Annotated in this window: 100 protein-coding genes, 2 pseudogenes and 1 riboswitch (2 of these 103 running past the window's edge); of the genes and pseudogenes, 42 read left to right on the top strand and 60 right to left on the bottom strand. The window is 71.4% G+C overall.

Annotated elements, in window-relative coordinates; translation table 11 throughout:
• Both ACFYWX_RS12805 and ACFYWX_RS12800 read right to left on the bottom strand, forming a co-directional pair.
• On the bottom strand, positions 1-249 hold the 5' end (the start) of the coding sequence (locus ACFYWX_RS12805; RefSeq protein WP_389423989.1) for an acyl-CoA dehydrogenase family protein. 906 nt of this gene lie to the left of the window's left edge; 249 of the gene's 1155 nt are visible here — the first part of the coding sequence; the start codon lies at positions 247-249; its stop codon lies beyond the left edge, outside the window.
• Positions 250-381: 132 nt separating this feature from the next.
• A complete protein-coding gene (locus ACFYWX_RS12800) occupies positions 382-1296 on the bottom strand; it encodes an SDR family oxidoreductase (RefSeq protein WP_389423988.1) in 915 nt (304 codons plus the stop codon).
• Between the two features lie 86 nt (positions 1297-1382).
• On the opposite strand from ACFYWX_RS12800, the gene ACFYWX_RS12795 reads away from it, so the two are divergent.
• A complete protein-coding gene (locus ACFYWX_RS12795; protein WP_389423987.1) occupies positions 1383-2309 on the top strand; it encodes a cyclase family protein in 927 nt (308 codons plus the stop codon).
• 523 nt (positions 2310-2832) lie between these two features.
• Here the strand turns inward: ACFYWX_RS12795 and ACFYWX_RS12790 are convergent.
• The 4 genes from ACFYWX_RS12790 to ACFYWX_RS12775 form a co-directional block, all read right to left on the bottom strand.
• On the bottom strand, positions 2833-3315 hold the full coding sequence (locus ACFYWX_RS12790) for an ATP-binding protein (protein WP_389424087.1): 483 nt from the start codon (positions 3313-3315) through the stop codon (positions 2833-2835).
• Positions 3316-3825: 510 nt separating this feature from the next.
• Complete coding sequence (locus ACFYWX_RS12785) at positions 3826-4737, bottom strand: acyl-CoA dehydrogenase family protein (protein ID WP_389423986.1); 912 nt, start codon at positions 4735-4737, stop codon at positions 3826-3828.
• Position 4738: 1 nt separating this feature from the next.
• A complete protein-coding gene (locus ACFYWX_RS12780) occupies positions 4739-5872 on the bottom strand; it encodes an acyl-CoA dehydrogenase family protein (RefSeq protein WP_389423985.1) in 1134 nt (377 codons plus the stop codon).
• Entirely contained in the window at positions 5872-7065 is a 1194-nt protein-coding gene (locus ACFYWX_RS12775) for an amidohydrolase family protein (protein WP_389423984.1), read from the bottom strand. Before ACFYWX_RS12775 ends, ACFYWX_RS12780 begins: the two co-directional genes overlap by 1 nt.
• Positions 7066-7150: 85 nt before the next feature.
• On the opposite strand from ACFYWX_RS12775, the gene ACFYWX_RS12770 reads away from it, so the two are divergent.
• Positions 7151-8659, top strand: coding sequence for a class I adenylate-forming enzyme family protein (locus tag ACFYWX_RS12770; protein ID WP_389423983.1), 1509 nt, complete (start codon positions 7151-7153; stop codon positions 8657-8659).
• Here the strand turns inward: ACFYWX_RS12770 and ACFYWX_RS12765 are convergent.
• Both ACFYWX_RS12765 and ACFYWX_RS12760 read right to left on the bottom strand, forming a co-directional pair.
• Entirely contained in the window at positions 8638-9150 is a 513-nt protein-coding gene (locus ACFYWX_RS12765) for an EF-hand domain-containing protein (protein WP_389423982.1), read from the bottom strand. The two genes, ACFYWX_RS12770 and ACFYWX_RS12765, sit on opposite strands and share 22 nt — an antisense overlap.
• Before the next feature lie 161 nt (positions 9151-9311).
• Positions 9312-9692, bottom strand: coding sequence for an STAS domain-containing protein (locus ACFYWX_RS12760; protein WP_389424086.1), 381 nt, complete (start codon positions 9690-9692; stop codon positions 9312-9314).
• A gap of 377 nt (positions 9693-10069) precedes the next feature.
• Between ACFYWX_RS12760 and ACFYWX_RS12755 the strand changes: the two genes are divergently transcribed.
• Positions 10070-10651, top strand: a complete 582-nt coding sequence (locus ACFYWX_RS12755) for a sigma-70 family RNA polymerase sigma factor (RefSeq protein WP_389423981.1) — start codon at positions 10070-10072, stop codon at positions 10649-10651.
• On the top strand, positions 10648-12174 hold the full coding sequence (locus ACFYWX_RS12750) for a zf-HC2 domain-containing protein (RefSeq protein WP_389423980.1): 1527 nt from the start codon (positions 10648-10650) through the stop codon (positions 12172-12174). Before ACFYWX_RS12755 ends, ACFYWX_RS12750 begins: the two co-directional genes overlap by 4 nt.
• Before the next feature lie 8 nt (positions 12175-12182).
• Here the strand turns inward: ACFYWX_RS12750 and purU are convergent, their stop codons facing one another.
• Both purU and ACFYWX_RS12740 read right to left on the bottom strand, forming a co-directional pair.
• Positions 12183-13064 (bottom strand): formyltetrahydrofolate deformylase, encoded by an 882-nt coding sequence (purU, locus tag ACFYWX_RS12745; RefSeq protein WP_389423979.1) that lies wholly within the window; start codon positions 13062-13064, stop codon positions 12183-12185.
• Positions 13065-13110: 46 nt separating this feature from the next.
• The gene (locus tag ACFYWX_RS12740) at positions 13111-13611 is read right to left on the bottom strand and encodes a hypothetical protein (protein ID WP_389423978.1); all 501 of its coding nucleotides are present in this window, start codon (positions 13609-13611) and stop codon (positions 13111-13113) included.
• A gap of 117 nt (positions 13612-13728) precedes the next feature.
• Here ACFYWX_RS12740 and ACFYWX_RS12735 point away from each other — a divergent pair, with 117 nt between their 5' ends.
• Positions 13729-15045 carry an ABC transporter substrate-binding protein gene (locus ACFYWX_RS12735; RefSeq protein ID WP_389423977.1) on the top strand — a complete coding sequence of 439 codons (1317 nt, stop codon included), beginning with the start codon at positions 13729-13731 and terminating at the stop codon, positions 15043-15045.
• Positions 15046-15084: 39 nt separating this feature from the next.
• Here ACFYWX_RS12735 and ACFYWX_RS12730 read toward each other — a convergent pair whose 3' ends face one another.
• Positions 15085-16980: a hypothetical protein gene (locus ACFYWX_RS12730; RefSeq protein ID WP_389423976.1), complete on the bottom strand. Its 1896-nt coding sequence runs from the start codon at positions 16978-16980 to the stop codon at positions 15085-15087.
• Between the two features lie 222 nt (positions 16981-17202).
• A complete protein-coding gene (locus ACFYWX_RS12725; RefSeq protein WP_389423975.1) occupies positions 17203-18588 on the bottom strand; it encodes a transcriptional regulator in 1386 nt (461 codons plus the stop codon).
• A 322-nt stretch (positions 18589-18910) separates the two neighbouring features.
• On the opposite strand from ACFYWX_RS12725, the gene ACFYWX_RS12720 reads away from it, so the two are divergent.
• The 3 genes from ACFYWX_RS12720 (at position 18911) to ACFYWX_RS12710 (ending at position 22019) form a co-directional block, all read left to right on the top strand.
• Entirely contained in the window at positions 18911-19564 is a 654-nt protein-coding gene (locus ACFYWX_RS12720) for a bifunctional DNA primase/polymerase (RefSeq protein WP_389423974.1), read from the top strand.
• Positions 19565-19659: 95 nt separating this feature from the next.
• Positions 19660-20433, top strand: a complete 774-nt coding sequence (locus ACFYWX_RS12715) for an ABC transporter ATP-binding protein (protein ID WP_389423973.1) — start codon at positions 19660-19662, stop codon at positions 20431-20433.
• Positions 20430-22019, top strand: a complete 1590-nt coding sequence (locus ACFYWX_RS12710) for a transporter (protein WP_389423972.1) — start codon at positions 20430-20432, stop codon at positions 22017-22019. Before ACFYWX_RS12715 ends, ACFYWX_RS12710 begins: the two co-directional genes overlap by 4 nt.
• A gap of 150 nt (positions 22020-22169) precedes the next feature.
• On the opposite strand, the gene ACFYWX_RS12705 is transcribed toward ACFYWX_RS12710, so the two are convergent.
• Together ACFYWX_RS12705 and ACFYWX_RS12700 are read right to left on the bottom strand one after the other, a co-directional pair.
• Positions 22170-23084 carry an alpha/beta fold hydrolase gene (locus ACFYWX_RS12705; protein WP_389423971.1) on the bottom strand — a complete coding sequence of 305 codons (915 nt, stop codon included), beginning with the start codon at positions 23082-23084 and terminating at the stop codon, positions 22170-22172.
• A 676-nt stretch (positions 23085-23760) separates the two neighbouring features.
• Entirely contained in the window at positions 23761-24453 is a 693-nt protein-coding gene (locus tag ACFYWX_RS12700; RefSeq protein ID WP_116150442.1) for a metal-dependent transcriptional regulator, read from the bottom strand.
• 278 nt (positions 24454-24731) lie between these two features.
• Here ACFYWX_RS12700 and ACFYWX_RS12695 point away from each other — a divergent pair, with 278 nt between their 5' ends.
• Positions 24732-25487 (top strand): SIS domain-containing protein, encoded by a 756-nt coding sequence (locus tag ACFYWX_RS12695; RefSeq protein WP_389423970.1) that lies wholly within the window; start codon positions 24732-24734, stop codon positions 25485-25487.
• Between the two features lie 11 nt (positions 25488-25498).
• On the opposite strand, the gene ACFYWX_RS12690 is transcribed toward ACFYWX_RS12695, so the two are convergent.
• Together ACFYWX_RS12690 and ACFYWX_RS12685 are read right to left on the bottom strand one after the other, a co-directional pair.
• Complete coding sequence (locus tag ACFYWX_RS12690; protein ID WP_389423969.1) at positions 25499-26926, bottom strand: PAS domain-containing protein; 1428 nt, start codon at positions 26924-26926, stop codon at positions 25499-25501.
• A gap of 580 nt (positions 26927-27506) precedes the next feature.
• The gene (locus ACFYWX_RS12685) at positions 27507-28607 is read right to left on the bottom strand and encodes a citrate synthase 2 (RefSeq protein ID WP_389423968.1); all 1101 of its coding nucleotides are present in this window, start codon (positions 28605-28607) and stop codon (positions 27507-27509) included.
• Positions 28608-28924: 317 nt separating this feature from the next.
• Between ACFYWX_RS12685 and pdxH the strand changes: the two genes are divergently transcribed.
• Positions 28925-29554 carry a pyridoxamine 5'-phosphate oxidase gene (gene pdxH, locus ACFYWX_RS12680; protein WP_389424085.1) on the top strand — a complete coding sequence of 210 codons (630 nt, stop codon included), beginning with the start codon at positions 28925-28927 and terminating at the stop codon, positions 29552-29554.
• A 28-nt stretch (positions 29555-29582) separates the two neighbouring features.
• Here pdxH and ACFYWX_RS12675 read toward each other — a convergent pair whose 3' ends face one another.
• The 9 genes from ACFYWX_RS12675 to ACFYWX_RS12635 are packed head-to-tail and all read right to left on the bottom strand — an operon-like array spanning position 29583 to position 40246.
• Complete coding sequence (locus tag ACFYWX_RS12675) at positions 29583-30143, bottom strand: hypothetical protein (protein ID WP_389423967.1); 561 nt, start codon at positions 30141-30143, stop codon at positions 29583-29585.
• Position 30144: 1 nt separating this feature from the next.
• Complete coding sequence (locus tag ACFYWX_RS12670; protein WP_389423966.1) at positions 30145-30777, bottom strand: TetR/AcrR family transcriptional regulator; 633 nt, start codon at positions 30775-30777, stop codon at positions 30145-30147.
• Complete coding sequence (locus ACFYWX_RS12665) at positions 30765-31499, bottom strand: enoyl-CoA hydratase family protein (RefSeq protein ID WP_389423965.1); 735 nt, start codon at positions 31497-31499, stop codon at positions 30765-30767. Before ACFYWX_RS12665 ends, ACFYWX_RS12670 begins: the two co-directional genes overlap by 13 nt.
• On the bottom strand, positions 31496-33064 hold the full coding sequence (locus ACFYWX_RS12660) for a 4-coumarate--CoA ligase family protein (RefSeq protein WP_389423964.1): 1569 nt from the start codon (positions 33062-33064) through the stop codon (positions 31496-31498). The genes ACFYWX_RS12665 and ACFYWX_RS12660 overlap by 4 nt, the downstream gene beginning before the upstream one ends.
• 45 nt (positions 33065-33109) lie before the next feature.
• On the bottom strand, positions 33110-34270 hold the full coding sequence (locus ACFYWX_RS12655) for an acyl-CoA dehydrogenase family protein (protein ID WP_389423963.1): 1161 nt from the start codon (positions 34268-34270) through the stop codon (positions 33110-33112).
• Positions 34271-34328: 58 nt separating this feature from the next.
• Positions 34329-36173, bottom strand: coding sequence for an acetyl/propionyl/methylcrotonyl-CoA carboxylase subunit alpha (locus tag ACFYWX_RS12650; protein ID WP_389423962.1), 1845 nt, complete (start codon positions 36171-36173; stop codon positions 34329-34331).
• Between the two features lie 10 nt (positions 36174-36183).
• Positions 36184-37824 carry an acyl-CoA carboxylase subunit beta gene (locus tag ACFYWX_RS12645; RefSeq protein WP_389423961.1) on the bottom strand — a complete coding sequence of 547 codons (1641 nt, stop codon included), beginning with the start codon at positions 37822-37824 and terminating at the stop codon, positions 36184-36186.
• Positions 37779-39455 (bottom strand): acyclic terpene utilization AtuA family protein, encoded by a 1677-nt coding sequence (locus ACFYWX_RS12640; protein ID WP_389423960.1) that lies wholly within the window; start codon positions 39453-39455, stop codon positions 37779-37781. The genes ACFYWX_RS12645 and ACFYWX_RS12640 overlap by 46 nt, the downstream gene beginning before the upstream one ends.
• The gene (locus ACFYWX_RS12635) at positions 39452-40246 is read right to left on the bottom strand and encodes a TIGR03084 family metal-binding protein (RefSeq protein ID WP_389423959.1); all 795 of its coding nucleotides are present in this window, start codon (positions 40244-40246) and stop codon (positions 39452-39454) included. Before ACFYWX_RS12635 ends, ACFYWX_RS12640 begins: the two co-directional genes overlap by 4 nt.
• Before the next feature lie 663 nt (positions 40247-40909).
• On the opposite strand from ACFYWX_RS12635, the gene ACFYWX_RS12630 reads away from it, so the two are divergent.
• Positions 40910-41314, top strand: a complete 405-nt coding sequence (locus ACFYWX_RS12630; protein ID WP_389423958.1) for a hypothetical protein — start codon at positions 40910-40912, stop codon at positions 41312-41314.
• 44 nt (positions 41315-41358) lie between these two features.
• Here the strand turns inward: ACFYWX_RS12630 and ACFYWX_RS12625 are convergent, their stop codons facing one another.
• The 3 genes from ACFYWX_RS12625 to ACFYWX_RS12615 all read right to left on the bottom strand — a co-directional run bounded on the left by ACFYWX_RS12625 (position 41359) and on the right by ACFYWX_RS12615 (position 46654).
• Positions 41359-42327 carry a DMT family transporter gene (locus ACFYWX_RS12625; RefSeq protein ID WP_389423957.1) on the bottom strand — a complete coding sequence of 323 codons (969 nt, stop codon included), beginning with the start codon at positions 42325-42327 and terminating at the stop codon, positions 41359-41361.
• 141 nt (positions 42328-42468) lie between these two features.
• Positions 42469-43650, bottom strand: coding sequence for a lipid II:glycine glycyltransferase FemX (locus ACFYWX_RS12620; RefSeq protein WP_389423956.1), 1182 nt, complete (start codon positions 43648-43650; stop codon positions 42469-42471).
• A 145-nt stretch (positions 43651-43795) separates the two neighbouring features.
• On the bottom strand, positions 43796-46654 hold the full coding sequence (locus ACFYWX_RS12615; RefSeq protein WP_389423955.1) for an FAD-binding and (Fe-S)-binding domain-containing protein: 2859 nt from the start codon (positions 46652-46654) through the stop codon (positions 43796-43798).
• Between the two features lie 94 nt (positions 46655-46748).
• Here ACFYWX_RS12615 and serC point away from each other — a divergent pair, with 94 nt between their 5' ends.
• Positions 46749-47867, top strand: coding sequence for a phosphoserine transaminase (gene serC / locus ACFYWX_RS12610; RefSeq protein WP_389423954.1), 1119 nt, complete (start codon positions 46749-46751; stop codon positions 47865-47867).
• 120 nt (positions 47868-47987) lie between these two features.
• Here the strand turns inward: serC and ACFYWX_RS12605 are convergent, their stop codons facing one another.
• Together ACFYWX_RS12605 and ACFYWX_RS12600 are read right to left on the bottom strand one after the other, a co-directional pair.
• Positions 47988-49466 carry a caspase domain-containing protein gene (locus tag ACFYWX_RS12605; protein ID WP_389423953.1) on the bottom strand — a complete coding sequence of 493 codons (1479 nt, stop codon included), beginning with the start codon at positions 49464-49466 and terminating at the stop codon, positions 47988-47990.
• A 164-nt stretch (positions 49467-49630) separates the two neighbouring features.
• Positions 49631-51157, bottom strand: a complete 1527-nt coding sequence (locus tag ACFYWX_RS12600; protein WP_389423952.1) for a cellulase family glycosylhydrolase — start codon at positions 51155-51157, stop codon at positions 49631-49633.
• A 224-nt stretch (positions 51158-51381) separates the two neighbouring features.
• On the opposite strand from ACFYWX_RS12600, the pseudogene ACFYWX_RS12595 reads away from it, so the two are divergent.
• Positions 51382-51510, top strand: a pseudogene (locus ACFYWX_RS12595) (TetR/AcrR family transcriptional regulator C-terminal domain-containing protein); the annotation flags it as partial.
• Positions 51511-51552: 42 nt separating this feature from the next.
• On the opposite strand, the gene ACFYWX_RS12590 reads toward ACFYWX_RS12595, so the two are convergent.
• Entirely contained in the window at positions 51553-52536 is a 984-nt protein-coding gene (locus ACFYWX_RS12590; RefSeq protein WP_389423951.1) for a WD40 repeat domain-containing protein, read from the bottom strand.
• 105 nt (positions 52537-52641) lie between these two features.
• Between ACFYWX_RS12590 and ACFYWX_RS12585 the strand changes: the two genes are divergently transcribed.
• The 3 genes from ACFYWX_RS12585 (at position 52642) to ACFYWX_RS12575 (ending at position 55141) form a co-directional block, all read left to right on the top strand.
• Positions 52642-53403 (top strand): GDSL-type esterase/lipase family protein, encoded by a 762-nt coding sequence (locus ACFYWX_RS12585; RefSeq protein WP_389424084.1) that lies wholly within the window; start codon positions 52642-52644, stop codon positions 53401-53403.
• 113 nt (positions 53404-53516) lie between these two features.
• Positions 53517-54104, top strand: a complete 588-nt coding sequence (locus ACFYWX_RS12580) for a Uma2 family endonuclease (RefSeq protein ID WP_389423950.1) — start codon at positions 53517-53519, stop codon at positions 54102-54104.
• Positions 54105-54148: 44 nt separating this feature from the next.
• The gene (locus tag ACFYWX_RS12575; RefSeq protein ID WP_389423949.1) at positions 54149-55141 is read left to right on the top strand and encodes an aldo/keto reductase; all 993 of its coding nucleotides are present in this window, start codon (positions 54149-54151) and stop codon (positions 55139-55141) included.
• 215 nt (positions 55142-55356) lie between these two features.
• Here the strand turns inward: ACFYWX_RS12575 and thpR are convergent, their stop codons facing one another.
• From thpR to ACFYWX_RS12560, 3 genes are all read right to left on the bottom strand, one after another.
• The gene (gene thpR, locus ACFYWX_RS12570; RefSeq protein ID WP_389423948.1) at positions 55357-55929 is read right to left on the bottom strand and encodes an RNA 2',3'-cyclic phosphodiesterase; all 573 of its coding nucleotides are present in this window, start codon (positions 55927-55929) and stop codon (positions 55357-55359) included.
• 31 nt (positions 55930-55960) lie between these two features.
• Entirely contained in the window at positions 55961-57328 is a 1368-nt protein-coding gene (locus tag ACFYWX_RS12565) for an MFS transporter (RefSeq protein WP_389423947.1), read from the bottom strand.
• A 151-nt stretch (positions 57329-57479) separates the two neighbouring features.
• Positions 57480-57917, bottom strand: coding sequence for a MarR family winged helix-turn-helix transcriptional regulator (locus ACFYWX_RS12560; RefSeq protein ID WP_389423946.1), 438 nt, complete (start codon positions 57915-57917; stop codon positions 57480-57482).
• Positions 57918-58070: 153 nt separating this feature from the next.
• On the opposite strand from ACFYWX_RS12560, the gene ACFYWX_RS12555 reads away from it, so the two are divergent.
• Positions 58071-58253: a ribbon-helix-helix protein, CopG family gene (locus ACFYWX_RS12555; RefSeq protein WP_133929027.1), complete on the top strand. Its 183-nt coding sequence runs from the start codon at positions 58071-58073 to the stop codon at positions 58251-58253.
• A gap of 16 nt (positions 58254-58269) precedes the next feature.
• Here ACFYWX_RS12555 and ACFYWX_RS12550 read toward each other — a convergent pair whose 3' ends face one another.
• A complete protein-coding gene (locus tag ACFYWX_RS12550; RefSeq protein ID WP_389423945.1) occupies positions 58270-59721 on the bottom strand; it encodes an NCS2 family permease in 1452 nt (483 codons plus the stop codon).
• A 150-nt stretch (positions 59722-59871) separates the two neighbouring features.
• Between ACFYWX_RS12550 and ACFYWX_RS12545 the strand changes: the two genes are divergently transcribed.
• Positions 59872-60135, top strand: coding sequence for a DUF2530 domain-containing protein (locus ACFYWX_RS12545; RefSeq protein ID WP_389423944.1), 264 nt, complete (start codon positions 59872-59874; stop codon positions 60133-60135).
• Between the two features lie 97 nt (positions 60136-60232).
• Entirely contained in the window at positions 60233-62629 is a 2397-nt protein-coding gene (locus tag ACFYWX_RS12540; RefSeq protein ID WP_389423943.1) for a cation-translocating P-type ATPase, read from the top strand.
• A 21-nt stretch (positions 62630-62650) separates the two neighbouring features.
• On the opposite strand, the gene ACFYWX_RS12535 is transcribed toward ACFYWX_RS12540, so the two are convergent.
• The 3 genes from ACFYWX_RS12535 to ACFYWX_RS12525 form a co-directional block, all read right to left on the bottom strand.
• Entirely contained in the window at positions 62651-63520 is an 870-nt protein-coding gene (locus ACFYWX_RS12535) for a DUF5707 domain-containing protein (protein WP_389423942.1), read from the bottom strand.
• Between the two features lie 207 nt (positions 63521-63727).
• A complete protein-coding gene (locus ACFYWX_RS12530) occupies positions 63728-66856 on the bottom strand; it encodes a sacsin N-terminal ATP-binding-like domain-containing protein (protein ID WP_389423941.1) in 3129 nt (1042 codons plus the stop codon).
• A gap of 553 nt (positions 66857-67409) precedes the next feature.
• The gene (locus ACFYWX_RS12525) at positions 67410-68336 is read right to left on the bottom strand and encodes a DUF3027 domain-containing protein (RefSeq protein WP_389423940.1); all 927 of its coding nucleotides are present in this window, start codon (positions 68334-68336) and stop codon (positions 67410-67412) included.
• Positions 68337-68853: 517 nt separating this feature from the next.
• Between ACFYWX_RS12525 and ACFYWX_RS12520 the strand changes: the two genes are divergently transcribed.
• From ACFYWX_RS12520 to ACFYWX_RS12505, 4 genes are all read left to right on the top strand, one after another.
• Positions 68854-70287: an MFS transporter gene (locus ACFYWX_RS12520; protein WP_389423939.1), complete on the top strand. Its 1434-nt coding sequence runs from the start codon at positions 68854-68856 to the stop codon at positions 70285-70287.
• A gap of 61 nt (positions 70288-70348) precedes the next feature.
• Positions 70349-70861 carry a DUF2771 domain-containing protein gene (locus ACFYWX_RS12515; protein ID WP_389423938.1) on the top strand — a complete coding sequence of 171 codons (513 nt, stop codon included), beginning with the start codon at positions 70349-70351 and terminating at the stop codon, positions 70859-70861.
• A 26-nt stretch (positions 70862-70887) separates the two neighbouring features.
• Positions 70888-71583, top strand: a complete 696-nt coding sequence (locus tag ACFYWX_RS12510) for a futalosine hydrolase (RefSeq protein ID WP_389424083.1) — start codon at positions 70888-70890, stop codon at positions 71581-71583.
• Positions 71573-72421, top strand: coding sequence for a 1,4-dihydroxy-6-naphthoate synthase (locus tag ACFYWX_RS12505; protein WP_389423937.1), 849 nt, complete (start codon positions 71573-71575; stop codon positions 72419-72421). The genes ACFYWX_RS12510 and ACFYWX_RS12505 overlap by 11 nt, the downstream gene beginning before the upstream one ends.
• Positions 72422-72426: 5 nt before the next feature.
• Here ACFYWX_RS12505 and ACFYWX_RS12500 read toward each other — a convergent pair whose 3' ends face one another.
• Positions 72427-72810, bottom strand: a complete 384-nt coding sequence (locus tag ACFYWX_RS12500; protein ID WP_389423936.1) for a cold-shock protein — start codon at positions 72808-72810, stop codon at positions 72427-72429.
• Positions 72811-72961: 151 nt separating this feature from the next.
• Here ACFYWX_RS12500 and ACFYWX_RS12495 point away from each other — a divergent pair, with 151 nt between their 5' ends.
• Positions 72962-73213, top strand: a complete 252-nt coding sequence (locus ACFYWX_RS12495; protein ID WP_389423935.1) for a hypothetical protein — start codon at positions 72962-72964, stop codon at positions 73211-73213.
• Here the strand turns inward: ACFYWX_RS12495 and ACFYWX_RS12490 are convergent.
• Together ACFYWX_RS12490 and ACFYWX_RS12485 are read right to left on the bottom strand one after the other, a co-directional pair.
• Entirely contained in the window at positions 73189-73833 is a 645-nt protein-coding gene (locus ACFYWX_RS12490; protein WP_389423934.1) for an HAD family hydrolase, read from the bottom strand. The two genes, ACFYWX_RS12495 and ACFYWX_RS12490, sit on opposite strands and share 25 nt — an antisense overlap.
• A 17-nt stretch (positions 73834-73850) precedes the next feature.
• Positions 73851-74858 (bottom strand): hypothetical protein, encoded by a 1008-nt coding sequence (locus ACFYWX_RS12485; protein ID WP_389423933.1) that lies wholly within the window; start codon positions 74856-74858, stop codon positions 73851-73853.
• Between the two features lie 205 nt (positions 74859-75063).
• On the opposite strand from ACFYWX_RS12485, the gene ACFYWX_RS12480 reads away from it, so the two are divergent.
• A complete protein-coding gene (locus tag ACFYWX_RS12480; protein WP_389423932.1) occupies positions 75064-77592 on the top strand; it encodes a helicase-associated domain-containing protein in 2529 nt (842 codons plus the stop codon).
• Between the two features lie 62 nt (positions 77593-77654).
• Entirely contained in the window at positions 77655-79298 is a 1644-nt protein-coding gene (locus tag ACFYWX_RS12475) for a DNA repair helicase XPB (RefSeq protein ID WP_389423931.1), read from the top strand.
• Between the two features lie 9 nt (positions 79299-79307).
• Here the strand turns inward: ACFYWX_RS12475 and ACFYWX_RS12470 are convergent, their stop codons facing one another.
• Positions 79308-79493, bottom strand: a complete 186-nt coding sequence (locus ACFYWX_RS12470; protein ID WP_389423930.1) for a hypothetical protein — start codon at positions 79491-79493, stop codon at positions 79308-79310.
• Positions 79494-79937: 444 nt separating this feature from the next.
• Between ACFYWX_RS12470 and ACFYWX_RS12465 the strand changes: the two genes are divergently transcribed.
• Positions 79938-81902: a HelD family protein gene (locus tag ACFYWX_RS12465; RefSeq protein ID WP_389424082.1), complete on the top strand. Its 1965-nt coding sequence runs from the start codon at positions 79938-79940 to the stop codon at positions 81900-81902.
• Here the strand turns inward: ACFYWX_RS12465 and ACFYWX_RS12460 are convergent.
• Positions 81865-82593 carry a copper homeostasis protein CutC gene (locus tag ACFYWX_RS12460; protein WP_389423929.1) on the bottom strand — a complete coding sequence of 243 codons (729 nt, stop codon included), beginning with the start codon at positions 82591-82593 and terminating at the stop codon, positions 81865-81867. The genes ACFYWX_RS12465 and ACFYWX_RS12460 overlap by 38 nt on opposite strands.
• Before the next feature lie 123 nt (positions 82594-82716).
• Positions 82717-83388 (bottom strand): maleylpyruvate isomerase family mycothiol-dependent enzyme, encoded by a 672-nt coding sequence (locus ACFYWX_RS12455; RefSeq protein ID WP_389423928.1) that lies wholly within the window; start codon positions 83386-83388, stop codon positions 82717-82719.
• A gap of 48 nt (positions 83389-83436) precedes the next feature.
• Here ACFYWX_RS12455 and ACFYWX_RS12450 point away from each other — a divergent pair, with 48 nt between their 5' ends.
• A complete protein-coding gene (locus ACFYWX_RS12450; protein WP_389423927.1) occupies positions 83437-84081 on the top strand; it encodes a hypothetical protein in 645 nt (214 codons plus the stop codon).
• 27 nt (positions 84082-84108) lie between these two features.
• Positions 84109-85173: a GNAT family N-acetyltransferase gene (locus tag ACFYWX_RS12445; protein WP_389423926.1), complete on the top strand. Its 1065-nt coding sequence runs from the start codon at positions 84109-84111 to the stop codon at positions 85171-85173.
• Positions 85174-85213: 40 nt separating this feature from the next.
• On the opposite strand, the gene ACFYWX_RS12440 is transcribed toward ACFYWX_RS12445, so the two are convergent.
• Positions 85214-85498 carry a DUF4031 domain-containing protein gene (locus ACFYWX_RS12440; protein ID WP_389423925.1) on the bottom strand — a complete coding sequence of 95 codons (285 nt, stop codon included), beginning with the start codon at positions 85496-85498 and terminating at the stop codon, positions 85214-85216.
• Positions 85495-85878 carry a hypothetical protein gene (locus ACFYWX_RS12435; RefSeq protein WP_389423924.1) on the bottom strand — a complete coding sequence of 128 codons (384 nt, stop codon included), beginning with the start codon at positions 85876-85878 and terminating at the stop codon, positions 85495-85497. The genes ACFYWX_RS12440 and ACFYWX_RS12435 overlap by 4 nt, the downstream gene beginning before the upstream one ends.
• A gap of 56 nt (positions 85879-85934) precedes the next feature.
• Between ACFYWX_RS12435 and ACFYWX_RS12430 the strand changes: the two genes are divergently transcribed.
• The 3 genes from ACFYWX_RS12430 (at position 85935) to ACFYWX_RS12420 (ending at position 88767) form a co-directional block, all read left to right on the top strand.
• Positions 85935-86855, top strand: coding sequence for a MurR/RpiR family transcriptional regulator (locus tag ACFYWX_RS12430; protein WP_389423923.1), 921 nt, complete (start codon positions 85935-85937; stop codon positions 86853-86855).
• 74 nt (positions 86856-86929) lie between these two features.
• Positions 86930-87865: an N-acetylmuramic acid 6-phosphate etherase gene (gene murQ / locus ACFYWX_RS12425; RefSeq protein WP_389423922.1), complete on the top strand. Its 936-nt coding sequence runs from the start codon at positions 86930-86932 to the stop codon at positions 87863-87865.
• Positions 87866-88188: 323 nt separating this feature from the next.
• On the top strand, positions 88189-88767 hold the full coding sequence (locus ACFYWX_RS12420; protein ID WP_389423921.1) for a hypothetical protein: 579 nt from the start codon (positions 88189-88191) through the stop codon (positions 88765-88767).
• 26 nt (positions 88768-88793) lie between these two features.
• On the opposite strand, the gene ACFYWX_RS12415 is transcribed toward ACFYWX_RS12420, so the two are convergent.
• The 6 genes from ACFYWX_RS12415 to thrC form a co-directional block, all read right to left on the bottom strand.
• The gene (locus ACFYWX_RS12415; protein WP_389423920.1) at positions 88794-90290 is read right to left on the bottom strand and encodes an MFS transporter; all 1497 of its coding nucleotides are present in this window, start codon (positions 90288-90290) and stop codon (positions 88794-88796) included.
• Positions 90291-90602: 312 nt separating this feature from the next.
• Positions 90603-91775, bottom strand: coding sequence for an NADH:flavin oxidoreductase (locus tag ACFYWX_RS12410; RefSeq protein ID WP_389423919.1), 1173 nt, complete (start codon positions 91773-91775; stop codon positions 90603-90605).
• Positions 91776-92058: 283 nt separating this feature from the next.
• Entirely contained in the window at positions 92059-93681 is a 1623-nt protein-coding gene (groL, locus tag ACFYWX_RS12405; protein ID WP_389423918.1) for a chaperonin GroEL, read from the bottom strand.
• A 327-nt stretch (positions 93682-94008) separates the two neighbouring features.
• Entirely contained in the window at positions 94009-94215 is a 207-nt protein-coding gene (locus ACFYWX_RS12400; protein WP_016436693.1) for a cold-shock protein, read from the bottom strand.
• Between the two features lie 432 nt (positions 94216-94647).
• A complete protein-coding gene (locus tag ACFYWX_RS12395; protein ID WP_037670105.1) occupies positions 94648-94923 on the bottom strand; it encodes a ubiquitin-like small modifier protein 1 in 276 nt (91 codons plus the stop codon).
• Positions 94920-96206, bottom strand: a complete 1287-nt coding sequence (gene thrC / locus ACFYWX_RS12390; protein ID WP_389423917.1) for a threonine synthase — start codon at positions 96204-96206, stop codon at positions 94920-94922. The genes ACFYWX_RS12395 and thrC overlap by 4 nt, the downstream gene beginning before the upstream one ends.
• An 18-nt stretch (positions 96207-96224) precedes the next feature.
• Positions 96225-96393: riboswitch (SAM riboswitch) on the bottom strand.
• A gap of 130 nt (positions 96394-96523) precedes the next feature.
• Here thrC and ACFYWX_RS12385 point away from each other — a divergent pair.
• Together ACFYWX_RS12385 and ACFYWX_RS12380 are read left to right on the top strand one after the other, a co-directional pair.
• Complete coding sequence (locus tag ACFYWX_RS12385; RefSeq protein ID WP_389423916.1) at positions 96524-97495, top strand: glucosyl-3-phosphoglycerate synthase; 972 nt, start codon at positions 96524-96526, stop codon at positions 97493-97495.
• An 83-nt stretch (positions 97496-97578) separates the two neighbouring features.
• A complete protein-coding gene (locus tag ACFYWX_RS12380; protein WP_389423915.1) occupies positions 97579-99063 on the top strand; it encodes a trehalose-6-phosphate synthase in 1485 nt (494 codons plus the stop codon).
• On the opposite strand, the gene otsB is transcribed toward ACFYWX_RS12380, so the two are convergent.
• From otsB to ACFYWX_RS12365, 3 genes are read right to left on the bottom strand one after another with little or no spacing between them, the layout of a single operon-like run.
• Positions 99051-99911, bottom strand: coding sequence for a trehalose-phosphatase (gene otsB / locus ACFYWX_RS12375; protein WP_389423914.1), 861 nt, complete (start codon positions 99909-99911; stop codon positions 99051-99053). The two genes, ACFYWX_RS12380 and otsB, sit on opposite strands and share 13 nt — an antisense overlap.
• Before the next feature lie 39 nt (positions 99912-99950).
• A complete protein-coding gene (locus ACFYWX_RS12370; protein WP_389423913.1) occupies positions 99951-100178 on the bottom strand; it encodes a DUF3263 domain-containing protein in 228 nt (75 codons plus the stop codon).
• Positions 100179-100212: 34 nt separating this feature from the next.
• Positions 100213-101478 carry an extracellular solute-binding protein gene (locus ACFYWX_RS12365; RefSeq protein WP_389423912.1) on the bottom strand — a complete coding sequence of 422 codons (1266 nt, stop codon included), beginning with the start codon at positions 101476-101478 and terminating at the stop codon, positions 100213-100215.
• Positions 101479-101582: 104 nt separating this feature from the next.
• Here ACFYWX_RS12365 and ACFYWX_RS12360 point away from each other — a divergent pair, with 104 nt between their 5' ends.
• The 3 genes from ACFYWX_RS12360 to ACFYWX_RS12350 all read left to right on the top strand — a co-directional run bounded on the left by ACFYWX_RS12360 (position 101583) and on the right by ACFYWX_RS12350 (position 104717).
• The gene (locus tag ACFYWX_RS12360; RefSeq protein ID WP_389423911.1) at positions 101583-102527 is read left to right on the top strand and encodes an ROK family protein; all 945 of its coding nucleotides are present in this window, start codon (positions 101583-101585) and stop codon (positions 102525-102527) included.
• Positions 102527-103669 (top strand): N-acetylglucosamine-6-phosphate deacetylase, encoded by a 1143-nt coding sequence (nagA, locus tag ACFYWX_RS12355; RefSeq protein ID WP_389423910.1) that lies wholly within the window; start codon positions 102527-102529, stop codon positions 103667-103669. The genes ACFYWX_RS12360 and nagA overlap by 1 nt, the downstream gene beginning before the upstream one ends.
• A gap of 118 nt (positions 103670-103787) precedes the next feature.
• Positions 103788-104717, top strand: coding sequence for a 1-phosphofructokinase family hexose kinase (locus ACFYWX_RS12350; protein ID WP_389423909.1), 930 nt, complete (start codon positions 103788-103790; stop codon positions 104715-104717).
• 8 nt (positions 104718-104725) lie between these two features.
• Here ACFYWX_RS12350 and ACFYWX_RS12345 read toward each other — a convergent pair whose 3' ends face one another.
• Both ACFYWX_RS12345 and cdgB read right to left on the bottom strand, forming a co-directional pair.
• Entirely contained in the window at positions 104726-105682 is a 957-nt protein-coding gene (locus ACFYWX_RS12345) for a carbohydrate-binding protein (RefSeq protein WP_389423908.1), read from the bottom strand.
• A 131-nt stretch (positions 105683-105813) separates the two neighbouring features.
• Entirely contained in the window at positions 105814-107454 is a 1641-nt protein-coding gene (gene cdgB, locus ACFYWX_RS12340; protein WP_389423907.1) for a diguanylate cyclase CdgB, read from the bottom strand.
• A 304-nt stretch (positions 107455-107758) separates the two neighbouring features.
• On the opposite strand from cdgB, the gene ACFYWX_RS12335 reads away from it, so the two are divergent.
• Both ACFYWX_RS12335 and ACFYWX_RS12330 read left to right on the top strand, forming a co-directional pair.
• Positions 107759-108343, top strand: coding sequence for a flavin reductase family protein (locus ACFYWX_RS12335; protein ID WP_389423906.1), 585 nt, complete (start codon positions 107759-107761; stop codon positions 108341-108343).
• Positions 108344-108442: 99 nt separating this feature from the next.
• The gene (locus tag ACFYWX_RS12330) at positions 108443-108913 is read left to right on the top strand and encodes a GNAT family N-acetyltransferase (RefSeq protein ID WP_389423905.1); all 471 of its coding nucleotides are present in this window, start codon (positions 108443-108445) and stop codon (positions 108911-108913) included.
• 33 nt (positions 108914-108946) lie between these two features.
• Here the strand turns inward: ACFYWX_RS12330 and ACFYWX_RS12325 are convergent.
• Positions 108947-109793 (bottom strand): annotated as a pseudogene (locus ACFYWX_RS12325) (sigma-70 family RNA polymerase sigma factor).
• 91 nt (positions 109794-109884) lie between these two features.
• Complete coding sequence (arfB, locus tag ACFYWX_RS12320; protein WP_389423904.1) at positions 109885-110319, bottom strand: alternative ribosome rescue aminoacyl-tRNA hydrolase ArfB; 435 nt, start codon at positions 110317-110319, stop codon at positions 109885-109887.
• A gap of 183 nt (positions 110320-110502) precedes the next feature.
• On the opposite strand from arfB, the gene ACFYWX_RS12315 reads away from it, so the two are divergent.
• From ACFYWX_RS12315 to ACFYWX_RS12305, 3 genes are all read left to right on the top strand, one after another.
• Positions 110503-111078, top strand: a complete 576-nt coding sequence (locus ACFYWX_RS12315) for a TerD family protein (protein ID WP_389423903.1) — start codon at positions 110503-110505, stop codon at positions 111076-111078.
• A 190-nt stretch (positions 111079-111268) separates the two neighbouring features.
• Positions 111269-111400 carry a hypothetical protein gene (locus ACFYWX_RS12310; RefSeq protein ID WP_389423902.1) on the top strand — a complete coding sequence of 44 codons (132 nt, stop codon included), beginning with the start codon at positions 111269-111271 and terminating at the stop codon, positions 111398-111400.
• A gap of 5 nt (positions 111401-111405) precedes the next feature.
• Positions 111406-111888, top strand: a complete 483-nt coding sequence (locus ACFYWX_RS12305; protein ID WP_389423901.1) for a hypothetical protein — start codon at positions 111406-111408, stop codon at positions 111886-111888.
• Between the two features lie 16 nt (positions 111889-111904).
• Here ACFYWX_RS12305 and ACFYWX_RS12300 read toward each other — a convergent pair whose 3' ends face one another.
• On the bottom strand, positions 111905-113065 hold the 3' portion of the coding sequence (locus ACFYWX_RS12300; RefSeq protein ID WP_389423900.1) for a M1 family metallopeptidase. Its footprint extends 261 nt past the window's final position; only the last 1161 of its 1422 coding nucleotides appear in the window; its start codon lies off the right edge, out of view; it ends in the stop codon at positions 111905-111907.

Raw genomic sequence — 113065 nt, 5'->3', positions numbered from 1 at the left:
CTCCCCGATGTGCCCGGAGCGCGGCGGCGCCGCCGACCGGGCGTACTCCTCGGCCCAGGCGACCTGTTGGGTGAGGCCGGCGGTCCGATTGCCGTACCCGGCCTCGGACCACCCGAGCCCGATCCACCCGGCCGCACCGAGGGTACGTTCCCAGGACCGGCGGTCCCGGACGCCGTCGACGTGTGCTTCGAGCCATGCGCGCGCCTCGGCGCGGAACGCGTCATCCTCCGCGGTGAACCCAAATTCCACGTTCAGCTCCTTGAGAAGCGGTGACTGCACCCACCTAGGGGCGCGGGGCTGTATCGATATGCGGCTCCGCCGCGTGGGCGCGACCAGCCCCAACGCACCCGCAGCCGCCGAACAACCATTTCCCCCATCCCACTAGGCGTTGGGCCGCGCCCCCTCCCCCGCAGCCCGACGCATCTCCTCCAACCGCGCAAGCATCGGCATCGGATCCACCCCCACCGCCCCCGGCAGAACCTCAGCAATCCGCTCCGGCGTCCAGGAACCCCCCTCCGCGTAAGCCGAACGCAGTTCCCTCGGCTGCGCCCACACCGCGATCTTCGGCCCCGCCACCGTGTACACCTGCCCGGTGATGCCTTCCTCCCGAGCCCGGTCGGACAGCAGGTACACCACCAGCGCCGCCACGTCCTCCGGCTCCCCGATCTCCGCCAGCTCCATGGGAACGCCCGCCGACATCCGCGTACGCGCGACCGGAGCGACCGCGTTCGCCGTGACCCCGTACTTGTGCAGGCCCAGCGCGGCGCTCCGCACGAGCGAGATGATCCCGCCCTTCGCCGCGCTGTAGTTGGCCTGCGACACCGACCCCTGGTGGTTGCCGCTGGTGAACCCGATCAACGTCCCCGCGCGCTGCTTCCGCATCACCGCGGACGCCGCCCGGAACACGGTGAAGGTGCCCTTCAGATGGGTGGCGACGACCGGATCCCACTCCTCCTCGGACATGTTGAACAGCATCCGCTCACGCAGGATCCCGGCGACGCACACCACCCCGTCGAGCCGCCCGTACGACGACAGCGCGACGTCCACGATCCGCTGCCCGCCCGCCATCGTGGAGACGTCGTCGGCGACGGCGACCGCCTCCCCGCCCGCCGCCTCGATCTCCTTGACGACGGCTTCGGCGATCTCGCTGCTGGGTGAGGCGCCGTCCACGGACACCCCGTAGTCGTTGACGACGACCCGCGCCCCCTCGGCCGCCGCCGCCAGCGCCACCGCCCGGCCGATCCCCCGTCCCGCGCCCGTCACGGCGACGGCCTTGCCTGCCAAGAAGTTCCCCACGTCCGGCCCCTTCCCGCGGTTTCTGACGGACCGTTAGATTTTATGGCCTGTCAGACGGGACAGGACAAGCCCCGGGGAGGCACCGGATGTCACTGCCGGCCGAGTTCCACGACATCGCCAAGCGCGTCAACAACTGGGGACGTTGGGGGGCCGACGACGAGATCGGCACCCTCAACCTGATCAGCGACGAGGTCGTGCGCCGGGCCGCGGAGACCGTCCGCAGCGGGCGTCGGGTGCCCCTCGCGCTGCCCCTGAAGCAGGACGGTGTGCAGACCGGGATGATCCCGGGGCGGGTCAACCCCCTGCACGCCATGGTGCAGATCAACCAGGAGATCTTCGGTCCGGGGACGGTGGCGTGCAGCGACGACGCCGTGACCATGGGACTGCAGGCCGGCACCCACTGGGACGCGCTCACCCATGTCTCGCACTCGGGCCGGCTCTACAACGGCCGCCCGGCGGGCACGATCACCCCGCACGGGGGCGCCGAGTTCAGCGGCATCGACAAGGCGCGGCACATCGTCTCGCGCGGGGTCCTCCTCGATGTCGCCCGCGCCCGTGGCGTCGACCGGCTGCCCGGCGGGCACGCCGTCACCCCTCAGGACCTGGACGCCGCCGAGGAACTCGCCGGTACGCGCGTACGGGCCGGCGACATCGTGCTCGTACGGACCGGGCAGGTGCAGCTCTGCCTCGCCGGGGACAGGGAGGCGTACGCCTTCCCGTCGCCCGGGCTGTCGATCCGCACCCCCGAGTGGTTCCACGCGCGCGATGTGGCCGCGGTCGCCAACGACACGCTGACGTTCGAGATCTTTCCGCCCGAGATCGACGATCTGTGGCTGCCCGTCCACGCGCTCGATCTGGTGGAGATGGGGATGCCGCAGGGCCAGAACTGGAATCTCGAAGAGTTGTCCACAGCCTGTGGACAAGAGAACCGCTACGCGTTCCTGCTGGCGGCGATGCCCGAGCCGTTCGTCGGCGCGACCGGCACTCCCGTGGCACCGGTCGCGATCCTCTGACTCCCGGCCCCCGGGGGCCGCCCCCTGCCGCCTGCCCCCGGGGCCCGACTCCGGCTGGCGGCGCGCCATGCCCGCCCCGAGCACGGCACCGCGCGCCGCCATCCGGCTCCGGCGTCCCTCCCCACTCTCGACTTCGCTCGAGCGGGGGGACCCCCACCGGCCCCCCGTGGCCCTGAGGAAGCCGACGCCGAACCAACGACCCGCACTCGACGAGGGCTTCCGTCACCGATGCCCTCGTCGTCCCCTCGCGGCGAATCGCTGAACCTCAAGCGTGATCAGACGGACACGAGGCGTCAACACCCCAGTTGTTTTTGCCCCCGTTTGTCGCGGGCGCGCACGGAAGCACATCCGGGCGCACGAATGCCCCGCCCGACACGCCACGACAGCGCTCTCTGCGACCGTGCGCCAAACCGACGACACCCACGGCGCCCTCGCACCCCGTGCGCCCGTCACGCCGACCGAACGGCGGAGCGGCCAAGCCCGTGCGGTCCGACAGCTCCGCCCGATCAAGTCCCGCGCGCGGTCAAGCCCCCGTGAACAGCGCCTCGTACGCCAGTTCCTCATACGCCGACAGACCGGCGACCCCGCAGCCGGCCGCGGCCTGCCGGGGCTGTGCGCAGCGGTCGAGTTCGCACCAGATGCGCTTGCCGGCACCCTCGCGGACCCAACCCCACCGGTCGGCGAGACCGTCGACGAGGGCGAGGCCGCGGCCGCCGGTGGCGTCGTCGTCCGCGCACCGCGGCACCGGGGCCCGGCCACTGCTGTCGGCCACCTCCAGGCGCACGGTGGCCGACTCGTCGGCCACGTCGGAACCCGGCAACGAGAGCAGGAGCACGGCCGGACTGCCGGTGTGCACCACGGCGTTGGTGACCAGCTCCGAGACCAGCAGGACGAGGGTTTCGGCGAGCGGCTCGTCGGCTTCTATCCCGGACCCGGCGAGCCGCGACCGGGCCCATCTCCGGGCGCGCCCCACCTCCGCGGGGTCGGGCCGGATCTCCAGCTGCACTTGAAGCACCTGCACCGCTCACACCATCCGAACCGGCGGACACATGACCTCGCGGCACGCGAGCGCCACGACGAGCGCCATGACGAGGGCTACGACGAGGGCCACGATCGTAACCATTTTTTGCATGACCAGAACAACGGCCAGTACCGGAGTCACGGCCGGAGTCACGGAACGTGAATCCCTTACGGGACAGCTTGATTGACGTACAGTCACCTCAACAAGCGCTTCGGGCATATTCCAGCGCGAAGGAGTACCCGTGCGGCATACTGTGCGACGCTCGCCGCGGGGAGTCGAACAGGCAGGCCCAAGGGCCGCACCTGCAGGACTCGCGCTCGGCACCACTCGCATCCCACACAAGGTACCCGAGGGGTACGCCGACTCCGGGCCGTGACGAGGCGCGCCGAGGACACAAGCCGATATCAACGCTCCGTAGTCCCCTTTTGCCACAATCCGTTACATCCGGGCGGGTCGCGACGGGCCATACGCGCGATGTCGCAGCTCAGCGGCCCGTCAGTCCACTCCCGCCAACAAGTCGGCGGCGAGCAGCTCCTCACTCTCCGTAGATGTTCCCGCACGTCTTGTCCGTACCCATGCCCGCTTCATATGCAGATGCACCTCCGACTCCCAGGTGAAGCCCATGCCGCCGTGCACCTGGAGGCAGTCGCGGGTGCCGCGCAGGGCAGCCTCGTCGGCGAGCAGCCGGGCGGCGGCGATGTCGGCCGGGTCGGCGGTGACGGCGGCCGCGTACACCGCCGCACGGGCCGTCTCGGCCCGCACGAGGAGTTGTGCGCACAGGTGCGCGACCGCCTGAAAGGCCCCGATCGGCCGCCCGAACTGCTCACGCGTCCGCGCGTGTTGCACGGCCAACTCGCACACGCGCGTGGCCGTGCCGAGTTGTTCGGCGGCGGTGAGGAGGACGGCGACGGGATCGGTGACGGGATCGGCGGCGGTCCTCCCAGCCCCCGCGACCCGGTGCAGTGGCGTCAACGGGTCCACCGACCGCAGCGGTACGGCACCGGAGGCGTCCCAGGCATCCCCCTCGTCCCCGCACACCGTGACGTCCGCCTCCGCCAGCCACTCCACCAGCCCGCCGTCGACGGCCGCCACGACCGCCTCCCCGGTCGCCGCCCCCGGCACCCTGCCCGCCGCGACGTGGGTGGCCACCAACGGGCCCGGCAGCAGCGCCCGGCCCGCCTCCTCGAACACCAACACCGCCTCGGGCAGCCCGGCCCCGACCCCGCCGTCCGCCTCGGGCAGCCGCAGCGCGAAGAACCCGGCCGCCCCCAACTCGCGCCACAGCGCGCGGTCGAGTCCCGGACGCTCCACGGCCGCGCGCAGGGCCTCGGCGTCGAAGTGGCGGGCCAGCAGCTCCCGCATCCCCCCTCGCAAGGCCCGCTGGTCCTCGGTCAGTTGAAAACGCACGTCAGCGCCCCTTCGGCAGGCCCAGGACCCGTTCGGCCACGATGTTGTGCTGGATCTGCGAGGTGCCGGCCGCGATGGTGTACGACAGCGAGGAGAGACGGTCGAGCACCCAGGGCCGGTCGAGGTCGAGCGCCCCGTCGCCCAGGACGTCCGCGGCGGCGTCGTACAGCTCCTGACGCGCGTGCGAGTACCTCAGTTTGAAAACCGAACCCCCTACGCCGGGTACCCCGCCCGACGCCTCCGCCTCGCTCACGTTCCACTGGGTCAGCCGCCACAGCGCGCGGAACTCGGCGTTGAGCCTGCCAAGGCGCCGTCGGAGCACGGGATCGTCCCAGCGGCCGTTCCCGCGTGCCTCCCGGGCGAGTTCACCGAGGACACGTCGGCAGGCGACCACCTCGCCGACGAACGCGGTGCCGCGTTCGAAGGACAGCGTCACCATCGTCACCCGCCAGCCGTCGTTCTCCGCGCCCACCCGGTTGGCGACCGGCACCCGCACCTCGTCGAGGAACACCTCCGCGAACTCGGCCGACCCGGCGAGGGTGCGCAGCGGCCGTACGGTGACGCCCGGCGCGTCCATGGGCATGGCCAGCCAGGTGATACCCCGGTGCTTCGGCGCCTCGGGGTCCGTGCGCACCAGCAGCTCGCACCAGTCGGCGACCTCCGCGTGGGAGGTCCAGATCTTGGAGCCACGCACCACGTAGTGGTCGCCGTCGCGCCACGCGCGCGTGCGCAGCGCCGCGAGATCGGAGCCCGCGTCCGGTTCGCTGAAGCCCTGGCACCAGACCTCCTCGCCGCGCAGGACGGGCGGCAGCCACCGTGCCCGCTGCTCGGGTGTCCCCTCGGCCGCGATGGTGGGCCCCGCGTGCAGCAGCCCGACGAAGTTGGCGCCCACGTAGGGCGCGCCCGCCTTCTCGGTCTCCTCCAGGAAGATCAGGCGAACGCTCGGTGATCCGTCCCAGTGGACGTCGGCGTACCCGGCGTCGTACAGCATCCGCTGCCAGCCGAGGTCGTAGGCACGGCGCCCCGGCCAGTCGTCGGGGGACGGCTTGGGCGGCAGGGCGGGCAGCACCTTGCCGAGCCACTCCCGCAGCCGGGCCCGGAACTCCTCCTCCTCGGGCGTGTACGACAGATCCATTACGTGTCGAGGTCCAGGTCCAGCATGCGGATCGCGTTGCCCCGCATCAGCTTGTGGACCGTCTCGTCGTCGAGGCCCTTCACATGGTCGAGGGCGACCTCCTTGGTGTGCGGGAAGGTCGAGTCGACGTGCGGGTAGTCGGTCTCGAAGGTGGCGTTGTCGCGGCCGACCACGTCCAGCGAGGCGATCCCGTGCTTGTCGCGGAAGAAGCAGCAGAAGATCTGCCGGTAGTAGTACGTCGACGGCGGCTCGGGGATCGTGTCGCGCACCCCGCCCCAGGCCCGGTGCTCCTCCCAGACGTCGTCGGCGCGCTCCAGGGCGTACGGGATCCAGCCCATCTGGCCTTCGGAGTAGGCGAGTTTGAGCTGCGGGAACTTCACCAGGACCCCGCTGAAGAGGAAGTCCATCATCGAGGCCATCGCGTTGTTGAAGCTGAGCGAGGCCTGGACGGCGGGCGGGGCGTCCGGGGAGGCGGCGGGCATCTGCGAGCTGCTGCCGATGTGCATGTTGACGACCGTCCCGGTCTCCTGGCAGGCCGCGAAGAACGGGTCCCAGTGGCCGCAGTGGATGGACGGCAGGCCGAGGTGGGTGGGGATCTCGGAGAAGGTCACCGCGCGCACCCCGCGGGCCGCGTTGCGCCGGATCTCCGCGACCGCGAGCCCGATGTCCCACAGCGGGATCAGGCACAGCGGGATGAGGCGCCCGCCGCTGTCACCGCACCACTCCTCCACCATCCAGTCGTTGTAGGCCCGCACGCAGGCCAGCGCGACCTCCTTGTCGTGCGCCTCGGCGAAGGTCTGCCCGCAGAAGCGGGGGAAGGTCGGGAAGCAGAGGCTGGCCTCGACGTGGTTGAGGTCCATGTCCTTCAGCCGCTCGGCGGGGTCCCAGCAGCCGCGCCGCATCTGCGCGCGCGTGATGCCCTCCAGGGTCATCTCGTCGCGGTCGAAGCCGACGGCCGCGATGTTGCGCTTGTAGGGGAACTGGAGGTCCTCGTAGATCCACCAGTCGGTGGGCGGGCCGTCCGGATCCATCGTGATCCGGTACTTGCCGCCGACGTAGGCGAGCTCACCGATGCCGGCGGTGAGGGGCTTCGGGCCGCGGTCGCGGTACTTCCGCGGCAGCCAGGTCTCGAAGAGGTGCGCGGGCTCGATGACGTGGTCGTCGACGCTGATGATGCGGGGCAGTTCGGCCATGGGTCCCCTCCGCCGGACGGTACATATCTGATGGGGCGTCAGATAGCATCGCACCTGATGACCCGTCAGCCAAGCAGGGGGAAACGTGAACGAGACCCCGCACTCCCTGAGTTCCTCCCGCACACTGTGGGAGCTGACCGACCGCCGCGCCGAGCTCACCCCTGACCGGCCCGTATTCCTCCAGGACGACCGGTCACTGACCTTCGGCGAGCTGCGCGAGCGGGCGGAGCGGGTCGCGGCCGGGCTGTACGACAGGGGCGTGCGCCCCGGCACGGTCGTCGCCTGGCAGCTCCCCACCCGCCTCGAAACGGCCGTGCTGTCCTTCGCCCTGGCCCGCCTGGGCGCCGTACAGACCCCGGTCATCCCCTTCTACCGGGACCGGGAGGTCGGCTTCGCGCTGCGGGAGTCGAAGGCGGAGTTCTTCGCGGTGCCGGGCGCGTGGCGGGACTTCGACCACACCGAGATGGCCCGCCGACTGGGCGCGAAGGGCGCCTTCGAGGCGTACGACGACCTCCCCGAGGGCGACCCGGCCACGCTCCCCGCCCCACCCGCCGACGGCACCGCCGTCCGCTGGATCTACTGGACCTCGGGCACGACCTCCGACCCCAAGGGCGTGCTGCACACGGACCGTTCCCTCATCGCGGGCGGCTCCTGCCTCGCCCACGCACTGCGCCCGACGGCCGCCGACGTCGGCTCGATCGCCTTCCCGTACGCCCACATCGGCGGCCCCGACTACACCGTGATGCTGCTGCTGTACGGCTTCCCCGCCGTGATGTTCGAGCAGTTCGCGCTGCCGGACGCGCTGGAGGGGTACCGCAGGCACGGCGTGACGATGGCGGGCGGGTCGACGGCGTTCTACTCGATGTTCCTCGCCGAGCAACGGAAACAACCGGGCGTCCCGGTGATTCCGACCCTCCGGCTGCTCGCCGGGGGCGGGGCGCCCAAGCCGCCGGAGGTATACCACGCCGTCGTACGGGAGATGGAGGTGCGGCTCACCCACGGGTACGGCATGACCGAGGTGCCGATGATCACGATGGGTGCGCCGGACGACACGGCGGAGAACCTGGCGACGACGGAGGGGCGGCCGCCGCGGGGGATGGAGATACGGATCGTCGACGGGGAGGTGCGGCTGCGCGGGGAGGCCGTCTGCCGGGGTTATCTGGATCCGGCGCAGACGGCGGAGGCGTTCGACGAGGACGGGTTCCTGCGCACCGGCGACCTCGGGCACCTCACCGACAGCGGGCATCTGGTGCTGACCGGACGCCTGAAGGACGTGATCATCCGCAAGGGGGAGAACATCTCGGCGAAGGAGATCGAGGACCTGCTGCACGCGCACCCGGCCGTCGGGGACGTGGCCGTGATCGGGCTGCCGGACGCGGAGCGCGGGGAGCGGGTGTGCGCGGTGGTGGAGCAGGCACCGGGGGCCGAGGAGCTGACCCTGGCGGCGGTCACGTCGTACCTGCGCGAGGAAGGGCTGTCGGTGCACAAACTGCCGGAACAGCTCGAGGTGGTGGACGCCCTTCCCCGCAACGAGACCTTGCGCAAGGTGCTCAAGTACAAACTGCGCGAACGCTACTCGGGGACGGTGAAGTAGCGGGCGAACGCGGGCACGATCTCGGCCTCGCCGACCTTGCCGTCGCCGTCCGCGTCGAGTGCCGCGACAGCCGCGCGGGCGGTGTCCAGCGGCACTCCCAGGAGGACGAGCACGCGTGCGGTGTCGGCGACCGTGGCCGCTCCGTCGCCGTCGGTGTCGGCGATGTCGAGGGCCGCGTGCAGGAAGGGGCGGGCGATCTCGGCGAACCGCTCGGGGTTGTCCCGCAGGCGCTTGAGGGCGCCGTTCACGAACTCGTCCCGGGTGATGCGCTGGTCGCCGTCCCGGTCCGCTATGCCGGCCATGCCCTGCCAGAAGGCCTCGGCGCCGGCGTACAGCGCCTGCCCCTTGTCGGAGCGGGCCGCGGTACCGAACTCCACGAGCAGCGCCTTCGCCGCCACGTTGAAGTCCTCGCGGTCGATATAGCCGTTGCCGTCCTGGTCGAAGGTGGCGAACCGGTCGGCGATCCTGCGCTCGTACTCGCTGCTGACCATGTCTTTTCGAGCCGCCTTACGTCACGTGAGGGTGTATCTGGCACGGAGCGTACGACGTGGTGGGCCGTCGGGGAGCGGGAAACCGGCGCTTGTACCAAGACCGGGGAAATTCTGCGACAACGGTGTGGCAGTCGCGGGGCCCGGTGTTACAAGGCGTCCGCTCACGCCGACAGCGGGCCGGCCTCCTCCTCCACGGCGCCGTCGACGTCGGCGTACACGTCGAACAGGCGTCGCACGCCGAGTGCTCCGAGGACGCGGTTGACGTGGGAGCCGTCGACGGCGCCCTGCGCGGGCAGGATCAGGCGCAGGGTGCCCCGGCAGGAGCGGATGAGACGGCGGGAGGCGATGAGCACGCCGACGCCGCTGGAGTCGCAGAACTGCACCTCGGAGAGGTCGAGGACGAGACTGTGGCGGCCGTCGGCCACCACGTCGTGCACTCGCTGCCGCAGCACCGGCGACGTCACCAGGTCCAGCTCACCGGAGACGTTGAGCACGGCCCATCCGGCCTGCTCACCTTCGGTCACTTTGAACGCCACCAGCACGCCCTTCACTCGCTGGAAAATCCCGGAAAACGGGAAGCGGAAGCCATCCCTACGCTTCCTTTGCAGCGCGGCTGCCCAGCGGCGGTTCCCTGAAACACAGTGCAGGAAACGGCAACTGAACAAAAGAGGCTGGTTTCAGTCGTATTCGATCCTGTTCGATCAGGCTTGACCGGGGCGATGGCGGGTAGACGCGCCCGGAAGTCCGCCCGGCGTACCCCGGATCCCCCCTACCACCTGGGACGGGTCGGGGGGCGCACATTGTCATAAAGGGGCGTGCGCCCTTGGGCATGCCGACTACATTCGAGGTGACGATGGACGCAGGCTGGGCACAGGGACGGACCGGCACGGCCGGACGGGCGCAGGGGTGAGGGGGCCGCATGGCGACGCAGGACGCGCCGTCCCGCTGGGACCGCAAGATGCAGCAGCGGCTCACCCGCGGGGAGGCGGCCGCCCTCGGTGAGCTGTACGACCGGTTCGCCTCCCTCGTGCACGGCCTCGCCCACCGCGTACTCGAGGACGAACGGGCGGCCGACGGCATCACCCGTGAGGTCTTCACCCACGTCTGGGAGAACCCGGACGCCTACGATCCGAAGAAGGGCCCCCTGCGCACCTGGGTCGCCGCGCTCACCCACCGCCTCGCCGTGCAGCGGCTGCGCACCACGGAGACGGCGGCTCTCGCCCAGGGCGGCCAGGGCTCCACCGAGGACCTGGAGGACAAGGTCCGCCACGCCTCGGTCGCCGCCCGCGCCGACTACATCGTCCACGCCATGCCGAACCCACTCCGCGCCGCCCTCGAACTCGCCTACTTCCAACGCCGTGACTACCGCCAGACCGCGGTCGACCTGGGCGTCACCGAGGACGAGGCCCGCCGCCGCCTCCGCCTCGGCCTCCAACTCCTCTCCACGGCCCACGACACCGACACACCGGGAGCTCCGCCGGGGTACGGGGGTGCGGCGTGAGGGGGGCCGACCGGTCCGAGGGACCCGCGCAGGACGGGGCGCGTGCGAGGTACGCCGTCCACGAACTCCCGGGTGATCCCGGAACGGCGGTACAGGGGCAGAACATGGCGGATGACTCGGGCGACCCGAGCGGGTTCGGCGCACAGGGGCCGGGCGGCTGGGGCGTGCCGGACAATTCCGATGGCTCGGGCGGGGCCGGTGCGTCCGGGGGATCCGGGGGATCCGGGGGATCCGGGGGATCCGGGGGATCCGGGGGATCCGGGGGATCCGGGGGATCCGGAGGGTCACGGAATTCGGGTGAAGGTTCGGGCGGGGCTGCCGAGCCCCCGCGCATACCGATGCCGCGTGCTTCCGTCGAGGACAGTGGGCTGCCGTTGCCCGTGCTGGAGGCAGTGGAGGAGCCGGCGCCGGTGCTGGGGCACCGGGTGTTGAAGTCGTTGCTCGGGGCATGGGCGCTGGCGGCCTGCTCGGCCGAGGAGACCGCGGCCGTCGAGGAGCACCTCGGCGACTGCGGGGCCTGCGCGGACGAGGCACGGCGGCTGCGCGAGGCGGTGGGCCTGTTGCAGCGCCCCGAGAGCCTCGACCTCGACCCCGGCCTGCGCACCCGCGTCCTCGCGGGCTGCCTCGACCGCCGCCCGCCGCGCATCCCGGTCCCGGACTGGGCCACCTCGTACGACGCCGAGACCGCCCGCCTCGACGCCCTGCTCCAGGACTTCGGCAAGGCCGAGTGGCACGCCCCCGTACGGCTGCGCTGGTTCGAGCGCGACAACGCGACGAGCCGTCGTACGACCGTCGCGGGAGTCATCGCTCACCTGCTCGCCGTCGACGGACTGGTCGCCCTCGCGCTCGGCCTCGAGGACCCCCTCGGCGACGCCTCGGACGACAAGGACCCCACGCCCGCCGGCCGCACCGAGGCCTACTGGCGCGCCTCGCACTTCCCGCCCACCCGCTCCGTACGGACGCCGTGGCGGCAACAGGGCCACGACATCGTCCGCACGGTGTCGTTCACCGGCGGCGGCTCCGGCGAGCGTGCGGTGTCGTACGGCGACTTCGAGCTGCGGCTGCGTGACGCCCTGCTGGACCGGGCGTTCGAGTGCTGGGTGCACGCCGAGGACATCGCGGAGGCCGTGGACTACCCCTACGCGCCGCCCTCCCCACGCCACCTCAACTCGATGATCGAACTGGCGGTACGGATGCTGCCCGACGCCCTCGCGGCGCGCCGTCAGTCCGGCCTGGCCTCACCCGCACCCCACCGCCACCTCGTCCCGGCCGGCGAACCCGGCCGCAGCCTCCGCCTGGAGATCGAGGGAAACGGAGGGGGCGAGTGGCTGATCCCCCTCGACTCGCCGGCCGCGCTGGGCTCCGCCCGACACGAGGTCGCCCACGTCGCCCTCGACGGCGTCGAGTTCTGCCGCCTGGCCGCGGGACACGTATCACCCCAGGAGGCGGCGGCAGGCCAGGTCGGCGACCGCGAGGCGATCAGGGACGTGCTCTTCGCAGCGGCGTCCCTGAGCCGGATGTGAGCCGCTGATCAGGCGAAGACGACCGTCCGCCGCCCGTTCAGCAGAATGCGGCGCTCGGCGTGCCACTTGACCGCCCGCGCCAGCGCCTGACACTCCACGTCCCGCCCGATCGCGACCAGCTGGTCCGGCGTGACGCCGTGCCCCACCCGCTCGACCTCCTGCTCGATGATCGGCCCCTCATCGAGATCCGCGGTCACATAGTGCGCGGTCGCCCCGATCAGCTTCACCCCACGCGCATGCGCCTGGTGATACGGCTTCGCGCCCTTGAAGCTCGGCAGGAACGAGTGGTGGATGTTGATGATCCGCCCGCTGAGCTGCTTGCACAGATCGTCGGACAGCACCTGCATGTAGCGGGCCAGCACCACCAGCTCGACGTTCTCCGCCCGCACCAGCTCCAGCAGCTGCGCCTCGGCCTGCGCCTTCGTGTCCTTCGTCACCGGGATGTGGTGGAAGGGAAGGTTGTACGACGCCACCAGCTCGGCGAAGTCCGTGTGGTTGGACACCACCGCGGCGATCTCCACCGGCAGCGCCCCGATCCGCGCCCGGAACAGCAGGTCGTTCAGGCAGTGCCCGAACTTGCTGACCATCAGCACGATGCGCATCTTCTCGTCGGCCCGGTTGATCTGCCACTCCATGTGGAAGGAGTCACCGATCGCCACGAAGCTGGCGCGCAGCTTGTCCACCGTCACCGGCGACTCCGCCGAGAAGTGGACGCGCATGAAGAACAGTCCCGTGTCGTGGTCGCCGAACTGCTGGCTGTCCTCGATGTTGCAGCCGGTCATGAAGAGGTAGCTCGACACGGCGTGCACGATGCCCTGCTTGTCGGGGCAGGAGAGCGTGAGGACGTACTGGTCGGCCGGGGCCGCGGCTCGGGTGGACTGCTCGTTCATGCAGGACAGGGTCCCATACCCCCCAGACCCCACCGGAACCCGTCCGCTACGCGGACCGCGTCATGATCCGCAGCACCTCCAGGGTGCGCGGCGGCGCGTCCGAGTCGTCCCCGTCGGCCGCCGCCATGCGCACATGCGCGTCGCGGGCCGCCCGCACCGCCTCCGGCCAGGCGTGATGGTCGACGTACGCGGAGACCGGCGCGTCCGGGCCGACCTGGTGCATGATCCGCAGCACCCGCAGCACGGCGGTGTCGACGAGCGCCGCCTCCTGCGAGTCACGGAAGATCGTGCCGACGTACTTCTCGGCGGACCAGTTGTCCAGCCAGGTGTCCTCGACGAGGCGGTACACGGCGTCGGTGACGTCCCCGTACCCGTCCACGCCTGCCAGCCAGACGTCCCGCTGGAACACCGGATCGGAGAGCATGTGAAGCGCCGAGCGCACGTTGCTGCGCCAGCGCCACCAGGGCATGTCATTGAGGGGCATGCCGCCCATGGTGAATGAGCGACGCCCGCGACGGGAAGAGTTCTCCGAACCTTGCACGGTCATCGATCGTACGTTCCCCCTCGCCCACGGCTCACCGCCCCCCGCAATTCACCTCCGCGTCACCAGCCGTTGACTGGAGGTCACTCCCAGGTTAGCGGTGTGCAGGAATCGTGCGTTTCCATGACCGGCACGCGACGCACGCGAAGCACCTTCCTCCCCAGGTTCGGCCACTACACCCGTCCCGTCAGAGCCGCTGTTCGCTCGGCGGGCGCGTTGGCCGCGTGTGCGTCGCTCGCCGCCGGTTGCGGGGTCGTCCCCGGCACCACGGGGGGCGCCGGGGACGGCCCGATCACCGTCATGACCTGGGCACCGGAACAGACCAAGGCGACCAACAAGCCCGGCATGCCCGCCTTCGCGGGCGCCTACGCCCGCTGGGTCAACGCCCACGGCGGCATCAATGGCCGCAAGCTCAAGGTCCTGACCTGCAACGACGACAACGACAGCATCCAGGCCGCGAAGTGCGCCCGGCGCGCCGTCAAGGAGAACGTGGTCGCCGTCGTCGGCTCCTACAGCCAGTACGCCGACTCCTTCTTCCCTGCGCTGGAGGGCGGCGGCATCCCGTACATCGGCGGCTACGGCGTCACCAACAGCGAGTTCACCAGCCCGCTGTCCTACCCGGTCAACGGCGGCCAGCCCGCGCTCCTGGCCGGCCTCGGCAAGGAGCTGGCGAGCCGCTGCGGGCCCGTCTCACTCGTGCGCCCCGACTCCATCGCGGGCGACCAGCTGCCGACCCTGCTGAACTCCGGGCTGCGGGCGGGCCGGCACGAGGCCGCGAGCGACCAGCTGGCCAAGGACGACGCCACGGAGTACGACGTGCAGGCCCAGCGCTCGCTGGAGCACGCCGGCCGCAACCCGGCGAAGGAGGGGTGCGTGGTGCCCGCCCTCGGGGACCGCAACGACACCTTCATGGACTCCTTCCGGCGCACCCGCGGCGACTACCCCTCCGTGCGCACCGCGACCGTGCTCGGCAGCGTCGACCAGACGGTCATCGACGCTTCCGGCGGCGCGTCGGGGCCCTACGAGGACGCGTACATCAGCGGCTGGTACCCGGTGGCCACCGACGAGCGGTGGGACGAGATGAAGCAGGTCATCAAGGAGCAGGCCTTCTCGGACAACCGCATCGACCCCGCGGACGCCGGGGTGCAGACCACCTGGATCGCGTACACCGCGTTCCGGCAGGCCGTGGAGTCGCTCGACGGCGGCGAAGTGAGCGCCGCCACCGTGCGCAAGGCACTGAACGACGGGCTGAAGGTGACCACGGGCGGGCTCACGCCGCCCCTGCGCTGGCGCTTCTCGGACCGGCTCGCCTCCGTCGGCTTCCCGCGCCTGGTCAACACCTCCGTGACCCTCCAGATCGTCCGGCAGGGCCGGCTGAGGGCCGCCGAGAAGGGCTTCGTCGACGTGACGAAGACCCTGCTGGACGCGGACCTCGGCTGAGACCCGAGGTCCACAGGCCCGCCGTCCTGGTGTCCGGCCTCAGAGCTGGACCGGCTGGCGCTGGGTCAGGCCGTACGTCTTCGCGATCGCGTTCCACAGCTGGGCCGCGGTCTTCTTCTGTGTGCTGGCGGTGCCGCTCTCGCGGTTGCCGGCCTGGGTCTGGCCCGTGGAGCGGGCCTGGTTCTTCTTGCAGAGCTTCTTGTTGCCGGCGACCTGGTCGGCCCAGGCCGCGTAGTGGTTGTCGGCCGCCGCTGACGCCTGCCACGCCTTGGTGAGGGCGGCCGTCAGCTCCGTGTGGTCGGGCAGCTTGTCGACGGACAGCCCGGCCAGCTTGGTCACCAGGTCGCCTCGCTGCTTGGCCGCGTCCCGCAGGTCCGTGGCCGCCTGGTCGAGATTGTTGCAGGCCCGCACGTCGGCCACCGCGTTGATCACGCTGGTACGGCTGCTGCCGCTGTCGGCCAGCAGCGCGTCCAGCGCTGTCGCCTGCTGCAGGGCCGGATCGGCGGACGCGGAACCGGAGGCGTCCGTCGCGGGCGCCGAGGCGGCGACGGTCTTGTTGGCACCCTTGTCATCACCGCCGTCCCCGCCGGCCAGCAGCGCACCCGCGCCGATGCCGACGACCGCGATACCGACGCCGATCGCGGCGATCAGCGGCACACGCGAGCCGGTACGCCCGCCCCGGCCGCCGTCGCCGTCGTCGTCCCGCGTCCCGCGCCGCCCGCCCGGACCGGCCGGCGGGGCGTAGGAGGCCGCGGGCGCGTATCCGTCGTAGCCGCCCTCGGGCTGCTGGATCCGCGGCAGCTGCTGGGTGGACCCGGCCTGGCCCCCGCCGCCCTGGTCGCTGCGGAAGAGGTTGTCGAACTCGGAGGGCGTGCGCTGGTTTCCGTACGGCGCCCCAGCGGGCCCGCCCGGCACCGGCGGGATGTACTGGGTGGCCTCGGCGTCGGATCCCGTGGCGGGCGGCAGGGGCCCCGCACCCGGCCCGGGTCTCCCCTGCGACGCCGCACCGTGCTCCGGCATCGGCCCCGGCCCGCCCTGCGGCGCGCGTCCCAGGAAGTGCGTGGACTCGGCCGGCGTCTCGGGCGGCAGCGCCCCGGGCCCGACCGGCGGGATGTACTGCGTCGCGCCCTCGTCCGCCGCCGCGGCGGGGACCGGCGGGATGTACTGGGTGGCGCCCTCGTCCGCCGGGGCAACCGGGACCGGGGGTATGTACCGGGTGGCCTCGCCCCCGGGACCGGCCGGGACCGGCGGTATGTACTGGGTCGCGCCGTCGTCGGCCGGGGGCAGCGCGGCCCCCGGGGTGCCGTGCGCGCCGGGCCCCTGCGCGGAGTACGGCACCAGCGCATGGGGGGTGCCTTCGGCTCCGTACGCGGGCGCCTGCGGGGGCGTGCCGCCGCTGCCGTACGCGGAGGACTCGGCGGGCGTGCCACCGCTGCCGTAGGCGGGAGGCTGTGCGCCTGCGCCATAACCCTGTGGTGCGCCTGCGCCGTACCCCTGGGACTGCGCCTCGGCGCCGTACCCCTGCGGCTGCGCGCCGGTGCCGTAGCCCTGCGACGTGCCCTCCGGGGGCAGCGCGCCCGACTGCTGGGACGCACCCCACGCCGGCGGCTCGGGTGTGCTCCACTGCTGGTCCGGCGGGGTCGGCCAGCCCTGCTCCGGGGGCGGGGCGGGCGTCTGGTGCTGGTCGGGGCCCCACGGGCGGTCCCAGGACTGGCCGCCGGGCGGCGCCGCGGCGGGGTCCTGCCGGCCGTGCTGGCCGCCGTACTGCCCGCCGTAGTGCTGACCGGTCGCCTGCCCCGGCTGGGGGCCCGGCTGCCGGTCGCCCGGTCCGCCCGTCATGCCCGGCAGCAGGGGCTCGCCTCCGTCGGAGGGCAGCACGATGCCTTCGCGCGCGGGCCGCGCCGAGGGCTCCTCGCCCTGTCCACTCTGCGTCACCGGGACTCCTACGAATGGGGGACCTTCGGGATCGTCGGCTCACGCTACCGGGTCCGCAGAGCCAGGTGCTACGCAGCTCAGGCCGTGACCTGGATCCCTGTGACCGTCGTAACAGATCACCTGACCGCGGTAGCGGATCCCGCTCCCCGTCCGCCGAACAAGCCCTCCCTTCACCACCGGAGTCGCGTTCTCCGCTCGTTCACGTGCCGGCCGCCCCGCGTTTCACGCGGCGACCTGGATCTCCAGCCGCGCACCGAACTCCCTTACCACCGACTCGTCCCGGTACGGATCGAGCCGCTGCTGGAAGTCCTCCAGGTACTCGGCGCCCCGGTTGGAGCGGAGCTTCTCCAGCAGTTCCACGGCCTTCAGGCCGGTGTGGCAGGCCAGTTCCACCTCGCGCTGCTGGACCTGGGCGGTGGCGAGCAGGACGTAGCCGATGGCCCGCCTGCGCGCGCGGGACGCTGGGTGCCCGGCCAGGGACTGCTCGGCGCATCGGGCCGCCGCCTCGGCCTGCCCCAGGTCACGGTGGCAGTGCGCCAACTCGTCGGCCAGGTACGCCTCGTCGAAGTGCGCGATCCACGCCGGGTCGTCCCCGGAGTCCGGTTCGGCCGCCTCCAGCGCGGTGACCGCACGCCCGGACGCCGCGTGGGCCGCCCTCGCGTCGCCCAACAGGGCGTGCCCGCGTGCCTCCGCCGCGAAGAACATGGCCTCGGCGCGCGGGGACACACGCCCGCGCGCCCCTTCCTGCGCCGCCCGCGCCAACTGGGAGATCTCCCGCGGGTTCCCGAGCTGCGCGGCGAGATGGCTCATGGACGCGGCGAGGACGTACCCGCCGTATCCGCGGTCGCCCGCCGCCTGCGCGAGCCGCAGCGCCTGGATGTAGTACCGCTGGGCCAGGCCCGGTTGCCCGGTGTCGACCGCCATGTACCCGGCGAGCTCCGTCAACCGCGCGACCGCGGCGAAGAGATCACGCCCCACCGCCTCCCGGTACGAGCCGGCCAGCAGCCCGGAGACGACGCTGTTCAGGTAGTGCACGACGACCGGGCGTACGTGCCCGCTGCCGTACTGGTGGTCCAGGTCGACCAGTGCCTGGGTCATCGCCCGGACCGCCGCCACGTCGGACTGGCCCACGCGCGGCCCGGCCGCACGCGCCACCTGGGCGTCGGGCGCGGAGATCAGCCAGTCCCGGCTGGGCTCGACCAGCGCGGACGCGGCGACGGACGAGCCGGAGAGGAAGTCGCGGCGGCCCACGTCGCTCCGCCACAGCTCACACACCTGCTCGATGGCCCCCAGTACCGTCGGCGAGAACTGGAGACCGACACCCGACGCGAGGTTCTTGCCGTTGGCCATGCCGATCTCGTCGATCGTGACCGTACGGCCCAGCTTGCGGCCCAGCGCCTCGGCGATGATCGCCGGGGCCCGTCCGCGCGGCTGCTGTCCGCGCAGCCAGCGCGCCACCGACGTCTTGTCGTAACGCAGGTCGAGGCCGTGCTCCGCGCCGCACATGTTGACCCGGCGGGCCAGCCCGGCGTTCGAGCACCCCGCCTCCTGGATGAGCGCCTGCAGCCGTTCGTTCGGCTGCCGCGCGACAAGTGGCCTTGCGGCCATTGGCGTACCCCCTGTGGCTGCGGTGCCTGCCCGAGCACCGAGTTGGCGTGTCTTCCCCGACCGGACGTCGCCTCCGGCGAACAGAAACGCAAAGATCCGGCCGCAAAGATCAATGCCCCGCAAACAGGACGAAAATGCGAGGCATGCGAGGATTGCCGGGGTAAGGCAGAAGCCGACCCCCCACCCTGCCTACCCCCTCCCGCCGCGGATCCTCCCGCGCGCCCCCACACATGCACCCATGCGCCCCAAACAGGGATGCAATGCTCCTCCCCTGCGCGCGCTACGCCCGTAACTCCAGGTGGGCGCGGGAGTTGAGTTCAGCGTGGAAGAGACGATCGCGGGCACCGAAGCCGCTCAGATTCCGAAACAGCGCGGGGAATCGCTGCTGGAGACCGCCGTTCGCTATGCCGAGGAGCGCCACTGGGACGTGTTCCCCGGCACCTGGCTGGAAGCGGTCGAAGGGGTGCAGCACTGCTCCTGCGGCGACACCGCGTGCGCCGCACCCGGCGCACATCCGGGGCGTGCGGACTGGGCGACGCAGGCCACCGGCAGCGCGACCGTGGCGCGCCGGATGTGGCAGAAGCAGCCGACGGCGTCGATCCTGCTGCCCACGGGGCGTACGTTCGACGCGATCTCCGTTCCGGAGACGGCCGGGTTTCTGGCGTTGGCGCGGATGGAGCGGATGGAGTTGACGCTGGGCCCTGTGACGTTGACGCCTGATCGTCGGATGCACTTCTTCGTGCTGCCGGGGGCGTCGGTGAAGGTGCCGGACCTGGTGCGGAAGCTGGGCTGGACCCCCTCGTCGCTCGATCTCGTCGCGCTCGGGGAGGGGGCTTATGTGGCGGCGCCGCCTACGCGGTTCGGGTCGCGGGGGGCCGTGCAGTGGGCCTGCCGGCCTACGCCCGCGAATCGGTGGCTGCCGGACGCGGAGGAGTTGATCTCGCCTCTGGCCTATGCGTGCGGACGGGATAGGTAGCCGTCTGCGGGTTGTGTGTGGTTGCTCGCGCAGTTCCCCGCGCCCCTTTGGGGCGCTGACTCGCACCGTAGGGTTCATTCTCAACGGAGGGAGCTGTGGTGGGTAGTAGCGCCGTGCGCGTGCAAGGGCTCTGGAAGCGGTTCGGGCAGCAGGTTGCCGTTGCCGGGATCGATCTCGAACTGCCCGCGGGGAAGTTCGTCGGGCTTGTCGGGCCCAACGGGGCCGGGAAGACCACCACGTTGTCGATGGTGACCGGGCTGCTGCGGCCGGATCAGGGAAGTGTCGAGGTCGTCGGGCACGACGTGTGGCGGGACCCGGTCGAGGTGAAGGCGCGGATCGGGGTGCTGCCCGAGGGGCTCAGACTGTTCGAGCGGCTGTCGGGGCGGGAACTGCTCGGATACAGCGGGCGGTTGCGCGGACTGCCCGGTGCCGAGGTCGACAAGCGGGCCACGCAGCTTCTCGACGTCCTCGACCTCGCCGGCGCGCAGCACAAGCTGGTCGTCGACTACTCGACCGGCATGCGCAAGAAGATCGGGCTCGCGGCCGCTCTCCTCCACAACCCCGAAGTGCTCTTCCTCGACGAGCCCTTCGAGGGCGTCGACCCGGTCTCCGCGCAGACCATCCGGGGCGTCCTGGAGCGGTACACCGCCTCCGGTGCCACCGTCGTCTTCTCCTCGCACGTCATGGAGCTGGTCGAGTCGCTGTGCGACTGGGTCGCCGTGATGGCGGCCGGCCGTATCCGCGCCCACGGCACGCTCGGCGAGGTACGCGGTGACCACCCCACCCTCCAGCGCGCGTTCCTCGACCTCGTCGGCGCGAGTGCCCGCGACACCGGTACCGACCTCGACTGGCTCGGCGGCGGCCGATGACGAGCGTGACCTCCACCGTCGTACGGCTGAAGCTGTCGCTGTTGCGCAACGGGCTGCGCCAGTCCGGGGGACGGCGGGCCGCCTTCGTCGTCTCCACCGTCGTCGTTCTCCTGTTCGCCGCCTTGCAGTTGCTCGGTCTCGTCGCGCTGCGCGGGCACGAGCACGCCGTCTCGCTGGTCGTGCTGCTCGTGGCGGTGCTGGGGCTGGGGTGGGCGGTGATGCCACTGTTCTTCCCCAGCGGGGACGAGACGCTGGATCCGACGCGGCTGGTGATGCTGCCGCTGCGGCCCCGGCCACTGGTGCGAGCGCTGCTCACGGCCTCGCTGGTGGGAATCGGGCCGCTGTTCACGCTGCTGCTGCTCGTGGGCTCGGCGATCTCCGTGGCGCACGGGGCGGCCGCGTTCGTGACGGCCGTCGTCGGGGTCGTCCTCGCGCTGCTGCTGTGCGTGGCCCTCGCGCGGGCCGTCGCCGCCGCCAACCTCCGACTGCTGACCAGCCGCAAGGGGCGGGACCTCGCCGTGCTGAGCGGACTGGTCATCGCGGTCGGCGCGCAGGTCGTCAACTTCGGTGCGCAGCGGCTCGGTACGTCCGGGCTCGGGGAGCTCGACCCGGCGGCCACGGTGCTGCGCTGGGTGCCGCCCGCCTCCGCGATCGGCATGGTCGACTCGGTGAGCGAGGGTTCGTACGGTGTCGCGGCCGCGCAACTCGGCGTGAGCGCCAGCGCGTTGGTACTGCTGGTGGTGGGGTGGGCGCGCAGTCTGACGCGGCTGATGACCGCGCCCGACGGTTCGACGCTCCAGGCCGCGGAGTCGGCCTCGCGCGATCGCGGAACGTCGACGGGTCTCGCCCGGCTGCTGCCCGCCGGGCGGACCGGCACGGTCATGGAGCGCAGCCTGCGCTACATCTGGCGCGACCCCAAGACCAAGGCGGCCTGGGTGACGTCCCTGGCGATCGGTCTGATCGTGCCGGTGTTCAACGCCCTCCAGGGCACCGGCTCGCTCTACTTCGCCTGCTTCGCCGCCGGGATGCTCGGCATCCAGATGTACAACCAGTTCGGGCAGGACACCTCCGCGTTCTGGATGGTCGCGATGACGATCTCGTCGACCCGGGACGCGTACGCCGAGCTCCGCGCGCGGGCGCTGGCCCTCCTGATGATCACGCTGCCGTACGCCGCTGTCGTCGTCGTGGTGACGACCGCGCTGCTGGGCGACTGGTCGAAACTGCCGGAGGTGCTGGGCCTGTCGCTGGCGCTGCTCGGCGCGATGCTGGCGACCGGGGCGTGGACCTCGGCCCGCTTCCCGTACTCCATCCCGCAGGAGGGCCACAAGAACGTGGCCCCCGGCCAGGCCGGACTCGCCTGGATCGCCATCCTCGGCGGCATGGTCTCCGCCGCCCTCCTGTGCGCGCCGGTGATCGCCCTGACGATCTGGCTCAACGTCTCGGCGGACGGCGACGCCTACACCTGGCTCCTGCTACCGGTGGGTGCCGCCTACGGGACGGCGGTCACGCTGCTGGGCCTACGGCTGGCAGCGCCGCGCACGGCGGAGCGCCTGCCGGAGATTTTGGCAGCGGTGAGCAAGGGCTGACGGTGCACCGTTGACGCCGGGCGCCTGCGACGCCGCACATGGGGCGCGGGGCTGTGCCGATATGCGGCTCCGCCGCGTGGGCGCGACCCGCCCCCGACACCCCGCAGTCGCCGACGCGCAGCAACCACGCAACTGATAAGGCGCCCGGCCCTACCGCGTGAGCACCGCATCGAGGAACGGCTCGATCGCCGCCCGCCAAGCCTCCGGCTGGTCGTAGTGGACGAGGTGGCCCGCGTCGGCGACCTCCGCGTACTGCCCGCGAGGCAGCACACGGACCATCTCCTGCGCCTCCGCGCGCCCCAGCTCGCCGTCGAGGCCGCGGACGACGAGGGCCGGGCACTGGACCTGGGTGAGTTCCTCCCAGTGCGCGTCGTAGACCCAGGTCTCGCGGGACTTGAGCATCTGCTCGGGCTCGAAGACGGGGCGCCAGCCGTCGGACGACTCCTGCATCACCTCGGCGTAGAACGCGCCCCGGGAGGGATTCGGCCGCTCCACCCAGGGGTCGTCCTCGCCGAACCACTTCCGCACGTCGGCGAGGGTGGCGAAGGGGGCCGGCCAGGACTTGAACCAGTCGGCCCACTCACGCTGCGAGGCCGCGCCGAGCGCGGAGGCCCGCATGTCGCAGATGATCAGACCGTGCACCAGGTCGGGGCGTTTGGCGGCGAGCTGCCAGGCGGTCAGCGCGCCCATGGCGTGGCCGACGAGGAGGGCCGGGGCGAGGCCGAGCTGCTCCAGGGCGGCCTCGGCGTCGTCGACGTAGGCCTCACGCGTGAAGGCGGCCCGCGGGGGCTTCGCGGACTGGCCGTGGCCCCGCTGGTCCAGCGCGACCGCTCGGTGGCGCTCGGAGAGCCAGCGGGCGGTGGACGCCCAGTGCGAGGCACGGCCCATCAGGCCGTGCAGTAACAGGACACCGGGCTCCCGCCCGGCCGCCTGGGCCGAGGTCTCGTCGACCGGTTCCGCCTGCCCCGGTAGGAGCTGCGCCGGATCACTCTTGGGAGGATCGCCGAACTCCCAGGCGGCCAGGCGTACGCCGCCCGCCCCGGTCACGTCGATGCGTCGCGCCATTGTTCTGGCACCCCCCTCGCTCCGCTCGGACCGTCGCTCCTGCTCGAGCCGACTGTCCCGTAGCGCGTCCTGTATGCCGTCGCTGCCGTGCCGTCGTGCCGCTTTCCCTGTCCTGCCTTCGCCGCCGTCACACGCGCCGCGCGCCTTTTCCTACCCCTTCTTGTAACGCACGGGCCGCGCGAAGCGTCACTGGCAGAGTATCGAATGCGTATTCGAGAATTGCACTCTCCGCTGCCAACACCCCTCGTTCGAGTGACCACCCACGAGGAATGATCGCCGCTGACGAGGGGAGATCTTCAACGGGAGGCGGGCCGCTCGGGGAAAACGGTCCGAGGGGAATGACCCTGGGAGCTCGGGGCTCCGGGTCAACACAGGGGAGGACAGGCCCCGGTGCCATACGGCACCGGGGCCCTCCTCTGGATCACGGCACATCCGCCCGACCCCCCTAGGTCATATGCCTCACGCGACAGCCTCGCACGCGGAGCGTCGAAGCGCTGCGATTCGACACAGGGAATCTTGGATTCGCCCGGTTCGACGGAACGCCACAACTGCCCCCGGCGCCCCAAGAGTTGGTGAGCCGACACCCAGCACCTGGCGACGAGGACGCTCAGCGCTCCGCGACGAGGACGCTCAGCGCTCCGCGACGAGGACGCTCAGCGCTCGGCGACGAGCGGGCTCAGCGCTTGGCGACGAACACGTGAGAGGCGACGTCCGCCTCCAGCTCGGCCGCCTCGCCGCCGCTGCCCACCAGCACACCGCCCGCCGACTCCGTCACGCTCACCACCGAGCCGGGCTGCACGCCCGCCCGACGCAGCGTGTACATCAGCTGGGCGTCCGTCTGGATCGGCTCGCCGATACGGCGGACGACGACCGTCTTGCCGTCCGTACCCGGATCGAGGTCGGCCAGCGACACCATGCCCTCGTCCAGGAAGGGGTCGGCGCCGTCCTTCTCGCCGAGCTCCTCCAGGCCGGGGATCGGGTTGCCGTACGGCGACTCGGTGGGGTGACGCAGGAGCTCCAGCACGCGCCGCTCCACGGCCTCACTCATCACGTGCTCCCAGCGACACGCCTCGGCGTGCACCTGCTCCCACTCCAGGCCGATCACGTCGACGAGCAGACACTCGGCGAGCCGGTGCTTGCGCATCACACGCGTGGCCAGCCGACGCCCCTCGTCCGTCAGCTCCAGGTGCCGGTCGCTGGCCACGGACACCAGTCCGTCGCGCTCCATCCGCGCCACCGTCTGGCTGACCGTCGGCCCGCTCTGGTCGAGGCGTTCGGCGATCCGGGCGCGCATGGGGACCACACCTTCCTCCTCCAGCTCGAGGATGGTGCGGAGATACATCTCCGTGGTGTCGATCAGTCCGGACATACGTGCCCCTCGATTAGCTCTGCCGAAGGCTGGACGGCTTCCGGCGCGTGCGCTGGCCCTGGACTCAATTCTGACGCATACCACCGACAACCGTGCCGTGCCGGTGCAACGAGAGAGTTACGTGGTCGTCGGCGTCGCAGGGCCAACCGTAAGGCCATCGCACCGGTCACCGTAGGGCCGCCCGCACCGGGTGTCGTATTGACACCGCAGTGGTCCAGACCGCACCGTGATCCGCGACACGGACACGGACACCGTCACACGGCGAAGGGGCCCCGCGGATGAGCGACAGCAAGCCGGCCGGTCAGTTCTTCGATGCCGCGATCACCCTGCTCCAGCGGGTCCGCGACGAGGAGGCCGAGAACATCGAGGCCGCCGGCACGCTCCTCGCCGACACCGTCGCCTCCGGCGGCCGGCTCTTCGCCTTCGGCGCCGGACACTCCTCCCTCGCCGCCCAGGACGTCGTCTACCGTGCCGGCGGACTCGCCCTGATGAACCTGCTCGCCGTCCCGGGCGTCGTCGGCGTGGACGTCATGCCGGCCACGCTCGGCTCCGCCCTGGAGCGGGTCGACGGCCTCGCGACCGCGGTCCTCGACTCCTCACCCGTGCGCGAGGGCGACGCCCTGCTGATCATCTCCCTCTCCGGGCGCAACGCCCTCCCCGTGGAGATGGCGATGACCGCCCGCACTCTCGGCGTGAAGGTCATCGGTGTGACGTCGGTGGCGTACGCCTCCCGGACGAGCTCCCGGCACACCTCCGGCACGCACCTGAAGGACCACTGCGACCTCGTCCTCGACTCCAAGATCGCGGTCGGCGACGCGGAACTCACCCTCGACACCGTCCCCGCCCCCTTCGCCCCCGCGTCGACGGTCGTCACCTCGGCCCTCCTCCAGGCCGTCGTGGCCACCGCCGCCGCCACCCTCGCCGACCGCGGCATCGAACCCCCACTCCTGCGCTCCGGCAACGTGGACGGCGGCCACGACTGGAACTACCGGATCATGGAGCAGTACCGGGACCGGATCTTCTACCGGCACTGAGCAGGGTCGCCTCAGTCCTTCCGCTCCCCCACCAGCCCCGACAGGTCCAGCGCCGTCGCGATACGTGCGGCCACGTCCTCCGCGTACGTCGCGTCGGACCGTTCGAACGCACTGCGGCCCGCACCACGCAGGAAGGTCACGACGCCCAGGGTCCGCCCGCGACTGCGCAGCACCGCGCACAGGGCGTGCACCGTGTCCGACGGCCACTGCCGGGCCCGGGCCCACTCACGCGCCTGTTCGGCCGGCACGGTACCGACGCCCGCCCGGACCGACCCGGACCGTGCCACGGACTGCAGCGCCGGATGGCCCTCGGCGTAGCGGACGGGCAGCCCCGCCTGCCCGGTCAGGGCGCTCGGCCCCGGCGCACCGGAGGGGGTCGCGGCGGCCCGTACCAGCCGTACCGGCCCCACGGTCTCCGCATCGGCCACCGGCCCGCCCGCCACCCGGTCGATGAGGGCGTGGTCGGCGAAGCCGGCGAGGGCGAAGTCCAGGTGGACGACGGCCGCCTCCGCCGGGTCCTCGCACTCGGCGGCCGCCCGGCCCGCCCGGTGCAGCTGGTTGGTGCGGAACCGCAGAAGTGCCGCCTCCTGCTCGCCCTGCTTGGCCTCGGTGACGTCCTGGAACAGCCAGCCGACCCCGAGCGGAACCGGTTCCTCGGCGAGCGGCGAGGCCAGCCGCAGGAAGCCGCTGCGCCAGCACCGCCGCTTGTCACCCTCGGAAGTGCGCACGCTCACCCAGATCTCGGCGGGCGCGGGCGGCGCACCCTCGGCCAGGACATGGGTGAGGGCGCTCTCCAGTTCCTCGACGCCCTGCGAGAGCAGGTCACCCAGCGGCCGCCCCAGCACGGACGTACGCCCGATGCCCAGGGCGCGGGCGGCGTGCGCGTTGACCACCGCCGGCCGCAGGTCCGCGTCGACGAGTACGACACCCCAGCTCGCGTCCTCGAACAGCGCCTCGCTGAGCGCGATGGACCGCTCCAGGTCGATCTGCGCGTGCACCTCGCTGAAGGCGCAGTACACGCCGGCCGGCTTCCCGTCGGGCCCGCGTACGGCCGCGGACTGCGTCCGTACCAGCACGCGCCCGCCGTCCTTCGTCACCAGCGCGAACTCGTACACCTGGCGCCCGGGAGCGTGCATGGCGGTCATCAGCCGCCCCTCCACCTCCTCGGCGTCCGCGCTGCGCACGGCCCAGCCGGCGAAACCGTGCCGGCCCACGGCCTCGGCCGCGCTCCAGCCGAGGATCCGTTCCGCCTCGCGGTTCCAGTGGGTCACGACGCCGTCCGCGTCGAAGGCGCAGAGGGCCGCGTCCATCCCGTCGAGCAGCGCGGCGAGCAGATCCGAGCCGTCCCGCTCCGGCTGTTCGGGCTCGTGTTGCTGCTCGCGCTCGGGCTCGTCCGGCCCCAGCTCGTCGGTGGTCCCACTACGTCGGGAAGCACTCACCTGGACCCCCTGCAGGCTGCGTCCGCACGTAAGACGCGTCGGTTCGCTCACTCGCCATCATTCAACTGGAACGTGACGCAGCACACATCAGATTCCCGCAAGATTGCAGAAATCGTTGTACGGCGAAATTCAACCCACCAGCCGCAAGGTCAGCCACGGGCCCGTCTCCCCGTCCAGCGCATACCGCTCGACCTCGACGAACCCACGCGCGCCGCGGGCGATGAGCCCTTCGATCTGCGCAGAGGAACCTCTTGGCTGCCGTTACTGAAGGTCCTGGGACTACGTCCGGTCAACGTCTCGAAAAAACGGTTGAACGGCGAGAAGACAGTTCTTAGGGTTGCTGGTACTTCGGAAGGGAGGTGGTTCGGCAGATGTATGCATACCGGACGGAAGAGGTGACTGCGGGCTAGAGCCCGTCGTCGTACTCGGTTCGGCGCCGGACCAGCGTGTGCTCCACACACGCAGCCGGCCAATCCAACGCAGTCACCCGACCCGCGGGCTGCCGGTACGTCCGGCCGGCTTCTCCTCGTGAGAGACCCAGCCCGCGGGTCGTCTGCGTTTCCTGGGCCCCGCCCGGCAGCTACCGGGAGATGTCCTCGTAGCCCTCGATCTGGCGCGGGTCGCGCGGGCCCGGGCCGATGTAGTGGGCGGACGGGCGGACGAGGCGGCCCGTGCGCTTTTGTTCCAGGATGTGCGCCGACCAGCCCGCGGTGCGAGCGCAGGTGAACATCGAGGTGAACATGTGGGCGGGGACCTCGGCGAAGTCCAGGATGATGGCTGCCCAGAACTCGACGTTGGTCGCCAGGACGCGGTCCGGGCGGCGGTTGTGGAGCTCTTCGAGGGCGGCCTTCTCGAGGGCTTCGGCGATCTCGAAGCGCGGTGCGCCGAGTTCGCGGGCGGTGCGGCGCAGGACGCGGGCGCGGGGGTCCTCGGCACGGTAGACGCGGTGGCCGAAGCCCATGAGGCGTTCGCCGCGGTCGAGGGCGTTCTTGACGTAGGCCTCGGCGTCGCCGGTGCGTTCGATCTCCTCGATCATGCCGAGGACGCGGGAGGGGGCGCCGCCGTGGAGCGGGCCGGACATGGCTCCTACGGCACCGGAGAGGGCGGCGGCGACGTCGGCGCCGGTCGAGGCGATGACGCGGGCCGTGAAGGTGGACGCGTTCATGCCGTGCTCGGCGGCGGAGGTCCAGTACGCGTCCACGGCCTTGACGTGCTTGGGGTCGGGTTCGCCGCGCCAGCGGATCATGAAGCGTTCGACGACGGAGTGGGCCTTGTCGATCTCGCGCTGGGGGACCATGGGACGGCCCTGGCCGCGGGCGGACTGGGCGACGTAGGACAGGGCCATGACGGCGGCGCGGGCGAGGTCCGCGCGGGCCTGTTCGGCATCGATGTCGAGGAGGGGTTTGAGGCCCCAGACGGGTGCGAGCATGGCGAGCGCGGACTGGACGTCGACACGGATGTCGCCGGAGTGCACCGGGATGGGGAAAGGCTCGGCGGGCGGCAGTCCGGGGTTGAAGGCGCCGTCGACGAGCAGGCCCCACACGTTGCCGAAGGAGACATGGCCGACCAGGTCCTCGATGTCGACGCCCCGGTACCGGAGGGCGCCGCCCTCCTTGTCCGGTTCGGCGATCTCCGTCTCGAACGCGATGACTCCTTCGAGTCCGGGTACGAAGTCGGACATCAGGCGGCTCCTCGTGATGTGTGCGACGGATGGCGCCCGGGGGATCCGCGGTCGTGTTCGAGACTCGCAGTCCTGGGCGGTCACCCCAGTGATTCCCCGTGCGGTCGGCGGTCACCCAAGCCGGGGTACCAATCGGGGTGGCCTCAGCACCCTATCTCCGGGTGCCACCTTTGAGGAGTGTTCGCGGCACTCAGTGCCACGGCCGGGTGGGGAACAGCGGGCCGTCGGAGCCGCCCGTACGGCAAGATGACCGGGTGACCGACCACGACGCCGCCTTCCTCGATCCCGCGGACGACCGGGCTCCCGACCCCGCTTCGATGCGCAAGCAGTACCGGGTGGAGGGGCTCGCCGAGTCCGAGCTGGCCGCCACTCCGGTGGAGCAGTTCGCGCGCTGGTTCAAGCAGGCCGCGACGGAGGCGCACCTCTTCGAGCCGAACGCGATGATCGTCTCCACGGCGGACGCGGAGGGCCGGCCCTCCTCCCGTACGGTGCTGTTGAAGCAGTTCGACGAGCACGGCTTCGTCTTCTACACGAACTACGACTCGCACAAGGCCCGCGACCTGGCGGAGAACCCGTACGTCTCGCTGCTGTTCCCGTGGCATCCGATGGCACGGCAGGTCATCGTGCGGGGCGTGGCCCGCCGCACCGGGCGGGACGAGACGGCCGCCTACTTCCGCACCCGGCCGCACGGCTCCCAGCTGGGTGCCTGGGCGAGCGCCCAGTCCTCGGTGATCTCCACGCGCGCCGATCTGGACGCCTCGTACGCCGAGCTGGAGGCGCGGTATCCGGAGGGTGAGCGGGTGCCGGTGCCGCCGCACTGGGGTGGTTTCCGGGTGGCGCCGCAGTCGGTGGAGTTCTGGCAGGGGCGTGAGAACCGGCTGCACGACCGGTTGCGGTACGTGGCGCAGGCGGACGGGAGCTGGCGGGTGGAGCGGCTCAGCCCGTGAGGGAGGCCCCCCGAGGCCCCGGCGGGAATCAGAGCTTGCCCATCAGGTAGGCCGTGCTGTGCCCGTCCAGGAACTCGGCCATGCGGGCGCGGAACTCCTCCGCGAGCGCGGGCCAGTTCCAGAACTCGAAGCCGAGGTAGGCGAAGGCCAGGGAGTTGTCGCTCCATCTCCAGGCGGAGAGGGGGACGGATTCGGCGCAGGCGGGGCACTCCACGTCGGCGCTGCCCGTCTCGTACCAGGTGCTGGTGGCGGTGCCGAAGCGTTCCGCGAGGCCGCCCTCCTCGACACTGGCTGTTGTGCAGCGTGGGCACGTCACCGTGTGCGGGCCGGGGCTGTTGAGGCTGTAGAAGATGTGGTGTTCGGTGTACACCGCGAGGCCTTCGGGTGCGCCGAAGCGGGCGTCGGCGACCGCCTTGTGCCAGTGGGGGCCCGGCGGATGGGCGGGCCTGTCGCCCAGGGCCCAGCCCGGTTTCGCGTCGGCGAGCACGATTCCCTCGGCCACGAGCCACTCCACCACGGGCAGGGCGAGGCTCGGTGCGTCCTGCGGGCTCGCGTCGAGGTCGACGATCGTCTGAAATGTGTCCCCCATGTCAGCCCAGCGTCTCCTCCAGCAGGCCCGCCCACTGCGCGACCACTCGTTCCCGGCGGCCCTGGTCGTCGGTGAGGAGGTTGGCGAGGCCGAGGCCGCGGGCCATGTCGAGCAGCCCCTGGACGGTTTCGCGGACGCCGGGCACGGACTCGTCGGCGCCGAGCAGTTCCACGGCTATGCGGTGGGTCTCGCGGCCCACGCGGGCCTCCAGCTCGGTCACGCGCGGGCGCAGCTGTTCCTCGTTGGAGGCGGCCACCCACAGGTGCAGGGCGGCCCGGAAGAGGGGGCCGGTGTAGAGGTCGACGAGGGCGGTGACGACGGCTCGTCGGTCGCCTGCGGCGCCTTGGGGGAAGAGGGCGCGCAGGGCGGTGGAGCGTTCCTCGGCGACGTATTCGACGGCGGCGGTGAAGAGGTCCTCGCGGGTGGGGAAGTGGTGCTGGGCGGCGCCGCGGGAGACGCCGGCGCGTTCGGCGACGACGGAGACCGTGGAGCCCGCCCAGCCGTGTTCGGCGAGGCAGGCCACGGCGGCTTCCAGGAGTCGTTGCCGGGTGGCGCGGCTGCGGTCCTGCTTGGGGACGCGCTCGCCGCGTTCGGCCCGTTCGACGCGGCCTTCGGCCGTGGTCACAGCACCCATGGGGGATCCCGTCGTTCGAGGAAGGCCGCCATCCCCTCGCGGGCCTGCGGGGAGGCGAACAGTCGGGCCGAGAGCGCGGTGAGGTCGGCCGCGTCCCGGTCGAATGTTTCCAGCACCCTAGCTGTGAGCAGCTGTTTCGTCTCGGCCAGGCTCTGCGGTGCGGCTCTGCGCAGGCCGTCGAGGATGGGGGCGAGTACGGCGTCCACGTCGTCGCCGGTGGCGGTGAGCAGGCCGACGCGGGTGGCCTCGGCGGCGTCGAAGCGTTCGCCGGTGAGGTAGTAGCGGGCGAGGGCCCTGGGGTCGGTGCGGGGCAGGAGCGGCAGGGAGATCACCGCGGGTGCCACGCCGATCCGTACCTCGGTGAAGGCGTAGGTCGACTCGTGGGCCGCGGCGGCGATGTCGCAGGCGCCGAGCAGGCCGAGGCCGCCCGCGCGGACGTGTCCCGTGACGCGGGCGACGACGGGTTTGGGCAGGTCGAGGATCTGGCGCAGGAGGTCGACCAGGGCGTCGGGGTGAGGAGGGTCGCGCAGGTCGGCGCCCGCGCAGAAGGTGCTGCCGGTGTGGGTGAGGACGATCGCGCGGACGTCGCCGTCCTTGGCGCAGTCGGTCAGGGCGTCGGCGAGTTCACCGACGAGGGCCGCGGAGAGGGCGTTGCGGTTGCCGGGCGAGTCGAGGCTGAGGGTGTGGATGCCGCGTTCGCGGGTGCGGCCGATGAGGGTCATGCCGGCTCCCTGAGCTGTCGGCGCAGGATCTTCCCGGAGGCGGCGCGTGGGACGGCGTCGATGAAGGTGACCTTGCGGACGCGCTTGTAGGGGGCGACGCGTTCGGCGACGTACATCATGACCTCTCCTTCGGAGAGGTCGGTGGCGGTGGGCTGGCGGACGACGTGGGCGTGCGGGACTTCGTTGCCGTCGTCGTTGTAGGCGCCGATGACGGCGGCGTCGGCGATGCCGGGGTGGGTGAGCAGGAGTGCCTCGAGTTCGGCGGGGGCCACCTGGAAGCCCTTGTACTTGATGAGTTCCTTGACCCGGTCGACGACGAAGAGCCAGCCGTAGGCGTCGACGTGTCCGACGTCGCCGGTGTGGACCCAGCCGTCGGGGTCGATCATGGCGGTGGTGGCGTCGGGGCGGCCCAGGTAGCCCTGCATGACCTGGGGGCCGCGGATCAGGATCTCGCCGGACTCGCCGACGCCCAGGTCCTTGTCGGGGTCGTCGAGGGAGACGATGCGCATCTCGGTGCCGGCGATGAGTCTGCCGACGGTGCCGGCGGGGGCGTCACGCATGGCGTCGACGGGGACGACGTGGGTGCCGGGCGACAGTTCCGTCATGCCGTAGGCCTGGCCGACGGGGGGCAGGCCCAGGCGCTGGGAGCAGGCGGCGGCGAGGCCCGCGTCGAGGGGGGCTGCGGCGCTGACGATGTACTTCAGCGACGACAGGTCGTACTGGGCGACGGCGGGGTGCTTGGCCAGGGCGAGGACGATCGGCGGGGCCACGTAGAGGCTGGTGATGCGGTGGTTCTGGATCGCGGCGAGGAACGTGTCCAGTTCGAAGCGGGGCAGAACGACGACGGTGGCGCCGAGCCGGAGCGGGGCGTTCATCAGGGCGGTCAGGCCGTAGATGTGGAAGAACGGCAGGACGGCGAGGACGCGGTCGCCGGAGCGGTCGGCGATGGCCGGTTCGAGCTGGGCGAGGTTGGTGGCGATCTGGCGGTGCGTGAGCATCACGCCCTTGGGGGTGCCGGTCGTCCCCGACGAGTACGGCAGGGCGGCGATGTCCCGCGCGGGGTCGATGTCGACCAGCGGTTCCGGGGCGGTCGAGGCGAGCATGTCGATCAGGGAGCGGTGTCCGGGCGCGCTGTCGCAGACGAAGATCTCCCGCACCCCGCCCGCGATCTCGGCGGCCCGGCGGGCCGTCTCCAGCAGCGGTGACACGGTGACGATCCAGCGGGCCGAGGAGTCGCCGAGCTGCTTGGCGAACTCCTCCGGGGTGGCGAGCGGGTGCACGAGGGTGACGGAGGCACCCGCGCGCGTGGCGCCGTAGAACGCGGTCGGGAAGGCGATGGTGTTGGGGCTGTGCAGGGCGAGGACGTCGCCCTTGCGCACGCCCGCCTCGGCGAGCGCGGCGGCGATCCTGCGGTGGAAACGGCCCAGTTGCTCGTACGTGAGGGTGGTGCCGTCCGTGCCGTCGACGAGCGCGGGCGTGTCACCGAACTCGGCCGCCCGGGCGAGGACGGCGTCATGGATGGGGAGTTCGATGGCGGGAACGTCTGCGTACTCGCTGCGGAACATGGGTTCCTCCTCGCACAACGGCGTGTCGGATCAGTACGGCCTGGGTCAGTACGACTTGGGCAGGCCCAGGGTCTGGTGGGAGACGTAGTTCAGAATCATCTCCCGGCTCACTGGGGCAATACGAGCCACACGCGCGGCCGTTATCAACGAGGCGAGGCCGAACTCGCGCGTGAGGCCGTTGCCGCCGAGGGTGTGCACGGCCTGGTCGACGGCCTTCACGCAGGCCTCCCCGGCCGCGTACTTGGCCATGTTGGCCGCCTCGCCCGCACCCGTGTCGTCCCCGGCGTCATACAGGTGGGCCGCCTTCTGCATCATCAGGCGGGCCAGTTCGAGGTCGATGTGCGCCTGGGCGAGCGGGTGCGCGATGGCCTGGTGGGCGCCGATGGGGGTGTTCCAGACGGTGCGGTCGCGCGCGTAGCCAACAGCCTGGGTGAGGGCATAGCGCCCCATGCCGATGGCGAAGGCGGCCGTCATGATCCGCTCGGGGTTGAGCCCCGCGAAGAGTTGCAGCAGGCCCGCGTCCTCGTCGCCGACGAGCGCGTCGGCGGGCAGCCGTACGTCGTCCAGGATCAGCTCGAACTGCTTCTCGGCGGCGTTCAGCTCCATGTCGATGGGTCGCCGCTGGAAGCCCTCTGCGTCACGCGGGACGATGAACAGGCAGGGCTTGAGGCGTCCGGTGCGGGAGTCCTCCGTGCGGCCGACGATCAGGGTGGCGTCGGCGACGTCGACGCCCGAGACGAAGACCTTGCGGCCGGTCAGCAGCCAGTCGGCGCCGTCGCGGCGGGCGGTGGTGGTGATGCGGTGGCTGTTGGAGCCGGCGTCGGGTTCGGTGATGCCGAAGGCCATGAGGCGCGTGCCGTCGGCGAGGGCGGGCAGCCAATGCTGTTTCTGGGCGTCCGTGCCGAAGCGGGCGATCACCGTGCCGCAGATGGCGGGCGAGACGATCATCATGAGCAGGGGGCAGCCTGCGGCGCCGAGCTCTTCGAGGACGAGGGAGAGTTCGGTGATGCCGCCACCTCCGCCGCCGTGTGCCTCCGGCAGGTTGACGCCGATGTAGCCGAGCTTGGCGGCTTCTTGCCAGAGCTCTGTGGGGTAGCTGCCCTCTTCGACGACCGTGGCGATGTAGTCCCGGCCGTAGCGCTTGCCGAAGGCGGCTACTGCTGCTCGGAGTGCCCTGTGCTCGTCGGATTCGATGAGAGTGGTCATGTGGGTGGCTCCTCATGGTGCGGGTTCGTCGTGGCTTGTCGCGCAGTTCCCCGCGCCCCTAGGGTCGGCCGCTCTCCACCACCGCCAGGAGCGCGCCCAACTCCACTTGCCGGCCGGCCGTCACCGGGAGGGCCGTGACCGTTCCCGTCACCGGGGCGGAAATGACGTGTTGCATCTTCATCGCTTCCAGCCACACCAGCGGTTCGCCCGCTTGGACACTCGATCCGGTGATGAGGCCGTCCGCGACCTTGACGACCGTGCCGGGCATGGGGGCCAGCAGGGAGCCGGGAGCGCGTTCGGCTGTCGGGGCGGGGAAGCGGGGCAGGGCGGTGAGCGTGGCTCCGTTCACGTGGATCTGGTCGCCGTAGCGAGCCACTTCGAACCTGCGCCGTACGCCGTCCGCCTCCAGGACCACCAGACCCGCGTCGGCATGGACGACATGCACGCCGACTGCCGTCAGGCCGTTCCTCGTGTGCTGGTAGCTGACCTCGTGTTCCTCGCCCGCCGTCGCGTAGCGCTTGGTCTGCGGCTGGGAGGGCAGGTTGCGCCAGCCGCCGAAGCGGGAGCGGCCATGGGCGTCGGCGAGGGCGGCGGCCAAGGGGGCGTAGGGGTCGGGGGCCTGGCGGGTCAGGTCCGGGAGGTGGCGGTCGTAGAAGCCGGTGTCCATGCGGGCGGTGGTGAACTCCTCGTGCCGCAGGGAGCGTACGAGGAGGTCGCGGTTGGTGACCGGGCCGTGGAGGGTGGCCCGTTCGAGGGCGCCGGCGAGTTTGCGGACGGCCTCCGCGCGGGTGGGGGCGTGGGTGACGGCCTTGGCGAGCATGGGGTCGTAGTGGACGCCGATGGAGTCGCCGTCCTCGTAGCCGGTGTCCAGGCGCACGCCGGGTACGGACAGGCGGTGCAGGGTGCCGGTCTGCGGGGCCCAGTCGTGGGCCGGGTCCTCGGCGTAGAGGCGGGCCTCGATCGCGTGGCCACGCGCGCGTGGGGCGTCGCTGTCGAGGGCGTGGCCTTCCGCGACGCGGAGTTGCAGGGCGACCAGGTCGATGCCGAAGACGGCCTCGGTGACGGGGTGTTCGACCTGGAGGCGGGTGTTCATCTCCAGGAAGTGCGCCTTGCCGTCGGCGACCAGGAACTCGACCGTGCCGGCGCCGACGTAGTCGACGGCTCGAGCGGCGCGTACGGCCGTCTCCGCCAGCTCCCGCGCGAGTTCGGGTGTCAGACCGGGCGCCGGGGCCTCCTCGATCACCTTCTGGTGGCGGCGCTGGAGCGAGCAGTCCCGGGTGCCGAGCGCCCAGACCGTGCCGTGGGTGTCGGCGAGCACCTGCACCTCGACGTGCCGGCCGTTGTCCACGTACGGCTCGACGAAGACCTCGCCGTCCCCGAAGGCGCTTGCCGCCTCGGCGCGCGCACCCTCCAACGCGTCGTCCAGCTCATCCAGCCGGCGCACGACGCGCATCCCGCGCCCGCCGCCACCCGCGGCCGCCTTCACCAGCACCGGCAGGTCGGCCTCGGTGACCTCGCGCAGCGGCTCGAGCCCCATCAGCTTCTTGGCGCGCGTCTTGGACGCCATCGCCTCGATGGCCTCCGGGGGCGGCCCGACCCAGACGAGCCCCGCGTCGAGGACGGCCCGCGCGAAACCGGCGTTCTCGGAGAGAAAGCCGTAGCCGGGGTGCACGGCATCCGCGCCGGCCGCGAGCGCCGCCTTCACGATCAGGTCGCCGCGCAGATACGTCTCTGCGGGCGCCGCCCCCGGCAGCCGTACCGTCGCGTCGGCCACGCGCGCGTGGAGGGCGTTTTCGTCGGCGTCCGAGGCGACCGCGACCGTCCGGATTCCCCACTCACGGCAGGTGCGGAAGATCCGGCAGGCGATCTCGCCCCGGTTGGCCACGAGCACAGAAGTGATCACTGAAGGTTCCTCACATCCGGAAGACGCCGAAGCCGCCCCGCACGCCCTCGAAGGGAGCCGTGTGGAGGGCGGACAGGCACAGGCCGAGGACGGTGCGGGTGTCGCGCGGGTCGATGACGCCGTCGTCGTAGAGGCGCCCGGAGAGGAACATCGGCAGCGACTCGGACTCGATCTGCTGCTCCACCATGGCGCGCAGGGCCGCGTCGCCCTCCTCGTCGTAGGGCAGTCCCTTCGCGGCGGCCGACTGCCGGGCGACGATCGACAGGACGCCCGCCAGCTGCTGCGGCCCCATCACCGCCGACTTGGCGCTGGGCCAGGCGAAGAGGAAGCGCGGGTCGTAGGCGCGCCCGCACATGCCGTAGTGGCCGGCCCCGTACGACGCCCCCATGAGCACCGACAGGTGCGGGACGCGCGAGTTGCTCACCGCGTTGATCATCATCGCGCCGTGCTTGATGATGCCGCCCTGCTCGTACTCACGGCCGACCATGTAGCCGGTGGTGTTGTGCAGGAACACCAGCGGGATGTCCCGTTGGTTGGCGAGCTGGATGAACTGGGCGGCCTTCTGGGACTCCTCGCTGAACAGGACCCCCCGGGCGTTCGCCAGCACGCCGACGGGATAGCCGTGCAGGGTCGCCCAACCGGTTGCCAGGCTCGTCCCGTACAGCGGCTTGAACTCGTCGAAGTCGGAGGCGTCCACGACACGGGCGACGACTTCACGCGGGTCGAAGGGCGTCCGCAGATCACCCGGGACGATGCCCAGCAGCTCGTCCTCGTCGTACTTGGGAGGCGATGCCGGGCCTGGATCCCCGTACGCCTTCCGGTGGTTGAGCCGGGCCACCACCCGTCGCGCCTGCCGCAGCGCGTCCCGCTCGTCGACGGCGAAGTGGTCCGCGAGCCCCGACACGCGCGCGTGCATGTCGGCACCGCCCAGCGACTCGTCGTCGCTCTCCTCCCCCGTGGCCATCTTCACCAGCGGCGGCCCACCGAGGAACACCTTCGCCCGCTCCTTGACCATGATCACGTGGTCGGACATCCCGGGGATGTACGCGCCACCGGCGGTCGAGTTCCCGAAGACGACGGCGACGGTCGGGATCCCGGCCGCCGACAGCCTGGTCAGGTCCCGGAAGATGGCGCCCCCGGGGATGAAGATCTCCTTCTGGGAGGGGAGGTCGGCGCCGCCGGACTCGACGAGGCTGATGCAGGGCAACCGGTTGGCGAGTGCGATGTCGTTCGCGCGGAGGGCCTTCTTCAGGCTCCAGGGGTTACTGGCGCCGCCGCGCACGGTCGGGTCGTTGGCGGTGATCAGACACTCCACGCCCTCCACCACACCGATACCGGTGACGAGAGCGGCACCGACGGCGTAGTCACTCCCCCACGCAGCCAACGGCGACAGCTCCAGGAAGGGCGTGTCGGGGTCGAGGAGCAACTCGATGCGCTCACGGGCCAGGAGCTTGCCCCGCTTGCGATGCCTGGCCACGTACTTCTCCCCGCCGCCCGTCAACGCCTTCGCGTGCTCGGCGTCGAGGTCGGCGAGCTTGGCCAGCATGGCCTCGCGGTTCGCCGCGTAGTCGGCACTGTGGGTGTCGAGCCGGGAGTCGATGACGGTCACAGCAGGGCCTCCGGGATGTCCAGGTGGCGGGAGCGCAGCCATTCCCCGAGGGCCTTGGCCTGCGGATCGAAGCGATGCTGGGCGGCGACGCCCGCGCCGAGAATCCCCTCGACGACGAAGTTCAGGGCACGGAGGTCGGGGAGTGTGTGCCGGGTGACAGGCAGGTGGCGGCTCTCGGGGACGAGTCGGCGGAACCGCTCGACGGTCAGCGCGTGGGCGAGCCACCGCCATGCCTCGTCCGTCCGGGCCCACACCCCCACGTTGGCGTCCCCGCCCTTGTCCCCGCTGCGGGCACCGGCGACCAGCCCGAGAGGGACGCTCTTCGTGGGCCCCGACGGCAGCGGCTCCGGCAGGGGCGGCTCCGGTACGTCGTCGAGTACGAGGTTCTCGGCGGGCGCGGGAACGGGAACGCGGCGCCCGTCGTTGAGTACGGCGACGTGCTCGACGTCGCCCTGGGAGACGTACGCGGCGTCGAACACGCCGTACGGCGAGCCCTTGCCGGGCGGGGCGAGCACATGGAAGCCGGGGTAACTCGCCAGGGCCAGCTCCACGGCAGCACCGCTCAGCGCCCGGCCCACGACGGCCTGGTCGGGATCGCGTACGACGAGTCGTAGGAGCGCGCTCGCGCTCTCCTCGGTGTCGGCGTCGGGGCGGTCGGTGCGGACGAGGTCCCAGCGCACTTCCTGCGGGCGGCACTTGGAGAAACCGTCGACCTCCATCTGCTCTCGCACCAGCGCCGCCTTGGCCTCGGCGTCGAGCCCGGTGAGCACGAAGGTGACCTCGTTGCGGTAGCCGCCGAGGCGGTTGCGCCCGACCTTGAGGGTCGGGGGCGGGGCCTCGCCGCGCACCCCCTCGATCCGCACCCGGTCGGGCCCGTCCTGGCTGAGCCGTACGGTGTCCAGACGGGCGGTGACGTCGGGTCCCGCGTACCGGGCGCCCCGGGTCTCGTACAACAGCTGGGCGGTCACCGTGCCGACGTCGACGAAGCCGCCGGTGCCGGGGTGTTTGGTGATGACACAGCTGCCGTCCTCCTGGAGTTCGGCCAGCGGGAAACCGGGCCGGCGTACGTCCCCGTCCCGGAAGAACGCGTAGTTGCCGCCGGTGGCCTGCGCCCCGCACTCCAGCACATGCCCGGCGACGACAGCGCCCGCGAGCCGGTCGTAGTTTGTAGGGGCCCAGCCGAAGTGGGCGATGGCGGGCCCGGCGACCAGCGCCGCGTCCGTGACCCGCCCCGTGATCACGATGTCGGCCCCCGCCCGCAGGCAGGCGGCGATGCCGTGGCCGCCGAGGTAGGCGTGGGCGGTGAGGTGGGCGGGATGACCGGCGGTGAGGTCGTCGCCCTCGACGTGCGCGACACGCACGGGGACGCCGAGTCGGTCCGCCAGCTGCCGTACCGCGTCGGCGAGACCGGAAGGGTTGAGTCCGCCGGCGTTGGTGACGAGACGGACGCCTCGGTCGTGGGCGAGGCCGAAGCACTCCTCCAACTGCCGGAGGAACGTACGGGCGTAGCCGGCGGAGGGGTCTTTCAGGCGGTCCCGCCCGAGGATGAGCATCGTCAGCTCGGCGAGATAGTCACCGGTGAGGACGTCGAGTTCGCCGCCGGTGAGCATCTCGCGCATCGCGTCGAAGCGGTCACCGTAGAACCCGGAGGCATTGCCGATCCGCAGGGTCACCGACCCACACCCTTCGGCACGCGACCGGTGCCGGGCGGCCCCGCGAAGACCTGCGCGATGTCGAACCACCGGTCGGCGTCGGCCCCTTCGGCACGCAGCGCGAGATCGTCGCGGTGGGCACGCTGGGTGACGAGGAGGCAGAAGTCCAGGGCGGGCCCGGTGACGCGCTGCGGGGCTCCCTCGGGGCCGTACGCCCACACCGCGCCGGACGGGGCGACGAGCTCGACGCGGAACTCATCGGCGGGCGGCTCGAGTCCGCGTACTCCGAAGGCGAAGTCCCGGGTCCGTACGCCGATCCGGACGATGTGCCGGAGGCGATCGGTGGGCGTGGGCGTCACCCCCAGCGCCTCGGCCACGTCCAGGCCGTGGGCCCAGGTTTCCATGAGGCGGGCGGTGGCCATGGAGGCGGCGGCCATCGGCGGCCCGTACCAGGGGAAGCGGACGCCGGGTGCCGACGCGCGCAGGGCGCTCTCCAGGGCTTCGCGCCCTGCCCTCCACCCGGCCAGCACCTCACCCGGCGGAAGCCTGGCCCCTTCCTCCGCCCCCTCGTCCACGAACGACTCAGGCGCCGCGAGTGCCCGCTCGACCAGCGCGCGGAAGCCCTCCTCATCGGTCACCGCCACCAAGGCCGAGCGGTCGGTCCAGGCAAGGTGCGCGATCTGGTGGGCGACGGTCCAGCCGGGCGCGGGGGTCGGCAGCGCCCACTGCTCCACACTCAACTCGGCCACCAGCCGGTCGAGTTCTTCGCTCTCCGCACGCAGGTCATCGAACACGGGTGTCGGATCGGACATGCGGCGAGCATGGCAGCGCCTTCAGAAACAAGCAAGCATGCTTGCATTAATAATCTGGCTTGGGTTTGGGGGGAGGGGGGATGAGGTGGGGCGGGTGGGGTGGGGTGGGATGCCGTGGGGCGGGTGGGGTGGGGTGGGGTGGGGTGGGGTGGGCTTTCGGGCGGGCGTCAGGGGGACCATGGGCGGCGGCGCCACGGGCTGCGGTTGCGTCGCTTACCTGGGCGTTTGACTCGAGGTGAGCGTTGGGTCCGCCCGCTTCTTGTCAGTGTCGTGCTTCCACGGCCCGCCTCAAGGGCGCTTCGCGTCGGCTGCGCCGATCGGCCTTCGGCCGACCCTTGACCCGGTCCGCTCCAGCACGGGTGAGAAGCGAGCGAGCGGACCCCACGCTCACCTCGCCAGCAGGCGTTCGCAGGAGCGTCGGTGCCAAGTTGATCAAGCCGGCGGTTGTGATCCCGGCCCCGAGGGGCGGGGGGGCGGGGGGGGGACGCCGGTGACCTCCCCTCCAAGTCCATCAACTACCCCTCACAACCACCGACGGCCGCCGGCGCCCGTGCGGTCGATGTCCTCAGCAGCGCCGGACCACGTCTCCATCGCCCGCGCCCCGAGTGCGCGCTTCGCGCAGCTGCCTGCACTGCGGTGGGACTACAGACCTAGGCTCCCCGCATGGTTCTCAAGTGGGCCGGATTCGCCGTGTTCGTCGTCGCCGTGTCGGGGCTGGGGTGGGGGATCGCCGGGTTCGTGGAGCACACCGGGTGCCCAGACGGCCGGAACCGGTGTGCGGGTTCGCCCGAGGTGCTGAAGTACTTCGCGGCGGTGATGATCTGTGGGTTCGGCCTGGTCCCGGGGTTCGGGTCGGCCATCCGGACGAACGACTGGCGCCCGGTGCTGGGTATGCCCGTGGGGGCGGTGATCGGGTCCGGGATCGCGCTGTGGCACGGGCGGAGCCTCGGGTTCTGGATCCTGGTGGGCGTCCTCCTGGTGGGGACGAGCGCGCTCACGCTCGCCATGCGTGCTGGGCTCGCGGCCCTCTCACCCACGAACCCGGCGAACCGTCCCCCCGAACGCTGACCGCGACCGGAACCGGGACCGAAACCTGAACCGGGACCGACCGGTCAGTTCCCCTCCAGTTTCGGCGCCTTCCCCCGCCCCACCTGCGTGCGCACCGCACCCATGCTCGCCGCGATGACGAAGGCGATGGCCGCCGCCTCCGTGGCGGACAGCGCCTGGTTCAGGACGACGAAGCCCGCCGTTGCCGCGATGGCCGGCTCCAGACTCATGAGGATCGCGAACGTCGACGCGGGCAGGCGGCGCAGCGCCAGCAGTTCGAGGGTGTAGGGCAGGACGGAGGACAGCAGCGCAACGCCCGCCCCCAACCCCACCGTCACCGGGTCCAGCAGCTTCGTGCCGGACTCGGCGATGCCCAGCGGCAGGAACAGCACCGCCGCGACCGCCATGGCGAGGGCGAGGCCGTCGGCCTGGGGGAAGCGGCGGCCCGTGCGGGCGCTGAAGAGGATGTACGTCGCCCACATCGCGCCCGCCGCCAGCGCGAAGGCGACGCCCACCGGGTCGAGGCCGGCGAAGCCACCGCCGCCGAGCAGGCAGACGCCGGCGAGGGCGAGGCCGGCCCAGAGGACGTTGATCGCGCGGCGGGACGCGAGGACGGAGAGGGCGAGCGGGCCCAGGACCTCCAGGGTGACCGCGGTACCCAGGGGGATGCGGTCGACGGCCTCGTAGAAGAGGCCGTTCATCGCGCCCATGGTGATACCGAAGGCGACGACGGTGCCCCAGTCGGTGCGGGAGTGGCCGCGCAGGCGCGGTCGGCAGACCACCAGCAGCACCACGGCCGCCACCAGCAGCCGCAGGGTCACCACGCCCAGCGCGCCCGCCCGCGGCATCAGGGTGACCGCCAGGGCGCCGCCGAACTGCACGGAGACGCCCCCGGCGAACACCAGACCGACGGGGCCGAGCGAGCGTCGACCGCGAGTGCCGCCGCCCGCTGCCGGGCTCGCCCCGGCGGCGACCGGTGCGGATGCGACCGGGGCGGGCGTTGCGGACGAGGAGGCGGCGTTGCGGGTGCTCACGGGCGTTCCAGTGCGGGTGCTCGGGGATGCGGTCAGATGCGCTCGGACAGGTTCATCTCGATGTACTGCGAAGTCTAGGGTAGTGGACTGTCGTCAGGTGCGTAAACCCATTTACCCCTGTACCTCTCTGTATCGCTGACGCTACCGCCGTGCCATATACACATCCAGCACCTTCTGCAGCACCCGGTTCAGCGCGAAGTCCCACTCCCCCAGGTACTCCACCGCCTCTCCGCCCGTCCCCGCCTTGAACCGGAGCAGTCCCAGCAGGTGGTTGGACTCCTCCAGGGTGTCCGTGATGCCCCGCAGGTCGTACACGGCGGCGCCGAGCTCGTGGGCGTCGCAGATCATGCGCCACTGCATGGCGTTGTTCGGCTGGACCTCGCGCTTGCGGCTGGTGGAGGCGCCGTAGGAGTACCAGACGTGCTCGCCGACCGTCAGCATCGTGGCGGCGGCGAGGACCTCCCCGTCGTGGTGGGCCAGGTAGAGCCGCATGCGGTCGGGGTCCTCGGCGGTGAGCGCGGTCCACATGCGCTGGAAGTAGGGCAGCGGGCGCGGGATGAACCGGTCGCGTTCGGCGGTCTCGGTGTACAGCTCGTAGAACGCAGGCAGGTCGTCCAGGCCCCCGCGGACGATCTTCACGCCCGCCTTCTCCGCCTTCTTGATGTTGCGCCGCCACTGCTGGTTCAGGCTGCGGTGGACCTCCTCCAGGCTCCGCCCCGCGAGCGGCACCTGGAAGACGTAACTGGGCTGCCCGGCCGCGAAACCGTCCTCGCCGCCCGGCTCGCTCTGCCGCCAGCCCGCGCGGCGCAGCCGGTCGGCCACGTCGACGGCGCGTGGTTCGTGCGATGTCGCCTCGGCGTCCCCCAGCCGACGCGCACCGGGATCGGCGATCGCCGCCTTGACCGCGTCCGCGCTCCACCTCCGTACGACGACCGGCGGGCCCATCTTCACCGAGAAGGCGCCCCGCCGTCTGAGGTAGGCGAGCATGGGCGCCAGCCAGCGGTCGAGGTCGGGCTCGGACCAGTCGATCACCGGGCCCTCGGGCAGGTAGGCGAGGTACTTCTTCAGCTTCGGCAGGGGGCGCAGCAGCACCAGCCCCACGCCCACCAGCCGCCCGCCCGCACCCGCAGTCGTACCCGCACCCGCACCCGCACCCGCACCCGCACCCGCAGCCTCACCCTCCTCGAACCATCCCAGGCTCTCCGCCCGCCAGTCCGGCTTCACGTCGCCCCAGGAGGGGATCTGCATGTGGCTGGCGGAGCCGCGGGCCGCGACGAAGGCCAGGTGCTCGTCACGGCCGATGGGCTGGACGCGGAGGGTCATGGGCGGGGCTCCTCAGGGGGCTGAGCTGTGGCTGAGCCGGGTGGCTGAGCCTGCCAGCCTATGAGCTCTCCCCGTCCGTCCCGGGGCGCGAACAGCTCCAGCGCGTCGGTACTCCCCGCTCGATCGGAGCCGAGGGCCACCCACCTCAGTCATCGGCCTCTTCCAACGCCTCCGCCAGCACCTCCGCCAGGTGCCTCCCCCGCACCCCCGCCAGCTGCTCCAGCTGCGTACGGCAGGAGAACCCGTCCGCCAGAACCACTGCCCCATCCGCCCTCTCCGCCGCGTCCCGCACCGACGGCAGCAGCTGTTCCTCCGCGCAGGCGCTCGACACCTCGTAGTGGCCCTGCTCGAAGCCGAAGTTGCCCGCGAGGCCGCAGCAGCCGCCGCTCAGCTCACCGGTCAGGCCCGCGGCGGCGCGCAGGCGGTGGTCGGGGGCGTCGCCGAGGACCGCGTGCTGGTGGCAGTGGGTCTGGCCGACGGCCGGGCGGTCGACGCGGGGCGGGGTCCAGTCGGGGGCGTGGCGCTCCAGGGCCTCCGCGAAGGTCAGCACGCGTGCGGCGAGGCGTGCCGCGCGCGGGTCGTCGTGCAGCAGCTCCGGCAGGTCCGTACGGAGGGCGGCCGCGCAGCTCGGCTCCAGCACGACGACCGGCGCGGAGGTCTTGAGGACCGGTGCCATCAGGTCGAGGGTGCGGCGCATCACCGCGCGGGCGCGGTCGAGCTGGCCGGTCGACACGTAGGTGAGGCCGCAGCAGACACGGCCCCGGCCCCGCAGAAGGGACGGGAGGGTCCTGGCACTCGGCGGCCCCGGCAATCGCACCGTCGGCGGCAGCACCACCCGCAACCCGGCCGCCTCCAGCACCCGTACGGCCGCCCGCCCCACGGACGGCGACAGGTGCTCGGTGAAGGTGTCCGGCCACAGGACGACCAGATCACCGCCGGCCGGGGTCCCTCCCCTCCCCCGCCACCACCCGCTGAACGTCTCCGAAGCCACCCGCGGAATCCCCCGCTCGGCGGCGATCCCGCCGAGCCGCTTCGCCACCCGCGCCAGCGGAGGCACGGAGGCGAGCGCGTTGACCACCGGTGCGGTACGACTGCGGGCCACCGCCCGCAGCCACACCGGCAGCCACCCCATGCTGTAGTGGGCGGCGGGGCGGCGGCGGCCGGCGTAGTGGTGGTGGAGGAACTCCGCCTTGTACGTGGCCATGTCGACGTCGACCGGGCAGTCGGAGCGGCAGCCCTTGCAGGACAGGCACAGGTCCAGCGCGTCCCTGACCTCCGTGGAGCGCCAGCCGTCGGTGACCAGCTCACCGGCGAGCATCTCGTGCAGCAGCCGGGCCCGCCCGCGCGTGGAGTGCGCCTCCTCGCCGGTCGCCCGGAAGGACGGGCACATCACGGCAGACCCGGACACCGACGTCGTACGGCACTTCGCGACCCCCACGCACCGGCGCACCGCGGCCGAGAAGTCGCCGCCGTCCGCCGGGTAGCCGAAGGCCACGTCGACGGGTTCACGGGGCAGGACGGCGAATCGGAGGTCGGCGTCGAGGGGGGCGGGCCGCACCAGCATCCCGGGGTTGAGGAGGTCGTCGGGGTCCCACACCCCCTTGGCCCGCTCGAAGAGGGCCACCATCTCCTCGCCGTACATCTTCGGCAGCAGCTCCGCCCGCGCCTGCCCGTCCCCGTGCTCCCCCGACAGCGAGCCGCCGTGCGCGACCACCAGCTCGGCCAGCTCCTCCGAGAAGCGGCGGAAGCGGCCGACGCCCGCCTCGGTCAGGAGGTCGAAGTCGATGCGGACGTGGATGCAGCCGTCCCCGAAGTGCCCGTAGGGCGTGCCGCGCAGGCCGTGGGCGGACAGCAGGCCCCGGAAGTCCCGCAGGTAGGCGCCGAGCCGGGCGGGCGGCACCGCGCAGTCCTCCCATCCCGGCCAGGCCTCGCTCCCGTCCGGCATCCTGGTCGCCGTACCGCTCGCGTCCTCCCGGATGCGCCACAGGGCGCGCTGCCCGGCCGCGTCGGTCACGATCAGCGCGTCGACGACGTCGGCGGCGCGCACGATCGCCTCCGCACGCGCGCGTGCCTCGCCCGGTGACTCCCCGCCGGTCTCCACGAACAGCCAGGCCCCGCCCTTGGGCAGTCCGGTCCTCGACGGCACCAGGTCGGCCGCCATGCCCTCCACCGTGAGCGGGGCGTACGGGAGCAGCCCGGCCGCGGCTTCGGCGGCGGCGCCCTCGTCCGCGTAGCCCAGCACGGCCAGCGCACGCGCGCGTGGCGCCTCGACCAGCCGTACGACCGCCTCCGTCAGCACGCCCAGCGTGCCCTCCGAGCCGCAGAAGGAGCGGGCGACGTCGGCGCCCTTCTCCGGCAGCAGCGCGTCCAGGGCGTACCCGGAGATACGGCGGGGCAGCTCGGGGAAGCCGGTGCGCAGGCGGGCCAGCTCACCGTCGACCAGTTCCCGCAGCCCGTCCGGGGCTCCGGCCCACCCCTGCCCGAGCCGCAGCCGCTGCCCACGCGCGGTGACGACCGACAGCTCGCGCACGCTGTCCGCGGTCGTGCCCCACGCCACCGAGTGCGAGCCGCACGAGTTGTTGCCGATCATCCCGCCCAGCGTGCACCGGCTGTGGGTGGACGGGTCGGGGCCGAACCGCAGCCCGTGCGGGGCGGCGGCGTCCTGGAGGCGGTCGAGGACGAGCCCCGGCTGTACGACGGCCGTGCGCGCGCCAGGTTCGAGCGAGACGAGCCGGTTCATGTACCGCGTGAAGTCCAGCACCACTCCCGTCCCCGTGGCCTGCCCGGCGATCGACGTACCGCCGCCTCTCGGCACGACCGGCACGCCGTGTGCACGACACACCTCCAGCACGGCCGCCACGTCATCGGCGTCCCGGGGGGCGACGACGCCGAGCGGGACCCGCCGGTAGTTGGAGGCGTCCATGGTGACCAGCGCCCTGGAGGTGACGTCGAAGCGGACGTCGCCTCGGACGGCCTCGCGCAGCTCGACCTCAAGATCCGTCATACGTCCAGCAAAGCAGTCTCACGCCGACACGAGCCCCGTCTCACCCGACGGACCACGTTTCGCCCAGGTTTCCTCACCGGCTAACCTCCAGAGCGTGGCTGAGATCCGGATTCCTGCTGACATCAAGCCCGCCGACGGTCGATTCGGCGCGGGCCCCTCCAAGGTGCGGGTGGAGGCGCTGGACGCCCTGGCCGCCACCGGTACGTCCCTCCTCGGCACCTCCCACCGCCAGGCCCCGGTCAAGAACCTGGTCGGCCAGGTGCGCGAGGGCATCTCCGAGCTGTTCCAGCTCCCCGAGGGCTACGAGGTGGTCCTCGGCAACGGCGGCTCCACCGCGTTCTGGGACATCGCGACGCACGGCCTGATCGAGAACAAGTCGCAGCACCTCAGCTTCGGCGAGTTCAGTTCCAAGTTCGCCAAGGCCGCCAAGCTCGCCCCCTGGCTCGCCGAGCCCACCGTGATCTCCTCCGACCCGGGCACGCACCCCGAGCCCGAGGCCGAGGCGGGCGTCGACGTCTACGCCTTCACGCACAACGAGACGTCCACCGGTGTCGCCGCCCCCATCAAGCGCGTGCAGGGCACCGACGAGGGCTCCCTCGTCCTCGTGGACGCCACCTCCGGCGCCGGCGGCCTCCCCGTCGACATCGCCGAGACGGACGTCTACTACTTCGCCCCGCAGAAGTCCTTCGCCTCCGACGGCGGCCTGTGGATCGGCGTGTTCTCCCCGGCCGCGATCGAGCGCGCCGAGCGCGTCCACGCCTCCGGCCGCCACGTCCCCGAGTTCTTCTCGCTCCCCACGGCGATCGACAACTCCCGCAAGAACCAGACGTACAACACCCCGGCCCTGTCCACCCTCTTCCTGCTCAACCAGCAGCTTGAGTGGATCAACGGTCAGGGCGGCCTGGACTGGTCGGTCCGCCGCACCGCCACCTCCGCCCGCACCCTCTACGGCTGGGCCGAGGACATCAAGTACGCCAACCCGTTCGTCGCCGACCCGGCCAAGCGCTCGCAGGTCATCGGCACGATCGACTTCACGGACGAGGTTGACGCGGCCGCCGTCGCCAAGGTGCTGCGCGCCAACGGCGTCGTCGACACCGAGCCCTACCGCAAGCTCGGCCGCAACCAGCTGCGCGTCGCGATGTTCCCGGCGATCGACCCGGCGGACGTCGAGGCGCTGACGAAGTGCGTCGACTACGTCATCGAGAAGCTCTGACGACGTCACGCGTACGTCGGTGAAGGGCGCCCGGTGATCACCGGGCGCCCTTCACGTCGTGAGACCGCCGTTGTCGGTCGTGGGACCGCCGTTGTCGTAGGACCGCTCCGCCCCCCCTGGTCAGCCCCGCTGGATGCCCGCCGCGTCGACGAGGATCCCCCTGCGGCCGTCCTGGGTCTGCGCGACGAGGGCGTCGCCGCGTTGCTCGACGGCCAGGTACCAGATGCCGGGCACCAGTTCCGTTACGGCCGTCATCGTGCCGTCCTCGCTGAAGAGCAGGCGTGGCTCCGGCACCGCGAACCAGAACATCAAGAAGTACGGGTTGGGCTGGGCCGCGAGCGCGTGGGCGACCTGCTGCGCGCCGAGCAGGGCCTCCTGGACGCGCTCGCGCGCCTCGTCGCGCCGGCGAACCGATCCGATGCCCTGGCCGGCGGACACGGCTGCCTGCGCGTCCTCCACGACGCTCCCTCGCTCGATACCGCTGGTGTCCAGCAGCAGTCCGCCGACGCCGTCCTGAGTCTTTACGACGAGAGCGTCACCCCGTTGTCCGACGGCCAAGTGCCAAATTCCCGTGACCAGTTCCCCCACCGGAGTCAGCGAGCCGTGCTCGCCCATGAGGGGGCGCTTCACCGGCACAGCGAACCAGAACGGCGCGAAGTCGGGCTCGGGCGGCGCCGCGATCGCCCTGGCCAGCATGTGCGCGACCGCCACCGTCGCAAGGGCGCGCAGCTCCGCCTCGATGCGTATGCGCTCCGTCTCCTGCCGCAGCCCTTCGGCCTTCTCCTCCAGGTCCGAGATGCGCTTCTCGACCTCCAGCTGACGGGCCGGCACGTCCTCCCGCTCCACCTCCGCGGCCCCGGCCATCGCCCGGTTACGGGCGATGGCGATCAGGCCGCCGCTGTTCCGGTTGCGCTGCTGCGGCAGCGGACGGGACTTGCTCGCCAGCTGCCGGTGGAGATGCCGGTAGAGGGTGTCCATGTCGAGCGGGTCGGGCCGGCCGGGGACGCCCTCCGTCAAGGCCGTGATCAGCTCACCCGTGAACGCCGTGTACCACTCCCCCGGCGGGGACAGTGCGGGACGGGTTTCGGCGGAGGCGGTGAGCACGCAGGTGCCGTCCACCGCGGCCTGGTCCGCGATGTGATCGCTCGCGCTCATCCGGCCGAGCAGGGCCCGTCCGCTGTAGCAGCAGTCCAGGATCACCACGATGCGCTGGGCGCGCCGCATCGGGTCCAGGACGGCCTGGCGCAGGTATTCGTACCGCAGCGACGTGTACGAGCGCTCGGGGTCCGATCCGGGAAGGGCGAGGCAGAGCTCGTCGCTGTGGGGATCTGTCAGTCCGTGCCCCGCGTAGTACACGATGAGGGTGTCCTGGGCCCGGCGGGCGCTCTCCAGGACGACGTCCAGCACCTCCTGGCCGCTCTGCGGCTGCGGGAGCACCGTGCAGGAACCGAAGGGCAGTCCCCATACCGCGGGGTCCGTCAGCGCCTGGCGCAGCCCGTCCAGGTTGCGGGCCACCGCGGGCAGGTTCTCCAATACGGAGTACTCGTGCACACCCACCAGTACGGCCTCGGATCGGACCGGGTCCGACAGCTCCGCCACGGCTACGTGCCGTCTGCGTTCGCAGAGCACCCGCCGCCCGCGATGTCGCTCTCCACCCGATCCGGCCCCTTTCCCCCGATCAGCCTCCGATTCTGCTCATGGTAGGGGCAGTCGTGCGGATCCACGGCTCGTTCCCGGGACCCGCACCCTGTTCGCCGACTGCGTCACGTCGCCACGCAGCTCACGCTCGGCACACCACCACCCCCGGGCGCCCCGCCGAAGCCGAAGCTCGCCGAACCGCCCGCCGGGACGGCGCCGTTGTGGTCGGCGTTGGCCGCCGTCACACTCGCCCCGCTCTGGGTGTACGACGCGTTCCACATGCTGGTGACCTTCTGGGCGCCGGGCCAGGTCCAGCTCACCTTCCAGGACTTGAGCGCCGTCGTGCCCGTGTTGGTCACCTTCACCTCGGCGTTGAAGCCGCCGCCCCAGTCGCTGCTGACGGTGTAGGCCGCGGTGCAGGCGGCCGTGCTCCCGCCGCCGTCGCCGCCACCGGGCGGGGTGGTCCCGCCGCCGGGGAAGCCCGGCGCCTTGATGCTCGTGAGGTACCCGTCCTTCACCGTGTCCACGGTCGACCAGTCGTCCTTCAGGATCCCGCCGGTGTCACCGGAGTTGGGGTTCCAGGACCAGAAGGTCCAGTGGAAGGAGTCGGAGCCGTATGTCGACGTCGGCCGCAGGTAGCTCACCAGCGCGGCCAGCCACTTCTGGTCGACCGTCGACTGGAGGGTCGTACCGAACTCGCCCACCCACACGGGGGCGATGTTCTGCTTGAAGATGTAGCCCCAGTACTTGTCCCAGATGCCTGGCATGTTGTTGGGGAACGTCGGGTCGCTGAACCAGCTCTGCTGGGCGACGCTGGTGGCGTAGTCGTGGGCGGAGTAGACGACCCTGTTGGGGACGTCGAGCTGGACGGGGTACTGGGCGACGCCCATCAGGTTGCCGCCCCACCAGCCGGAGACGCCGTTGAAGGTCTGCACGCCCTCGACGAAGATCAGCAGGTCGGGGTTGACGGACAGGACGGCGTTGCCGGCCCGTTGCGCCGCGAGGCGCCAGTCCCTCGTCGTGTCGCCGCAGCCCCAGCAGGCCGGGTCGTGCGGCTCGTTGTGCAGGTCGAGGCCGACGACGGTGGGGTTGCCCTTGTAACGGGTGGCCAGCGCCTTGAGGTTGGTGATCCACGTCGACTCCGGAACCGCCGAGGTGTACCAGAGCGCGGACTGGCCGCCGCCGTCGGGGCGGTGCCGGTCGAGGATGACCTTCAGGCCGTCCTGACCGGCGTACGCCACGATCTTGTCGAGGACCTGGAGGGAGTTCAGGCCCTGGAGGTCGGCGTTCTTGCCGCTGGAGAAGTCGATGCTGTTGGGGACGGCGCCGCTCTTGAAGATGTCGTCGCTGTAGGGGATGCGGAGGGTGTTGTAGCCCGTCGACCTGATCTGGTCGATCATGTTCTTGTAGTCGCGGGACCAGAGGCCGTGGACGACGTTGTTGCCGGTCTCGAAGCCGAACCAGTTGATGCCGGCGACGCGGACCGGCTGTCCGGCCGCGTCCAGGATCTGGCGGCCGCTGGTGTGCCAGTAACCCGCTCCGGCGTCCGCCGCGTCCACCGCGCGGGCCGTCTGGGCCGTGGCCAGCGGGATCAGCGGTAACAGGAGTGCGGCGGCGGCCGCGCACAGCGCTCTGCGCAAGGTGCGGAACATGTCGCTGCTTCCTCTCGGGAGGCGCGGGTCCGGAACGGGTGGGAGCGCTCCCACATCCCGCACCTCCCATGGAAGGCGGATCACATGAACACGTCAATACGCGTGACGTCATCAGACCCCGCGTGACATCACCCGACCACACGCCCGCCACCAGCAGCGCGTGCTGCTCGACCCAGGAGTCGCCACCACCGACCGGCGTCCCGAAGACGACGGCGGAGTTCTACGTGGCCCAGGCCCCGCTCCTGGAGAAGGTCATGGCCACCGGCGGCTACCCCGTCCTCGCCTCCCTCGCCGAGGACACCTGGAGCCCCGGCTTCGACCACTTCGAGTTCGGGTTGCAGCGGATCCTGGACGGGCTGGAGATGTTCGTCAGGGGGCGCACGGGTGAGGTGCCGTCAACGACGACGTCGGAACAGCCGGCTGAGCCCGAAGAGCGCGACGCAGGCGAGGACGACGGCCACGGCGCCGGTCTTGAGCGTGGTGGGGCTGCCGGTGTCGTCGCCGGACGCGCTGGAACTTCCCCCGTTGGACGGCGACTTGCCCGAACCACCACCGGGCGCGTCCTCCGCGACGACCGAACTGCCGGACCCCTCGCTGCCGTACATCAGCTTCGTCCCGTCGGCGGAGTAGCTCACGGACTCGCCCTGCCGTTGCAGGGGGACGTCGAGCTGCTCCAGCCGCTTCACCTTGCCGCCGTTCCAGTCGTAGTCGATGCCGCCGAGGTAGCCGCGTACGGCGAGCTGCTTGCCGTCCGGGGAGAGGGCGGCGTCGGTGGCCCACAGGTCGATGGGGGCGATGGGGCGGAAGATGTTCGTCCCGGAGGCGGAGAGCTTGGCGGGGCCCTCGTAGAGGTGTCCGCCGTCCTCGTTCTTGTCGATGATGTAGACGCGGCCGGTCTTGGGGTGGACGACGAGCGACTCGGCGTCCCGGGCGCCGTCCGAGTACTTCACGACGTACTGCGTCGCCCGGATCGTCTGGTCCTTCAACTCCTTGGGCTCGGGCAGCCGGTAGACCCACACGTAGGACCAGGAGCCGCCGAGGTTGTCGCCGATGTCGCCGACGTAGATCTCGTTGTTCGGCCCGATGGAGATGGCCTCGACGTCACGCGGGCGGCCCACACCGGTCATGGTGACCCGCGCGACTGTCTTGCCGGTGGCGCTGTCGACGGCGTACAGGTACGGGCCGTCGTCGCTGTCGTTGTGCGTCCAGTAGACACCGGGGTGGAGGTGGGAGGCGGCGAGGCCGCTCGACTCGGTGACGCGGGAGTCCTCGATGGTGAATCCGTCGTCGCCGGAGGCGGCGGGGGCGGCGACGGCGGGCCCTGCACCCGTGAGGACGACGAGAGCGGCGGCCGTGACCACACCGAGGAGTGCGCGCATGGGGTCCAGCTTGCCATCCCGGGTTGTGTGGGCGGGGTTAGCGCGTGGGCAACGGGTGGGCAGCCTCACACCCCAACTCACCGCCTGATCGTCCATCATGAGCGGATGCTCAGGTTCATGCCCGTCGGAGACTCCATGACGATCGGCAGCGCGGGCGAGCACACATGGCGGTACCGCATGTGGCAGCACCTGCGCGCGACGTACGACGCCCCGTTCGCCGTGGTCGGTCCCCGCGAGACGCTCTACGACAAGGCGACGGACGCGCCGACGTCGTACGAGTACGCCGACCCGGACTTCCCGCACGCTCACCTGGCAGGCTGGGGTGAGGGCTGGCTGCACATGGCTCCGGCCATCCGTGAGACGGTCTGCAGCTGCCGGGCGGACGTGCTGCTCGTCTCCCTGGGCCTGATCGACCTGGGCTTCTACACGAACGCGGAGCAGACGGCCGCCAACGCACGGGAGTTCGTCGCCGAGGCCCGTGCCGCCAACCCGCACATCCGTGTCGTCCTCCTCCCCGTGATCCCCAATGTGCGCGCCGAGTCCGACGCGCCCTTCGCCGCGGAGGTCGCCCGCTTCAACGAGCTGCTGGCCAAGACCGCGGCGAACCTCGACGAGCCGACCTCACCCCTGCTGCTGGCCTCGATCCCGGAGTCGTACGACATCCACACCGACACCTACGACGGCACCCACCCCAACACGAGCGGCGAGCACAAGCTGGCGGCGGCGTTCGCGGGGGCGATGCATCAGGCGTGGGGGCTGGGCGGGGAGTACGCGGCCGTGGAGCACGAGGAGCCGATGCCCCGCTCCGGGCACGCGACGCAGGGCCGCCCCCGGGGCCGCAGGCCGTCCCGCCTCTCCCCCAGGTAGCCGGGCCGGCCCCGCCCTGGCATATGCCACTCTCCCCGTGTCCTGGTCACCGTACGTATCGTTGTACTGCCCGGCGGCACTCGTCCATGGGGCCGCCGGGGAGGAGCGCCAAGATGACCGTCCTTGAAGACAGGATCACGATGGCCGACGCGAACACCCAGCGCCTGGACGAGTGGTTCGAGCGGCTGGAGCACATGCCCGTCCCCGAAGGATTCAGGGTCGAGATCGTCGGGGGCAACGTCTTCATGACACCGCAGCGGGACACTCACTGGGAGATCATCTTTCAGATCGCCTTGGCCCTACGCCACAGGTTCGAAAAGGGCGTGAGGGTCTTCTCCGACGTCCGCATCGATTTCCCCGGCCATGAGAACGGCTTCTGCCCGGACGTCGTCAAGCTCCGTGAGTCCGCCGAGAAGGACGACGAAGGCCGCTGGCGTCACGAAGACGTCGAGTTCGTCGCAGAGGTCATCTCGCAGGGCACGGCCGCCAACGACTACGGCCCGAAGAAGACCGCCTACGCGGTCGCCGAGGTCCCCGTCTACTTCATCGCTGATCCCTACCAGGGTCGGTGCTTCGTCTATACCGACCCGAAAGACGGTCACTACGTCACCAGCACGAGGGTCGACTTCGGCAGCGACATCGACCTGACGGGCACCGTCATCGACCTCACCCTCAAGACAGACGACTTCCCCCGCGACTGACCCCCCTTGCATAGAGCGCACTCCAAGCCGTTGGCTAGGTATTCATGAAGTACACGCAGCTCGGACGCACCGGACTCAAGGTCAGCCGACTCGTCCTCGGCACCATGAACTTCGGCCCGCAGACGGACGAAGCCGACAGCCACACGATCATGGATGCGGCGCTGGACGCGGGCATCAACTTCTTCGACACCGCCAACGTGTATGGGTGGGGCGAGAACAAGGGCCGCACCGAGAGCATCATCGGCAACTGGTTCGAGAAGGGCGGTGAGCGGCGCGACAAGGTCGTGCTCGCCACCAAGGTCTACGGGAACATGGCCGCCGACGGGCAGGCCTGGCCCAACCACGACAAGCTGTCCGCGCTCAACATCCGGCGGGCCGTCGACGCCAGCCTCAAGCGGCTGAAGACCGACTACATCGACCTGTACCAGTTCCACCACGTCGACCGGAACACTCCCTTCGAGGAGATCTGGCAGGCGATCGATGTGCTGGTGCAGCAGGGGAAGATCCTTTACGTCGGGTCCAGCAACTTTCCCGGCTACAAGATCGCCCAGGCCAACGAGATCGCCGCCCGGCGCGGCGGCACCATCGGCCTCGTCAGCGAGCAGTGCCTCTACAACCTCTCCGAGCGGCGGGCCGAGATGGAGGTCATTCCGGCCGCGCAGGAGTACGGGTCGGGGGTCATTCCCTGGTCGCCGCTGCACGGTGGGCTGCTCGGTGGCGTGATCAAGAAGGAGGCCGAGGGCGGGCGGCGTGCCTCCGGGCGGTCCGCCGACGCGCTCACCAACAGCTCCGTGCGGGCGCAGCTGCAGGCGTACGAGGATCTCCTCGACAAGCACGGGCTGGCGCCGGGAGAGGTCGCACTGGCCTGGCTGCTGACCCGGCCCGGGGTCACGGGGCCGATCGTCGGTCCGCGTACCGCCGAGCAGCTGGAGGGCGCCCTGCGCGCGGTCGAGCTGGAGCTGAGCGAGGAGCTACTGGCCGGGCTCGACGAGATCTTCCCGGGGCCCGGCCCCTCTCCGGAGGCCTTCGCCTGGTAACGCGGAGTGCCTGTCAGGGGCGCGGGGCTGTATCGATCTGCGGCTCCGCCGCGTGGGCGCGGCCAGCCCCCACCGGCCCGCAGGTCGACACGGCCCGCAGTTCCCCGGCCGACGCTCACTTCCCGAGCGCCGCCGCCAACGCGACAACAACGAACAGCAGCACGAGCGCACCGGCCATGATCCGGTTCCGGGTTTTCGGGTCCACGCCTTCGAGCCTAACCGGCCGCACCCAGGGGCCAGCGGGCGACCGGGGTGTAGCGGGGCTGCTCGCCCGGCACGCCGGACTTCGGCAGGTTGCTGCGGACCAGGGCCAGGTCCTGGACGGTCCAGGTGGTGCCGGTGAAGGGGGCGAGGGCGTCGACGTACGGGCGTACGGGGAAGGCGTCGCGGCTGCGGGCCACCGTGAGGTGGGGCTTGTAGCGGCGGTGTTCTCCCATCGGCAGGCCCGCCTTGCGTGCCGCCGCCTCTGATCGGTCGGCCAGCAGGCGCAGGGTGTCCAGGTCGCCGTGTGCCCCCGCCCACAGGGCCCGGCCGTGGCCGAACTGGCCGCCGCCCTGGAGGGAGAGGGGGAAGGGGGCGGTGCGGTGTGCGACGCGTTCCAGTCGGGTCGAGAGGTCGGGTACGGCCTCGTCGTCGACCTCGCCGTAGAACGCGAGGGTGAAGTGCCAGCCCGGGCGGCCGGTCCAGCGCAGGTCGGCCGCGCCGGGCAGCTTCTTCAGTTCGGCGATCTTCGCAGCCAGTTCGTCGGTCACGTCGGTCGGCGGGAGCACGGCGGCGAAGAGTCTCATGGGTGTCACCCTGCCACGTGCCCCCGCGCGGTCATGCCACCGTCGCGAGTCGGTCCCGCTCCTCCGGTTCGCGGGGGACGAAACGGACGTGGGGGTGGCCGCGGTTCCAGCCGACCGACAGGCGCAGTCCGCCCACCCGGGCCAGGACCAGGCCGATCGTCACGGCTGCGGCTGCGGAGATCGCGCCGCCCGCCGCCAGGCCCGCGCGGACGCCGTACGTGTCCGTGATCCAGCCCGCTATCGGGGCGCCGACGGGCGAGCCGCCCATGAACACCATCATGTACAGGGCCATCACCCGGCCCCGCATGGCCGGGTCGGTCGCCATCTGCACGCTGGTGTTCGCGGTGACGTTGACCGTCATGCCGAACATGCCGATGGGGACCATGAGCAGCGCGAACAGCCAGAGGGACGGGGCTGTGGCCGCGAGCAGCTCCATCGCGCCGAACGCCAGCGCCCCCGCGGTCAGCACCCGCATCCGGGCCGTGCCCCGGCGGGCCGCGAGGAGAGCGCCGGCGAGGGAACCGATCGCCATCAGGGTGTTGAAGAGGCTGTAGGAGCCGGCGCCGGCGTGGAAGACGTCGTCGGCGAAGGCCGAGAGGTAGACGGGGAAGTTGAAGCCGAAGGTGCCGATGAACCCGACCAGGACGATCGTCCAGATCAGCTCGGGGCGCCCGGCGACATAGCGCAGGCCCTCCCGCAGCTGGCCCTTGCCGCGCGGGGCACGCTGGATGACGTGCAGCTCGCGCGGGCGCATCAGCAGCAGGCTCGCGAGGGGCGCCACGAAGGAGAGGCCGTTGGCGAGGAACGCCCAGCCGGTGCCCACGCCGGTGATCATCAGGCCGGCGACGGCGGGGCCGACCAGGCGGGCGGACTGGAAGTTCGCGGAGTTCAGGCTGACCGCGTTCTGCAGCTGGTCGGGGCCGACCATCTCGCTGACGAAGGACTGGCGGGCCGGGTTGTCGACGACCGTGGCCAGGCCGACCGCGAAGGCGGCGACGTACACGTGCCACACCTGGACGTGGCCGGAGAGGGTGAGCAGCGCGAGCGCGACGCCGGTGACGGCCATCGCGGTCTGCGTGACGAGCAGCGTGCGGCGCTTGGGCAGGCGGTCGACGAGGACGCCGCCGTAGAGGCCGAAGAGCAGCATCGGCAGGAACTGCAGGGCCGTCGTGACACCGACGGCCGTGGAGGAGCCGGTGAGGCTGAGGACCAGCCAGTCCTGGGCGATGCGCTGCATCCAGGTGCCGGTGTTGGAGACGACCTGGCCGAGGAAGAACAGGCGGTAGTTGCGGATGCTCAGCGAGCTGAACATCGAGGACTTGCGCGAGCGGTCGGGGGTGGGCGGGGAGTCGTGGGTGTCTGGTGCGGGGGCGGAAGCTGCTCCGGGTCCCGTACTCAAGTAGGTTCGCCTCCTCTTTGTTTTGCTCGTTCGCCTACGGGGCGCCTTCCGCCGGTGTCGAGGGGGCGATCGTGCTCAGCCCTTCGGGCCTCCGCGCGTTCGCCCCTTCGACAACGGTGCGCCCTTTCGGCTCACTCGCGTGTTACTGCGCTTACAGGTGTGCGAGCTTCTCCAGTACGGGGGCGGCGGCGCGCAGTTTCGCCCACTCGTCCTCGTCGAGGCCGTCGGCCAGGGTTGCCAGGAAGGCGTTGCGCTTGCGGCGGCTCTCCTCGAGCATCGCCTCGGCCTGCTCGGTCTTCGTGACGACCTTCTGGCGCCGGTCCTCGGGGTGCGGCTCCAGTCGGACCAGGCCCTTGGCCTCGAGCAGCGCCACGATGCGGGTCATCGAGGGCGGCTGGACGTGCTCCTTGCGGGCGAGTTCGCCGGGGGTGGCGCTTCCGCAGAGGGAGAGGGTGCCGAGCACCGACATCTCGGTGGGGCTCAGCGATTCGTCGACCCGCTGGTGCTTGAGGCGACGCGACAGTCGCATCACGGCGGATCGCAGGGAGTTCACGGCGGCCGCGTCGTCGCCATGGGTAAGGTCCGGCATGTTCCTTAGCGTAACTCATTACCCTCCCTAAGGACCACCGGAGACACGCGGGAGCACGTGATACCGGCCACTGGACCCCCACTGTCACTCGTCCGGGTGATCCCACTGCGGAACGTAACGCGCTGCCCCGAAGCCTGCGGCGACCCTCTGCACATGGGGACCAGCGTGCTCAGCCTGCGAATAGACCACGACCTGCTGGAACGGCTTCGGGAACACGCCGCCAGACGAGGAATGAGCGTCCAGGACTATGTCGTCCGGACGCTCATTCGCGATGACTTCGACGAACGGTTCCAGACCGCCGTCGAGGAGACGGAGAAGTTCTACGGGCTTATGTGAGGCGCGATCGCGTCCATCAGGTCAGGCCCAGCGCCGGCATCAGGTAGTAGAAGGCGAACACGGCCGCCACGACGTACATCGCGGCCGGGATCTCCTTGCCCCGGCCCGCAGCCAGGCGCAGCACCACGAAGGTGATGAAGCCCATGCCGATGCCGTTGGTGATCGAGTAGGTGAACGGCATCATCACCATGGTCACGAAGGCCGGAATGGCGACCGTGTGGTCCGCCCAGTCGATCTCCTTCACCGAGCCCGCCAGGATCAGGAAGCCGACCGCGAGCAGGGCCGGGGTGGCCGCCTGGGAGGGGACCATCGTGGCGACGGGGGTGAGGAAGAGGGCGACGGCGAAGAGTCCGCCGGTGACGACGTTCGCCAGGCCGGTGCGGGCGCCCTCGCCGACGCCGGCCGTGGACTCCACGAAGCAGGTGGTGGCCGAGGAGGAGCTGGCGCCACCGGCGGCCACGGCGATGCCGTCGACGAAGAGGACCTTGTTGATGCCGGGCATCTGGCCCTGGGCGTCGGTCAGCTTCGCCTCGTCGCTGACGCCCATGATCGTGCCCATGGCGTCGAAGAAGCAGGACAGCAGCACGGTGAAGACGAAGAGGACGCCGGTCAGCACGCCGACCTTGGCGAACCCGCCGAACAGGCTGACCTCGCCGATCAGGCCGAAGTCGGGGGTGGCGACCGGGTTGCCGGGCCACTTGGGCGTGGTCAGGCCCCAGGACGGCACCTTGGCGACGGCGTTGATGACGACGGCGAGCACCGTCATCGCGACGATCGAGATGAGGATCGCGCCGGAGACCTTGCGGACGATGAGCGCGAGGGTGAGCAGGGCGCCGAGCACGAAGACCAGCACCGGCCAGCCATTGAGGTGCCCGTCGGCGCCGAGCTGGAGCGGCACGGTGGTCTGGGCGGCGTCCGGGATGCGGGAGACGAAGCCGGAGTCGACGAGGCCGATCAGCATGATGAACAGGCCGATGCCGATGGAGATCGCCTTGCGCAGGCTGTAGGGGACGGCGTTCATGACGCGCTCGCGCAGACCGGTGGCGACGAGCAGCATCACGACAAAGCCGGCCAGGACCACCATGCCCATGGCGTCCGGCCAGGACATCCGGGGGGCGAGCTGAAGGGCGACGACCGAGTTCACACCGAGGCCGGCGGCGAGGGCGATCGGTACGTTGGCGATGACACCCATGAGGAGAGTGGTGAACGCCGCTGTCACGGCCGTCGCGGTGACCAGCTGGCCGTTGTCCAGATGATGCCCGTACATGTCCTTCGCGCTGCCGAGGATGATCGGGTTCAGCACGATGATGTACGCCATCGCGAAGAAGGTGGCAAAACCGCCTCGGACCTCGCGGGCGAGGGTGCTGCCCCGCTCGGAGATCTTGAAGTAGCGGTCGAGTGCGCCGTGTGCGGGCGCGCCGCCCGGTTGTTCGGGCGCGGGAACCTTGGCGGGGGCCGAGGTGGGCATGCGTGACCTCATCACCATCGGACTTCCCCCAGGCGCCGTTGGCGTTTCATACGAACAGAAGTGACTGGAAACAAACTGTTTCAGTATGAACATATGAGCCGGGCAATGCCATCTCCGCGCGTAGATGTGATCGCCTCGTAAGCTGTCCCCATGGCGAAGTGGACACCCCAGCACGAGGCGCCGGAGCCCCTGGAGGGCCCCGTGGTCGCCACCATCACCGGCGGCACCATCCTGTGGTTCGTCCTCTTCCTCGTTCAGCTCCCCTTCTACGGCTGGTTCGCCGACCACGACCACACCTGGTGGGTGTGGACATGCCTGGCGGGGGCGGGTCTCGGACTGATCGGCATCTGGTACGTCCGTAAGCGGGACGCGGCGATCAAGAGGGCGACGGAACTGCAGTCGGCCGTCGAGTAGCCCGCGTACAACCACCGCACGACATCCGTCCTCCCCTGGTCGGATCTTCCGCCCACTCGGCGGGTGAAGCCCCAAATCCGCACGTACCGTCGAATGCATGACGCATATCGACGCGGGCGCCGAACTCGACCCCGTGCACCCCGTGCCGGTCCCCTCCGCCCCGGCGAGCGGGCTGACCACGGCCCAGGTCGCGGAGCGCGTCGCACGTGGGCAGGTCAACGACGTGCCGGTGCGCAGCAGCCGGTCCACCGCCGACATCGTCCGTGCGAACGTCTTCACCCGGTTCAACGCGATCATCGGCGTGCTCTGGCTGATCATGCTGTTCGTCGCACCGATCCAGGACAGCCTCTTCGGCTTCGTGATCCTCGCCAACACCGGCATCGGCATCATCCAGGAGTGGCGGGCGAAGAAGACCCTGGACTCGCTGGCCGTGATCGGGGAGGCGCGCCCGACCGTACGACGGGACGGCACCGCCGCCGAGGTCGGGACAGGAGACATCGTCCTCGACGACCTGATCGAGATCGGGCCCGGCGACAAGGTCGTCGTCGACGGCGTCTGCCGCGAGGCCGACGGACTGGAGATCGACGAGTCGCTGCTCACCGGCGAGGCCGACCCCGTCGTCAAGCGGCCGGGGGACCAGGTCATGTCCGGCAGCTTCGTCGTCGCCGGTGGCGGGGCCTTCCAGGCCACCAAGGTCGGCCGCGAGGCCTACGCCGCCCAGCTCGCCGAGGAGGCGTCCCGCTTCACCCTCGTCCAGTCCGAGCTGCGCACCGGAATCTCCACGATCCTCAAGTACGTGACGTGGATGATGATCCCGGCCGCGATCGGCCTGGTCATCACACAGCTCGTCGTGAAGGACCACGACCTCAAGGACTCCCTCGCCCGGACCGTAGGCGGCATCGTGCCCATGGTCCCGGAGGGGCTCGTCCTGCTCACCTCCGTCGCCTTCGCGATCGGCGTCATCCGGCTCGGCCGGCAACAGTGCCTCGTCCAGGAGCTCCCCGCCATCGAGGGCCTCGCCCGCGTCGACACGGTCTGCCTCGACAAGACCGGCACCCTCACCGAGGGCGGCATGGACGTCATGGAGCTGCGCCCTCTCAACGGCAGCGACGAGTCGTACGTACAAAGGGTCCTCGGGGCGCTCGGCGAGTCCGATCCGCGGCCAAACGCCTCCCTCCAGGCGATCATCGAGGCCTACCCGGACACCGACGACTGGCGCTGCACCGAGTCCCTGCCCTTCTCCTCGGCCCGCAAGTACAGCGGCGCCACGTTCAACGAGGGCAACGGGGAGAGCAGTACGTGGCTGCTCGGGGCGCCCGACGTCCTCCTCGCCGACGACGATCCCGCCCTCGCCGAGACCGACCGGCTCAACGAGCAGGGCCTGCGGGTGCTCCTGCTCGCCCGCGCCCACCACGACCTCGACCATCCCGGCGTCGGCGACGGAGCGAAGGCCGCCGCCCTCGTCGTACTGGAGCAGCGGCTGCGGCCGGACGCCGCCGACACCCTGCGCTACTTCGCCGAGCAGGACGTCCACGCCAAGGTGGTCTCCGGCGACAACGCGGTGTCGGTGGGAGCGGTGGCGGGCAAGCTGGGGCTCGCCGGCAGCACGGTCGACGCGCGCCGGCTGCCCGCCGACACGAACGACATGGGGCGGGCTCTCGACGAGGGAACCGTGTTCGGGCGGGTCACCCCGCAGCAGAAGCGGGACATGGTGGGCGCCCTGCAGTCGCGCGGGCACACCGTCGCGATGACCGGCGACGGCGTCAACGACGTCCTCGCCCTGAAGGACGCCGATATCGGCGTCTCGATGGGCTCGGGCTCCGAGGCCACCCGGGCCGTCGCGCAGATCGTGCTCCTCAACAACAGCTTCGCCACCCTGCCGTCGGTGGTGGCGGAGGGGCGTCGGGTCATCGGCAACATCACCCGGGTGGCCACGCTGTTCCTGGTGAAGACCGTCTACTCGGTGCTGCTGGCCGTGCTGGTGGTGTGCTGGCAGGTGGAGTACCCCTTCCTGCCCCGGCACCTCACGCTGCTGTCCACGCTCACCATCGGCATCCCCGCCTTCTTCCTGGCCCTCGCCCCGAACAAGGAACGGGCCCGGCCCCACTTCGTCCGGCGGGTGATGCGGTACTCCATCCCGGGCGGGGTGGTGGCCGGCGTGGCGACCTTCGTGACGTATCTGCTGGCCCAGCACCACTACACCGGCAGCGGCGCGCTGGACGCGGAGACCAGCGCGGCGACGCTGACGCTGTTCCTGATCTCGATGTGGGTGCTGGCGATCATCGCCCGGCCCTACACCTGGTGGCGGATCGCGCTGGTGGCCGCGATGGGCCTGGCGTTCCTGTGTGTGCTGATGGTGCCGTGGTTGCAGCACTTCTTCGCGCTGAAGCTGGTCGGTGTCACGATGCCGTGGATCGCGGTGGGCATCGCGGTGGTAGGGGCGGCCGCCCTGGAACTGGTGTGGAAGTGGGTCGACCGCCGCTTTCCCGTCTAGGACCGGCTGGGCGTCAGCGTCCTACTGCACGTCGACGAAGTCACCCGCGGTGGTGATCGCCGGGGTCGTCGAGGTGCCCGCGAAGCTGTAGCGGAAATAGCCGTCGGTGGACGCCTTGACGGTGGTGCTCAGGTTGCCCGTCGAGTTCGTCTTGATGGTCTTCAGCGTGGTGTAGGTGTTGGTGCCCTTCTTGCGGAACTGGAGCTTGACCGGCTGGCCGGTGTAGCCGTGGTACTTGAAGTCCTCCCAGTTGGCGCGGGCGAGCTTGCCCGTGACCGTGATGGTCTTGCCCTTCTTCACGGGCTCCGGCGCGGCGTTGACCGTCAGGGTCGAGTTGCGCTGCACCCGGTGGGTGGCCTGGTAGTCGTTCCAGTAGACGTTGGTCCCGTCACCGGCGAGCACACCCGTCGTGACGTGCCAGGTACCGGCCAGCAGGTTGGCGTACAGGTCGTAGCCCGGGGTGGCGGTGATGCTGAGCTTGCAGGTCGACGTGGTCGCGCTGGACGCGGTGCAGTCGGCGGCCTCCGCGTCGGACACCAGCGCGCCGTCGTACTCGCCCTCCCCGGGGCCCTCGCCGTGCCACAGGTCGATGTAGGCGTCGGCTATGCCGCTCGGGTGGCTCGCGGTCACGGAGACCGTGAAGGTCTTGGCGTAGGTGGTGCCGACGACGATGTTCTTGCCGCCGTTGATGGTCACCTTGGACACCTTGGGCAGCTCGTCGGGCCGCACCCCGCTCACCGAGGACTTGCCCGGCGACACACCCCAGCGCTCGGCGGCGGTCGGCTTGGACACGCCCGCGTCGCCCTGCGGGTCGGCCTGCGCGGCCGGCACGGCGAGGGCGGAGAGAGCCAGAGCGCCCGAGACGGCGGCGACGGTGGCACGAATGCGCATGTTCCCCCCACTGAAGAGGGGCCCCGACGGCCGTCGTTCGCACGACTCGTGATCACGTCGGGGCCCGAATGATCGCGGAGTCCATTGACTCCGACTGATCAGATGCACAGCGGGAATGAAAGGTTGTACAAGTCGTGAAGATTCAGTGGACGGAACTTTACGACCGTGCCGTGCCCGCCGGTGTGACCCCGCGGGCACGGCAGGTGGTCAGTCGAACCAGCGGTCCCGTGCCAACTCCCCCGTCCTGGACGGGTCCTCCAGCAGTGCCGCGACCTCGAAGCGGCGGGGCCACTGGCCGGCCGCCCAGGCGAGTCCGGCGGCGACGCCTTCCAGGGTCGACGCGTGCAGGACACCGTCGTTGGTCAGCCGCCAGTCGATCTCCACGCCGTCGACGACGAGTTCCTCGTGTTCGACGTACGAGGACGGGGTCCGCGGGCCCAGCAGCACCCGCACCGGCTCCGGTACGTCGTGCTCGGTGCCCTCGGAGTCGACCTCGCCGGTGACGGACTCGCTCAGCCGCCGCACCTGGAACAGCTCGGCCAACTCGGCGGCCCGCGACGGCCGTACGGGCAGCAGCGGCACGCCCGTGGTGAACGGCAGCAGGTCGGGCGAGTCGACGACCACGGCGTCGGCCGCGTCCACGACCTCCACGCGCCCGTCGACCACGGCCCGCAGCTCCTCCGGCAGGGTCACCTGCTCGGGGTCCAGCTCGGCCAGCGCACCGTAGAGGCCGTGCAGTTGGGCGGCGGTGACGGGACGCTCCGGGTCGGCGAGCCGTTCGAGCAGCTCGGCGGCGCCGCCGGGCTCGTCGAGCAACGCTGCCACGGAGGTGCGTACGCCCAGCGCCCGCAGCACCTGCTCGTCGTCGAAGCCGGTGGCGTCGGCCTCGTCGTACAGACCGCGCAGCAACGGGTCACCACCGGCCGCGAGAAGACCGGCGGGCCGACGGCCGTCGAGCACCGGGTGCCCGCGCAACCACCAGGCCGCGTAAGGCCGTACGACCTCATGCGTGCCGTCGGGGAGCAGGATGCGGACCGGCTGCGTGAGGGCGTCGCGCAGCGGCGGCTGGGCGAGCAGGGCGAGGGCCTGGGGCCAGCGGTCGTCGTCGACGAGGTCGAGGTCGCGCACGGCGACGAGTTCCGTCGCCACCGGCGGTACGGGTGTGTCCGGGAACCGGTCGAGGATGTCCTCGCACCACACGTCGACGGCGTCGAGGAGCCCCGCGTCGTCGGGCTCGGCGAAGTCGCCCTCCCGGGGCTCCAGTTCGTCCGGGTCGAGGACGACGTCCGTGGCGCGGACGAGGGCGAAGTCGGCGAGCACACCACAGGCGGCCAGCGGCTGTTCGCCCCACTTCTCGGCCAGCTCGGCGTCCACGGAGGCGAGTTCGTCCTCGCGGATGACCTGGGCGAAGGGGCTGCCGGGCAGGACGAGTTCGCCCGCCGGGGACAGCTCCCCGTCCTCGTCGGGCAGGGCGAGGGCGCCGAGCCAGGGCTCGTCACCGGGTTCGAGGCCCGCGTCCCGGACCAGGGCGAGAACGGTGTCCGCGAGCTCCTCGGCGTCCGGGGCGTCCTCCTCCCAGCTCACCCCGCCCTCGTCGTCGAGGGAGGCGGCGACGGCCGCGCGCACCTGCGGGGTGGTGAGGACGGCACGCGGGGTCGCGGGCAGGGCGCCGAGCTTCTCCAGGAGCGGATGGGCGGCGTCCGCGTGGGCGACCTTGAGGCCGAGCCGGGCGAGGACGTCCGAGTCGACACGGGCCGCCTCCGCGGTCGGCAGCAGGACCTGCCGGGGCCCGATGGTGGTCCGACGGTCGCCAAGCGGCACGGGCAGCCCGGACAGCCGGTCGGGGTCGACCCCCGCGAGGCTGTCGTAGAGCCGCCACCACCAGCCGGGCTCCTTCTCCAGACCCGCCAGCCGGTCGATCGCGTCGGTGAGCGGAACCCGGGCCACACCCAGTGTGCGCAGCTCCACCCGGCGTTCGAGCCCGGCGGGCAGAAGGGTGGGCAGCACCTCGGCGAGAACCCGCACGGTGTCGGCCCCGGCGCCCTCGACGACCTCGGCGTCCCTGGGCCGCAGCGACTCGGGCAGGTCGTCGCTGTCGTCCTTGCCCGGCTCGACGGCGGGCGGCAGGAAGGAGGTCCGCGGCAGCCGTTCGAGGATCGCCTGGCGCAGCGCGCCGTCCAGCTCGCCCTTCCCCAGCGGGCCGGGGACGAGGTCGATGATCCCGGCGGCCACCGGCCGCCAGTCGGCGAGGAGTTCGGCGTACGCGTCCGCCGCCCGCTGCACGAGGAAGTCGGTCAGCGGGCCGGGCGCGGCATGGCGACGGGTGGTGTCCAGCGGGAGGGACGCGATGAGCAGCGCGGGCACGCCGAGGGGCTCCTCGCTGGGGGTCGGGGCGTGCACGACGGGGCTGGTACGGGGCCGGGCCGGGCTGCCGTCGGAGTCGACGGGCACGGCCCAGGTGACGGACCAGTGGGGCCGCAGCCGCTCCTCGACGGGCCGGTCGGCAAGGAGCTCGGTCGTGAGCGCCCCGTGCGCGACGGCGGTACGCCAGTAGTTGATCCCGTCCCGCGAGTCGTCCACGACGGTGAAGGCGCCCTCGGTACGTCGGCTGAGGGTGCGGGGGCTGCCGTCGCCGATCTCGACGACGACCTCCTCGAGCCCGGGGAGGGCGAGGAGCAGGGCGTCGTCGACGGAGTTGAGAAGCCGTTCGGCGAGGTCGGCGGCCGCGGTGTCGCGCAGCGGGAGGATGACGACGGTGTCGTACGTCTCCGGGGCGCTTCCCTCGGCGGCGAAAGGCAGCCGCAGCAGCGGCACGTGCCCGTCGCGGCGCCGGATCTCGTCCCCCAGGCCCGGGCTGTGGCGGGCGGTGTCGGCGGCCAGCTCACGAGCCTCGGCGAGAGACCAGCGGATACCGCCGTGCCGCCCGATGACGGCGGGTTCGTCCGTCACCGCGAGAACGGCGGCGAACCCGACCCCGAAACGGCCGACCGCGCCCTCACCGGTGTTCCTCTTCGCCGAGGCACGCAGGGTGGCAAGCGACTCGACACCGGCCGCGTCGAGGGGAGCCCCGGTGTTGGCGGCGACGAGGACACCGTCCCGAAGGGTGAGCCGAAGCCGCCCCGGCACACCGGCCCTGGCCGCCGCATCAGCGGCATTCTGAGCAAGCTCCACGACGAGCCGGTCCCGATACCCCCCGAGGACAAGATCCTCCTCGGCATTGGCGTCCTCACGGAAACGCGCGGGGCTGGTGGCCCAGGCGTCCAACACACCGCGCCGCAGCCGCGCCGTCCCGAACGGATCGGCCCCCTCGGCCGCCGGCCGCACGAACTTGCTCACGTTCACTCTCCTCATCGGCGTGGGCTTGAAGGTACCGCGAGCCGAAGAGACGGCAAATCGAGAAGAGGCACGCCACCAGTGGAGGATTCGTGCCACCCCCCAAGCGGCGCCCGCAGGGGACGCGCCGGGCCCCATGGCCCAAGCCCTCCACTCACAAGCCCACCGCTTACGGGCCCACCGCTTACGAGCCCGGCGCGCCCCACCCCACCGACCCTCACCTCACCGACCCGCAGGCCGCCGAGCCGACCCGGCGTGCAGGCGAGGCGCGACCGCGCCCCCGAAGCCCCGGCCGGGAAGGCAGCCCGCCCAAGGGCCCGCCCACCTGGGCCACCCGCTCTTCCGGGCCGCTCGCTCGCTTCTACCCCGTGCTGGAGCGAGCCGAGTCAAGGGTCGGCCGGAGGCCGATCGGCGCAGCCGACGCGAAGCGCCCTTTACTCGGGTCGCGGAAGCACGACACTGGCCGGGAAGCGGGCGGCCCAGCCGTCACGCCCAACGCCCAACGCCCAACGCCCAACGCCCATCACAATCAGGCAACAACGCGAGAACGCAACGCCTACGAATGCCCCAGCTCCGCCGCATCCTCGTCGGCGACCGCCGGGACCGACCCCGAATCCGCCGCCGGTCGCAGCGGGAACGGGTCGACGCGGGTCTCGTCGATCACCGGCGGAGCCGGGCGCGGCGGCTTCGGCATGACCGCTGCCTCGGAGTGGCCGCCGCAGCCGTATGCCAGGGACACCACGCGACCGTCGGCCGGGGCGAACTCGTTCGCGCAGACGCCGAAGGCCTGGCTGAGTGAGCCTCCGACGGGGACGAGGAAGGCGCAGCTCGCGCAGGTGGCGGGCGCTGCCTGGGCCATCGGCGTCTGCGCGCCGAACGCCTCTTCCCAGCGATCGGCGGCGGTGTGCAGCCCGTACCGGGACAGGACGCGCGCGCGGCGCAGGCCGAGCTCCTCGGCCACCGCGGCGATCGAGCCCCGGGTGGGAGCCGTCGTGAGGTTCGCGGGCGGCCCCGCTGTGACCTCCGCGTCCTCGGCCTCCACCAGCTCCGCCATCTCGTCCGAGACGGCCGAGCTCGGCACGGGCTCGTCCTCACCGGAGTAGCCGGGCTCCAGGCGGAGATCCTCCGCGTCCGTGGGGAGGAGGTCGCCGGGGCCCATGTCGCCGGGGCGGAGGCGCTCGCTCCACGGCACCCACTCCGGTGCGAGCACGGCGTCGGGGCCGGGGAGCAGGACCACCTCGTCCAGCGTCACGATCTTGGCGCGCGAGGCGCGGGCCACCGTGGCCGCCCAGCGCCAGCCGCGATAGCCGAGCTCCTTGCACTCGAAGAAGTGCGTGACCACGCGATCGCCCTCGGACACCAGCCCCGCGTGCTCGCCGACGACGCCGGGCGCCGCGGCCTCCTCGGCGGCGGCGCGGGCGAGGTCGACGGCCTCGGCGCACAGGCGGTCGGGGGTGCGGCTTCGCGTTGTCGCTGCGCTCACAGGTATCGCTTCTCTCCTACGCCGTCTCTCGGTGCGCCGGCCTGAAGGCGGCGGGTGCGGACGGAGCGGACCAGGGGGCCGCGTCGACGTCCGCGCCCGATCGCGCTCGGGCACGCCTGCTGTCATCCATTCTGCGGGATGCCGGGGAGGCGCGCGGCCGAGAACAATCGCCACGGCGCGCTACGCACGCTACCTGTTCGCCGCCGTTCGGCCTACACCGACGGGCTTCTTCACCCCTCTTCGAAGATCCCCGTGCCGCTTCCCGCCACATTTGTACGCCGCTGCCTCCGCTGGACGCCGCTCCCTCCGCACAAAAATCACACCCGAACCACTCCCGAGTCACCCCCGCCCCGCCAAGAGCCCACCCAAGCCACCCCCGCGCCCGCCAAAAGCCCGCCCAAACCACCCCCGCCCCCGCCAAGAGCCACTCCCGCTCCACCCCCACCCCCCACGAAACCGCACCTCCATACGTGCGCCGAACGCACTACGCGCGCCCATCTCGGGGCACTATGACGGAGTGGCAGCCGCGAGAACACCCCAGGGCGCCACCGGAATCGGTGGGGACAAGGGGCACAAGGGGAGCAGCCGGGGCAACGGTTCGGGCCGGGTCGGTGGGACCGTCCGGGCGCTCGGGCGTGCCCTGCACTTCCCGGTGACCGGCACGGCCCGCGGTATCCGCAAGGCGACCCATGCGCACGGTGCCGGTGAGTCCGGCCTGGGCAAGCTGATCGAACTGCACGGAGTGAACGGCGCCGGCGATGTGATGATCACCGTCGCGCTCGCCTCGACCGTGTTCTTCTCCGTCCCCACCGACGAGGCGCGGGGGCGCGTGGCGCTCTACCTCGCGATCACCATGGCCCCGTTCACGATCCTCGCCCCGGTGATCGGCCCTCTCCTGGACCGTCTGCCGCACGGCCGCCGCGCGGCGATGGCGGGCGCCATGTTCGCCCGCGCCCTGCTCGCGCTGGTGCTGTCCGGCGCGGTCATCACCGGCAGCATCGAGATGTACCCGGCCGCGCTCGGCGTGCTCGTCGCGTCGAAGGCGTACGGCGTGGTGAGAAGCGCGGTCGTGCCACGCCTGCTGCCGCCCCGCTTCTCCCTGGTGAAGGCCAACTCGCGGGTCACCCTCGGTGGCCTCCTCGCCACCGGGATCGCGGCTCCCATCGGTGCCGGGCTTCAGGCGATCGGCCCGCGCTGGCCGCTCTACGGCGCCTTCGTGATCTTCATCGCGGGTACGTTCCTGTCGTTCTCCCTGCCGCCGAAGGTCGACTCGGCCAAGGGCGAGGACACCGCCCTGCTCGCGGCGGACGAGCAGCATCTGCACGGGCCGCACCGGCAGCCGGTCAAGCGCCCGGGCCTGCGGACGGTCGGCATCGCCGTCACCCACGCCCTGGGGGCCAACGCGGGCCTGCGCTGCCTGTCCGGCTTCCTGATCTTCTTCCTCGCCTTCCTGCTGCGCGAGCATCCGCTGAGCGGGCAGAGCGCGGCCGTGTCGCTGGGCATAGTGGCGGTGGCGGCGGGCACGGGCAACGCGCTCGGTACGGCGGTCGGGGCGTGGCTGCGGACCCGTACGCCGGAGATCATCATCGTGACGGTCGTGGCCGTGGTGCTGGGCGTCGCGCTGACCGCCGCGATCTTCTTCGGCGCGTTCCTGGTGGCGTGTCTGGCGGCGGTCGCCGGTTTCGCGCAGGCGCTCGCCAAGCTGTCCCTGGACGCGCTGATCCAGCGGGACGTGCCCGAGCAGGTGCGTACGTCGGCGTTCGCGCGCTCCGAGACGCTGCTGCAGGTGGCGTGGGTGCTCGGCGGCGCGATCGGCATCGCGATGCCGCTGAACGGCCCGCTGGGCCTGGCGGTGGGCGCCGGCATCGTGGCCACCGCGTGGCTGACGACCGTACGGGGGCTGCTGCGCTCGGCCCGGCTCGGTGGGGGGTCACGGACCCGCGTGGCGTAACACACTGCGATGCCGCACCCCACGTAGGGAGAGGGCTGGACGTGCCCGATAGCCTTCGGCCATGACCTCGATGCTCCGCGGCGCAGCCGCTCACGGGCACCGCGCCGTGCGACGCCGCCGCGCCGTCGCCGCCGCCGGCGCCGTTTCCGCCGGACTGCTCGTCCTGTCGGCCTGCGACCAGCCGACCCCGCAGTCCACGATCACCGTCGGCAGCTCCTCGGTCAGCGAGGAGGCCACCTGCGGTGGCCAGGGCGACGCCCTGAACGCCGCGGACCTGGCGAAGTGCCTCAAGGACTCCGACGTCAAGTCGATCTCGGTCGACCCGGACGAGACCGTGCGCATCGGTGTCGACCCCGATGTGGCGGAGAAGCGCTGGACGATCCTGTTGAACGGTCAGCAGCTGACCGAGGACAGCGACAAGACCTACCGCACGATCCCGGGCAGCGTCTTCTTCAACGCCCAGTACGGCGCCCAGGGCGACTCCACGCTGCTCTCCATCCGGGCGGGTGACGGCAAGAAGGAGAGCCAGGCGGTCACGGGTCTGTGGTCCTTCAAGCTCAAGAAGGACGACTGATCGCTGCCGCTGGGCTTCGCGTGCTGGTGGCCACCGCGGTTCCTGCGGAAAGGGACGCGGTGGCACAGGCCTTTGCGGGCGCCGGCCGTGAGGTGCGGCTGCCCGGCGTGACCGTGCACCGCGTCGGTGCGGGGTACGACCTGCTGGCCGCGGGCGTCGGCCCCGCCCTGGCCGCCGCTTCCACGGCCACCGCGCTCACCGCGGCGGCCCTCGACGGCGTTCCCTACGGCCTGGTCGTGTCCGCCGGGATCGCGGGGGGCTTCCCGTCCGACGCGCCGGTCGGCTCCCTCGTCGTCGCCGACGCGATCACGGCCGCCGACCTGGGCGCCGAGACCGCGGACGGCTTTGTTCCGGTGACGGAGCTGGGCTTCGGTACCGTCACCCACCGTCCACCGGATTCACTCGTACGGGAGACCGCGGCCGCCACCGGGGCGCGTACCGGCACCGTGCTGACCGTCTCGACGGTGACCGGGACCGCCGAACGGGCCGCCGCGCTGCGCGCCCGTCACCCCGCCGCCCTCGCCGAGGCCATGGAGGGCTTCGGGGTCGCCGAGGCCGCCACCGCGCACGGTGTGCCCGTGCTGGAGATCCGCGCGGTCTCCAATCCCGTCGGCCCGCGCGACCGCGCCGCCTGGCGCATCGGCGACGCGCTCACGGCCCTGACCGAAGCCTTCGGGAAGCTCACGCCCGTACTGGAAGGTTGGAAGTGGCATGACCAGTGAGCCCCTGCAGATCGCGTACTCCCCCTGCCCCAACGACACCTTCGTCTTCGACGCCCTCGCCCACGACCGCGTCCCCGGCGCTCCCGCCCTCGACGTGACCTTCGCGGACATCGACGTCACCAACGGCATGGCCGAGCGCGGCGAGTTCGACGTGCTGAAGGTGTCGTACGCCGTGCTGCCGTACGTCCTCGGCGAGTACGCGCTGCTGCCGTGCGGGGGCGCGCTGGGCCGGGGCTGCGGGCCGCTGGTGCTGACGCGGGAGGCGGACGTCGACCTCGCGGGCCGTACGGTCGCCGTGCCGAGCGAGCGGTCGACGGCGTACCTGCTGTTCCGTCTGTGGGCCGCGGACATCGTCCCGGACGGAGTCGGCGAGATCGTCGTGATGCCCTTCCACGAGATCATGCCCGCCGTGCGGGACGGAAAGGTCGACGCGGGCCTCGTCATCCACGAGGCGCGCTTCACCTACCAGAACTACGGGCTGCACAAGCTCGCGGACATGGGCGAGCACTGGGAGGGCACGACCGGGCTGCCGATCCCGCTCGGCGCGATCATCGCCAAGCGGTCGCTGGGGGCGGACGCCCTGAGGCTGCTCGCCGACTCGATTCGTACGTCAGTACGCGCGGCCTGGGACGACCCCGAGGTGTCCCGCCCGTACGTCATGGAGCACGCCCAGGAAATGGACCCGGCCGTCGCCGACCAGCACATCGGGCTGTACGTCAACGAGTTCACCGCCGACCTCGGCGAGGACGGCTACGCGGCGGTCAGGGGACTGCTGACACGCGCGGCGGCCGAGGGACTGTTGCCGCCCCTCGGCCCGAACGCACTCGACTTTCCGTAACCGGTCTACACGTCCAACTGGTCGGCGACCGCGCGCAGCAGGCCCGCGATCTTCTTGCCGGAGACCTTGTCGGGGTAGCGGCCCTTCTCGAGCATCGGCGTGATGTTCTCGAGAAGGGTGGTCAAGTCCTGCACGATGGAGGCCAGTTCGTCCGGCTTCTTGCGCTGTGCCGCAGCGACCGAGGGCGTCGGGTCGAGGATGACGACCGAAAGGGCCTGGTCGCCGCGCTGTCCGGCGACGACGCCGAACTCCACTCGCTGTCCCGGCTTGAGAACCTCGACTCCGGCGGGGAGGACCGAGGAATGGACGAAGACGTCACCGCCGTCGTCGCGGGAGAGGAAGCCGAAGCCCTTCTCGCTGTTGAACCACTTGACCTTGCCGGTGGGCACGTCTGTCCTCGTCCTCAAACTCGTCGGAAAACTGCTTATCAACGCACTGGGGCGGGTCGTCGGGACCCGCCGGTACCAAGGCTAATGGTCTGCGGGCGGGTGACAAGACGTCACCCGGTTGTTCCTTCGCGCAGGGAACTACCCTGGTCGAGTGCGTGACAAAACCCAAACGAATTCCGCCGCTCCCGGTGACCGATTGATCCGAGCCGGTGCCGTCGTGTTCTTCATCGGTACGGTGGCCACTCTCGTCACTGTGGCCCCGCTCCTCCTCGGTACGTCACCTTTTCCGACGTACATGTTCGGACTGAGCATGCTCATGGGCGTCGGGTTCCTGCTGGCCGGCGCCGGAGTGCTCCAGTCGATCGCGGCGGGCCGGCGTCAGGCGCGCGGCGCGTCGAGGTAGCCGGCGAGCCACTCGGGGAACGCGGTCAGGTCCGTGAGGACCACGTCGGCCCCCAGCGCGTGCAGTTCCTCGGCCCCGTACGGGCCGGTCGCCACGGTGACCGAGAGGGCACCGGCCGCGCGGGCGCCGCGCACGTCGCCCTCGTGGTCGCCGACGTAGACGCCCGCGCCGTGCTCGCGCAGCGCCTGCGCCTTCTGCTCGGCCCACAGGTCGCCGACCACCACGTCCGGTGCGATGCCCAGGTGCTCCAGGTGGAGCTTGGCGTTGGGCTCGTACTTGGCGGTGACGACGATCGCCCGGCCCCCCGCCGCCCGCACGGCGGCTATCGCCTCCCTCGCGCCCGGCAGCGCGGGTGTCGCGGCGATGGCGACGCCCGGGTACATCGCGCGGTAGAGGTCCGCGGTGGTCTCCACCTGCTCGGCCGGGAACCAGTTGCCCAGTTCCTGCGCGAGCGGCGGCCCGAGCCGCGTGACGGCGAGGTCGGCGTCGATGTACGTCCCGGTGCGCTCGGCCAGCGCGGTGAGGCAGGCGTGGATTCCGGGCCTGGAGTCGATGAGGGTCATGTCGAGGTCGAAGCCGACGGTCAGCGCGGGTGAGCTCGTGGAGGCCATATGGGCCATTGTGCCGAGGCGCTCCGCTACCTCTGCCGCTGGGACCGCCACACCAGGAACAGCGCCGACGCGACGGCCGCTCCGCGCACCACCCACGGCCAGGTCTGGGCGACCGCCTCGTTCATGTGCCCCTCGGCGATGGGGGTGCCCCAGCGGCCGTCGGTCCGCCCCCACAGCCAGACGAGCCCGGCGGTGACCGCGAGGCCCGGCAGGCCCATCACCGCCCACTTCGCCTCCGCGGGGGTCAGCCGGCGGGAGGCGTAGGCGATGAGCCAACCGAGGATGAGCACGAACCAGTTGCCGAGCACCGCGCCGGCGACGAGACAGGCCGCGGCGAGCAGGAGAAGGGGGTTGCTCCAACCGCCGGACCGCAGCCGGGGAAACCGGCGCCGCACGACGACCGCCTCCTCGACCACCTCGGGAACCTCGGCGTCCTGCTCCACGGCGGCCTTCGCCGCGGCCTCCTTGGACGGCTCCTTCGGCTCCTTCGCCTCCTTCGGCGGCGGGGGCTTGAGCAGATCGGGAATCTCCACTCCGCCGACGAACCCGGGCACCTCGTCGCCGAGACCGAAGGGGTTGCCACCGTCGGACTGCCACCAGTCCGGCCGGCTCGCCCCGTCCCCCCACTCCTGCGCGCTCGCGAGATGCGGCGGGGACGGGCCGTCGGACGCCGGGCGGCTCGGCGGGGCGGGACGCGGACGGGGCCGCGGTACGACCCGCCGGATGCCCTTCGGCCGCTCCTCCCGCGTCTCCCCGTCACGCTGTACGGGCACGGAGGGGGCCGGCGCCTGCGGGACGCTCTCCGCTCCACCGGCCGCGGCGGTGACGACGTCGTCGGGGCTGCCGAGGCGGTCGACGATGCGGCGGACGGCCGCGGGGCTGTCCACGGTGGCCTTGGAACGGCGCCGGTCGATCTCGTTGCGCAACTCCGAGACGAGCCGCATCCGCGCGGCCGACGGCAACTGCCGCTGCTGAGCCACGTCCCCGACGCGACTCAGATACTCGAAGACGACCTGGTCACTCTCGATCCCCACGAAGCCCCTCCGGGGCGGGTGCGTTGGATTACCCGTGGGGACGAAGGTAGCGCAGGTCAGCATCTCTCAGCCTGTCCGGCGTTTGAGGACGAGGCCGTTCAGGCCGAAGCGGGGGTCTGGGGGCGCCGCCCCCAGGGACGCCGCCCCGGACGGAGCCGCACGCACTCGGCCCAACCGCCGGAGGCAACCCGCTAACGTTGACCGGATGAGCAGCCCGGCTACACCGCCCCGCTCCCTCGCGGAAGCGCTCCGCAGGGACGACGTCTCCCTGGCCGCCCTCCTGCGCGCCCGCCCCGACCTCATCACCCCCGTCCCCACCGACCTCACGCAGCTCGCCACCCGCGCCGGCACCCGCGCCTCCGTCGTCCGCGCCCTGGAACGCCTGGACCGCTTCGCCCTGCAGACCGCGGAGGCCCTGGCCGTGGCCCCGGACCCGGCGACGTACGACGAACTGCTCGGTCTGATGGCCGGTGACGACCGCGACCCGGCCGTCACCGCCGCGCTGCCCTCCGCCCTGGCGACCCTGCGCGTGCAGGCCCTGGTCTGGGGCGGCGACGACCGCCTCCGTCTCGTCCGCACCGCCCGTGAGCTGCTCGCTCCCTCTCCCCAGCACCCCTCTCCGACCGGCCTTGGCCCGACGGTGCAGGAGGCGACCGCGGGCATGTCACCGGGCCGGATCCAGGAGATCGTCGCCACCGCCGGGCTGCCCTCCACGCACGACGCCGTCTCCGCCGTGGCCTCGCTCACCGCCCTGTTCACCGACCGGGCGCGCATGGCCGCGCTGCTCGCCGACGTCCCCGAGGAGGCGCGGGAGGTCCTGTCCCGGCTGGTGTGGGGCCCGCCGTACGGCCAGGTCACCCACGACCCGGCCCCCCACCTGCGCCGGCTCCTGGATCGCGGCCTGCTGGTGCCGACGGCGCCGGGGACGGTCGTACTCCCCCGCGAGGTGGCGCTGCACCTGCGGGCCGGCCGCGCCCACGTCGAACCCGAGCCCCTTCCTCCCTCGGTGGAATCGGCGGTGGCGCACCGTCCGCAGATGGTGGACGCGACGGCGGCCGGGCAGGCGTACACGGCGCTGGCGACCATGGAGGAGCTGCTGAAGGACTGGGACGAGGGCGGGCCCGCGGTGCTGCGGGCGGGCGGGCTCAGCGTGCGCGACCTGAAGCGGACCGCGGTCGCCCTCGACGTGTCGGAGCCGATCGCCGCCTTCTGGGTCGAGCTGGCGTACGCGGCCGGGCTGCTTGCCTCGGACGGGGAGGCCGACGAGCGGTACGCGGCGACACCGGCGTACGACGAGTGGCTGGAGCAGCCCGCGGCGCAGCGCTGGGCGCGGCTGGCCGAGGCGTGGCTGACGGCGACCCGTACGTCCGGGCTGGTCGGCGGCCGGGACGCGAAGGACCGGGCCCTGTCGGCGCTGGGCCCCGGGCTGGACCGCTCGGCCGCGCCCGAGGTCCGACACCGCGTTCTGACCCTGCTGTCGGCCCTCCCCGAGGGCGCTGCCCCGGCCGCCGAGTCGGTCCTGGCCCGCCTCCGCTGGGAACGCCCCCTGCGCGGCCCGCAACAGGAGGACGACCTGCGCAGCCGCCTCGCCCGGTGGACCCTGTCCGAGGCGGAGCTGCTGGGCGTGACCGGCCGCGGCGCCCTGTCGGCGCACGGGCGGGCCCTGCTGGGCGTACCGGCTTCCGGCGCCGGCTCACCGGAGACGGAACCCACCGGCCCCGGCGACAAGCTCCCCGTCCACCACCACCGCCCCGCGCCCCCGGACTTCCTCTCCCCCGCCGAGCAGGCCGTGGCCTCGGCGGCCGCAGCCCGGCTGCTCGCCCCGCTCCTGCCCGAGCCGCTCGACCACGTCCTGCTCCAGGCCGACCTGACCGCGGTGGCCCCGGGCCCGCTGCGACGCCCGCTGGCCGACATGCTGGGTGTCCTCGCGGACGTCGAGTCGAAGGGCGGGGCGACGGTGTACCGCTTCACGCCCGCCTCGGTACGCCGTGCCCTGGACGCCGGCCGGAGCGCCTCCGACCTGCACGCCTTCCTCTCCGCGCACTCCCGCACCCCGGTGCCGCAGCCGCTGGCGTACCTCATCGACGACGTGGCGCGCAGGCACGGCCATCTCCGGGTGGGCGCGGCCTCGGCGTACGTGCGCTGCGACGACGACGCCGTGCTGAACGAGATCCTCGCCGACAAGCGCGCCGCCGCTCTGCGTCTGCGCCGGCTCGCCCCCACCGTCCTGGCGGCCCAGGCCGATCCCGCGACTCTCCTCGACGGCCTGCGCACGATGGGCTTCGCGCCCGCCGCCGAGTCCGCGGAGGGCGACGTCCTGATCACCCGCGCGCACGCCCACCGCACCCCGCCCCGCACGGCTCCCGAGCCGGTCCCGGACGGCCCGCCGGTTCCCGACGCCACCCTGCTCGCGGCCGCGATCCGCGCGATCCGCGCCGGCGACCTCGCCTCGACCACCCCGCGCAAGCCCACCTCCGCCGACCCGATGCCGGCCAGAGGCGGACTCCCCCGCACCAGCTCGGCCGAGACCCTCGCCACCATGCAGGCCGCCGTCCTCACCGGCGACTCCCTCTGGGTCGGCTACGTCAACGCCGAGGGCACCGCCAGCCAACGCGTCATCGCCCCCGTCCGCGTCGAGGGCGGCTTCGTGACGGCGTACGACCACACCGCGGACGAGGTCCGCACGTACCCGCTGCACCGGATCACGGGGGTGGCGGAGCTCGCGGACGACTGACGGTGATCGTTCGCCGATGAGGCAGACTGGACGTTTGACCGTTGGGAAAGGGTGTGCCGCGCGTGAACGGACCGCTGATCGTCCAGTCCGACAAGACCCTGCTGCTGGAAGTCGACCATGAGCGGGCCGACGACTGCCGTCGCGTCATCGCGCCGTTCGCGGAGCTGGAGCGGGCGCCGGAGCACATTCACACGTACCGGGTGACGCCGCTGGGGCTGTGGAACGCGCGGGCGGCGGGGCATGACGCCGAGCAGGTCGTGGACGCTCTGGTGGAGTACAGCCGGTATCCGGTGCCGCACGCGCTGCTCGTCGACATCGCCGAGACGATGGACCGGTACGGCCGGCTGACGCTGAGCAAGCATCCGGCGCACGGGCTGGTGCTGACGACCACCGACCGGCCGGTGCTGGAGGAGATCCTGCGGTCGAAGCGGGTCGCTCCGCTGGTCGGCGCCCGGATCGACCCGGACACGGTCGCCGTGCACCCCTCCGAGCGCGGGCAGATCAAGCAGACGCTGCTGAAGCTGGGCTGGCCCGCCGAGGACCTCGCCGGGTACGTCGACGGCGAGGCGCACGCGATCGAGCTGGCGGAGGACGGGTGGGCGCTCAGGCCGTACCAGAAGCAGGCCGTGGAGAACTTCTGGCACGGCGGTAGTGGGGTCGTCGTCCTGCCCTGCGGGGCCGGCAAGACGCTCGTCGGCGCCGGGTCGATGGCGCAGGCGAAGTCGACCACGCTCATCCTCGTCACCAACACCGTCTCGGCCCGGCAGTGGAAGCACGAGCTCGTGAAGCGGACGTCGCTCACCGAGGACGAGATCGGCGAGTACAGCGGGACGCGGAAGGAGATCCGGCCCGTCACCATCGCCACGTACCAGGTGCTGACGACGAAGCGGAAGGGGGTCTATCCCCACCTGGAGCTTTTCGACTCGCGGGACTGGGGGCTCATCGTCTACGACGAGGTGCATCTGCTGCCCGCGCCCGTCTTCAAGTTCACCGCCGATCTCCAGGCGCGGCGGCGGCTGGGCCTGACGGCCACCCTCGTCCGTGAGGACGGACGCGAGTCGGACGTGTTCTCGCTCATCGGGCCGAAGCGGTTCGACGCGCCGTGGAAGGAGATCGAGGCGCAGGGGTACATCGCGCCCGCCGACTGCGTGGAGGTACGGGTCAACCTGACCGACTCCGAGCGGCTCGCGTACGCGACCGCCGAGACGGAGGAGAAGTACCGCTTCTGTGCGACGACCGCGACGAAGCGGAAGGTGACGGAGGCGATCGTGCGGAAGTTCGCCGGGCAGCAGATCCTCGTCATCGGGCAGTACATCGACCAGCTGGACGAGCTGGGTGAGCATCTGAACGCACCCGTGATCAAGGGCGAGACGTCGAACGCCCAGCGGGAGAAGCTGTTCGACGCCTTCCGGGAGGGCGAGATCAGCGTGCTGGTGGTGTCGAAGGTGGCGAACTTCTCGATCGACCTGCCGGAGGCGACGGTCGCCGTCCAGGTGTCGGGGACGTTCGGGTCACGGCAGGAGGAGGCGCAGCGTCTGGGGCGGGTGCTGCGGCCCAAGGCCGACGGGCACCAGGCCCACTTCTACTCGGTCGTGGCACGGGACACCATCGACCAGGACTTCGCGGCGCACCGCCAGCGCTTCCTGGCGGAGCAGGGGTACGCGTACCGGATCGTGGACGCGGACGAGATCCTCAACGGGGGGTGACCCCGGGGGTCACCTGCGGCGGACGCCGGCTTCCTCGCCGTACTCCCCGAGGATGACCACGTCGAAGGCGGCGCCCGCGAACACCTTCACGGCGCGCAGGGCGTCGCCGAGGCGGTGGTGGTGGCTGCCGGTGAGGGGGCTGGCGCCGGACGGGCGGCCCGGTGCGGTGGCTGGGGTGAAGGTCGCTGCACTCATGTCTCCATGGTGGGTTTTCGGACATAAGAACGGCATCGGTCTCCGGGCCGAAAGTCCGTCGTCGCCGCGTAGTACTTCCGAGGGAGCCGTTCCCCCGGGGGATGAGGGTGGGACCCCTAGGGGATGAGGCGCCCCGCACAGAAAATCCGGTGCGGGAAAAACCGGTGCGGAAAACCGGTGCGAAGAAACGGTGCGAAGATCCGGTGCGAAGAACCGGTGCGGAAAAAACCGTTGGTTTCTCGGTCCCCCGCTCACCTACAATCTCCGCTCTTGCCCGCCTCCCTCACGGAGTGCAGCCGTCCGGACGGAAACCGGTCGGCATCCCGTAGCGCCTGTCCCGTAGGTCCTTCCGGAGGCACCCCCTTGTCCACGCGCCTGTCCGTCGACGATCCCCTCTCCCGTGAGCGCTCCCACCTCGCCGCCTCCCGTGCCGCCCTGCGGGCCATGCGGGAGGACGTCGAGGCGCTCGACATCAGCGACGTCACCGCGAACTGGGTGAACGCCCAGATCCTGGAGCGCCAGATCCAGGAGCGCATCAAGGCGCTGGCCGACCTCAGCCACACCCCGCTGTTCTTCGGCCGGCTCGACTACCTGCACGCTCCCGGCGCGGACCAGGCGGAGGGCGCCGAAGGGGAGCGCTTCTACATCGGGCGTCGGCATGTGCACGACGGCGGGGGCGACCCGATGGTCATCGACTGGCGCGCGCCGGTCTCGCAGCCGTTCTACCGGGCCTCGAAGAAGGACCCGATGGACGTCTCCCTGCGCCGCCGCTTCGGCTACACGGCCGGCGACCTCACGGCGTACGAGGACGAGCACCTCTCCGACCCGGCCGAGGTGGCGACGACCAGCAAGCTGCTCCAGCAGGAGATCGAGCGGCCGCGTGTGGGTCCGATGCGGGACATCGTGGCGACGATCCAGCCGGAGCAGGACGAGATCGTGCGCGCCGGGCTCTCCGGCAGCGTCTGCGTCCAGGGAGGTCCCGGCACCGGGAAGACCGCCGTCGGCCTGCACCGTGTCGCCTACCTCCTCTACGCCCACCGCGAGCGGCTCGCCCGCACCGGCACCCTCGTCATCGGGCCGAACCGGTCCTTCCTGCACTACATCGAGCAAGTGCTGCCCGCCCTGGGTGAGTTGGCGGTCAAGCAGGCCACCGTCGACGACCTGGTGGCCCACGTGGAGGTGCGGGGCACGGACGACGCGGCGGCCGCGATCGTGAAGGGCGACGCGAGGATGGCCGAGGTGCTGCGCAGGGCCGTCTACGCGCAGGTGACCATGCCCACCGAGCCGGTCGTCGTCGTGCGCGGATCGAGACGGTGGCGGGTTCCGGCGTACGAACTCGAGGACGTCGTCCGTGAGTTGCTGGACCGGGACATCCGCTACGGCGCCGCCCGCGACGCCCTGCCGCAGCGCATCGCGCACGCCGTGCTGGTGCAGATGGAGCGGTCCGGGGAGGCGCCGGACGACCGGGTGCAGGACGCCGTGGCCCGCAACAGCGCGGTGAAGGCGGCCGTGAAGGCGGTCTGGCCGGCCGTCGATCCGGCGAAGCTGGTGCTGCGGCTGCTGACGGACGCGGAGTTCCTCGCCGAGCACGCGGAGGGGATCCTCACCGAGGACGAGCAGAAGACGGTCCTGTGGGCGAAGCCGGTGCGGTCGGTGAAGTCCGCCAAGTGGTCGGCCGCCGACGCGGTGTTGATCGACGAGGCGACGGACGTCGTCGAGCGCACGCACTCGCTGGGACATGTGGTCCTGGACGAGGCGCAGGACCTCTCCCCCATGCAGTACCGGGCCGTCGGCCGCCGCTGCACCACCGGCTCCGCGACCGTCCTGGGCGACCTGGCGCAGGGCACCACCCCGTGGGCGACCCGGAGTTGGGACGAGGCGCTGTCCCACCTGGGCAAGTCCGACGCGGTGATCGAGGAGCTGACGGCCGGTTTCCGTGTGCCGACGGACGTCATCACGTACGCCTCCCGGCTGCTCCCGGACATCGCGCCCGGACTGGCCCCGGTCGCCTCGGTGCGTGAGAACCCGGGCTTCTTCGACCTGCGGCCGGCCTCCGGGGAAGGCGAAGTCATCGCCGCCTGCGAGGAGTTGCTGCGCAACGAGGGCTCTACGGGCCTGATCGCGGCCGACGCCCGCGTCCCGGCACTCGCCGAGACACTCACGGCGGCCGGGATCCCGTACCTCTCCCCCGGCGAGGAGACCACCCGGGAGACCCGCCTGACCCTCGTCCCGGCGTCACTGGCCAAGGGTCTGGAGTACGACTACGTGGTCCTCGACGAGCCCCAGGCGGTCGTCGACGGCGAGCCGGACGAACGGACGGGCCTGCGGCGCCTGTACGTGGCCCTGACCCGAGCGGTGTCGGGCCTGATCGTCACCCACGCGGCTCCGCTCCCTCCCCAGCTCGCCTAGTGTCCACGTCCAGCACCCTCCGCCACTGAGCCACCGCCGCCGCGGAGACCGGTCCCGCCCAGCCGCCCGGGCGGGCCGCGCCGCCGATGTGAAAGGCGTCGACGCCGGCGGCGAGGAGGGGCGGGACGTGGTCGAGGCGTAGGCCGCCGCCCACCAGGATGCGCTGCTCATAGCCGGGCTCCCCGCGCCGTGCCGCCTCCGCGAGGAGCGTGGGGAGGCCGTCGTCGACGCCGGTGGCCGAGCCGGCGGTGAGGTAGGCGTCGAGGCCGGGGAGCCCGTCCAGTTGTTTGCGGAGCGCGTCGCGGTCGGCGGACCGGTCGATCGCCCGGTGGAAGGTCCAGGGGCATCCGTCCAGCACGTCGACGACCCGCTCCACCGCGTCCAGGTCGACCCCGCCGTCCGCGTCGAGGAACCCGAGCACGAACTCGTCGGCCCCGGCGTCCCGCACCTCACGCGCGACCCGGACGAGCCGTTCGACGTCCCCCGCCGCGAACCCGTCCGCGAGCCGCAGCATCACACGCGGTGGGATGTCGACGGCGGCGCGGATGCCGGCCACGGTCCGCGGCGACGGGGTGAGTCCGTCGGCCGCCATGTCGGTGACCAGTTCTAGGCGGTCCGCGCCTCCGGCCTGGGCGGCGACCGCGTCCTCGACGTCGAGGGCGATCACCTCCAGGACTGCACGCTTGCTCATGGGACCCCATTCGTCTTCGTCGGGATTCGTCTTCGTCGGGCAAACCTGGCCCTACAGGTCTAGTCCAATTCTGTCCAAGACTACGCCTACGAACCCGGCCCCCCGAGAAGACGTGCGGTTCCCTCAGAAGATGTTCAGCTCCCCCTCCTCCGCCCCCGCCAGCTCGTACGACGCCCCCGCCACGGAACGCCCCGCGTACAGCCGTACGAGCGTGGCGGCCTCGCCGATGAACCGTGCCGGAGTCCGGTCCCCGGCAACGCCGCCCAGCCGCAACGGCTCGTCCACGTCGTCGAGGTCGGCCTGGAGCGGCACGTGCCCCTTCACCCGGGTGGCCCGGGCCAGCAGGGCCAGCGCCTCCGGCAGCCCCGCACCCCCGTACGCCCCCGGCTCACCGAACGCCTCCCGTACGTCACCGGCGTGCACCCACTCCCCCAGCGCGATCATGTCCAGCACCCCGTCCGCCTTGGCGATCACGGGCCCCGCCTCGGTCATCCCACGCTCCAGCTCGTCCACGACCCGCGCGTTCGACCACTCGGCCCGCTCGGCGATGTCCCGGTCGTTGGCCTCGGGCGAGAACACCCCCTTCTCGAACCGGCTCTCCACCACCCGCGTCAGCACGGCCGAACAGTGCGCCAGCACATCCCGCACGCTCCAGCCGGGACACCCGGCGACCGGCAGGTCGAAGTCCGCCTCGGACCGCGCCCGCAGCAGCGGTACGAGGAGGTCCCGCTCGGTCACCAGGAGCCGTCCGGGCAGCTCGGGGTCGCGTACGTCGTGCACCTCAGTCGTCGTCATGGGCCCAAGCTAGGGCGCGCCGGATGGGCACGCGGGAGAATGGGAGGCATGGCCGATTTCGACGCCCTGCGCACCCGATTCGCCCGCGCCCTGCAAGGAGCCCGCGGACCGGCTGCCGGCCCGGACCCCCTCCCCTACGCAGACAACCTGATCACCCGCTGGCAGGAGCCGCAGCGCCGCTACCACACGCTCGCGCACCTCACCGCGGTCCTCGACCACGTCGACGTACTGGAGGAGCACGCGGACGACCCGGACGTCGTCCGGCTGGCCGCCTGGTTCCACGACGCCGTCTACCTCCCGGACCGCTCCGAGAACGAGGAGCGCTCCGCCCGCCTCGCCGAACGCGCCCTGCCCGAGGCCGGGGTGCCCGACGCGAGGGCCGCCGAGGTGGCCCGGCTGGTCCGTCTCACCGTCACCCACGACCCGGCCGACGACGACCGCGACGGGCAGGTGCTGTGCGACGCCGACCTGGCGATCCTGGCGTCGCCGCCGTCCGCGTACGCCGCGTACACCGCCGCCGTCCGCGAGGAGTACCACTTCGTCCCGAACGAGGCCTTTCGCGCGGGCCGCGCCGAGATCCTGCGCCAACTCCTCGCCCTGCCCCGGCTGTTCAGGACGCCGTACGGCGAGGACAAGTGGGAGGCGACGGCCCGTCACAACCTGCGGAGCGAGCTGGAAATTCTGTCGACCTGAGGACACGGCCCCGCCTACCCTCGCAGCATGCGAGACATGGGCGGGGAACGCGTTGAGGAAGCCGTGGCGAGCAGCCTGGCTCTGCTGCGGACGGCGGCGGACCGGGACTGGGAGGGGGCCGGGGCGGGGCGGCTGGAGTGGAGTTGTCGGCGGACGGCCCTGCACATGGCCGAAGCCCTGATGCGCTACTCCGCTCAGCTGGCGGGACGCAGGGAGGAGCGGCACGCACCCTTCGCGCTGGCCGTCGACGAGGCGAGCAACGCGGAGCTGCTGCAAGTCGTCGAGACGACACAGCGGCTGCTCTGCGCCGTCATCCGCACCACCCCGGACGAGGTGCGCGCCTTCCACCCGTTCCCCTTCGGCAGCGCCAACCGTGACGGCTTCGCCGCCATGGGTGTCGCCGAGGTCCTGCTGCACACCCACGACATCGCCGAGGGCCTGGGCCTCGCCTACGAACCGCCCGCCGAGCTGCCCGAGTTCGTCCTCACCCGGATCTTCCCGCACGTGAGGCCCGACACCGACCACTGGCGCACGCTGCTGTGGGCCACCGGCCGCGGCGACCTGCCCGACCGCGCCCCGGTCACGGAGTGGCACTGGAACAACAACCTCGTGATCCCCGCCGACCGCCTCACCCTCCAGGGCGTCACGCCCGCGGCCGCCGCCGACCTGAGCGCGGGCGGCGACGGCGGGTTCGAGTGGGTCGAGAGCGGGCCGTTCGAGGGCACGCGCGAGGCCGCCGGGATGCTGCTGAAGGCGTACGAGGCGGGCGTACACCGCCCGGAGTGGGGCGTGTTCGTCCTGGTCCGGCGGGAGGACGGCCGCGCGGTCGGCTGCATCGGCTTCCACGGCGCGCCCGACGAGGAGGGCCGCGCCGAGGTCGGCTACGACATCGCCGAGGCCGCCCGCGGCCACGGCTACGCGACCGAGGCTTTGCGCACACTCGCCCGCTGGGGGCTGGCACGCGACGAGGTGACAACGCTCATCGCGGTCATCGACCGAGGCAACACCCCCTCGCGGGGCGTGGTCTCACGCGCCGGATTCGTCGAGGCCGGAGAGGACGAGGAGGAGGTCGTCTACGAGCTTCGGGGCTGACGGGCTGACGGACTGACGGACTGACGGGCCCGCAGTTCGACTACGAACTGCGCGGCTGACTCCGCTGATCGCTGCGCCGCCTGCGCAGCCCCGCGCCGAGCAGCAGCCGCACCACCTCGCGGCTGCTGACCTCGACCGCGCCGGCGCGCACGGCGTCCGCGTACCGGTGGGCGGGGATGTCGTAGTGGTCGCGCTCGAAGGCCCGCGGGGGCACGCCCATCTCCGCGGCGAACAGGTGCAGTTCGTCGTACGAGACGTCGCTGACGAGGTGGGACCACATCCGGCCGTGGCCCGGCCAGCTCGGAGGGTCAATGTAGACGGTCACGACGAGGACGCCCCGCCCGTCGCCGACCCCAGCGCACCGACCGCGGCGACCTTCACGCCCGCCTTGTGGCACACCCAGTGCGGGTCGGGCCCGAGTTCCGGCTCGACGTCGAGGGCGTGCGGATCGCCGGAGCCGCACACCGGGCACAGCGGCCAGCGCCCGTACTTCTCAAGCAGCGCGTCCTGTACGTCCTGTGCGACCAGCCCGGCGACGTACGCCACACCGTCCGGCCACTGCTCGACCCACCAGCGCCGCTGCACGACCGAGTCCTCGACCATGGACACCACATCCGCGGCGGCGACCTCGTTCGCGGCGAGATCGGCGAGCACGAGGGCGCGTGCCGCGTGCAACGCCTGCTCCAGAGGGCTGATGGGATCCATGCACCCATTGTGCGCACTCTTGACCACAACACGGGTCCGAAAATATCTTTCATAGTGTGACCCGTGACATGAAGGAAATTTTCGGCAGCGGCCGTCCCGGAGGCGCGCCGCCCGCCCCCGCCGCCCTCGCGGCCAAGGTGCGCACGCTCGCCCCCTCCATGACCCGCTCCATGCAGCGCGTCGCCGAAGCCGTCGCGGGCGACCCGGCCGGCTGCGCCGCCCTCACGGTCACCGGCCTCGCCGAACTCACCGGCACCAGCGAGGCCACCGTCGTCCGCACCGCCCGCCTCCTCGGCTACCCCGGCTACCGCGACCTGCGCCTCGCCCTCGCCGGCCTCGCCGCCCAGCAGCAGTCCGGGCGCGCGCCCGCCATCACCACGGACATCTCCGTCGACGACCCCATCGCGGACGTGGTCGCGAAGTTGGCGTACGACGAACAGCAGACCCTCGCCGACACCGCCGCCGGCCTCGACACCGCGCAACTCGGCGCGGCGGTCACCGCGGCGGCGGGCGCGCGGCGGATCGACGTGTACGGCATCGGGGCCTCCGGTCTCGTCGCCCAGGACCTCGCCCAAAAGCTCCTGCGCATAGGGCTCATAGCCCACGCGCACAGCGATCCGCACCTCGCCGTCACCAACGCGGTGCAGCTGCGCGCGGGTGACGTCGCGATCGCGATCAGCCACTCCGGGTCGACCGGCGACGTGATCGAGCCGCTCCGGGTCGCCTTCGAGCACGGGGCGACGACCGTCGCGATCACCGGACGCCCGGGCGGGCCCGTCACCCAGTACGCCGACCACATCCTCACGACCTCCACGGCCCGGGAGAGCGAACTGCGGCCGGCGGCGATGTCGTCGCGGACCAGTCAGCTGCTCGTCGTGGACTGCCTGTTCGTGGGGGTGGCGCAGCGGACGTACGAGTCCGCGGGGCCGGCACTGGCGGCGTCCTACGAGGCGCTGGCGCACCGGCACCGGCGGTAGACCGAGGCAAGCTCCAGCCACCTGCACCTGCAACCCGCACCCGCACCCGTGAGAAACCGGAAAGAGCTGTCCCCATGCCCCCTGCCTCCAACTACCGCGACCTCCGTACGGAGTTGGACTCGCTGACCACCGAATCCTTCCGGCGGGAGCTCGCCGACATCGACCAGCTCCCCACCCTCGACATCGCCCGCCTCATGAACAACGAGGACGCCACCGTGCCCGCCGCCGTGGCCGAGCGGTTGCCGGAGATCGCCGCCGCGATCGACGCCGTGGCGGAACGGATGGCGCGGGGCGGGCGGCTGATCTACGCCGGTGCCGGGACGGCGGGGCGGCTCGGCGTGCTGGACGCGTCCGAGTGTCCGCCGACGTTCAACACGCGGCCCGGTCAGGTCGTAGGACTCATCGCGGGCGGGCCGCAGGCCCTGGTCGCCTCCATGGAGGGCGCGGAGGACTCCAAGGAGCTGGCGGAGGCCGACCTCGACGCGCTCGGGGTGGGCGCCGACGACACGGTGGTCGGCGTCTCGGCCTCCGGCCGCACCCCGTACGCCATCGGCGCCGTTGCACACGCCCGGGCCCGTGGCTCCCTGACCATCGGGCTGGCCTGCAACGCGGGCAGCGCGCTCGCGGCGGCCGCCGAGCACGGCATCGAGGTCGTCGTCGGCCCCGAACTGCTCACCGGCTCCACCCGGCTGAAGGCGGGCACGGCACAGAAGCTGGTGCTCAACATGATCTCGACGATCACGATGATCCGCCTGGGCAAGACGTACGGGAACCTGATGGTCGACGTACGCGCCTCCAACGACAAGCTGCGCGCCCGCTCCCGCCGTATCGTCGCCCTCGCGACGGGCGCCGCGGACGAGGAGGTCGAGGCGGCGCTGGCGGCGACGGACGGCGAGGTGAAGAACGCGATCCTGACCCTGCTGGCCGACGTGGACGGCCCGACGGCTGCCCGCCTCCTGGAGGAGTCGGGCGGCCGCCTGCGTACGGCGCTGGCGAGGGCGACGGGCTGAGCGGGTCAGGGACGTCTTCAGCATCACTGACCGCGTGAGCGTCACTTCCGCCGGTAACCCGACACCTGGGCGATCCACTTGATGAAGTCACCGGGGTCCTGGTCGGCGCCGTGGCCGCCGTCCCAGTAGTAGGACGTGTTGACGTCGTCGCCGAGATTCGTGAGCCGGGTGGCCAGGTTGGCGACGACGGAGAGCGAGGTGTCGCTGTCCTTGGGGCCGCTACCAGCAGTCCTCGACCTACTCTTGGGGAGCCACCGTCGAGCTCCCTGTCCCCGTGGACATCACCCTCGACACCGAGAAACTCAAGGACTACGCCGACTGACATGAACCACGCCCAGCTCACCGCCCTAGGCCGCGCCCTCCGTCTCCTCGGCGAACATGGAGAGGCCCTGACCACCGACACGCCGGACGCCAAGTTGCACGAGGTCAAGGCGGATCTGCGGCGGGCGCTGGATCTGCTGGACGAGAGTGTCGCCGGCGCCGCGCCCACCACCCGGTGCGCCGAGCATCCGCACGGGCCCGTCGACGAGGCTGCCCCCGACCTGTGCCTGCTGTGCGAGACGCGGCGTCGTGCCGCCCGGCGGTCGGAGTTCAACGGGGGCTACGGCCAGCCCCGGCCCTCCGAGTCGCCTTCCCCCTCGCCCTCCCGTTACGGCACCAGCGCCGACCGCCCCCAGCCCCAGCAGCGGTGGCTGGCGGAGCTGTGGAACGGGCGGGAATGGCAGCTGTGCGGTACGCCGCGCCGGGACCGGCGCGAGGCCGAGCTGTACATCGCCGCCCAGCGGCGCGGATCCCGGCCCGCGATGGCGTACCGACTCGTGCACGAGTTCACCGACTACGAGGTGCTGCGGGTGTGGGGGACACCCGTGCAGGTGGACATCGAGCCGATGGGGAATCTGTAGTCCCCCTATGACGCCTCAGCCCCCTGTTACGCCTTCACCGCCGACGCCTCCGCGGATTCACCCGCATCCGTCGGCGCCCCTGCCGTAGGCGTCGCCCGCCCCGCCTCCGTCCGCTGGCGCGGGATGAACGACGCCACCGCGAAGGCGAGCAGGGCCGCGCCCGCGCCGAGGGCCAGGACCGTGCGGAAGCCGTCCTTCGAGGGCAGGGCGAAGCCGCCGAAGTCCGTGGTCATCTGAGCGAGGATCACACCGGCGATGGCGCTGGCGGACGAGGTGCCGATGGACCGCATGAGGGTGTTGAGGCTGTTCGCCGCGGCCGTCTCGGACGCGGGTACGGCGCCCATGATCAGGGCGGGCATCGAGCCGTAGGTGAAGCCGATGCCGGCGCCGATGACGCAGGACACCAGGACGAAGTGCCAGACCTCCGACATCAGCGCGATGTTGATGAGGTAGCCGGCGGCGACGATCAGCGCGCCGATCATCAGGGTCACCTTGGGGCCCTTGGCCTTGGAGACGGCGGCGGAGACGGGGGCGGTGGCCATCATGACCAGGCCGGACGGTGCCATGACCAGGCCGGCGGCCAGCATCGACCTGCCGAGGCCGTAGCCGGTGGCGGCGGGCAGCTGGAGCAGCTGGGGCAGGACGAGGGACATCGCGAACATCGCGAAGCCCACGGCGATCGACGCGAGGTTGGTGACCAGCACCTGGCGGCGGGCAGTGGTGCGCAGGTCCACCAGCGGGGCCTGGATCCGCAGTTCCCACCAGCCCCACGCGAGCAGTACGACGACGGCGGCGGCGAACAGGCCGAGGGTGGTGCCGCTGGTCCAGCCCCAGTCGGCGCCCTTGGAAATCCCGAGCAGCAGACAGACCAGGCCGGTCGCCATGCCGAGGGCGCCGACGAGGTCGAAGCGGCCGCCGGTGCGGACCTGGGACTCGGGTACGAAGAGGACGACGAGGACGGCGGCGACGGCGCCGAGGGCGGCCGACGTCCAGAACAGCACGTGCCAGTCGAAGTTCTCGGCGATGAGCGCGGCGGCCGGCAGGCCTAGGGCGCCGCCGACGCCGAGGCTGGCGCTCATGAGCGCGGTGGCCGAGCCGAGCCGTTCGGCGGGCAGTTCGTCGCGCATGATGCTGATGCCGAGCGGGATGACACCGGAGGCCAGGCCCTGGAGCACACGTCCGAGGATCATCGGGGTCAGGGACTCGCTGAGGGCGGCCGTGACCGAGCCGGAGACCAGCAGGGCCACGCTGACCAGCAGCATGCGGCGCTTGCCGTACATGTCTCCGAGCCGGCCCATGACGGGGGTGGCGACGGCGGCCGCGAGGAGGGTGGCCGTCACGGCCCACGCCGTGTCGGAGGCCGAGGCGTTCAGCAGCTTCGGCAGTTCGGGGACGATCGGGATGACCAGGGTCTGCATCAGCGCGACGACGATTCCGGCGAGGGCCAGGACCGCGACCACCGCGTTCGACCGCGGCGGGGCTATTCCCCCGGCCTCGGCGGGGCGGGCAGGAGCGTCGGGCATGGAGGGGCCTCCGTCGGGTGTGCTCTGGGAAGAACCGTGTACTTGACCGAGGCAACCTTAAGTCACTTGCTTGACTTAACCAAGAGGATCAGGTGAGCGCCACCGGGGCAGGAGAGGCCGCACATGACAAAGGCCGGGGCGCCGCCCACGCGACACCCCGGCCCAGCCTTCGCTCCGAAGCCCCCAAGCCCCGAAGCCCCGAAGCCCCCAAGCCTCGAACGCTCCGAACAGCTCCGAACAGCTCCGGACAGCTCCGGACAGCTCCGAACAGCTCCGAACAGCTCCGAACAGCTCCGAACAGCTCCGAACAGCTCAGCTAAGCGTCTGCAGCGCCGTCGGCTCGTACGCCGTCAGCTCGTCCAGCCGCCCGCCAAGCACCTTCGCCGCCCACTCCGGGTCCTGGAGCAGGGCGCGGCCCACGGCCACCAGGTCGAACTCGTCGCGCTCCAGGCGGTCGAGGAGGTTGTCGAGGTTGCCCACCTCGGCGCCCTCGCCCGCGAAGGCGCGCAGGAAGTCGCCGTCGAGGCCGACCGAGCCGACGGTGATGGCGGGCTTGCCGGTGAGCTTCTTGGTCCAGCCCGCGAGGTTGAGGTCGGAGTCGTCGAACTCCGGGGCCCAGTAGCGGCGGGTGGAGGCGTGGAAGGCGTCGACGCCGGCCGCGGCGAGCGGGGCCAGGATGGCCTCCAGCTCCTCCGGAGTTTCGGCGAGACGGGCGTCGTAGGCCTCCTGCTTCCACTGGGAGTAGCGGAAGAGGACGGGGAACTCCGGCGAGACCGTCGCGCGGACGGCGGCGACGATCTCGGCGGCGAACTGCGTACGGGCCACGGGGTCGCCGCCGTAGGCGTCGGTGCGGCGGTTGGTGCCCGACCAGAGGAACTGGTCGATGAGGTAGCCGTGGGCGCCGTGCAGCTCGACGCCGTCGAAGCCGCTGCGCTCGGCGGCCGCGGCGGCCTCGGCGAACGCGCCGATGACGTCGTCCAGGTCGCGCCGGGTCATCGCGTTGCCGGTGCCCTCGGTGCCGTCGAGGCGCAGGCCGGAGGGGCCGACGGCGGGGGCGTCGGCGTAGGGCGGGGCGCCCTGCTTGCGGACCATGCCGATGTGCCACAGCTGCGGCACGATCGTGCCGCCGGCCTGGTGCACGGCCTCGGCGACCGCGGCCCAGCCCGCGAGCTGCTCGTCGCCGTGGAAGCGGGGGACGCGGTCGCTCTCTCCGGCGGACGCGTGGCCGACGTAGGTGCCCTCGGTGACGATCAGGCCGACGCCGGCGGCGGCGCGGCGGGCGTAGTAGGAGCGCACGTCCTCGCCGGGGATGCCGTCCGGGGAGAAGTTGCGGGTCATCGGGGCCATCACGATGCGGTTCGGGACGGTGAGGCCGTTCAGTGCGAGGGGCCGGGAGAGGATCTCGGCCGCGCGGGAGGCTGCGGTCGGGGGGACGTTGACGGTCACGCGGGGACTCCTCGGGAAAACCGGACGGTATGTGCACATGCAAGAAGTGCGGTCCTACGCGTCAACCGCCCCGCCCGCCACCTCCATCCCGGCACGGGGCGCAACCCCATGTGATCCCGGACACGCATGCCCGAGGGGATCCCGAACGCGTACGCCCGAGGGATCCCGGACACGTACGCCCGAGGGACCCCGGACACGTACGCCCGAGGGACCCCGGACACCTACGCCGAGGGACCCCGGAAAACGCCCGAGGGCGGCACCCCCTGTCTCCAGGGAGTGCCGCCCTCGGCACGGAAGGGACGGTTCCGATCCTCGGGGAGGATCAGAAGTCCATGTCACCGCCGGGCATACCGCCGCCGGCCGGGGCAGCGGACTTCTCCGGCTTGTCGGCGATGACGGCCTCGGTGGTGAGGAACAGCGCGGCGATGGAGGCGGCGTTCTGCAGCGCGGAACGGGTCACCTTCGCCGGGTCGATGATGCCCTCGGCGATCATGTCGACGTACTCACCGGTCGCGGCGTTCAGGCCGTGGCCGACCTGGAGGTTGCGGACCTTCTCCACGACGACGCCACCCTCGAGACCACCGTTGACGGCGATCTGCTTGAGCGGGGCCTCCAGCGCGAGCTTCACGGCGTTGGCGCCGGTCGCCTCGTCACCCTCGAGGTCCAGCTTCTCGAAGACGGAGGACGCCTGGATGAGCGCCACGCCACCGCCGGCGACGATGCCCTCTTCGACGGCCGCCTTGGCGTTGCGGACGGCGTCCTCGATGCGGTGCTTGCGCTCCTTGAGCTCGACCTCGGTGGCGGCACCGGCCTTGATGACCGCGACACCGCCGGCGAGCTTCGCCAGGCGCTCCTGCAGCTTCTCGCGGTCGTAGTCGGAGTCGCTGTTCTCGATCTCGGCGCGGATCTGGCTGACGCGGCCGTTGACCTGGTCGGAGGAGCCGGCACCGTCGACGATGGTGGTCTCGTCCTTGGTGATGACCACCTTGCGGGCCTTGCCCAGCAGGTCGAGGGTGGCGTTCTCCAGCTTGAGGCCGACCTCCTCGGAGATGACCTCGCCGCCCGTGAGGATGGCGATGTCGCCGAGCATGGCCTTGCGGCGGTCGCCGAAGCCCGGGGCCTTGACGGCGACGGACTTGAAGGTGCCGCGGATCTTGTTGACGACCAGGGTCGACAGGGCCTCGCCCTCGACGTCCTCGGCGATGATCAGCAGCGGCTTGCCCGACTGCATGACCTTCTCCAGGAGCGGGAGCAGGTCCTTGACGTTCGCGATCTTGGAGTTCGCGATCAGGATGTACGGGTCGTCGAGGACGGCCTCCATACGCTCCATGTCGGTGGCGAAGTACGCCGAGATGTAGCCCTTGTCGAAGCGCATACCCTCGGTGAGCTCCAGCTCCAGACCGAAGGTCTGGGACTCCTCGACGGTGATGACGCCTTCCTTGCCGACCTTGTCCATGGCCTCGGCGATGAGCTCGCCGATCTGGGTGTCGGCGGCGGAGATGGAGGCCGTGGAGGCGATCTGCTCCTTGGTCTCGACATCCTTGGCCTGCTCGAGCAGGGCACCGGAGACGGCCTCGACGGCCTTCTCGATACCGCGCTTGAGGGCCATCGGGTTGGCGCCGGCGGCTACGTTGCGCAGGCCCTCGCGGACGAGCGCCTGAGCGAGGACGGTCGCGGTGGTCGTACCGTCACCGGCGACGTCGTCCGTCTTCTTGGCGACTTCCTTGACCAGCTCGGCGCCGATCTTCTCGTACGGGTCCTCGAGCTCGATCTCCTTGGCGATGGACACACCATCGTTGGTGATCGTGGGGGCGCCCCACTTCTTCTCGAGGACGACGTTGCGGCCCTTGGGGCCGAGCGTCACCTTCACGGCGTCCGCGAGCTGGTTCATGCCGCGCTCGAGGCCGCGCCGCGCCTCCTCGTCGAACGCGATGATCTTGGCCATGTGAAGTGGTCCCTCCAGGACTGGGGGTGATTCCTTCGGACCGCGCCCGCGCCCGCGACGGACGGCTCGCCTGCCTGGTGGTTCCTTGCCCCATCCGGCCTGCGGGCCTCACCGACCCGGTCCTTCGTTGTCACTCTCACCTTCAGAGTGCTAACGCAATGATTAGCACTCGCCCCTGTCGAGTGCAAGCGCCTCCACCCGATCCGCAGGTGAACGGCCGAGGGTCGGGGCGCCCGGCGACGTCCGGGCAGACCGAAGGGCTCGTACCCCGGGAGGTACGAGCCCTTCGAAGATGCACAGAAGAACGTCGCTGCGTCGGCGCGTGCTTCAGCCGGCCGCGAGTCGGACCATGTCCGCCTGCGGCCCCTTCTGGCCCTGCGAGATCTCGAAATCGACCCGCTGACCCTCTTCCAGGGTGCGGTATCCGTCCATCTGGATCGCGCTGTAGTGGACGAAAACATCCGCACCACCGTCGACCGCGATGAAGCCGTACCCCTTCTCCGCGTTGAACCACTTGACGGTGCCCTGAGCCATGCCTAACTCCCCTATTACTGGCCCTTGCACAGATCCACACTTCGCGGATCCGGGTCAGACCTCACCCCCCGCCTTGGTTGGGGGCGTGCGCCGGAACGCGTCGACCGCGGCTGAATGTATCTGTCCAACTGCCGTCTGCAACAGGTCAATCGGACGAGAATTCCGGGCATGGCCGGTCGGGGATTTGCCGAGAATTCACCAGAACTCAGGGCAAGTCGGGCCCCACAAAAGGAGCAAATGACGCAAAAGAACCACACACTTTGGCTACTTCTCATCGCATGTGGAGCCAGAACTGATATGCGCCCGGCACGCGGAAATCGGCGCCTTCCCCAACTGTACCGCGCTCAACCACACAGAATTGCCCCCTCCGCTTCTCTCACGGAGGGGGCAATTCGATGAACTCACGGTAACGTGCGTTACCGACGGTAATGATCAGCCTCCGGCAACCGCCGGAATGATGGAGACACCGGCACCGTCCGGGGTGGCCGTCTCCAGCCCCTGCTCGAAGCGGACGTCGTCGTCGTTGACGTACACGTTGACGAAGCGGCGCAGCTTGCCCTGGTCGTCGAGGACGCGGGCCGCGATGCCCGTGTGGTTCTTCTCCAGGTCGGCGATGACCTCGCCGAGGGTCGCCCCATCAGCGGCGACCTCGGCCTGACCACCGGTGTAGGTGCGCAGGATGGTGGGGATGCGGACGGTCACGCTCATGCGAGGCCAGCCTCTCGGAAGGAGTCCAGGTTCGGGCGGATGGTGGCGGTGAGGCCGGTCCCGGCCACCGCGTCGAGGGTCTTGAGTCCGTCGCCGGTGTTGAGGACGACGGTGGTGAGGGCCGGGTCCAGCAGGCCGTTCTCGATCAGCTTGCGCGCCACACCCACCGTCACGCCACCCGCGGTCTCCGCGAAGATGCCCTCCGTCCGCGCCAGCAGCTTGATCGCGTCGACGACCTGCTCGTCGTTGACGTCCTCCACGGCCCCGCCCGTACGCCGCGCGATGTCGAGGACGTAGGGGCCGTCCGCCGGGTTGCCGATGGCGAGGGACTTGGCGATGGTGTTCGGCTTCTGGGGCCGGACGACGTCGTGACCCGCCTTGTAAGCGGTCGACACCGGCGAGCAGCCCTCGGCCTGCGCACCGAAGATCTTGTACGGCTTGTCCTCGACGAGCCCGAGCTTGATCAGCTCCTGGAGCCCCTTGTCGATCTTCGTCAGCTGCGAGCCGGAGGCGATCGGCACGACCAGCTGGTCCGGGAGCTGCCAGCCGAGCTGCTCGCAGATCTCGTACGCCAGGGTCTTGGACCCCTCCGCGTAGTACGGCCGCAGGTTGACGTTGACGAAGCCCCAGCCCTCGCCCGCCGGGTCGCCGATCAGCTCGGAGCAGAAGCGGTTCACGTCGTCGTAGTTGCCCTCGATGCCGACGAGCTCGCCGCCGTAGATGGCGGCCATGACGACCTTGCCCTGCTCCAGGTCGTGCGGGATGAACACGCACGAGCGGAAGCCGGCGCGGGCGGCCGCGGCGCCCACCGCGCCGGCGAGGTTGCCGGTGGAGGAGCAGGAGAGCGTGGTGAAGCCGAAGGCGCGGGCGGCCTCCAGGGCCTGGGCGACGACGCGGTCCTTGAAGGAGTGCGTCGGGTTACCGGAGTCGTCCTTGACGAAGAGCTTGCCGGCGTCGACGCCCAGCTCGCGGGCCAGGTTGTCGGCCTTCACGAGCGCGGTCCAGCCGGGGTTGATGTTCGGCTTGTCCGCCACGTCGGCCGGGACGGGCAGCAGCGGGGCGTAGCGCCAGATGTTCGCGGGTCCCGCCTCGATCTGCTTGCGAAGCTCCTCCGTGTCGTAGGAGGAGAAGTCGTAGGCGATCTCGAGCGGGCCGAAACACTCCTCGCACGCGAAGACCGGGCCGAGCGGCACGCGGTGGCCGCATTCGCGGCAGCTCAGGGCCGCAGCGGGACCGAGGTCGACGGTAGGATTCGTGGTGGTTGCAACAGTCTGCACAGCCATGTGAGGCGAGGCCCTTTCTCCTCATCTTCCTCACGACGCATCTCGCCGTGAGACGGATTTGGCACCTTCCCAAGCCGGGAGCCTCGCGGAACGATCAACTGTGCTCGCACAGCGATCAATACGAGAGCCGACTGGAGGGTTGCCGGGGCTTCATCGGGCCGTATCCCTCTGCCCCTCTGGATGAGCGGTATTCGGTTGTGAACGGCGGTGACCGCGGACATGCGATGGTCATCGGCGTTGCTCAAGACTGTAACCGAAGGCCGGGACAGTTGAGATAGTCGTCCGAACCGCGAGACAACCGTGAGGAGCCGCAGACTGTGCTGGAAGAAGTCGAGCGCTGGCTGAGGACCCGGTCCTGGTCCGTGACCGATCGCCCGCTCCACCAGATCCTGGCCGCCAAGCAGCGCACGGGCCAGTCGGTCAGTGTCGTGCTGCCCGCGCTCAACGAGGAGGAGACGGTCGGCGACATCGTCGCCGTGATCCGCCACGACCTCATGCAACAGGTCCCGCTGGTCGACGAGATCGTCGTCGTCGACTCGGGATCCACCGACCGCACCTCCGAGGTGGCCGCCGCCGCGGGCGCCCGGGTCGTCCACCGGGACGACATCCTCCCGCGCGTCCCGGCCGTGCCCGGCAAGGGCGAGGTGCTGTGGCGCTCCCTGCTGGTGACCGGCGGGGACATCGTCTGCTTCATAGACGCCGACCTGAAGGAGTTCTCCTCCGACTTCGTCTCCGGGATCGTGGGCCCGCTGCTCACCGACCCGGACGTCGATCTCGTCAAGGGGATGTACGACCGTCCGCTCGGCACTGAGTTGAATTCGCTCGCCTCCGGCAAGACGGCCGGTCAGGGCGGCCGGGTCACGGAGCTCATGGCGCGCCCGCTGCTGAACATGCACTGGCCGCAGCTGGCCGGGTTCGTGCAGCCGCTCGGCGGCGAGTACGCGGCCCGCCGCTCCCTGCTGGAACAGCTTCCCTTCCCCGTCGGCTACGGCGTGGAGCTGGGCATGCTGGTCGACTCCCTGCACCTGGTCGGGCTCGACGCGCTCGCCCAGGTCGACGTCGGCGTGCGCAAGCACCGCCACCAGGACGGGCAGGCACTGGGCCGGATGGCCGCCGCGATCTACCGCACCGCGCAGCTGCGGCTGGCCCGCGGGCATCTCATCCGTCCCTGCCTCACCCAGTTCGAGCGGGGCGAGGACGGGTTCGAGCCGCGCACGTACTCCGTGGACACGGAGGAGCGGCCGCCGATGACGGAGATCGCGGAGTACGCCGCCCGCAAGGTCGCGTAACACCCGCCGGACGGCCGTATACGGACGTCCACGAAGCGCGATCGTACGTTTGAGCGTTTCCGGGCTGGGCTAGGTTGTGGCGTATGGCGTCAACCAACGGTGCTGCTCAGGTGCTGGTCGCGTCCAACCGCGGCCCGGTCTCGTACGAGGTGCGCGAGGACGGCTCGCTCCACGCCAAACGGGGTGGCGGCGGGGTCGTGTCGGGCCTGTCGGCCATCGACCCGGACGCCGGCGCGCTGTGGGTGTGCTCGGCGCTGTCCGACGGCGACCGGGAGGCGATCCGGCGCGGGGTGGGCGAGCACGGCGTACGGATGCTGGACATTGCGGCGGACGTGCACGCGGACGCGTACAACGGCATCGCGAACTCCGTGCTGTGGTTCGTCCACCACATGCTGTACCTGACTCCGCTGGAGCCGGTCTTCGACGCGGAGTTCCGGCGCCAGTGGGCGTCGTACGAGGCCTACAACCGTGCGTTCGCCGAGGCGCTGGCGGAGGAGGCGGCCGAGGGTGCGGCGGTCCTGGTGCAGGACTACCACCTCTGTCTCGTCCCCGGCATGCTCCGCGAACTCCGCCCCGACCTGCGCATCGGTCACTTCTCGCACACGCCGTGGGCGCCGCCGGACTACTTCGCGATGCTCCCCGAGGACATCCGTTCGCAGCTGGTGCTGGGCATGCTCGGCGCGGACCGGCTCGGGTTCCTGACCCATCGGTGGGCGTCGGCCTTCGCCGCGTGCGCGGAGGCGACGGACCCCCAGATCGTCGGCCGGCAGGGCGATGAGGGGATCCGGGCCACGCTCGAGTACGCGCGCGACTGGACCCGGCCCGGCCACCGCACGCGCATCTCCGTGCACGGCCTCGGCGCGGACGCGGAGTTCCTGCGCAAGCGGGCGCACGAGGCGGACGTCGACGAGCGGATCGCTGCGCTGCGCGAGGAGATCGGCAGGGCGCCCGACGGCGGCGCCCGCAAAACCATCGTCCGGGTCGACCGGACCGAGCTGTCGAAGAACATCGTGCGCGGGCTGCTGGCGTACCGGCAGCTGCTGGAGGACCACCCCGAGTGGCGCGAACGGGTGGTGCACGTCGCCTTCGCCTACCCCTCCCGCCAGGACCTGGCCGTCTACCGCGACTACATGGCCGAGGTGCGGCGGCTGGCGGAGGAGATCAACGAGCAGTACGGCACCCCGGGCTGGACCCCGGTCCTCCTGCACCTCAAGGACGACTTCGCCCGCTCCCTGGCCGCCTACCGCCTCGGCGACGTGGCCCTGGTCAACCCCATCCGGGACGGCATGAACCTCGTCGCGAAGGAGGTGCCGGTCGTCTCGGACGCGGGGTGCGCGCTGGTGCTGTCGCGGGAGGCGGGCGCGTACTGGGAGCTGCGTGAGGACGCGATCACCGTCAACCCGTTCGACGTGATGGAGACCGCGCGGGCGCTGCACGAGGCGTTGTCCATGCGGCCGGAGGAGCGGGCGGAGCGGACCAAGCGCCTGGCGGCCGCCGCGACCGCGCTGCCTCCGACCCAGTGGTTCCTGGACCAGCTGAACGCGCTGCGCGAGGTTCAGTCCAGCTGATCCGCCAGCGCCCGCAGCAGGTGTACGACCCCTGCCGGGCCGTCGACGACGAGGTCCGCGCGCTCGGCCAGTTCGGTGACCTCGGCGCTGCCGCTGCACACGAGGAGGCCGGGGGTGCCGTCGGAGCGGAGCTTGTCGACGGCGGCGAAGGCGGGGAGGTCGCCGAGGTCGTCGCCGGCGTAGAGGACGGCCTCGGCGCCGGTCTCCCGTACGTGTTCGAGCAGGGCCACGCCCTTGTCCATGCCGGGCGGCCGGAGTTCGAGGACCAGCCGGCCCGGTTCGACGATCAGTCCGTGGCGGGTGGCGAGGTCGGTGAGGGGTTCGCGCAGGGCGTCGAACGCGGCCTGTGGGTCGTCGGCGCGACGGGTGTGGACGGCGACGGCCCGTCCCTTCTCCTCGATCCAGGTTCCGTGCGAGGCGCCCGCTCGCTCGATGGCCCGCGGCAGCTCGGCCCGGACGGCGGCGACGCCGGGGTGCGGCTCGGGGGCGGTGACGGTGCCGCCCTCCCAGCGCTCGGCACCGTAGTGCCCGAGCACGACGAGCCGCTCCAGCCCCGCGACCGAGTCGAACCCGCCGTGCCGCACGGCCACGTCGGCCGGCCTGCCGGTGATCACCGTCACGGCGGCGACCTTCGGTGCGAGTGCGGCGAGCGCGGCGAGCGCGTCCGGGTGGGCCCGGGCCTGCTCCGGGTCGGCGACGATCGGCGCGAGCGTCCCGTCGAAGTCCAGCGCGATCACCGCCCGGCGGGGGTGCGTGAGGATCGCGTTCAGTCCGTCGCGGCCGGGTGGGGTGGTGGGGGTGGGGACAGAGGAGATGGCTTCCGTGGAGTCCTTGTCGTGGCTGCCCATACGGCGACCTTATCGGGGGTGGGGTGGAGCGGGGGCGGTTCAGCGCTCCGCCCGCTTCCCCTCCCGTATGCGCCGCAGGCGATTGACCGTCACCGGGTCGTACGCCAGTGCGCGTGGGTCGTCGAGGAGGGCGTTGAGGAGTTGGTAGTAGCGGACGGGGGCCAGGCCGAGTTGTTCGCGGATGGCTCGTTCCTTGGCGCCGGGGCCGGAAAAGCCCCGGCGTTCCAGGGCGAGGATGTCCTGTTCGCGTCGGCCGAGCTCGGTCATGTCCGCCACCGTAGCCCGGGGCACTGACAGGCAGCTACTGTCCGCTGTCCGCCGCCGTCGCGGTCGCCTGGAGGCGGCTCAGGACGGTGGCGGGGCTGCCGCCCGAGGTGACGGCCTGGCCTATGCGCTGCTTGACGGCCGCGTTGACCTCGGCCCAGGAGGTCTTGGCGACGGGGTAGAGCGCGGACAGCGGGAGTTCCTCGAGGAAGGGCCGCAGGTCCTTGTCCTCCTCGTCCGTCGACATCGCCGCCGACGCGGACTCGGTGACGGGCAGCAGGTCGTAGGTGCGCGAGAAGGTGAGCACGTTCTGCTTGCTGTAGACGAAGTCGAGGAACTCCCCGATCTGGTCCTGGTGCCCGTTCTTCTTGAACGCCATCATCCAGTCGGCGACCCCCATCGTCGCCTTGCTCGCGCCGTCCTTGCCCGGCATCGGCACCATGCCGAACTTCACGCCCTTCGCCGCGGCGGCCTTCATGAGGGACGGGTGGCCGTTGAGCATGCCGACGTCCCCCGCGGCGAACGCGGCGAACGCGTCGGCCCGGTTCAGCTTGCCGGGCGCGACCGGCCCGGTGAGGCCCTTGCTGACGAGTTCGTCCTTGAGCCAGGCGAACGTCTCGACGTTCTGCGCGGAGTCGAGGCTGTAGGCGCCGATGGTCTCGGTGTAGCCGCCCCCGCCGCTGAGCAGCCACTGCATGGTCTCGGCCTGCGCCTCCTCGGGCCCGAGCGGCAGCGCGTAGGGGTACTTCACGCCCTCCGCCTTGAGCGCGGCCGCGTCGCCGGCGAGGTCGTCCCAGGTCTTCGGCGGGGTGAGGCCGGCCTCGTCGAAGAGGGTCTTGTTGTAGAAGAGCAGGCGCGTGGAGGCCGCGAACGGCATGCCGTACTGGATTCCGTGCACCTGCCCCGCGGAGGCCAGCTGGGATTCGAAGTCGGCCTGGGTGGGGATGGAGAGCACGTCGCCGGCCTTGTAGAGCAGGCCCTCGTCGGCGTAGTCGGCGTACGCGCCGATCTGCGCCATGTCGGGCGCGTCGCCGGCCTTGACCATCTCCTTGACCTTGCGGTCGACGTCGCTCCAGGAGTAGACGCTGACCTCGACCTTCACGTCCGGGTGCTGGTCCTCGTACTCCTTGACCAGCGAGCCCCAGTACTTCTTGGAGCTGTTGCCGGCGCTGTCGCCGTAGTCGGCGGCGACGAGTCTCAGGGTGACGTCGTCGGATCCTCCGGTCAGACCGCAGCCCCCGAGGGCCGCCGTCATACCCAGTGCGGAGATCACCGCGATCGTTCCTGTCCTGCGCCGCTGCACTGCTGCCCCAACCCTGCTGTCTCGCCGTTCAATAAGTGAACCATAAGGTCTACACCACGCGAGTGGACTAGACCTCTTGCGGGTCGGCGGGCCACACTGTCCCCGTGAGACATGTCATCGCCCTCGATGTGGGCGGCACCGGGATGAAGGCCGCCCTGGCCGGGCCGGACGGCGAACTGCTGCACCGCGCCCGCCGGGCCACCGGGCGCGAGCGCGGCGCGGACGCGGTCGTCGCCGAGATCCTCGACTTCGCCGCCGAGCTGCACGCGTACGGCGTACGGCACCTCGGCGAGCCCGCGGTCGCCGCCGGCGTGGCCGTCCCCGGCATCGTCGACGAGGCCCACGGCGTCGCCGTCTACGCGGCCAACCTCGGCTGGCGTGACGTCCCGCTGCGCGAGCTGATCAGCGCCGAGCTGGACCTTCCGGTCGCCCTCGGGCACGACGTGCGCACCGGCGGTCTCGCGGAGGGCCGCATCGGTGCGGGGCGGGGCGCCGACCGGTTCCTGTTCGTGGCCCTCGGCACCGGTATCGCGGGTGCCATCGGCGTCGACGGCCGGGTGGAGGCGGGTGCGCACGGCTTCGCGGGCGAGATCGGTCACATCGTCGTACGACCGGGCGGGGCCCCCTGTCCGTGCGGACAGCGCGGCTGTCTGGAGCGGTTCGCGTCCGCGGCGGCGGTGAGCGAGGCGTGGGCCGCGGCCGGCGGCGACCCGGACGCGGACGCGGCGGACTGCGCGAAGGCCGTGGCGGCCGGCGACCCGGACGCCGTACGGGTGTGGCAGGAGGCCGTGGACGCGCTCGCCGACGGCCTGGTCACCGCGCTCACTCTGCTGGACCCGCGCACGCTCATCATCGGTGGCGGGCTCGCCGAGGCGGGGGAAACCTTGTTCACACCGCTGCGGGACGCCGTCCGGCGGCGGGTCACCTTCCAGAAGCTGCCGGGAATCGTCCCCGCGGCGCTGGGTGACGCCGCCGGCTGCCTGGGCGCGGGGCTCCTCGCCTGGGATCTTCTGAACACTCCTACGACTCCCGCGGAGGTAACCACCTGATGGCCCTGACCAAGGTTCTCGCCGGTGCCCAGGTGGTCATGCCCACCAAAATCGTCCCGGGCGGCCGCCTGATCGTGGAGGGCACGCGCATCGCGCAACGCGCTCCCGAAGACGCGCAGGTCGTCGACGTGAGCGGGCACTGGCTGGTCCCCGGCTTCGTCGACCTGCACAACCACGGCGGTGGCGGCGCGTCCTTCTCGGGCTCGGTCGAGGACGCGCTGACGGCCATCCGCGCCCACCGGCTGCACGGCACGACCACGCTCGTCGCCTCGACCGTCACCGACGACATGGACTTCCTCGTCAAGCAGGCCGGGCTCCTTTCCGAGCTGGCCGAGCAGGGCGATCTCGCGGGCGTCCACTTCGAGGGGCCGTTCATCTCACCGTGCCGCAAGGGCGCGCATTCCGAGAGGCTGCTGCGCGACCCGGACCCGGCCGAGGTGCGCAAGCTGGTCGACGCGGCGCGCGGCCGGGCGGCGATGATGACGCTGGCCACCGAACTGCCGGGCGGCATCGACTCCGTACGGCTGCTCGTGGAGCACGGGGTGATCGCGGCGGTCGGGCACACCGACGCGACGTACGAGCAGACGGTGGAGGCGATCGAGGCGGGCGCGACGGTCGCGACGCACCTGTTCAACGCGATGCCCGCGCTCGGCCACCGCACGCCCGGCCCGATCGCGGCCCTCCTGGAGGACGAGCGCGTCACGGTCGAGCTCATCAACGACGGCACGCATCTGCACCCGGCCTCGCTCCAGCTGGCGTTCCATCACGCGGGCGCGGAGCGGGTGGCGTTCATCACCGACGCGATGGACGCGGCCGGCATCGGTGACGGGCACTACATGCTCGGCCCGCTGGAGGTCGAGGTCAGCGAGGGCGTCGCGCGACTGGTGGAGGGCGGCTCGATCGCGGGGTCGACGCTGACGCTGGACCGCGCGTTCAAGCGGGCGGTGACCGTCGACGGGATCTCCGTCGAGGACACGGTCGCCGCCCTCTCCGCCAACCCGGCCCGCCTGCTGGGCCTGCACGACCGCATCGGCTCCCTCGACCCGGGCAAGGACGCCGACCTGGTCCTCCTCGACGCCGACTTCGCCCTCAAGGGCGTGATGCGCCACGGCGAGTGGGTGGTCGATCCCCAACTGGGCTGATACGTCCGCCAGTCACGAGACGGTGGCCGACCCGTGCTCTGGGCCGACCGCCGTCTCTTTGGCATGATCGACCCTCCGGACAGATGGCAGGCGCACGCACTCGGGGGAGGTCGGCACGGTGATCCTCACGGTCACGTTGAACACCGCTCTCGACATCACCTATCGCGTGCCCGTGCTGCGGCCGCACGGCTCGCACCGGGTCTCCGCGGTCGTGGAGCGGCCCGGCGGCAAGGGGCTGAACGTGGCCCGCGTACTGGCGGCGCTCGGGCACGAGGTGACGGTCACCGGCTTCGTGGGCGGCGCGACCGGGCGGGTGGTCCAGGAGCAGCTCGCCGGGGTGCCCGGAGTAGGGGACGCGCTGATGCCGGTCGCCGGTGCGACGCGGCGCACGATCGCCGTCGTGGACGAGCGGACCGGCGACACGACCCAGCTCAACGAGCCAGGACCGGCCGTCATGCCCGCCGAGTGGTCCGCCTTCCAGGAGGCCTACGAGGACCTGGTCCCGGCCGCGTCGGCGGTGGCCCTGTGCGGCAGCCTGCCGCCGGGGGTGCCGGTGGGCGCGTACGCGGGCCTGGTGCGCACCGCCCGCACCGCGAACGTGCCCGTCCTGCTGGACACCGGCGGTGAGCCGCTGCGCCGGGGGGTCGCCGCCCGCCCGGACATCGTCAAGCCCAACGCCGACGAGCTCGCCGAACTGACAGGCTCCCACGAGCCGTTGCGTGCCACCCAGGACGCGCGTCGGCGGGGTGCCCGGGCCGTGGTCGCCTCACTCGGCCCCGAGGGCCTGCTCGCCGCGGCTCCGGAGGGCCGCTGGCGCGCCGTCCCGCCCGCCCGTGTCCACGGCAACCCGACGGGCGCGGGCGACTCGGTGGTCGCGGGCCTGCTGTCGGGCCTCGTGGAACACCTGCCCTGGCCGGACCGCCTGGCCCGCGCGACCGCCCTGTCCGTGGCGACGGTGCTGTCCCCGGTGGCGGGCGAGTTCGACCGGGCGGTGTACGAGGAGCTGCTGGGCCGGGTGGCGGTGACCGGGGAGGTCACCGCCGCGTAGGGCCTCGGCTAGCGCTTGACCTGGCCCTTCTTCAGGTACAGCTTGTCGAGGAGCACATTGCACTTGTCGCCGTTCTCGCAGGAGAGCGTGAGCGTGTTGGTGCCCTGGGTGAGCGTGGGCCAGGCGTAGGTGGTCGTCCAGCCGTGCTCGAAGTCGCCGTCCTTCACGTGCGTGTAGTTCTCCAGCGGCATCGGGCTGCCGAACTTCTTGCCGTTGACGGTGAGCGTCATCGCCTGGTCCTCGCCGGCCGTGCTGTAGTGCGCGAACAGGGTGTAGGCGCCCTCTGACGGGATGCCGTCGACGCTCCAGGTGACGGAGTTGCCGACCTGGTTGAGGTTCACGTAGACGCCGCCGCCGGACTCGGCGCCCTTGACGTCCGAGGCGAGCGCGGCGCTGCCGCCGAGGCGCAGGGCCTTGGCCTCGACCTTCGGCAGCTCCTTCTGCTTCTCGTCGGTCTTGCCGCTGCTGCTCGACGGGCTGGGCTCGGAGCCACCGCTCTGCTGCTGGGTCGGCGTGGAGGCGGCGGCGTTGCCGGTCTTGTCGTCCTTGTCGGAGTCGCCGTTCATCATGGCGATGCCGATGCCGATCACGACTGCGGCGACGACCGTGATCGCGCCGATGAGCAGGCCCTTGGTGTTGGGGCCGCGGCCCCGGCCACCGCCGCCGTGCGACGGCTGCTGGCTGGTCTGGGCCCCGCCGGGGAGTGTCTCGGGGGCGGCGTAGTGAGCGTTCGGCTGGCCGTGCGCTCCCTGCTGCTGCACGGTCTGGGCGGGCTGGCCGTACTGCCCGGTCGGCGCCTGCTGCCCGTACGGGCGCTGGCCGACCGGCCGGACCCTGTTGACCGAGTTCGGGTAGCCGTAGCCCCCGGACGGCGGCTGGGCTCCGTTGGCCTGTCCGTCGGCGTAGAGGTAGCCGAACGGATCGTCGTCCTCCGGCGTGCTCGCGCCGTTGTTGCCGGGCGTCATCCCTTCGTACTCCTCAACAGGTGCGGGGCGGATGCGGTACGCGTTCGTGTACGTGTGGCAAATGGCGAGCCTACCCGCTCCAGCTGACCCAAACGGGTGACTCGGACCGCATCAACTCGCTGACCTGGGATTCATCCCGCGCGTCTGTGTTGTTTGGGACGAGATCGTTTCTCGACGTACATCCGCTCGTCAGCGGACTTCAACACTTCGTCCGCGGTCATCCCACAGTGTGCCCAGCCGATGCCGAAGCTGGCGCCCACGCGGACGGCCCGGCCCTCGGCGCGGATGGGCTGGATGATCTCGTTGCGCAGCCGTACGGCGAGGTCCTGGGCGTCGGCCCGGCCGAGTCCGTCGGCGAGGATCACGAACTCGTCGCCGCCGAGCCGGGCGACGGTGTCGCCGTCGCGGACCTGGTTGCTCAGGCGCCGGGCGACCTCGATGAGGACGGCGTCGCCCGCGTTGTGCCCGAAGCGGTCGTTGATCGACTTGAAGCCGTCGAGGTCGCAGAAGAGGACCGCGAGCCCCTTGGTGCCGTCGTCCATCTCGCCCTCGGGGGCGACCGTGTGGACGTGGTGGTCGTAGGCGTCGAAGGACTCGGCGCTCGGCGGGAAGTCGAAGGCGGGGTGGCCGAAGGCCGCGTCGTGGGACTCCAGGACTGCCGGGTCCGCCGACTGCGGCCGGCGACAGAGACGGGCGGACAGCCTCGAGCGCAGCTCGGCGGAGTTCGGCAGGCCGGTGAGGGAGTCGTGGGAGGCGCGGTGGGCGAGCTGGAGCTCGCGGCGCTTGCGCTCCTCGATGTCCTCGACGTGGGTGAGCAGGAAGCGGGGCCCGTCGGCGGCGTCGGCGACGACGCTGTTGCGCAGGGACACCCACACGTAGCTGCCGTCGCGGCGGCCGAGGCGCAGCTCGGCGCGGCCGCCCTCGGCGGAGGTCCGCAGCAGGGTGCCGATGTCCTCGGGGTGGACGAGGTCGGAGAACGCGTAGCGGCGCATCGCGGAGGCCGGGCGGCCCAGGAGGCGGCACAGGGCGTCGTTGGTGCGCAGGATCCTGCCGTGCTGGTCGCCGCCCATCTCGGCGATGGCCATGCCGGAGGGGGCGTACTCGAAGGCCTGCCGGAAGCTTTCCTCACTGGCGCGCAGTGCCTGCTGCTCCCGTTCGAGGCGGACCAGGGCGCGTTGCATGTTGGCACGTAGACGCGCGTTGCTGATGGCGATGGCTGCCTGGAACGCGTACATCTGCAACGCCTCGCGTCCCCACGCGCCGGGGTGGCGTCCGTTGCGCGGCCGGTCCACGGAGAGCACGCCGATCAGCTCGCCGCAGGAGCCACCGCCCGGCGCGGCGGGTGTGTACATGGGCGCGAAGAGCCGGTCGGAGGGGTGCCACTCGTCCTCGAAGCGGGGCGCGGGCCCGTCGGTGTACCACTGCGGGACGTCGTCGTCGTCGAGGATCCAGCCCTCGGTGTGGGGTATGAAGACCAGGTCGCCCCAGGTCTCGCCCATGCTCAGACGGCGCTCCCAGGACTCGCGGGAGCCGACGCGGCCGGTGATGAGGGCCTCGGCGGCCGGGTTGCCCGAGAAGGCGGCGACCACGAGGTCGCCGTCGGGGCGTACGAGGTTGACGCACGCCAGTTCGTACCCGAGGGCGGTGACGACTCCGTCCGAGACGGTCTGCAGTGTGTCGGCCAGGCTGCGGGCCGTGTTCATGTCGGCCATGACCTGGTGCAACTGTCGCAGGGACGCAAGACGGACGTAGGGTTCCGACTCGGTCTCCATGCTCGCCCTCCCCCCCGAGACCTCGCAGCGAATCAAGGGTTCTCTTCGGCATATCGTCCTAGCAGCTTTCCCTGCCACTGAATCACAGCGCGCTCCCCACTCGGTACACAGGGTCAACAATTAATGGCTCTTGTGACTCAAGTCACAGGAGAACGTGAACAATTGAGTGGGGGTTTCTGTGTTTCCTCTGTGTGTTTACTCGAGGAAAGGTTTGCGGGCTTCCGACTTCCGCCTCGGGTCCTAGGACTCCGCTCGGCCGGAGGTCCGATGCGCACCGCAAGGGCACGACACTAGCGTTCCCGGTGTGCTGAACACCCACCCCACCGTGCCCTCGCCCGCCGCCCCCGCCGCCTTTGGGCATGCTGAGGGGGTGAGCAACGAAGAGTTCCGTGCCGCCATGTCGCGGCTGGCCGACGGTGTGGTCCTGGTGACCGCGCTGGAGCCGCCGCTCGACCCCGACGACCCCGACGCCCCGCGCGGCGAGGACGCCGGCATGACGGCGACGGCCTTCCTGTCGGTCTCCCTGGATCCGCCGCTGGTGCTGGTCAGCGTGCGCGAGGGCTCCCGCATGGACGACCTGCTCGACGAACAGCCCCTGTGGGCGGTGTCGGTGCTGTCCGAGAGCCAGCGGCACATCGCCGGCCGCTTCGCCATGAAGGGCCGCGTCAGCGACCGGCTGCTCTTCGCGGACATCCCGTACGAACGCGGCGAGGAGTCCGGCGCGCCCCTGGTGAGCGGCGCCCTGGCGACCCTGGAGTGCCGCACCGAGCAGCGCGTGGCCGCCGGGGACCACACCCTGGTGATCGGCCGGGTGCTGACGGCCCGCGTACCGAGCGCGGAGGGCGGGCCGCTGGTCTATTTCCGGGGCCGTTACCGGCATTTGGCGTGAGGACGGAGAGCGGACGGAGGGGACGGAGAGCGGACGGAGATGTCGGCGAGGTCGGAAATCCCTTGGCAGCGGCGTGAGTTCGCCGCCTAGGGTGCGCGCATGATCACATCCGGACTGCGTCTCGAAGAAATCACACCCGGGAATTTCGAGGCCGCCACCGCCATTCGGGTCCGCCCCGACCAGGAACACGCGGTCTCTCCCGTGACGCAGTCCCTCGCCGAGGCCTACGTCCATCCCGCCGGCGTCGCCTGGCCGCGTCTGATCGTCGACGACGACCGTCCCGTCGGTTTCCTCATGGCCTTCCTCGACATCGACTGGCGCGGCGACGGCACCCTCTTCCGCTCCGGCCTGTGGCGCCTGAACATCGCGGCCGACGCGCAGGGCAGGGGCTACGGCCGCTTCGCCGTCGACTCCGTCGCCACCGAGATCCGCCGCCGCGGCGGCAAGGAGCTGTACGTCACCTGGCACCCCGGCCCGACCGGCCCCGAGGGCTTCTATCTGGGGCTGGGCTTCCGGACGACGGGAGAGACCAGCGGAGACCAGACGGTCGGGGTACTGGAACTGCCTTGAGGACCTGGCCCAGTGCCCTTGCCTGTTGGGGCCCTAGGCGAGGGCGATGTCGAGCCGGGCGAGCTTCTCGGGGTCCGCGACGATGTCGATCACGGCGATCCGGTCCCGCACCAGGGCGAAGCTCAGCGTGCGCGCCGGGCGGCCGTCGACCAGCACCACGACGCCCGTGACGCCGTCGACGAGGGCGGGCTGTGCGACGCCGGCGAGGTGGGCGAAGCGCGCCGCGCCTGCCGCCACCGCCGCCGCGCCCGCGGTCAGCCCGGCCTCGCTGCGTGCGACCACGTCCGGGTCCAGGACGGCGAGCAGTCCCTCGAAGTCCCCGTCCCGCGCGGCCGCCAGGAACGCGTCGACGACCTCGCGCTGCCGGGCCAGGTCGGTGCCGGGATCCGGGGCACCCTGCACCCGGCGCCGGGCCCTGCTGGCGAGTTGCCGCGCCGCCGTCGGCGTACGGCCCACGATGTCGGCGATCTGCTCGTACGGCACCGCGAACAGGTCGTGCAGCACGAAGGCGAGCCGTTCGGCGGGCGTGAGGGTGTCGAGGACGACCAGGAGGGCGGCGCCCACGGTGTCGGCGAGCAGCGCGTCCTGCGCGGGGTCGGGCTCGGCGGACGGCGCCGGGGTCCAGGTGTCCAGGGGCTGCTCGGCGCGGGACTTGCGGGAACGCAGCATGTCCAGGCAGACCCGGCCGACGACCGTGGTCAGCCAGCCACCGAGGTTGTCGACCTGCCCGACGTCGGAACGGCTCAGCCGGAACCAGGCCTCCTGCACCGCGTCGTCGGCCTCGGCGAGCGAGCCGAGCATGCGGTTGGGCGACGGCACGCAGGTGAGGGCGGTGTGCCTCGAAGCGATCGGCCAGGAAGTCGCTGCCGTTGTCGGTCATGGGATGCGGTCCTTCGTCCGTCGGGATGTGCCGTCATCTCCTTGACGGACGGCGAACGAGGAATGTGACAGCACGGGGGATCCCGCGGGCGCTACCAGTCGCGCCCCGACCGCCCCCGCTTGGTGTCCGAGCGCTGCTTCTTCTCCCGCAGCCGTCGCTCGTTGATCCCGCGCGGAATCCGCGTCGCCCTGCGCGGCTTGGGCGGGGGAGCCGTCGCCTCGGCGAGGAGCGCAGCCAGGCGGACGGCGGCGGTCTCGCGGTTGCGCCACTGGGACCGGTGCTCGGAGGCGCGGACGCTGATCACCCCGTCGACGAGGCGCCCGGCCAGCCGCTCCAGTGCCCGCTGCTTCCACACCTCGGGCAGCGCCTCGGTCCCCGCCAGGTCGAAACGCAGCTCGACCTGCGAGTCCGTGGTGTTCACATGCTGGCCACCCGGACCGGACGAGCGCGAGAAACGCCACAGGAGCTCGGCCTCGGGCAAGGAGACGGAGCCGCGGATGAAGTACGGACCGGACATGCCGTCCATGTTCCCTGTTCTGTCCGGTCCACGTCACGCGAATATCCCGGGTAGGCCATGCGCGGGACGTCGGGTAAAGAAAGTAAAGCGCCTGGAACTGTGACACCCCTCTCGGCGTTCATAGGGGTAGCTGTAGCTTCATGCCGTACTGCGGTACTGCCGTACGTAAAACGAGGAAAGGACTCCCGAACCATGGCTGTAAGCCTGTCCAAGGGTGGCAACGTCTCGCTCACCAAGGAGGCTCCGGGCCTGACCGCTGTCACCGTGGGCCTCGGCTGGGACGTCCGCACGACCACCGGTACGGACTTCGACCTCGATGCCTCCGCGATCGCGGTCAACACGCAGGGCAAGGTCTACTCGGACGGCCACTTCGTCTTCTTCAACAACAAGCAGACGCCGGACCAGACCATCGTCCACACCGGTGACAACCGCACCGGCGAGGGCGCGGGCGACGACGAGGCGATCAACGTCAACCTCGCCGGTCTCCCGGCCGACGTCGACAAGATCGTCTTCCCGGTCTCGATCTACGACGCGGAGAACCGCACGCAGAACTTCGGCCAGGTCCGCAACGCCTACATCCGCATCATCAACCAGGCCGGCGGCGCCGAGATCGCCCGCTACGACCTGTCGGAGGACGCGGCGACGGAGACGGCGATGGTCTTCGGCGAGCTCTACCGCAACGGCGCCGAGTGGAAGTTCCGCGCCGTCGGCCAGGGCTACGCCTCCGGCCTCGTCGGCATCGCGCAGGACTTCGGCGTGAACGTCTGAGCGACGGCGAACGCCTGAGCGACACCCAGGCTCTGACGGAGCCCCCGGCCGCGGAAAAAAAAGGGCCGGGGGCTCCGCCGTCCCCGCGATAGGTTGCCCGGCGTGATCCTCACGCCGCTCCCGCTCACCCCCGAGGGCCGAACACCACCACCTCTCCTCACCGAACTCACGGCGCTGTACGCCTCCCAGCGTGAGTTCCGAGGACGGCATCCTCACCTGGCGCTGGTGGACCCGCGAGGAACTCGCCGAGAAGGAGGAACCAGTGTGGCCGCCTGAACTGGCCCGGCTGCTTGACGAGTTGCCCGAGTCGGGCATGGCCTGACCGGCATGGACTGGGCAACACTCGCCGCCACCGGCCTCGGCGCCCTCGTCGGCGTCGGCTCGACGCTGCTCGCCGACCGGGTGCGCTGGCAGCGCGACCTGACCGAGCGCAACCGGCAGGAACGCAAGGAGATCTACGTGGCCTGCCTGACGAAGTACCGGCAGGCGTACGAGGACATGTACGCAGCCGCGAACCGGACGGCGGACGGCGCGACCGGCGACGGGGTGACGAGGGACGCTGCGGTACGGGAAGTGTTCCGGGCGTCAGGCAGCGACGAGGTCCGCGAGTCGGCGCTGATCTGCGCGCCGCAGGAGATGTCGGACGCGATCGAGGCCGTCTACGCGACCCTGCGGGAGCTGATGGAGGTCCTCGCGGCCGGGAATCCCCCTTTGGACTCCCCCGAGTTCCAGGAACATCGCCTCCGCCATGCCCGGGCCGTGTGGGACGCCCGGGCGGCGATGCGTGGGGACCTCGAACGCCGGGTGTGACACGTCGGGCCGGGCGTCACGGATGGGCCGGCTTTCCCTCCCCGTACAGCCAGTCCTCCCAGATCGCGTCGAAGTCCTTGTCGGGTGCCTTCTGCTCGACGTACGCGGTGAAGTCGTCGGTGTCGGCGTTGCCGTGACGGTGGGCGGCCGTCCAGCCCTGGACGATGTCGTAGAAGGCGTCGTCGCCGACCGTCTGCCGGATCTTGTGGACGACCATGGCGCCGCGCCAGTAGACGGGACTGTCGGAGATGTGCGCGGCGCCGGACGGTTTCGCCGGCGGGAACGCCCAGATCGCCTCCCCGCTCTCCGCGTCGTCGAAGTAGTCGCCCCGGTAGAGCGCGTCGAAGGTCTCCTGCGCGCTGTCCCCGCCGTTGTCCTCCTCCCACAGCAACTGCGCGTACGTCGCGAAGCCCTCGTTGAGCCACATGTCCCGCCAGCTCTTCGGCGTGACCGAGTTGCCGAACCACTGGTGGACGAGTTCGTGGACGAGGGTCTCGGTGTTGGGGGCGCCGGAGAAGACGGGCCGGTTCTGGGTCTCCAGGTCGTACCCGGCGTCGTCCTCACGGTCGACGACCGCGCCGGTGGAGGAGAAGGGATACGGGCCGAAGTTGTACTCGGCCCACTCCATGATCTCGGGGATCTTCGCCAGCACCTTGCGGCTCGCGCCGGCCTGCTCCGGGTCGACGGCGGTGTACACCGGCAAACGGTCCGCGCCCGCAGTGGTGCGGGTGATGTCGTAGTGCCCGATGGCCAGCATGGCGACATAGCTCGCCATGGGCTCGGCGGTGTGCCAGGCGTAGGTCGTGCGCCCGTCGGCGGTCCGCTCGCTCCGCAACTCGCCGTTGGAGACGGCCTGCAGGTCCTTCGGCACGGTGACGGCGATGTCGTAGGTCGCCTTGTCGGAGGGGTGGTGGTTGCCGGGGAACCACGCCATCGACCCGGTCGGCTCCCCGAGCGCCAGCGCGCCGTCGGCGGTCGGCAGCCAGCCCTCCTCGGAGTCGTCCGGGTCGGTGATCGTGACCGGGGTGCCGGAGTAGCGGACCGTCGCACGGAAGGTCTCGCCCTCGGCCAGCTCGTCGTGCGGGCGGACGGTCAGCTCCTGTCCGCTGCGGCTGACACGGGCGCCCTTGCCCTCCACGGTGACCGTGTCGACGTCCAGGCCCTTGAGGTCGAGGTC

This window comes from Streptomyces sp. NPDC002888 (genome assembly GCF_042888465.1).
Classification (GTDB): Bacteria; Actinomycetota; Actinomycetes; order Streptomycetales; family Streptomycetaceae; genus Streptomyces.
This window is presented reverse-complemented; position numbering and strand designations above follow the sequence as displayed.

Bases quoted from the DNA above. Each gene is read 5' to 3' on its own strand.
- ACFYWX_RS12545 (WP_389423944.1), top strand. From the start codon at position 59,872: ATGGCGAAGTGGACACCCCAGCACGAGGCGCCGGAGCCCCTGGAGGGC.
- ACFYWX_RS12380 (WP_389423915.1), top strand. From the start codon at position 97,579: ATGGCGTCAACCAACGGTGCTGCTCAGGTGCTGGTCGCGTCCAACCGC.
- ACFYWX_RS12685 (WP_389423968.1), bottom strand. From the start codon at position 28,607: ATGTCCGACTTCGTACCCGGACTCGAAGGAGTCATCGCGTTCGAGACG.
- ACFYWX_RS12435 (WP_389423924.1), bottom strand. From the start codon at position 85,878: ATGGATCCCATCAGCCCTCTGGAGCAGGCGTTGCACGCGGCACGCGCC.
- ACFYWX_RS12755 (WP_389423981.1), top strand. From the start codon at position 10,070: ATGGCGACGCAGGACGCGCCGTCCCGCTGGGACCGCAAGATGCAGCAG.
- otsB (WP_389423914.1), bottom strand. From the start codon at position 99,911: ATGGGCAGCCACGACAAGGACTCCACGGAAGCCATCTCCTCTGTCCCC.
- ACFYWX_RS12725 (WP_389423975.1), bottom strand. From the start codon at position 18,588: ATGGCCGCAAGGCCACTTGTCGCGCGGCAGCCGAACGAACGGCTGCAG.
- ACFYWX_RS12465 (WP_389424082.1), top strand. From the start codon at position 79,938: ATGCGGGAGGACGTCGAGGCGCTCGACATCAGCGACGTCACCGCGAAC.
- ACFYWX_RS12740 (WP_389423978.1), bottom strand. From the start codon at position 13,611: ATGACCGTGCAAGGTTCGGAGAACTCTTCCCGTCGCGGGCGTCGCTCA.
- ACFYWX_RS12305 (WP_389423901.1), top strand. From the start codon at position 111,406: ATGGACTGGGCAACACTCGCCGCCACCGGCCTCGGCGCCCTCGTCGGC.
- ACFYWX_RS12315 (WP_389423903.1), top strand. From the start codon at position 110,503: ATGGCTGTAAGCCTGTCCAAGGGTGGCAACGTCTCGCTCACCAAGGAG.
- ACFYWX_RS12655 (WP_389423963.1), bottom strand. From the start codon at position 34,270: ATGACCACTCTCATCGAATCCGACGAGCACAGGGCACTCCGAGCAGCA.
- ACFYWX_RS12330 (WP_389423905.1), top strand. From the start codon at position 108,443: ATGATCACATCCGGACTGCGTCTCGAAGAAATCACACCCGGGAATTTC.
- ACFYWX_RS12615 (WP_389423955.1), bottom strand. From the start codon at position 46,654: ATGACGGATCTTGAGGTCGAGCTGCGCGAGGCCGTCCGAGGCGACGTC.
- ACFYWX_RS12370 (WP_389423913.1), bottom strand. From the start codon at position 100,178: ATGACCGAGCTCGGCCGACGCGAACAGGACATCCTCGCCCTGGAACGC.
- ACFYWX_RS12765 (WP_389423982.1), bottom strand. From the start codon at position 9,150: ATGGTCAGCAGCGAGTACGAGCGCAGGATCGCCGACCGGTTCGCCACC.
- ACFYWX_RS12645 (WP_389423961.1), bottom strand. From the start codon at position 37,824: ATGGCTGCGCTCCCGCCACCTGGACATCCCGGAGGCCCTGCTGTGACC.
- ACFYWX_RS12535 (WP_389423942.1), bottom strand. From the start codon at position 63,520: ATGCGCATTCGTGCCACCGTCGCCGCCGTCTCGGGCGCTCTGGCTCTC.
- ACFYWX_RS12505 (WP_389423937.1), top strand. From the start codon at position 71,573: ATGACCAGTGAGCCCCTGCAGATCGCGTACTCCCCCTGCCCCAACGAC.
- groL (WP_389423918.1), bottom strand. From the start codon at position 93,681: ATGGCCAAGATCATCGCGTTCGACGAGGAGGCGCGGCGCGGCCTCGAG.
- ACFYWX_RS12560 (WP_389423946.1), bottom strand. From the start codon at position 57,917: ATGCCGGACCTTACCCATGGCGACGACGCGGCCGCCGTGAACTCCCTG.
- ACFYWX_RS12460 (WP_389423929.1), bottom strand. From the start codon at position 82,593: ATGAGCAAGCGTGCAGTCCTGGAGGTGATCGCCCTCGACGTCGAGGAC.
- ACFYWX_RS12450 (WP_389423927.1), top strand. From the start codon at position 83,437: ATGGCCGATTTCGACGCCCTGCGCACCCGATTCGCCCGCGCCCTGCAA.
- ACFYWX_RS12705 (WP_389423971.1), bottom strand. From the start codon at position 23,084: ATGGCGCGACGCATCGACGTGACCGGGGCGGGCGGCGTACGCCTGGCC.
- arfB (WP_389423904.1), bottom strand. From the start codon at position 110,319: ATGGACGGCATGTCCGGTCCGTACTTCATCCGCGGCTCCGTCTCCTTG.
- ACFYWX_RS12795 (WP_389423987.1), top strand. From the start codon at position 1,383: ATGTCACTGCCGGCCGAGTTCCACGACATCGCCAAGCGCGTCAACAAC.
- ACFYWX_RS12665 (WP_389423965.1), bottom strand. From the start codon at position 31,499: ATGACCCTCATCGGCCGCACCCGCGAACGCGGCATCCACACCCTCAGC.
- ACFYWX_RS12550 (WP_389423945.1), bottom strand. From the start codon at position 59,721: ATGCCCACCTCGGCCCCCGCCAAGGTTCCCGCGCCCGAACAACCGGGC.
- ACFYWX_RS12345 (WP_389423908.1), bottom strand. From the start codon at position 105,682: ATGACGCCCGGCAACAACGGCGCGAGCACGCCGGAGGACGACGATCCG.
- ACFYWX_RS12540 (WP_389423943.1), top strand. From the start codon at position 60,233: ATGACGCATATCGACGCGGGCGCCGAACTCGACCCCGTGCACCCCGTG.
- ACFYWX_RS12660 (WP_389423964.1), bottom strand. From the start codon at position 33,064: ATGTTCCGCAGCGAGTACGCAGACGTTCCCGCCATCGAACTCCCCATC.
- ACFYWX_RS12580 (WP_389423950.1), top strand. From the start codon at position 53,517: ATGACCGTCCTTGAAGACAGGATCACGATGGCCGACGCGAACACCCAG.
- nagA (WP_389423910.1), top strand. From the start codon at position 102,527: ATGGCCCTGACCAAGGTTCTCGCCGGTGCCCAGGTGGTCATGCCCACC.
- ACFYWX_RS12400 (WP_016436693.1), bottom strand. From the start codon at position 94,215: ATGGCTCAGGGCACCGTCAAGTGGTTCAACGCGGAGAAGGGGTACGGC.
- ACFYWX_RS12445 (WP_389423926.1), top strand. From the start codon at position 84,109: ATGCGAGACATGGGCGGGGAACGCGTTGAGGAAGCCGTGGCGAGCAGC.
- ACFYWX_RS12670 (WP_389423966.1), bottom strand. From the start codon at position 30,777: ATGGGTGCTGTGACCACGGCCGAAGGCCGCGTCGAACGGGCCGAACGC.
- ACFYWX_RS12590 (WP_389423951.1), bottom strand. From the start codon at position 52,536: ATGCGCGCACTCCTCGGTGTGGTCACGGCCGCCGCTCTCGTCGTCCTC.
- ACFYWX_RS12735 (WP_389423977.1), top strand. From the start codon at position 13,729: ATGACCGGCACGCGACGCACGCGAAGCACCTTCCTCCCCAGGTTCGGC.
- ACFYWX_RS12630 (WP_389423958.1), top strand. From the start codon at position 40,910: ATGGTTCTCAAGTGGGCCGGATTCGCCGTGTTCGTCGTCGCCGTGTCG.
- cdgB (WP_389423907.1), bottom strand. From the start codon at position 107,454: ATGGAGACCGAGTCGGAACCCTACGTCCGTCTTGCGTCCCTGCGACAG.
- ACFYWX_RS12775 (WP_389423984.1), bottom strand. From the start codon at position 7,065: ATGGCCGAACTGCCCCGCATCATCAGCGTCGACGACCACGTCATCGAG.
- ACFYWX_RS12620 (WP_389423956.1), bottom strand. From the start codon at position 43,650: ATGACCCTCCGCGTCCAGCCCATCGGCCGTGACGAGCACCTGGCCTTC.
- ACFYWX_RS12780 (WP_389423985.1), bottom strand. From the start codon at position 5,872: ATGGATCTGTCGTACACGCCCGAGGAGGAGGAGTTCCGGGCCCGGCTG.
- ACFYWX_RS12600 (WP_389423952.1), bottom strand. From the start codon at position 51,157: ATGTTCCGCACCTTGCGCAGAGCGCTGTGCGCGGCCGCCGCCGCACTC.
- thrC (WP_389423917.1), bottom strand. From the start codon at position 96,206: ATGGCTGTGCAGACTGTTGCAACCACCACGAATCCTACCGTCGACCTC.
- ACFYWX_RS12470 (WP_389423930.1), bottom strand. From the start codon at position 79,493: ATGAGTGCAGCGACCTTCACCCCAGCCACCGCACCGGGCCGCCCGTCC.
- ACFYWX_RS12555 (WP_133929027.1), top strand. From the start codon at position 58,071: ATGGGGACCAGCGTGCTCAGCCTGCGAATAGACCACGACCTGCTGGAA.
- ACFYWX_RS12455 (WP_389423928.1), bottom strand. From the start codon at position 83,388: ATGACGACGACTGAGGTGCACGACGTACGCGACCCCGAGCTGCCCGGA.
- ACFYWX_RS12575 (WP_389423949.1), top strand. From the start codon at position 54,149: ATGAAGTACACGCAGCTCGGACGCACCGGACTCAAGGTCAGCCGACTC.
- ACFYWX_RS12415 (WP_389423920.1), bottom strand. From the start codon at position 90,290: ATGCCCGACGCTCCTGCCCGCCCCGCCGAGGCCGGGGGAATAGCCCCG.
- ACFYWX_RS12410 (WP_389423919.1), bottom strand. From the start codon at position 91,775: ATGTGCACATACCGTCCGGTTTTCCCGAGGAGTCCCCGCGTGACCGTC.
- ACFYWX_RS12480 (WP_389423932.1), top strand. From the start codon at position 75,064: ATGAGCAGCCCGGCTACACCGCCCCGCTCCCTCGCGGAAGCGCTCCGC.
- ACFYWX_RS12515 (WP_389423938.1), top strand. From the start codon at position 70,349: ATGACCTCGATGCTCCGCGGCGCAGCCGCTCACGGGCACCGCGCCGTG.
- ACFYWX_RS12675 (WP_389423967.1), bottom strand. From the start codon at position 30,143: ATGGGGGACACATTTCAGACGATCGTCGACCTCGACGCGAGCCCGCAG.
- ACFYWX_RS12420 (WP_389423921.1), top strand. From the start codon at position 88,189: ATGAACCACGCCCAGCTCACCGCCCTAGGCCGCGCCCTCCGTCTCCTC.
- ACFYWX_RS12700 (WP_116150442.1), bottom strand. From the start codon at position 24,453: ATGTCCGGACTGATCGACACCACGGAGATGTATCTCCGCACCATCCTC.
- thpR (WP_389423948.1), bottom strand. From the start codon at position 55,929: ATGAGACTCTTCGCCGCCGTGCTCCCGCCGACCGACGTGACCGACGAA.
- ACFYWX_RS12395 (WP_037670105.1), bottom strand. From the start codon at position 94,923: ATGAGCGTGACCGTCCGCATCCCCACCATCCTGCGCACCTACACCGGT.
- ACFYWX_RS12585 (WP_389424084.1), top strand. From the start codon at position 52,642: ATGCTCAGGTTCATGCCCGTCGGAGACTCCATGACGATCGGCAGCGCG.
- ACFYWX_RS12710 (WP_389423972.1), top strand. From the start codon at position 20,430: ATGACGAGCGTGACCTCCACCGTCGTACGGCTGAAGCTGTCGCTGTTG.
- purU (WP_389423979.1), bottom strand. From the start codon at position 13,064: ATGAACGAGCAGTCCACCCGAGCCGCGGCCCCGGCCGACCAGTACGTC.
- murQ (WP_389423922.1), top strand. From the start codon at position 86,930: ATGCCCCCTGCCTCCAACTACCGCGACCTCCGTACGGAGTTGGACTCG.
- ACFYWX_RS12695 (WP_389423970.1), top strand. From the start codon at position 24,732: ATGAGCGACAGCAAGCCGGCCGGTCAGTTCTTCGATGCCGCGATCACC.
- ACFYWX_RS12490 (WP_389423934.1), bottom strand. From the start codon at position 73,833: ATGGCCCATATGGCCTCCACGAGCTCACCCGCGCTGACCGTCGGCTTC.
- pdxH (WP_389424085.1), top strand. From the start codon at position 28,925: ATGCGCAAGCAGTACCGGGTGGAGGGGCTCGCCGAGTCCGAGCTGGCC.
- ACFYWX_RS12635 (WP_389423959.1), bottom strand. From the start codon at position 40,246: ATGTCCGATCCGACACCCGTGTTCGATGACCTGCGTGCGGAGAGCGAA.